Below are 113,721 nucleotides of genomic sequence, written 5' to 3'. Positions count from 1 at the left end.
GCAGACATGTGGCAGGCCAGCACAGGTGATGACGTGACGACCCTGATCAACGCACAGGCAGCGCCCGGCCTGCCTGCATTGCATGGCCTGTTGTCCGCCCTTTTGCTGACCCGCGCCGAGGCACCCGCCGGGGCGGAATTGCCCGTTTTGGTCGCGCGGATCGACAAATTGCTGGACCTGGCGCTGTTGCCACAGGCGCAGGCACTGATCGACACCTTGGACGCGACCCGTGATCCGGCCCTGTTCCGGCGTTGGTTCGACGTCGCACTGCTGACCGGATCCGAGGATGACGCCTGCCGCGCCATGCAGGCCAGCCCATCGCTTGCCCCCACGGTATCGGCGAGGGTCTTTTGTCTGGCGCGCGCGGGCGATTGGTCGGCCGCGGCCCTGACCGTCAACACCAACGCAGCCCTCGGCGATCTGGATGCAGATGAAGAATTGCTGTTGTCACGCTTTCTGGACCCGGAATTGTTCGAAGGCAAAGGACCGATGGCGGCCCCGGACCGTATCAGCCCGCTTGTGTTCCGCCTGCGCGGTGCCATCGGAGAGGGTCTTTCGACCGCACGCCTGCCGCTGGCCTTTGCCTATGCGGATCTGGGCGACACGGTCGGGCTCAAGACACGACTGGACGCAGCCGAACGGCTGGCCATGCACAACGCCCTTCCCGCCGCCAGCCTGTCGAACCTGTATCTGGCGCGCACGCCGTCAGCGTCCGGCGGGGTCTGGGACCGGGTCGACGCCTTTCAGGAATTTCATGCCGCAACCCGCATTGCGGATAGATCGGCCATGGTTGCCACCCTGCCCGCTGCCTGGGACGCCATGCAGGCCATCCGCGCAGAGACCCTCTTTGCCACGCTCTACGCCGACGATCTGGATGGTCTCGATGACCCAAAGGTGTCCGACATCGTGCGCACGGTCCGGCATCTGGGCGGTCAATCGGCCCCTGGCGGCAGCGCGTTGATCCAGGCCTTGCTGTCGGGCGATCCGGCGGATGTGCCGACACGTACCACGGTCGAGGCCGCGATCAGTGCAGGCTTTGACGGTGCGCCACCGTCCGCGCAGCTGGATGCCCTGCTCCAGAATGGCCGCACGGGAGAGGCATTGTTGCGTGCCATCGCGATCTTTGACGCAGGTGCGGCAGGTGATGGTCCTGCGATCACCGATGCGCTGCGTGTGCTGCGCGCCGCGGGACAGGACAAGGTGGCACGCCAGGCCGCGATCGAGTTGCTGCTGCTGGACCGCCGCACATGACGGCGCAGCCGATGACGCGCTGGGTACAGACCTTTGTCGCGGCACAGGCTGCAGAACTGGACGCAGCACAGAACACACAACTGGCCTATGCCCGCGATCTGGCCGATTTCGCGGATTGGCTGGCCGACAAGGGACTGCATTTCGACACCGCGACGCAGGACCATGTCGAAAGCTATCTGATCGATTGCGACGCGCAGGGCCTTGCCCGCGCGACCCGCGCCCGCAGGCTGTCGGCGATCCGGCAGCTTTACCGTTTTGCATTCGAAGAAGGCTGGCGCGCCGATAACCCGGCGATCCGGATCAAGGGGCCGGGCAAATCCAGATCCCTGCCCAAGACGCTGACCGTCCAAGAGGTCGGCAGGCTGTTGCAGGCGGCCCGTGACACAGGCCCCGACGCGACACGCAATACCTGCCTGATGGAATTGCTGTATGCCACGGGGATGCGTGTGACGGAACTGGTCAGCCTGCCCGTCAGCGCCGCACGCGGTGACCCCCGCATGCTGCTGGTGCTGGGCAAGGGTGGCAAGGAACGTCTGGTCCCGTTGTCGCCCCCTGCACGCATGGCTGTGCGCGACTGGTTGCAGGTCTGGGACGCCGAACAGGACGCACGCCGCGCACAGGGCAAGCCTGTGTCGAAATTCCTCTTTCCCGCCCGCGGCAAGGCGGGGCACATGACCCGCCAGCGGTTTTTCACATTGATCAAGGAACTGGCCGCGACCGCTGGTCTGGCCCATACCGATGTGACACCGCACACCATGCGTCACGCCTTTGCCACCCATCTGCTAGCGGGCGGTGCCGATCTGCGCGCGATCCAGATCATGCTGGGTCACGCCGACGTCGCCACGACCGAAATCTATACCCATGTCCTGGACGAAGCGCTGTCTGAACTGGTGCTCAATCACCACCCGTTGGCACAAGCGGGCAAAACCACTTGAAGCGACTGTGCCAGACCCCATATCCTCGCCTTGATCAATAAATGGAACTGACCTGATGGACCCCCTTTCGAGCGCGCCCGCGCTCTTTGACGCCGCTTTCTGGATTACTGCCGGGGGCATCCTTCTGCTGTTGTTCATGTCAGGGTTCTTTTCGGGGTCCGAAACCGCCTTGACCGCTGCCTCGCGCGGGAAACTGCGCGCCGCCGCCGACCGCGGCAACAAGGGTGCATCGCGTGCGCTGGACCTGACCGAGGATAACGAACGCCTGATCGGGTCGGTCCTGCTGGGCAACAACGTAGTCAACATCCTGGCGACGTCGCTTGCAACGGCGCTGTTGACCCGGCTCTTTGGCCCCAACGGCGTGGCGCTGGCCACCCTTGTCATGACCACGCTGGTCCTGATTTTTGCAGAGGTTTTGCCGAAAACCTACGCCATCACCAACCCCGAAACAACAGCCAGCATCGTGTCGCGCCCGATCAAGGTGGTCGTGATCCTGTTTTCGCCCATCGTCGGGGCCGTCCGGTTTTTCGTGCGCGGTGTGCTGCGCGTCTTTGGCGTGCAGACCGATCCCGACAGCAACATCCTCGCCGTACGCGAGGAAATTGCCGGTGCGCTGCAACTGGGCCATTCCGAAGGCGTCGTGCAGAAAGAGGACCGCGACCGCATCCTAGGCGCGCTGGATCTGGCGGAACGCACCGTCGAAGAGGTGATGTTGCACCGGTCCGGCATCGAAATGGTCGACGCCGACCAGCCCGCAGCCGATATCCTGCGCCAGTGTCTGGAAAGCACGCACACCCGCCTGCCGCTGTTCCGTGACGACCCCGAAAACATTGTCGGCGTCATCCACGCCAAGGACCTGTTGCGCGCCATGCATGACGTGCAGGACGACGGCACGAAACTGTCCGACGGTGTCACCCGCGTCGACATCATGGACGTGGCCATGCCGCCCTATTTCGTGCCGGAAACCACGACGCTGAACGACCAGATGCGCCAGTTCCTGAAACGCAAATCGCATTTCGCGCTGGTGGTCGATGAATACGGTGCATTGCAGGGTTTGCTGACACTCGAGGATATCCTCGAGGAAATCGTGGGCGAAATCGCTGACGAACACGACGACGAAGAAGACTATGTGTTCGAAACGACCCCAGACGGCGGCTATCTGGTGGATGGGTCCATGACGATCCGCGACGTGAACCGTGCGCATGACTGGAACCTGCCAGACGAGACCGCGAATACCGTCGCCGGCCTGGTGATCCACGAGGCGCAGATCATCCCGCTGGTCGGTCAGGTCTTCAGCTTTCACGGATTCCGGTTCGAGGTGATGGAAAAGGACGAGAACCGGATTTCCGTCCTCAGTATCCGTCCGCTCTGACCGTCCGGCCCAGGCAGATGGTCCGACCTTTGGGTCAATCAGTCAGATGCGGCGCGCAACGATATGGTGGTGCGGTGGGCGCGTAGGCTGAACATCTGCGGCGACGATATCAAATCCAGCAGCCCTGACCCTGTTTTCCAGACGCTCCGCAGTGAAAAAATGGACATTGGACGGTGCCTTGCCCAGTCGCCTCATCGGCCACATGATCAACTTGAGTGCTGACCATATCCCGCCAAGACATGGCGTTTTCGAAATGAACAGGCTACCCGCTGGCAATATTTGATGTATCTGACGCAGGCCAGCGTCCAGATCGGGCAGCAAATGCAGCAGACTGAAACACAAAACCACGTCGGCGTTTTCGTGCGAAAGCCCCGCGAGGTCGGCCACGCGGTAATCGATGTTTTCGGGGCCGTTTTCAGTGTCCTGAAGTTTGCGCGCATGCGCGATCATTGCGCTGGACAGATCGGTCGCCGTCAGATGACCGACATGCGGGGCCAGCCTGCGGGCGGTCATGCCGGACCCGCACCCAATCTCTATCGCGCGCATGTCCTTTGACAGATGGGGGATCGTGCGGCGCAACCCTTCTTCGTAGGCATCCATATCAGCGATCGGATCGCTGATATATTTGTCCGCCGCGCGATCCCAGAATGTTTTGTCATCGACCATCAGCGACCCTTGAACAATCCGCCCAGAATGCCGCGCACGATACGACGACCGGTGGTGCCCTTCAGTTCCTTGACCACGACCGATGCGATGGCCCCTCCAAAACCGCCGTCATCCTTGGCCCGGCGCGAGGTTGACCGCCCGGTCTGCTTGCCTTCGTAGCGACGCGCCATCTTGAATTCGCGCTCTTGCGCTTCGGCCTTTTCCTCGGCGGCTTCGGCTTCTGCGGCGGCTTTGGCCGCGTCGTCGGCGCGCTTGCTCAGCATCTCGAACGCGCTGTCGCGGTCCACTGCGGTGCTGTATTTTGCGTGCATCGGGTTCTGGCCCATCATCACGGCGCGCGTGCTGGGATCAATGGGCCCCAGTTGCGACGACGGCGGGCGGATCAGCGTGCGTTCGACAATCATCGGGGCGCCTTTGGGGTCCAGCATCGACGTCACGGCCTCGCCGGTGCCGACCTGCTGGATCGCCTCTGCCGTGTCGAATGCGGGGTTTTGACGATAAGTTTCGGCGGCCTTTTGCAAGGCCTTGCGGTCGCGTTCGGTAAATGACCGCAAGGCGTGCTGCACGCGGTTTCCCAACTGACCCAGCACATCGTCCGGCACATCGTCGGGGTTCTGCGTGATGAAATAGACGCCAACCCCCTTGGACCGGATCAGGCGTGCGACCTGTTCGACCTTGTCCACCAGCGCCTTGGGTGCGTCGTCGAACAGCAGGTGCGCCTCGTCAAAGAAAAACACCAGTTTGGGTTTGTCCGGGTTGCCGACCTCTGGCAGTTCCTCGAACAGTTCCGACAACAGCCACAACAGGAACGTGGCATAAAGCGCGGGTGACGCCATCAGCCGGTCAGCCGCCAGAATGTTGATCATGCCGCGCCCGTCATCGGCACAGCGGATAATGTCCGACAATTCCAGCGCGGGTTCACCGAACAACTGGTTGCCGCCCTGATTTTCCAGCACCAGCAACTGCCGCTGGATCGCGCCCACCGAGGACGCCGCGACATTGCCATAGCGCAGCGACAGATCCTTGGCATTCTGTCCAACCCAGACCAGCAGCGCCTGCAGGTCCTTGAGGTCCAGCAGCGGCAGCCCCTCTTCGTCGGCCACGCGGAATGCGACGTTCATCACGCCTTCCTGCACGTCGGTCAGACCCAGCAGACGGCTTAGCAGCAGCGGACCCATTTCCGCGACGGTCGCCCGGATCGGGTGGCCCTGTTCCCCCAGCAGGTCCCAGAACGTGACCGGAAAGGCGCTGTATTGCAGGTCCAGACCGATGGTTTCGGACCGCTTCATAAAGGGTTCGTGCAGCTTGAAATCGGCTGATCCGCTGACCGCAAGGCCCGACAGATCGCCCTTGACGTCGGACAGGAACACCGGGACGCCAGCGGCGGAAAATCCTTCGGCCAAAATTTGCAGCGTGACAGTCTTGCCGGTCCCGGTGGCGCCCGCGATCAGGCCATGGCGATTGGCCTTGTCCAGCAACAACTCCTGCGGTACGGCATAGTTTTCACCACCACCCCCGATGAAAATACGATCCGTCATATCAACCCCCAAAGCGTTCTTTTGCAGCGAAACTCTATGCGCCCGGTGCGCCTGATAAAAGCCTCAAACCGGGGTTGGTTCGATTTGCCGACATGGCAACGGGACCCAATGCCGCGCCCCACCATTTTCGCGTTGACGCAACAGAAAGCTTGCCATAGCGTTCGGTCAATTCGTCGGCAACGTCCGGCAGGGAGAACGGAAAAGGGTCCTTTGCGGGGCCCTTTTTTGTTGTCGGCGGCGCTGCGCATGGTCTTAAATTTGTCACTGACAGTCCTGCGGTTGCATGCTACGTCAGGGCCAAATTCTATACCAAGAGGTATCCGATGTTCGAAACGACCAAGACAACGCTGCTGGCACTGCTGGTTGCCGCCGCGCCGCTGGCTGCCGCCGCACAGACCACAGAAGAAACCCCCGCGACGGACACCCCAGCCGAGGCGCCCGCAGCCGAGACGCCCGCAGCCGAAGCACCAGCCGCCGAGGCACCCGCAGCAGAAGAGCTGCGCATCGGACAACCCTACATCCGCGAAGAGTTCAACGATTGGTCGCTGCGCTGTCTCAAGGCCGAAGAAGGCACCGATCCCTGCCAGCTGTATCAACTATTGATGGACGACGACGGCAATGCCGTGGCCGAGGTCAGCACCTTTCCCTTGCCCGCCGGTGGAGAGGCTGCGGCTGGCGCGACTTTCGTCGTGCCGCTTGAAACGCTTTTGACCCAGAACCTGCGCGTCACGATCGACAGCAACGAACCCAAGGTCTATCCGTTCACGTTCTGCAACCAGTCCGGATGCGTGGCACGTGTCGGGTTCACCGCACAAGAGGTCAACCAGCTCAAGCGTGGCAGCAATGCCGTCGTGCGCATGGTGCCTGCCGCTGCACCTGACCAAGAGGTTGTTCTGGACATGTCGCTGTCGGGTTTCACAGCCGGTTTTGACAGCGTCGATCAGCAGTAATCACCGACGCACATCTGCGACCGGGCCGCCCGCCACCGTGCAGGGCGGCCTTTTTCATGCCTCAGGCGCGCGTCAGGGCCACCACCGCATTCAATCCGCCGAATGCAAAGGCATTGGACAGCACCGCCGACACATCGGCCCTACGTGCCGTATTGGCGACGATATCCAGATCGCAGTCGGGATCAGCTGCACGGTGGTTGACCGTGGGGGCGATCACCCCTTCGGTCAGGGCCATCAGGCAGGCCAGCAATTCGACGGCACCTGCGGCACCGATCAAATGGCCATGCATGGATTTGGTCGACGACATCAGCAGGTCACGGGCGTGGTCGCCGAACACCTCTTGGACCGCGGCACATTCGGTCCGGTCATTCGCCGCCGTCCCCGTGCCGTGTGCATTGATATAGCCCACCTGCACAGGGGTCAGCCCGGCATCGGCCATGGCACCGCGCATCGCGCGTGCGGCACCGTCCTGGCTGGGGCTCACGATATCACCCGCATCAGAGGTGGCGGCAAATCCCGCAACCTCGGCCATGATCGTCGCACCGCGTGCCAGCGCGTGATCCCGGTCCTCGAACACGAAAACTGCGGCCCCTTCGCCCTGCACCATCCCGGTCCGGTCCGCTGAAAACGGGCGGCAGGTGTCGCGCGCCATGACGCGCAGTCCTTCCCAGGCCTTGATCCCGCCAAAACACAGCATGGCCTCGGCCCCGCCGGTCAGCATGACGTCGGCCTGCCCTGCGCGGATCGTGGCCAATGCCTGCCCCATCGCATGATTGGAGGACGCGCAGGCCGTCGACACGGTCGTTGCTGGTCCGCGCAGGCCGTGCGTCATCGACAGATGGCTGGCGGCGGCATTGGCCATCAGGCGCGGCACGATGAATGGGTGCACACGGTCGCGGCCCGCCTCATAGACAGCGCGGTAGTTGTCATCGAGCGTGTTCAGACCGCCCCCCGACGTGCCCAGCACCACACCGGCCCGATCAGGATCAAAATCGACCAGCCTTGCTTGTGTAACGGCCTGCGCGCCCGCGATCAGCGCAAACTGGGTGAATCTGTCGTACAGCGCCAACTGCTGCTTGGTGAAATGATCGGCTTCGTCGTAGTCGCGCACCTGCGCACCGATCCTGACCTGCAGGCGGTCCACATCGCGAATATCCAATGGCCCGATGGCGCAGATTCCTGCCCGCATCGCATTCTGTGTTGCGGCGACCGATGCGCCCAGCGGGTTGATCGTGCCCGCACCGGTGATGACGACCCGCCGCATACCCGTCAGCCCTGCCGCTGGATCAGATCCTCGACCGCCGCCACGATGGACCGCACCGAGGACACGTCAAACCCGCTGTCCTGCGGCGCGTTTGCATTGAACGGCACGGCAATGTCGAATGCTTCTTCGATGGCGAAAATCGTCTCGACCACACCCATGCTGTCCAGACCGAGACTGTCCAACGTGTCGTCCATGCTCACATCGGCCCTGTCCAACAAGGCCTGATCGGCGAGGATCTGGATAATCCGGTCTGCAACAGTCTGATCGTATTGCATCTGCCGCTCTGACATGGCTCAGCCTGCCTCGCCCGGATTGGTCAGGCGGGCACGCAGGTCCGCCACAATTTTTTGCAGTTGCGGCAGACCGCGCAGCGCCTTTTGCTGTGCGCGATGGTCCGGCATGTCCAGCGCCGGACTGCCCATGACAAAGGCACCGTCGGGGAAATCGGAATACACGTTTGCCCCGCCCCCCATCACCACATCATTTCCAAGGGTCACATGGTCCTTGGTCCCGACCTTGCCGGCAAAGACGCAACGGTCGCCAAAGGTGCCGGACCCCGCAAGACCCACGTGACCGCAGACGATACAATCCTCGCCCACGACGCAATTGTGACCGATGTGCACCTGGTTATCGATCTTGGTCCCACGACCGATCCGGGTGGGCCTGATGGTGCCTGCGTCAATCGTCGAATTCGAACCGACCTCGACATCGTCCCCCAGCACGACCCCGCCCAGCGAATGAATCCGGTGGCGCGTGCCGTCCTGCGGCGGGGTCAGCTGCGTCCGCCCCATCGTCTTGATCGCACGTTCCTCGTTGGCGAGGTCGGTGGTCACATAGGAAAACCCGTCGGACCCGATCACCGCATTGGGCTGGGTGATGACACGCGCACCCAGATGGCAGTCGCGGCCGATGCGCGTGCCCGCCCCCAGCCAGCACCCGGCCCCGAGGGTGGCGCGGTCACCGATACTGACATGGCTGTCGATGCGGCACCCGTCGCCCAGTGCGACACCCGGCCCGATCACCACGAATGGTCCGATATGCACATCCGCGCCGATCTGCGCCGCAGGATCAATGACGGCCGTAGGATGTATGCCCGTCCCCGTGGGACGCGGATCAAAGGCCTGCGTCAACTGCGCCATGGCAAGGCGTGCCCGTGGCACGGTAATCGCCGCCGCGAGGCCAAGATCGTCCAGATCCGCCCCGTCCCAGACAATCGCCGCGCGCGCCTGACTGGCGCGCAGCGCATCAGCATAGGCCTTGGACATGGCAAGTGCGAGGTCATCAGGACCAGCGCTGCCCGGCTCGGCGGGGCGTCGCACCACCAGTGCCGTGTTGCCATGCGCCGTGGTCCCGAGGGCCTGCGCGATTTCGGCGATCGTCAGGGGCATGTCATCCTCCGCAGCGGGTGTCTGACGTTGATTTAGCCCTGCACCGCCCGGATCGCTACCCCCTCGCGGGCCAAAGCGTCCCAGATCTTGGCGTCCCGCCCGTAAATATCGTTCCGGAACTGCAACTTGCCCGTCACATGGGTAAATGCGGTGCGATAGACGATGTGCACCGGCACGGGTTCGTTCAGGTTCACCCGGCTCTCTGCACCTGTCGCAAGCCGCGCCTGAAAGAACCCTTCGGGATCGCTCTCTTGTTTGGCAAGCAATGCATAGGCGAAATCGAACGGATCGTTCAGGCGGATGCAGCCGTGGCTAAAGGCACGCACGGACCGGCTGAACAGGTTCTTGGCCGGGGTGTCGTGCAGATAGATGTTGTACTGGTTGGGAAACATGAACTTGACCAGTCCAAGTGCGTTGCGGGGGCTGGGCCCCTGACGCATCGAATAGGGAAAGCTGCGTTCAGTATAGGCACTGGCATTGACCGCACCGCGCGGCACCACGCGCCCGCTGCGGTCGGTGACGTCCAGATGGCTGACGGCATTGGCGTTGCGCTGCAGCTGCGGCAGATATTCCCCCACCACGATGGAACGCGGCACGTACCAGCTGGGATTGATCACCATGAATTCCATCACATCGGAAAATTCAGGTGTGCGGCGATCCATGTCCTGCGCTCCGATGACCGACCGCGTCGAGAACGTGGTCCGGTCATTGTCGATGATGGCAGCGGTAAAATCGGTCAGGTTGACCCAGATGTGACGCGCACCACGCGGCCGGTTGATCCAGCGTTCACGTTCCATGGCAACGATCACGGACTGCATCCGCCGTTCCATGGAAACATTGATCTGGGACATGGTGCCTTCACCCGTCACACCGTCAACCGCAAGGCCCATCGCCTGCTGGAAACGCTGCACGCCAGCCTGAATGCTGCTGTCATAGGTCTGGGTCGCCGTGCGTTCGAGGTGCCCCATGGCAATCAGACGATCCCGCAGCGCCACGACCGCAGCACCCGAGGCACCGGGTGCCAGGCTGCCGGCGGGAACACTTGGGCCATAGCCACCCTGCGCCAGCTGGCGTTCCATGCGCAGCTTTTCGGTCATCAAACGTGCGTATTCCGGGCTGCTGGGCGGCAACGACCGCAGAAACGCCGCCGGGTTCGACCGGACAAAGGCGTCAATCGTTCCCGCACGCGACCGCAGCGGAACCTCGCGTTTGATCAGTGGCACAACATTTGCCGGCGTCAGGATACCGGTCTGCACATCGCGGGCATACTTCAAAAAGATCTGGCTCAGCCGAACTTCCATCTGGCCTTGCTGTGCGGGCTCCTGTGCGGCGCGCAGCTCTGCCATCAGCTGGTCGGCGTCATAGGTCGACGCCGGCAACCCATGCGCGGGCGCATTCGCCAGCGCTGCCAGCAATGCGTTGCGGCGCTGTTTCGCGGCGTTGTCCGACCCGGTCCAGATCCCCTGAAAATCGCGCGCACGGTAAAACGCGGCAAGGTCCGCATCCCGGGCTGCGGATTCAGCAACAGCTTGGCGGAATGCCGTCACCTGTGCCTGCGCCAGTGTCGGCAGACTGAACAGCAACACGACAAGGACACCCGCGACAGCGGCGGCGCGCGAAACGAGAGGCATGAACCCCACGGGCAGTGCGTTTGACAAGAATTTTCCCCGGACTTGGCGTGACGCCCCGGCAGCAGGGCTTTGTCCGACTTGTCCGGTCTCGGGGTCACCCTGTCCACTGATATTGGCGACAATACGCCGCCTTTCGCATCCCTGTTGCATCTGGGCCGCGACACGCAAACCATGGAATCACGGGTTCGTGCGCGAAAATTTGCCGAGATGTGGCAAAATTATGGAACAATTTCAGAGGGGGCTTGGTCCGTTCAGACAACTGTGCAACACAGTCCGGGTATCTGATGATCGTTAGCGTGGATCAACCGCGCATCGGCAGACTGGGACAGGTGATTATGGGAACGAACAGCTCTTCGGGCATGACCCGGCGTGGACTACTCGGTGCGTTTGCAGCAACAGCGCTGACAGCGGCACCGACATATTCCAACGCAGCAGGATTTCTGCGCGGTGGCGGCGACATCCGCAGGATCAAGATGTATTCTGGGCGCACGGGCGAACGTCTGGACACCATCTATTGGATCGAAGGCCAGTACATCGGCGAGGCCATCAACGAGATCAACGTCTTCATGCGTGACTGGCGCAACGGCAAGACGATCAACATCGACACCCGCACGGTCGACATCATGGCGGCCGCCCATCGTCTGCTGGATGCGAACGAACCCTACATGCTGCTGTCGGGCTACCGGTCACCGGAAACCAACACGATGTTGCGCAGCAAATCGTCAGGCGTTGCCCGCAATTCCCTCCATCTCAAGGGTCAGGCCGCGGATCTGCGCCTGTCCAGCCGGTCCGTGCGACAGATCGCACAGGCAGCGGCGTCCTGCCGCGCAGGCGGTGTCGGTCGTTATTCCGGTTCGGATTTCGTTCATATGGATTGCGGCGACGTGCGCACCTGGGGCAGCTGATCCAGCTCTCTCCCCCCTGAAACAAAGCGCCTTCGGGCGCTTTTTTCATGCCCACTTGCAGCAGCACCGGACCGCGTGTAAGCACTGATTTGCGCGGGTATGGTGAAAAGGTATCACGAAAGCTTCCCAAGCTTCAGTTACGGGTTCGATTCCCGTTACCCGCTCCACCCTCCATCGCGCAGGAGCATCCCCGATGACCATCACCCGTATTCAATCCGGCCCACGGATGTCGCAAGCCGTTGTTCACAACGGTATCGTATATCTGGCCGGTCAAGTCGGTGCGCCCGGTCAGGACGCCACGGCACAGACACAGGCCGTGCTGGACAGCATCGACGCCCTGCTGGCCGAGGCTGGCACTGACAAGACCAAGATCCTGACGGCACAGGTCTGGGTTGCCGACATGGCCGATTTTGCGGCGATGAATGCTGTCTGGGACGCCTGGGTCGCCCCCGGCCACGCCCCTGCCCGCTGGACCGGCGAGGCAAAGCTGGCCACGCCTGATTACAAGGTCGAAATCATCGTGACCGCGGTGCAATGACGGATCTGCCGTTTCTGACACCGCTGAACGCCGATCAGCTGCGCGCCGCAGGTATTCCCGAACCCTGGCGGTTCGGGATGGCCGATCAGGTCCGGTTTGGGGAAATTGATGCGTTGCAGCACGTCAACAACGCTGTCTACCTCAAGTGGTTCGAAAACCTGCGCATTTTGTATTTCCAGCAGTTCAGCCTGTGGCATCAGCGCGAAAACCGCCCGAAATTCGTGCTGCGCGCGGTTGATCTGGACTACCGGTCCGAGGTCAAACTGACGGATCGCTACATCTTGACCGGTCGCACCATGAAAATGGGCACATCCAGTTTCACGATGGAATACGGTGTCTGGGTCGGTGACAGGCTGACCACGACCAGCCACGCCGTGCTGGTCATGCTGAACCCGGACAACACCAAGGCGGCCCTGCCCGAAAGCCTGCGCACAGAGCTGCGCGAGATCGACGGTGTGCCGGGCTAAAGCCCCTGCGCCTGCAATGCGGCGACGAGGGCTGCGGTTGATCCGTCCTTGTCGTCGGCTGACGCCTGCCCCTCGACCACGGGTTGCAGCGATGTCGCCAGTTCCTTGCCCAGTTCCACGCCCCACTGATCGTAGGAATTGATCCCCAGAACGACACCTTCGACAAAGACACGGTGTTCGTACAGGGCAACGATCTGGCCCAGCACCGCGGGGGTAAGTTTGGGATAGATCAGTGTCGTTGACGGGCGGTTGCCCGGAAACACCCGGTGACGGGCCTGACGATCCAATTCGGCACCGTCGAATTTGTCGGCGACCTTGCCACGTGCCGTGTCCAGATCACGCCCCATCATCAGCGCCTCGGACTGGGCCAGGCAGTTGGCGACCAACAGACGATGCTGATGGTGTAGCCCGTCGTCGTGACCGCGGGCCGCAACCATGAATTCGCACGGGATCACCCGCGTGCCCTGATGAATCAGCTGATAAAACGCGTGCTGGCCGTTGGTGCCCGGCTCACCCCAGACGACAGGGCCGGAATGATAGGGCAGATCGGCACCGTCCATGCTGACGCCCTTGCCGTTGCTCTCCATTTCCAGCTGTTGCAGGTAGGCCGGCAACCGCGCGAGGTTGTTGTCATAGGGCAGCACGGCACGCGTAGCATAGCCGCAGATCTGGTTGTGCCAGATACCGGTCAGCGCCAGCAAGGCAGGCAGGTTCTGGTCCCAGGGTGCCGTGCGGAAATGATCGTCCATCGCCTGACCGCCGCGCAGAAAGGCGCGGAAATTGTCAGGACCTATAGCGATCATCAGCGACAGGCCAATCGGCCCCCACATCGAATAACGGCCACCGACCCAATCCGCGAAGCCGAACACCCGTTCCGGTGCGATGCCGAAATCCGCCGTCTTGTCAGCGGCCGTCGACAGGGCTGCAAATTGTGCACCCGTATCGCTGACCGATGCCGACATCCAGTCGCGCGCCGTCTGCGCGTTGGTCATCGTCTCGATCGTGGTGAACGTCTTGGACGCCACAATCACCAGCGTGGTCGCCGGATCGCAAACCGCCAGTGTCTGCGCGATATCGGCAGGATCCACATTGGACACGAAATGGCAGCGCGGCCCGTCATGATAGGGCTGCAGCGCGCGGGCGGCCATCGCAGGGCCAAGGTCAGACCCACCGATCCCGATGTTGATCACATCGGTGATCGCCCCGCCCTGCCCGGTATAGCTGCCGTCGCGGACCCGGCTGGCGAAATCGGCCATCCGGTCGAGCGTGGCCAACACATCCGGCATCACGTCCTGTCCGTCCACCATGACAGGCGCACCACCGAGGTTACGCAATGCGGTATGCAGGACAGCGCGGCCTTCGGTTTCGTTGATGGCCTGACCGCCGAACATCGCGTCGCGGCGGTCAGCGACACCGCGTGCGTCCAGCAGGTCGATCAGCAGCGCGCGGCCGTCGGCGTCGATGTTGGTCTTGCTGTAGTCGAACCGCATGTCGCCAAGCGTCGCACTGAAATCGGCAGCACGTGCCGCGTCCAGCATGTCGGCAAACCGGCGGTCCGCGATTGTGGCGTGGTGGGACTTGAGCGCATCAAACATGGGGATCAGCCTTTTGCCCAGTGCACGGTCGATCCATCCAGGATCGCGGCGACCGGGGCCTCTTGGGGTGTCAGGGTGCGGGCACGCTCAAGTGCGTCACGCTTTTCATCGCCGATGATGACAATGTGGCGGTGCATCGCGGCGCGCAGCACCTTGGCCGACAGTGTGATCCGCGGTTCCGGTGCGCCGGGCGCACGCATGGCGACCAGCGTATCATCACCTGTCAATGCGCGGTCCAACTGGTCCGCCCCCGGAAAGATCGACGCGGTATGCATGTCCGCCCCCATGCCCAGCAGGCAGACGGACAAAGGCAGTGTGGTCGCAAGGTTCGCCTGAAGATCATCCAGCTTGTGCTCGGGTGCGGGCGCATCGGCATAGAGTGGAACATAGGTCGCGGCTGCCGCGCGGCCCGTCAGCAAACGACGGCGCAGCAGTGCCGTATTGGACCTGTCGCTGTCCTCTGGCACCCAGCGTTCATCGGTCAGCATTACGTTGATCCGCGTCCAGTCCAGATTGGCATCGCACAGGTTGTCAAAGATCGGCCCCGGCGTTGTCCCGCCCGGCACGGCCAGCGTCGCGGAATCATTGGTCAACAGATGTTCGCGCAGCTGCGACGACAATTTGCCCGCCAGCTGCATCATTAGGGCCTCGGTGTCGGGATAGGTGACGATTTCCATTTTCTTACCCCTTGATATCGCGCCAGCGGCGCCCGTCGCGATGCATCAGCATCATGGCATCATCCGGCCCTGCGGACCCCGCATCATACAGTTTCGGCACGTCGTTGCGCGCCTCCCATCCTTCGATGATGGGATCGGTCCAAGCCCAGGCGGCCTCGACCTCGTCGCCGCGCATGAACAGCGTCTGGTTGCCCCGGATCACGTCCATGATCAGGCGCTCGTAGGCGTCTGTCGCATCCTCTGCGTCATCCCCCAGCGCATCGGCAAAGGTCATGTCCAGCGGCACGTCGATCAAACGCATGCCCCCCGGACCCGGTTCCTTGATCGTCACCTGCAAATCCATGCCTTCGTTCGGTTGCAGACGGATCGCCAAGATGTTGCGGTGCCGGGCGGAATCGCCCTCGAACATCTTGTGACCCAGATCCTTGAACACCACGGCGATTTCAGAGGTGCGCGCCTTCATCTTCTTGCCGGTGCGCAGATAGAACGGCGTATCGGACCACCGCCAGTTCGACACATGGCATTTCATCGCGACGAAGCTTTCGGTAAAGCTGCGCGGATTTTCCACATCGGCCCGGTAGCTGGCCGCGTCATCGCTGGCGTCATACTGACCACGTACGATATGGTGCGCCTCGACCGGTTGCAGCGCGCGGATGACCTTGAGTTTCTCGTCACGCACCTCGTTTGCACCAAAGACCGAAGGCGGTTCCATCGCGATCAGACAGAGCAGCTGCATCAGGTGGTTCTGGACCATATCCCGCATCGCACCGGATTTGTCATAATAGCCGCCGCGCCCGCCGACACCGACCGTTTCGGCCACGGTGATCTGGATGTGGTCGACGTAATGGCTGTTCCACAGCGGTTCGAACAGGACATTGCCGAACCGCACGGCCATCAGGTTCTGGACCGTTTCCTTGCCCAGATAATGGTCGATCCGGTAGATCTGCCGTTCGTCGAAATGTTCGGCCAGCGTCGCATTCAGCGCCTGCGCCGATGCCAGATCCCGGCCAAACGGTTTTTCGACGACGATACGGCTGTCTGTATCCGCAATCTCATGGGCGTGCAGACGTTCCGCCAGATCACCGAACAGCGACGGTGCCACGGAAAAATAGAACGCCTTGATGACCTTGTCGCGGATCAACGATTTCAGTTCGGACCAACCGCCTTCACCCTTGGCGTCGATTGCCACGTAGTCCAGCGCGTTCAGAAACTGGTCCAGCGTGTCGGTATCCGATTTCTCGTCCCCGCCGAATTCCACGATCGCCTCGCGGATCATCGCACGGTAGCCGGATGTATCCAGCTCGGACCGCGCGGCACCGATGATACGGCTGTCTGCCGGCATCTGGCCACTGCGGAACCGCCGAAACAGGCCGGGCAGGATCTTACGGCGGGCCAGATCGCCCGTACCGCCAAAAATCACGAGGTCGAAATCATCGACCGGAATAACGCGAGATACCATAGCGGCTCCAATTCCTCGACTGACGCGTTAGCGCTAACGAGTGCGTGTTACCCAGCCGGTTTCCAAAAGTCTAGCACGGGTGCCGCAATCAGGCGTCCAATTCGGCATCCCAATACAGAAAATCCATCCAGCTATGATGCAGGTGGTTGGGTGGGAATTTGCGCCCGACGTTCTGCAACTCTGCCGGTTGCGGTTGATGTGGTTTGCGCCGCAAGGACAGGCCCGAATGTTTCAGCAGCTGCGACCCCTTGCGCAGGTTGCACGGGCTACAGGCCGCCACGACATTGGTCCAGCTGGTCACGCCGCCCCGCGCCCGTGGCAACACGTGATCAAACGTCAGATCACCACGCGCACCGCAGTACTGGCAGCTGAATTCGTCCCTCAGAAATAAATTAAAGCGCGTGAAGGCCACGCGCTTTTGGGGTCGAACATAATCCTTGAGGACGACAACAGAGGGTATCCGGATCGTGGTGGACGGGCTGTGCACAACCTCGTCGTATTCACTCACGATCTGGACCCTGTCCAGCCAGGCCGCCTTGACCGCGTCCTGCCACGGCCAAAGACTGAGCGGATAGTAACTGAGTGGTCTGTAATCTGCGTTCAGCACAAGCGCGGGAAAATGTTTCAGCCCCGCCGGGTCACGCACAAATTCCGTTCTGAAATCACCGTCCATGTCGTCCACGTCCCTGTCCGTCGGGGGTGGCGCTGTGCCTGGTTCATGTGGCGCGCCACCTGTTGATTTCGACTATATCTAGTGGCTGACAGAATCCAAATGAAATTTGGATGACAGTTTGCCGCGTCAATCCATCCCCAGCCTGTCAGCCATGAATGCCAGTGCGACCTGCAACCCGTCGGGCGCTATCCCGTGGGCCGTGCCTTTCATCACATGGGCATAGACCTCTTTCCAGCCAGCGTTCTGCAAGGCCTCTGCCGCCAGCGGCAGCGACTGTGGCGGCACGACATCATCCTGATCGCCATGCACCAGCAGCACCGGCGGGCGGCTGACGACCTCGTCTGCCAGCAGTTCCGGCTGCAACAGACGGCCGGAAAACGCGACCAGGCCCGCCACCGGGTCCTCGCGCCGGGGCAGCACGTGCAGCGCCATCATCGTCCCCTGACTGAACCCCAGCACCATGACCTGTTCGGGCAGCAGGTCCTCGTCGATCATCACACCATCGATGAAGGCGTTCAGATCATCGGCAGCGCGGCGCAGGCCTGCCTCCTGCTCTTCTTCGCTGGACCCGTCGATCCAGGGAATGGGGAACCACTGGTAACCCATGGGCGAACCTGCACAATCCTCGGGTGCATCGGGCGCCAGAAACAGCGTGTCGGGCATGTGATCCTCCAGCGGATCAGCAAGCCCCAGCAGGTCAGCCCCATTGGCTCCGTATCCGTGCAGGAAAATCACGGCGGCGCGGATATCGCCCGATTTCGGTTCCTTGCGGCCAGCGTTCAGTGCACGTGTCATCGGATTCCCTCGCGTTTTTTCTGATCAGCGTAGTAGGCCCACAGGATGCGCGCCGCAACCGACCGCCATGGCGACCAGCGCTGTGCGAAGTCCCGCAGTGCGCGTTCCGTGGGTCGAGCGGGCAGATCATAAAGCATCCGCGCGCCCTCTTGCAGGGCCAGATCACCGGGGGCAAAGACATCGGCCCGCCCCAGGCTGAACATGGCATAGATTTCAGCAGTCCAGATCCCGATACCGGGCACCTGCACCAGTCTGGCCGTCACATCGTCGGTCGTCATGCCGCGCAACGCGTCAAAGTCGATTCCCGCTTGCGCCAGGGCAATGGCATATCGCGCCTTGGGCCTGCTCAGCCCCAGGCTGCGCAACGTTTCCACATCACTGGCGGCAACCTCGGCCGGTGCGGTCATACCCGCCGCCTCCAGCCTCGTATAGATCGCGTTGGCAGAGGCCACGCTGACCTGCTGGCCGCAGATCGCAGACAGCAAGGCCGGAAATCCGTCGTGCTTCAGCCGCAGCGGCAGGGGGCCAACCTGGCGCAGCGCGGTGGCCATCCGGGTGTCCCGCGCCGCCAGCCATGCGGCCCCCTCGACCACGCAGGCGTCGCCTTGGATGATCCGGCCAACGCTCATTGACGCTTGGCCCAATCCAGCGCCTCGGCCAGATCATCGCAGATCGGCGCATCGGGCGGCGGCGGGCGGCGGATCATCAGCACCGGCAATCCCAGATCAGCGGCCGCCGTCAGCTTGGTCCGGCTGGCGCTGCCGCCTGCGTTCTTCACCACCAGCACGTCGATCCCCAGTTCCGTGAACAGATCGCGTTCATGCGGCACCGAAAACGGCGGCCGCCCGATCAGGAACTCTCCGCCTTCGAACGGAAACGGCGAGGTCGGCGGATCAATCTGGCGACAGATCACACGGCGACCCTCTAGGTTGCTGAACCGGTCCAGCGTCTGACGACCAGTGCCCAGGAACACCGTCTGGTCAGGCCCGATATGTTGCGCCGCATCTTCTTCGCGGTCGATCATGGTCCAGCGGTCCTCTGGCCCCGGTGACCAGGGCGGCCGCAGATGATAAAGATAGGCCAAGCCCACGTCCCGGCAGACCGCCGCCGTGCGCAGGGTGATCCGGCTCGCAAAGGGATGGGTGGCGTCCAGCACGGCTGTGATCCCCTGCGTGGACAAGAAATCACGAAACTCCGCCTCGCCGCCAAAGCCGCCGATGCGCGTCGGCAATGGCAATGCGTTGGCCTGCCGGGTGGCCCCGGACAGGGACGCAATCGCGGGCACGTCGCTGTCGGCCAATCCCTGCGCCAACCGCCGCGCATCGCCGGTTCCCGCCAGCAACAACAGCGTCATGCGCCAGCACGGGCGATGATCTGCCCGTCCCTGTCGATGATCACGATGTCAAACCGCATGTCAGAGCCCCCGAAGCCGTCTGTAACGGCGGCCAACGCGCCTTGCGCGACGGCCTCTGCCATGGATGTGCCGACCATCTGATAGGCCTGCAAGGCCGTATTGGCTCCGGCCACCTCTGCATGGCCGGTCAGCGCAGCAAGGGCCGCGAAGTCGACCTGTGACCGCGCGGAATGCAGATCACGTGCACCCTGCGCCAGCTTGGTCATCTTGCCGATGCCACCGCCGATGGTCACATGGGCGACAGGATGCGCCTTGAGGTATTTCAGCATACCGCCCGCGAAATCCCCCATGTCCAGCATCGCATGATCGGGCAACTGGTACAGGTCCTGCACCACCCGTTCGCTCGTGGCCCCGGTGCACCCAGCCACATGGGTCAGCCCTGCCGCGCGCGCCACATCCACGCCGCGATGAATCGACGCGATCCACGCCGCACAAGAGAACGGCCGCACCACGCCCGTCGTGCCGAGGATCGACAACCCGCCCGCGATGCCCAGACGCGGATTCCAGGTGTTCTGCGCGATCTCGACACCGCCCGGTATCGACACCGTGATGGTCACATCGGCCGGGCACCCGTGGTCGCGTGCCATCGCATCCACCACATCGGTCATCATCTGACGGGGCACCGGGTTGATCGCGGGCTCTCCCGGTGGGATCGGCAGGCCCGGCTTGGTCACCGTGCCGACCCCGGTGCCCGCCCGGAACCGAACACCACCGGCCGAGGCGGCAACCCGCACGATGATCAGTGCACCATGGGTCACATCAGGATCGTCGCCCGCATCCTTGGTGATGCCGACCTCGGCCCAGTCAGGACCCGCGTCCATATGCGCCAACGCAAAGACAGGGGTTTCGCCGCGCGGCAGCGTGATCGTGACCTCGGCAGGAAACGCGCCGCCCCACAACCGTGCAAGGGCCGCCTTTGTGGCGGCCGTGGCACAGGCACCCGTGGTCCAGCCACGGCGCAGGGGACCGTCGGGTTTACGCGTCATGACCGGACTATAGGCGCGCCGCCGCCTGTCGCCAAGGTGCTGCAGATCGCCGTTCTCGGCCCTTTTCAACGCATCGCGGCTGGGCCATAACGACCCCATGACACAGACGCCCGACCTTCCTGCATTCGACTGGCCCGTGATGGAACCGGGCTGGGTCTGGCTGTGTGGCGCAGGTCCCGGCGATCCGGGTCTTTTGACCCTGCATGCGCTGAACGCGCTGCGGCAGGCTGATGTCGTGATCTTTGACGCGCTGGTCCAGGAGGCGATCCTGGACTGGGCACCGCAGGCCGAACATATCTACGCAGGCAAACGTGGCGGCAAACCCTCGGCCAAGCAGCGCGACATCTCGCTGCGGCTGGTTGACCTCGCCCGCGCGGGCAAACGCGTGCTGCGTCTCAAGGGCGGCGATCCCTTTGTCTTCGGTCGCGGCGGAGAAGAGGCGCAAACCCTCGTGCAGCACAACGTGCCGGTGCGGATCATCCCCGGCATCAGCGCTGGCATCGGCGGGCTGGCTTATGCGGGCATCCCTGTCACGCACCGCGACGTGAACCAATCCGTGACCTTCGTCACCGGCCACGACCAAAGCGGTGCAGCGCCCTCATCACTCGATTGGGCAAGCATCTCAAAAGGATCGCAGGTCCTTGTGATCTACATGGGCATGAAACACGCAGCCCAGATCGCCGGTCACCTGATCGGCGCGGGGCGTCAGCCGTCCGAACCCGTGGCAGTCGTCACCTCGGCCACGACCTCCGACCAGCGCGTGCTGGAAACAACGCTCGGCACGATGGTCGACGATATTGCCGCCACCGGGATGGAACCGCCTGCCATTATCTGCGTCGGACGCTCGGTGCTGATGCGCCAGGTCCTCGACTGGCAGGGCATGATCGCAGGCGAGGCTCCGCGCGATCTTGACCCGCTGGGCCGTGGCCTGCCCGCCGAAATCGCCTGAGACCTTGCGTCGCCCTCGCATCATCTTGCCACAAATACTCCCGCCGGAGGCACCCGCCCGATGTCACCGCCGCGCGGCCTGATCATCGCTGCACCCGCGTCGGGCAGCGGCAAGACGACAGTGACGCTGGGGCTGCTGCGCGCCCTGTCGCGCGCTGGTATCGACGTGCGAGGGGCCAAATCCGGACCTGACTACATTGATCCTGCCTATCATGCGGCGGCTTGCGGTCGGCCCTGCCTGAACCTCGACGCCTGGGCCATGACCCCCGACCTTCTGTGCGCACGCGCATCGGGCGATGGTCTCTTGCTGATCGAAGGCGCGATGGGCCTGTTCGACGGCGCGCCACCAGATGGGCGTGGCGCAACTGCGGACCTGGCCCGCCTTCTGGGCTATCCTGTCGTGCTGGTGGTGGATGCGGCCCGTATGGCGCAATCCATAGCACCGTTGGTCGCCGGTTTTGCGGCCTGCGATCCGGACGTGCGCATCGCGGGCGTGATCCTGAACCGTGTTGGGTCCGACCGCCACGCGCGGATGTTGCGCCGGGCTCTGGCCCCCAGTGGCCTGCCGGTGCTGGGTTGCCTGCCCCGAACGGATGGCATCGCCCGCCCCTCACGCCACCTCGGTCTGGTCCAGGCCCAGGAGGATCCCGCGCTCGACGCGTTTCTCGACCGTGTCGCGGACACCGTGGCGACCTGCATCGACCTTGGGGCCCTGCGTGATCTGGCGACCTGCGGACCCGACGTCACACCTGCGCGCACCACCCCGCCCGCCCAGCGGATCGCCGTGGCGCAGGATGCGGCATTCAGTTTTTTCTATCCCCATCAACGTGCAGACTGGCAGGCCGCCGGTGCAGAGGTCATCGCCTTTTCGCCGCTTGCGGACGATCCCGTTCCACAAGCCGACCTGATCTATCTGCCCGGCGGCTACCCAGAGCTGTTTGCCGCTCAGCTCAGCAGCGCCAACCGCTTTCTGTCCAGCTTGAGGAACGCAGCACAAAACACTGATATTTATGGTGAATGTGGTGGATTCATGGCCTTGGGGCAGGCCGTCACGGACGCGGATGGGGTCATCCATCCCATGGCTGGCCTGCTTGACCTGCATACCTCCTTCGCTCAGCGCAAATTGCATCTGGGCTACCGACACCTGCATGCAGAGCACGGCCCGATGGCCGGGCGATGGGCCGGACATGAATTTCACTATGCGACGACGCTGCATGCACGCGGACAACCGCTGTTTGCGGCCCATGACGCCGAGGGTACCGCCCTGCCCGACATGGGGCTTGTCGCCGGGCGTGTTGCAGGGTCTTTTGCACATCTCATCGACAGGACCGACGCGCCATGACCGTTACAACCGCACATCCCCAGAACAGGACCGCCCTGCGCAATGTCGCGATCCTCGTGGCAGCCCAGGCGATCCTCGGTAGCCAGATCACCATGATCTTTGTCGTGGGTGGACTGGCAGGGCAACAACTCGCCCCCATCGCCTGTTTTGCAACCCTGCCGATTTCGATGATCGTCTTTGGGTCCATGACAACGGCACCCTGGCTGTCGCACATGATGCAGCGGTTCGGGCGCCGCGCGGGCTTCATGACAGGCGCGGCGGGCGGTCTGATCGGCGCGGGCCTGTCCGCCTATGCAATCACGATCGAGAATTTCGCACTATTCCTGCTGGGTAGCTACCTCACAGGCATCTACATGAGCGCGCAGGGCTTTTTCCGCTTCGCCGCGGCCGATACCGCTTCGGACGATTTCAGGCCCAAGGCGATTTCCTACGTGCTCGCCGGCGGGCTTGTCTCTGCCATCATCGGACCGCAACTGGTGTCATATCTGACATTCGACAACCCCGATGCCACGGTGGCCCGGTTCTTGCCCGTCTATTTCGGTGCCATGGCACTGAACCTTGTGGGCATCGTCCTCTTCCCTTTGCTGCGTATCCCTCGCCCGCCCAGGCCGGTCGCCGGTTCAGACCTCGGGCGCAGCACGGGCCAACTACTGCGCACCCCGCAGATCGCCGTGGCGATCATCTGTGCCATGGTCGCCTATGCACTGATGAACCTGGTGATGACCTCGACACCGCTGGCGGTGGTGGGCTGCGGGTATACGGTGTCCGACGCCTCCAACATCGTGACGGGCCATGTGCTGGCCATGTTCGCGCCCAGCTTCTTTACCGGACACCTTATCGCGCGGTTCGGCGCACCCAGGATCGTTGGCACGGGTCTGGTGCTGCTGGGCATCGCCGGGATCGTTGCGCTGTCCGGGATTGCCTTGGGGAATTTCTACGTGGCGCTGATCCTGCTCGGCCTTGGCTGGAACTTCGGCTTTATCGGGGCCACGACGATGCTGGCCGCCAGCCATTCACCGGCCGAACGCGGTCGCGTACAGGGTCTGAACGACATGATCGTCTTTGGCATGGTCACGCTCGCCTCGCTCGCCTCTGGCGGCTTGCTGAACTGCGCTGGCGGATCTGCCGCGCAGGGCTGGTCCTATGTCAATATCGCGATGGTGCCGTTTCTGCTGCTGGCGGGCGCGGCCCTGGTCTGGTTGTCGCGCGGACAGGCACGACAAACGGTCTAGACGCGGCCCGTCACCACGCTCCGTGTCAACCGCCAGCGGTCCGCCAGCGGCCCAAGCGTCAGCCCGCCAACTGCAACTCGACCCGGATCACGGACCGCCTGCACCAACAGCGGCCGCGCCTGCCATGCGGGCAGCACCGCCGCGCGTGCGAGGGCGGGCAAATCTCGCTGCGCCGCGCGCCCGCGGTCGAAACGTGACAGTGCCGCCCGCGCCAGCGCCGCAACACCATCACGCGTCCCATCCACAAGGGGTTTGCGTCCGGCCTGCTCCAACGCCGGAATAGCCTGAAAAAAGGCAGCGACACCTGCACCGAACGCCATATCGCACACTGGCACCGCATCCTGCGCCCCCAGCAGACGCGCGCCGGTCCACATCAGACTGCCAGCCGTCGCATCAATGTAATCCTCGAAATGGCCTGCATCCTCGAATGCGTCCGGATAGACATCCCAGCGCCGCGCGGCAATCAATCCATCCAGATCCTGCGCGCCTTGCACGTCCAGCACGGTGGCAAGGGCGTCCGTCACTTCATGCCGCCGCACGGGCCCGCCTGCGACCACCTCAGCCAGAACGTCGCGCCACCATTGCAGCCGCATTTCGGCGATCATCGGCTCTGAGGTGACCCAGGGGGCGCGTGCCACCTCCAGGTTGAAGGCATAAAGCGGAAACAAAACCCGGCGCGCGGCCAAGGGTGCCGCCATCGCGGCGCGAAACCGCAGCGGATCGCCCCGTTCAACCAGCGCCGCGCAAGCGTCAAAGCTCATAGCGTATCATCTTGCCAGAAATACTCAAAATCAGACCTCTGCCCCATCGCGCAAGAGTTTCCAGTTGATCGCATCCAGCAGCGCATCGAACGAGGCATCCACGATATTGGCAGAGACACCCACCGTCGACCATGTCCGGCCCGCTGCATCGGCACTGTCGATGATGACGCGGGTGACAGCCTCGGTTCCGCCATCGGTGATACGCACCTTGAAATCCACCAGCCGCATGTCGTCGATGATGTGCTGATAGGGTCCCAGGTCCTTGGCCAGGGCACGCGACAGGGCGTTGACCGGGCCACGATCGCGTCCGTCCTCGCCCTGGCTTTCAGACACGTTCAGCACCTTGCGACCGTCGATTTTGACCACGACCACGGCCTCGGACAGGGACACCATCCTGCCACGCTTGTTGCGGCGGCGTTCAACAGTGACGCGGTAGCGTTTCACCTCAAAGAAATCGGGCAAAAGCCCCAGCTCACGGCGGGCCAACAGCTCGAAACTGGCCTGTGCCGTGTCATAAGAATAGCCGCGGGCCTCCTGTTCCTTGATCCTGTCGAGGATGCGGGCCAGCCGCGCGTCGCCCGGCGCCACCTCCAGCCCGGCCCGCAACAGGCGTTCACGCAGATTAGACTGTCCGGCCTGGTTCGACATCGGAATGATACGGCTGTTGCCAACCAACGCAGGATCGATGTGTTCATAGGTCGCAGGGTTCTTGGCGATGGCGCTCGCGTGCAGTCCCGCCTTGTGGGCAAAGGCGCTGGACCCGATATAGGCCGCCTGTTTCGCAGGCACCCGGTTCAGCACGTCATCCAGAACCCGGCTTGCCGCCTTCAGGCCCTTCAGCGCGTCCAGCGTCACGCCCGTTTCATAGGCGCTGGCATAAGGCTCCTTGAGCAGAAGCGTCGGGATGAGTGTGATCAGGTTGGCATTGCCGCAGCGTTCGCCCAGCCCGTTCAGCGTCCCCTGGATCTGACGCGCACCGGCACTGACGGCGGCCAGCGAATTGGCGACCGCGTGTTCGGTATCGTTGTGCGTGTGGATACCCAGACGGTCACCGGGAATGCCGCTGGCAATCACGGCACGCGTGATATGGCCAACCTCTTCGGGCAGGCTGCCGCCATTGGTGTCACACAGCACGATCCAGCGCGCCCCTGCTGCATGGGCCGCATGGACGGCCTCCAGCGCGTAATCCGGGTCCGATTTGTAGCCGTCAAAGAAATGTTCCGCATCGAACAGCGCCTCGCGCCCCTGGTCCACGATATGTGCGATCGAGGCACGGATGTTTTCGGTATTTTCGTCGTTGCTGATCCCCAGCGCCGTGCTGACGTGGAACGCATGGGATTTTCCGACGATGCAGACCGCAGGCGTCCCTGCGTTCAGGACGGCGGCCAGAACATCGTCGTTTTCCGCCGAACGTCCCGCACGTTTGGTCATGCCAAAGGCCGCGAGGGTGGGTGCAATCTGGCCCACGGTTTCAAAATATTCGGAATCGGTGGGGTTCGCCCCTGGCCAGCCGCCTTCGATATAGTCCACGCCAAGGTCGGACAGGACCTGCGTGATCCGCAGTTTTTCGGTTGTCGAAAACTGCACGCCCTGAGTCTGTTGTCCGTCGCGCAGGGTCGTGTCGTAGAGGTACAGGCGTTCCCTGGTCATGGCATCTCCCTCCGGGCCCCAAACTTTCGCGAAAGTTTGGCCACACCCGAATTTTCGCGAAAATTCGGCATCACAGGTCCTCCAGCTTGGCCGCATCGAATGCCGGTCCGGGTGTCCAGGTCGCCTGCCCACCCACATCCGTCACCAGCACGCCGGCCGCTGTCAGGATATCGCGAACCTGATCGGCCGCATCCCAATCCTTGTCCTGACGTGCCTGCGCGCGGCGGGCCAGCAGCGCATCGACCTTGGCCGCGGCATCGTCTGACACCCCCGCGCCACCCTCACCACCGTCCAGATGCGGCAGGTGTGCCCAGTCGGGCACCAGACCCAACATGTCCAGCCCATGGGCAAACCCCGCCAGCTGTGCGGGCGTCTTGCCCTTGGACAAGACATGCAACCGGGCAATGGCACCCGAGGTGTTCAGATCATTCGCCAGAACACCGATCAATTCGGCGTCCGGTTTCCACATACCATCGGCCTTCAGCGCCGCGATCAGGGCCGGATTGAACCCATGCCCCGCCAGAATACCGTACCAGCGCCGCAGCGTGGCATCAGCATTGTCACGCCGCTTTTCGGTCCAGTCCATGGGCTTGCCATAGTGGGTTCCCAGCATGACAAGGCGGATCACTTCGCCGCTGATGCCCTGATCCAGCAGGTCGCGCACGGTGAAAAAATTGCCCAGGCTCTTGGACATCTTCTTGCCCTCGACCTGCAACATCTCGTTGTGCAGCCAGACCTGCGCGAAATCACACTCCGGATTGGCGCAGCAGCTTTGGGCGACTTCATTTTCGTGGTGGGGGAACATCAGATCGTTGCCGCCGCCGTGGATATCGAATGTATCCCCCAGCAGCGCCTTTGACATCGCAGAGCATTCGATATGCCACCCGGGGCGACCGTAACCCCAGGGGCTGGTCCAGCCGGGCTGACCGTCGCCCGACGGTTTCCACAGCACGAAATCCATCGGGTTGCGCTTGTAGGGTGCGACCTCGACCCGCGCACCCGCGATCATGTCGTCCAACGACCTGCCCGACAATTGCCCATAGTCGGCAAAGCTTTCGACCGCGAACAGCACGTGGCCTTCGGCAGCATAGGCGTGACCCCGATCAATCAGGGTTTCGATCATCGTGATCATCTCGGGGATGAAATCGGTGGCACGCGGTTCGTGCGTCGGCCGCAATGCGCCCAGCGCATCCATATCATCGTGATACCAGCGGATCGTTTCCGCCGTGATATCCCCGATGGCGCGGCCCGTTTCGGCCGCGCGTGCGTTGATCTTGTCATCGACGTCCGTGAAGTTGCGCACATAGGTCACGTGCTCCGACCCGTAGACCTGCCGCAGCAGACGGAACAGCACGTCAAACACCAGGACCGGCCGCGCGTTGCCCAGATGCGCCCGGTCATAGACCGTCGGCCCGCACAGATAGAGGCCCACACGCGACGCATCGCGGGGAATGAATTCCTCTTTTCGGCGGGTTTTCGTGTTGTGCAATCGAATTGTCGTCATGGGGCCCTCGCGGCAGCAATACGCGGCGGCAGACCTAGCGAGTTCAGTTCAGGGATGAAACGTGAAAAAGCGGCCTGCCGAGCGGATCAGCAGGAAATAATGCAGCAAATGTGAATGCAACGCTTGTTCATGAGAACTGCGTAGCAGCCTGTTGCTCACTTGCCAAGCTCTAAGACCTGTCGCAATCTGGCATCATGAGCCGTGAGACCGTGAATGCGCTTTGCGCCACCTTTGCCGGTGCGACCTGCGACGATGCGTTGGGGCCGGGTCATGACAGCTGGAAAATTGGTGGCAAGCTATTCGCAAGCCTCGGCCCAGATACAAGGACCGTGTCGGTCAAGACCGATAGTATCGAGACGGCGCAGATGCTGATTGATGCCGGTCTTGCCGGTCGCGCGCGATATTTTCACAAATCCTGGGTTGCGGTCCCGCTGGATGCCGATCCGGCAGAACTGGCACACAGGATCGGTGTGTCCTACGACATCATTCGTGCAAGTCTGACCCGCGCTGTCCGCGACAGCCTGTCGGGATAGGTCAAAATGCAAAACGGGCACCCGAAGGTGCCCGTTCCGTGATCCAGACTGTGCAGGATCAGAAGTTGAACGAGACGCGTGCCGACAGCGTGTCCGCATCCGTATCGCCCAACACTTCGAAATCATCGAACTCGTGCTGGAGGTACTCGACCGACAGATCAATGCGGTCGCTGGCGGCATATGTCGCACCAACACCGTAAAATCCACCGTTGCCGCTCAGGTCACCAGCAGCGCCTGCGTCAACTTCCAGACGCGCAATACCGGCGGTCACATAGGGCATGAAACGGCCAGCATCGTAACCGGCAACGGCCTTCAGGCGGGCGACGGTCGCTTCGTCGGGCAGCGTGTCGACGTCCAGACGATCGACGTCGATCTCAGCACCCAGCACATAGCTGCCGAGGTCATAGCGGTAACCAGCGTGCAGACCAAAACCATCGGCGTCCAGTTCTGCGGCACCCGGTTCCACATCACCCATGGTCAGCTGACCACCGGCGTAGAAACCGGTCCAGTCATTGAGGGGCTGAACGGGGGCAACGACGACGGGGGTCGGTGCGGGCTCCATTGCGGGCTCTGCCATTCCGCCTGCATAAGCAGCGCCTGACAGACCCATCATGATCGCGGCGGTGGAGACTACGTATTTCATTTTGTGAAGTCCTTAGTTTTTATTTGCTTCAATGCCCAAACGCACAGGGGCGCAAGCAGGTCCAGCAAAATGAAAAATCCGCATACACGATTTCGTTAGAACGTTGGCGCAGCCGTGATCCGGTCTCAGGCAGTGGTGCCTGATCCCAGGTCGGGCACTGACAGGGTTCCGCCCGATACGGCAGCGCGCACGCCCGTGGTGCCGGGGCAGGACGTGGGCATCCCCCGTGCAACACGCACGGCCAGATAGGCGAATGCCTGCGCCTCCAGCATGTCACCGTCCAGACCTGCATCCTCGACCGGGCGCACGCGGGCCCCTGTGGCTGCGTCAATCATCTGCATCATCGTCGGATTGTGACGCCCCCCGCCGCAGACCCAGATCATCTCGGGTGGTGCGGGGCAATGACGCAAACCTTCGGCAACACTCAGCGCGGTGGCCGCCGTCAAGGTCGCCGCCGCATCCGCGTCCGACAGCACCGACACCGCCTGCGCCAAGTGTTGGAACGTGTCGCGGTCCAGTGACTTGGGCGGGATCTTGTAAAAATAGGCGTGCTGCAAGAAGTCAGCGACGATGGCGTCGTCAATTTCGCCCTGTGCTGCCAATCGACCGCCCTCGTCCCGGGGGAAACCGGTGCGGGTCAGCATGACGTCATCCAGCAGCGCATTCGCAGGTCCGGTATCAAACGCCAGCAGCGCGCCGTCTTCCTCGGGCTTTTGATACGCGGGATCGATCCATGTCAGGTTCCCGACACCGCCCAGGTTCAGAAACGCCAGCGGGCGGTCCGCCTTCATCCATTTTGCCAGGGCAAAGTGATAGAACGGGGCCAGTGGCGCACCCTGCCCGCCCAGCCGCACATCCGCACTGCGAAAATCCCAGACCACAGGCACGCCCAGCGCCTGTGCCAATGCAGCACCGTCGCCCAGCTGGTGCGTCCCCCGACCAGCGGGATCATGGGCCAGTGTCTGACCGTGAAACCCGATCAGGTCCACGTCTGCAAACCCCGACAACAGCACGTCATGCCCCTTGGCCACGACTCGTGCGGCCGCGGCCACGTCGTCGTCCGGCCACAGCCCCAAGGCGGCCCGCAAGGTGGCGCGTTCGCGATCCGAATATTCGCGGTAGTCGCTGTCGCCAAAGCTGCTGATCGTTTCGCCGTCGGTCACGAGCACGGCTGCATCGATCCCGTCCAGCGACGTGCCCGACATGGCCCCCAGTGCACGCACCGGCCCTTTGATCTTCATGGTCTTTCCCTCGGACAAGCTCGCGGCTATTGATGCCAATTCAACGCCAAGGGAACAAGCCATGACCTATCACCCCAAATCGGATTTCATCGCCACGATGATGGAGCGCGGCTTTCTTGCCGATTGCACCGATTATCAGGGCCTTGATGACGCGCTCAGCAAGGGGGTTGTGCCCGCCTACATCGGCTATGATGCCACGGCGGCATCGCTGCATGTGGGTCACCTGATGAACATCATGGTCCTGCGCTGGCTGCAAAAAACCGGGCACAAGCCGATCACCCTGATGGGCGGCGGCACGACCAAGGTGGGTGACCCGTCATTCCGCAGCGATGAACGCCCCCTGCTGGGCCCGGACCAGATCCAGTCCAACATTGACGGCATGGGTCAGGTCTTTGCCAAATACCTCTCCTATGGTGACGGGCCGACCGACGCGATCATGCTCAACAACGCGGAATGGCTGGACCAGCTGAACTACCTCGATTTTTTGCGCGACATCGGACGGCATTTCAGCGTGAACCGGATGCTGGCGTTCGAGAGCGTGAAATCACGGCTGGACCGCGAACAATCGCTGTCATTCCTCGAATTCAACTACATGATCCTTCAGGCCTATGATTTTCTGGAACTGAACCGGCGCTATGGCTGTCTGTTGCAGATGGGCGGATCGGACCAGTGGGGCAACATCGTCAACGGAATCGACCTGACCCGCCGGGTGGCCGATACGGAAATCTACGGTCTGACCACGCCGCTGCTGACCACCAGCGACGGACGCAAGATGGGCAAATCCCAAGGCGGTGCGATCTGGCTGAACGGCGACATGCTGGCCCCCTACGGATTCTGGCAGTTCTGGCGCAACACGACGGATGCGGACACGGCCAAGTTCCTGAAAATCTTTACCGAACTGCCTGTCGATGAATGCGACCGACTGGGTGCCTTGCAGGGGTCCGAAATCAACGCGGCCAAGATCATCCTCGCCAACGAGGTCACGGCATTGCTGCACGGACGCGCCGCTGCCGAAGCGGCCGAGGCCACCGCGCGCGAGGTATTCGAACAGGGCGGTGTGGGTGATGATCTGCCCACGCTTGATCTGCCCGCAGCGGATCTGGGCGATGGCATGTCCATCGTGCAGTTGATCGTGCGCAGCGGTCTGGCCGGGTCCGGCAAGGAGGCCAAGCGCCTGATCGCTGAAAACGGCGCACGCCTGAACGATGAACCGCTTTCGGACGCGAGCCTGATGGTCACGGCCGACATGCTGGCCACCCCGATGAAACTGAGCGCGGGCAAGAAACGCCACGCACTGGTGCGCCTGACCTAGGCCAGCGCCCAGAACACCAGCAAAGGCAGGCAGGCCATTGTCGCGACAATGGCCGCCGCCAGCGCCGTGGGGCGCGGTGCCTCGGCCCTGATGCCCAGAACGGTTTGCGATTTTGCCAAGGTTCCACCTTTCTGTCTTGGTGCGATTAAGCAGCCCTTAGCTTTCGATAGCGTTAATCGGGCCATGAAAATGGCTGTCCATCTTGCGCTGATGCAATCCCCCGACATGGGCCGTGCGCTGACATCGCTGGGCCGCAGCGCGGACCTCGTGACCACGGATACAGGTCATGCGCTGGTGATCCGCCGCAGGTTCGGACTCTTGGGTGAAATCCGTTTTTCCTCGCAGGGGCCGGTGTTTGCGGATCAATACACGCTGGCGGACCGGGTGGCGCTGCTGCGCGCTGCACGGCTGCATCTGCTGAACGCTACAAAGGGGACGCAGGCCGTCTGCCGCGCTGCAGGCTTTGCCCAGGTGATGACCCCTGCGACGACCGCGATCCTACCGGTGGCCCCCGATCGTGACGCGCAAATGCGCATGGCACATGGCAAATGGCGCAATGCGGCCCGCGCGGCGGCCCGCGCCGGGCTGACGCTGACGCGATCCCCGCTGGACGGCGAACATGCATGGCTGTTCGCGCGAGAGGCTGCGCAACAAAATTCGCGCGGCTATCGCGCCCTGCCCCCCGCACTGACACGGGCCTATGCACAGGCAAATCCCGGTCAGGCACAGGTTTTTACCGCGCATCAAAACGGCGCACCCATCGCCGCCATGCTTGTTCTGACCCATGGCGCGTCCGCGACCTATCAGATCGGCTGGTCCGGCGACGCGGGTCGGCGCGCGCGGGCGCATCACGCGATCCTGATGGCCGTCACGGATTGGCTGCGTGACACGGGGGTCGCCACGCTGGATCTGGGCAGTCTGGACACGCGCCATGCACCCGGTCTGGCACGGTTCAAACTGGGATCAGGTGCTGCCCCGCTCACCTTGGGCGGCACATGGGTCAGATGGCCCCGACCATCCGACGCGTTTCGGCGGTGGCAGCGTCCCCGCCAATCATTGTAGGCTGTTCCCGACACAAGAATGGAGCAGGCCGATGACCCGATATGTCGTCTATGACGTGTTTACGGACACCCCCTTTGGCGGCAACCAATTGGCCGTGTTCCCTGACGGCGAAGGTGTCAGGGACAGCGATCTGCAAAAGGTCGCGGCGGAATTCAATTTCTCCGAGGTTGTGTTCGTATATCCGCCGGGTGACCTGCGGCACACGGCGCGGCTGCGGATCTTTACGCCGACGATGGAAATCCCCTTTGCCGGTCATCCGTTGATCGGAACTGCGGTGGCCCTGTCAAAACTGGGATTCCCGTCGGACATGACCCTCGAGACCGGCGCAGGACCCATCATCTGCGATGTGACGGGTGACCGCGCGGCCTTTGTCACGACGAATCCACTGAACCGCGCGGATGAACCGGCGGTCGATCTGGTCGCACGCGTGCTGGGGCTTGCCGCCTCCGAGATCGACACGCAGACGCATCGCCCGGTGCAGGCAGGTGTCGGCCTGACGTTCACGCTCGTGCAACTGACGGACAGGGCCACCCTGTCGCGCTGCGCCCCCGACACGGCAGCAATGAAACAGGCAAGAGACCTGCACCCCGCCAGTCTGGATTTTGCCACCCTTGCCTACGTCAAGGACGGCGATGAAATCCACGCGCGGATGTTCGCGCCGCTCGACAACATCCCCGAAGACCCCGCCACCGGCAGCGCTGCGGCTGCCTTGGCCGCGCTCTTGCGTGATGTGACCGGAACCGATCAGACGCTGACAATCCACCAGGGCTACGACATGGGGCGTCCATCGGTCATTCATGCGCAGGCCGATGCCGGCGCTGTGCGGATCACCGGTTCTGCCTGCCAGACAATGGAGGGTCGTCTTGTCATCTGAACCACCCAGCCTGCTGCCACTGTGCGCCTATGACATCTGGTCGGATGGCACGGCGCAACCCTGCGACAGCTTTGGCATTACACCGTCCGCGGGTGCGACCTATCGCTGGCTGCACCTTGATCTGTCGGATGCGGCATTGCGCGGCTGGTCGGCTGAAAACCTGCCGCCGCTGGCCAGGCGCACCCTGCTGGCCGACAAGACGCGGCCGCGCACGGATCACGGTGACGGCGGCCTGACCGTCACCCTGCGCGGGATCAATCTGAACGAAAACGAAGAAGATGCCGACATGGTATCCCTGCGCATCTGGCTGACAGGCACCCTGATCGTCACCGTGCGGCGCCAGCGCGTATATGCCGTCGAGGAATTGCGCGACCGGATCGCTCGCAACGACGCACCGCACAGCACCGATCACATGCTGGCCCGCCTGACAGAGGCACTTGTCGCGCGGGTCGAACAGATCGCATTCGACCGCGAGGATCTGGCCGACGACATGGAAGATTCGGTCTACGAGGAAAACCGCCAGCCGCTCACCGACCTTGCCCCCTTGCGCCGCGAGATCATCAAGCTGCGCCGCCATGTGTCACCCTTGGCAGATACGCTGCAACAGCTGGCACAACTGGACACAGACCTAATCGCGGACGATCTGCGCGCGCGGATGCGCGATACCGCCAGCCGGTGCCGTTGGTCATTGGAAGAATTGTCAGAGGTGCATGACCGGCTTGAGGCAATGGCCGATCATCTGGACGCCGTCGCTGCGGCCCGTCTGGAACGCAACGGGTATCGGTTGTCGATCGTGGCCGCGATTTTCCTGCCACTGGGGTTTCTGACGGGTCTGTTCGGGGTCAATGTCGCGGGCATGCCTGGCGTGACCTACGACCATGCCTTTGCGATCCTGTGCATCGGCATGGTCGTGATCGGCGTCCTGTCAGCTGCCGTGATGCGCTGGCTGCGCTGGTTTTAGCCGAACAGCACTGGCGCGCCGGTCTGGCGATGGATGTCGTTCACCGTTTCGGTTTCCAGCTGCAACTGGTCTGCGAAATCGCGCAGGAACTCGGCCTCCTTGATGTGATCGAGGTCGATGGCGGCCAGCGCCATTGCATAGACCTGTGCCTCTGCCCCGACCGGGACCATTTCGGCCAGCTGCGCGACACTGATGTCGGCGGCCATAGCCTGTTCGACAAAGGCGCGTTCCTCGGCCGTGGCGTCATCCAGATGTTCCATGATGCGGTGGCGTTCGGTTTCGTCCATCTGTCCGTCGGCCTTGGCCGCCTGCACCATCGCAACCAGCATCACCGCGGCCAGACCCTCTTGTTCTGCGGTCGGCTCGATCGGGTCCTCGGGCGTTTGCTGGAATTGCGAATTCAGCGTGCGGCCGAAGCCGCCACCGCCATTGCTGCTGGCCCCGGCCAGACCGCCCAACAGGCCGCCCAGACCGCCGGCGCCGGCCAGACCACCCAGGGCACCGCCACCCGATCCGCCGCCGGTCAGACCGCCCAGCATACCGGCCAGACCGCCGCTGGACCCGGCACTCCGTGTGCCTGTCTTGGCCCCTTGCAAGCTTTCAAGCAGGCCGCCCAGACCGCCTGATCCGGTTTTGCCCCCTGCCGACCGGCTGCCGCCGCCCAGCATGTCGTCCAGCATGGTCCCGGATTTCCCTTGTTTCGCGCTACGTGTCAGCGAGGCTGCACCCTTGGCAACGGCAACCCCGACAGCCACGCGGGCCAGTGTTTTCATCAGACTCATGTCAAATATCCCCAAAGTCGAACCAGTTCAGGCAAAAGCTGGCACATCTTGTGGCAACTTGCCATGCAAATGGGCGGACGTGGTAGCCCACCGGCGAAAATCTGGCTAAAGGTAGCCGCACAACCGGCGGAGAAGCCATGACCCAATCAATCCAGTCCCGCGCCGCGACCGCCGGTTTGCGGATGACCGGCCAGCGCCGCACCATCGCAAAGGTGTTGGACGGTGCCACCGACCACCCGGATGTCGAAGAACTGCACCGCCGCGCCATAACACTGGATGCGCGCATTTCGCTGGCGACCGTTTACCGCACGGTGAAACTGTTCGAAGAAGAAGGCATTCTGGAAAAACACGATTTTGGTGATGGGCGCGCCCGGTACGAACACGCCGATGGGCCGCATCACGACCATCTGATCGACATGACCACCGGACAGGTGATCGAATTCGTAGATCCCGAGATCGAGGCGCTACAAGAACGGATTGCCCGCAGATTGGGCTATCGCTTGCAGGGACACCGTCTCGAACTTTACGGTGAACCCATTTCCCCCGAAGAGAACGCCGAGTGATCGGCGGGGCTGGTCCCCACCCCTGCGTCAGCATAGTCATGCGCGCAGATCAACGGAGCATGCCATGAACAATCTACGCGGCGGCGGGCTGATGGTGCTGGCGATGCTGGGCTTTGCCATCGAGGACATGTTCATCAAACTGCTGGCCGACACGATGTCGGTCGGTGCGATCCTGATGTATCTGGGGCTGGGTGGTGCGCTGGTGTTCGGCGCGCTGAGCCTCAAACGCGGCGATCCTCTGCTGTCGCGCGACCTGCTGCATCCGATGGTGCTGCTGCGCAACGGATGCGAGGTGCTGGGCACGGTCGGTTTCGTCACGGCCGTCGCCCTGACGCCGATTTCGTCGGCCAGCGCCATCATTCAGGCGATCCCGCTGTTCGTGACTGCGGGCGCGGCCCTGTTTCTGGGCGAAAACGTCGGCTGGCGGCGCTGGGTTGCCATTGCCATCGGATTTTGCGGTGTCATGCTGATTATCCGGCCTGGTCTGGACGCATTCCAGCCCGCGTCGCTGTTCGCACTGCAAGGTGCTGTATTTCTGGCGGGCCGTGACCTTGCCACGCGCGGCGTGCCGCGCAGCGTCAGCAGCATGCAACTGTCGACCTACGCCTTTGCGGTGATCGTGCCCACCGGACTGGCCGTCGTGCTGGCAACCGACCAGACACTCTCTGCCCCGCATGGCGGTGCCATAGCGCTTGTCGGCTTGACCGTCGTCGTCGGTGTGCTGGCATATTATGCCATCGTCGCCGCAACCCGCATTGGTGACGTGTCTTTCGTGGCCCCATTCCGCTATTCCCGGCTGGTCTTCGCCTTGATCGTCGGCACCTTGGTCTTTGGCGAACGACCCGATGCCTGGGTCCTGACCGGATCGCTGATCGTGGTCGGCTCCGGGCTTTATACTCTCTTGCGCGAGGCGCGGCGCGGCCGCGCTTCCCTTCGACAACCACCATTGGTATGACCCCGATAACGCTAACATCACCGAAAGGCCCACCCATGAGCAGCATCATCGACATTCACGCCCGCGAAATCCTTGACAGTCGTGGCAACCCCACGGTCGAGGTTGATGTCACCCTCGAGGACGGCACGATGGGCCGTGCTGCCGTGCCGTCAGGTGCCTCGACCGGCGTGCACGAAGCACACGAGCGCCGCGATGGCGACAAGAACCGCTACATGGGCAAGGGCGTAACCGAAGCGGTTGCCGCCGTGAACGGCGAGATCGCCGACGGACTGCTGGATTTCGACGCCACCGATCAGGTCGGCATCGACCTGACGATGATCGAACTGGACGGCACCGACAACAAGAGCCGTCTGGGTGCCAACGCGATCCTCGGCGTGTCGATGGCCGTGGCCAAGGCAGCCGCCGACTACACCACGCAGCCGCTGTTCCGCTATATCGGCGGCACATCCGCGCGCACCTTGCCCGTCCCGATGATGAACATCATCAACGGCGGTGAACATGCCGACAACCCGATCGACATTCAGGAATTCATGATCATGCCGGTCGCCGCGGACAACATCCGCGAGGCCGTCCGCATGGGCGCAGAAGTATTCCACACCCTGAAAAAGGAACTGTCCGCCGCAGGCCACAATACAGGCATCGGTGACGAGGGCGGCTTTGCCCCCGGCCTCAGCTCCACCCGCGAGGCGCTTGATTTCATTTTGAAATCCATCGAAAAGGCCGGGTTCAAGCCGGGCGAGGACATGTACCTCGCACTCGATTGCGCCTCGACCGAATACTACCGCGATGGCAAGTATGAGATGAAGGGCGAGGGCAAATCCCTGACCTCTGCCGAAAATGTCGATTACCTCGCGCAGTTGGTGTCGGACTATCCGATCATCAGCATCGAGGACGGCATGGCCGAAGACGACTGGGACGGCTGGAAGGCCCTGACCGACCGTCTGGGCGACCGCATTCAGCTGGTCGGCGACGATCTGTTCGTCACCAACCCCAAGCGTCTGGCCGAAGGTATCGCCAAGGGCAGCGCCAACTCCATGCTGGTCAAGGTCAACCAGATCGGCACGCTGACCGAGACGCTTCAGGCGGTCGACATGGCGCATCGTGCACGGTTCACCAACGTCATGTCCCACCGTTCGGGCGAGACCGAGGACGCGACGATTGCCGATCTGGCCGTTGCCACAAACTGCGGCCAGATCAAGACCGGTTCGTTGTCGCGTTCCGACCGTCTGGCAAAATACAATCAGCTGATCCGCATCGAGGAAATGCTGGGCGACACGGCCATCTACGCCGGTCGGTCCATCCTGCGGTCTTGATCGCAACTGCGGTGCCTGCCCTCCCTCGTGGCGGGCACCGCGACATCCCATCCGGCACGCCTGACGTAAAGTCATGTCATCACCAAGCTTTACGTAGGGTTATGCGGGCGGCTACAGATGCATCCGCAGGGAGAGCACCGTCACACGTGAAGATATTTGAGGGAGAAGACCGCGAAATGGAGGGATCACCGGATCGGCTGATGCACATGAGCACGGCGCAATTGATCAGCTATCTTGATCTTGCTCCGCATCCCGAAGGCGGTTGGTTTCGCGAAACATGGTCCCACGGGGATGGCCCAAGGGCGAACATCACTGCAATTTATTTTCTGCTGGCCAGGGGCGAATCCAGCCATTGGCACCGCGTCGACACGCCAGAAATCTGGCTGTTTCACGCAGGCGCGCCGCTGGTCCTGTCGCGTGCCGCGACCGAGGCCGGTCCGGCAGAGGACGTCATCATGGGGCCTGACCTGGCGTCTGGCCATATTCCACAGGTCGCCCTGCCGCCCATGGAATGGCAAGCGGCCCGCACCACGGGGAACTGGACCTTGTGCACTTGCATCTGCGCGCCGGGGTTCGAATACGCGGGCTTTGAATTAGCCGAACCCGGTTTCGACATTCCGCGCTACTGACAGGTCTCGACGCCACCTCCTGCGGTCGGCCATAAGCATGCCATGAATGACATCACCCAAGGATTGGCAGAGGCAGCACGACTGGTCGTGACGCGTGACCCCGATCTCGTCAACATCAGCCTGCTGTCACTGCGTGTCACGTTGACCGCACTCGTCATCGCCAGTGCGATTGCCATTCCGCTGGGCACAATGCTCGCTATTCAGCGTTTCCGGTTCAGACGAACGGTGATCGCGGTTCTGAACGCGCTGATGGGTTTGCCACCCGTTGTCGTGGGATTGGTCGTCTACGTCATGCTGTCGCGGGCCGGGCCACTGGGCGTCTTGGGTTTGTTGTTCACGCCCTCGGCCATGATCATCGCACAGGTCATCATCATCACACCTCTGATCGCATCGGTCACACATCAGGCCATGCGTGACCTCTGGGCGGAATATCACGACCTGCTGATCTCGATGAACACCACAAAGGCACAGCGCATCGCAACCCTGATGTGGGACGGTCGCCGCACGCTGCTGACGGCAACACTGGCAGGTTTCGGACGCGCGATCGGCGAAGTCGGTGCAATCATGATCGTGGGCGGCAACATCGACAACGCGACCCGTGTGCTGACCACCGCAATCGCACTGGAAACCGGCAAGGGAAATTTTGCGCTGGCCCTTGGTCTTGGCTTCGTCCTGATCGGGCTGGCAATCGTGGTCAACCTTGCGATTCATGCCCTCAGCCGGACCGAACGCGAGGGCCGCTGGTGACCCGCCTCCTGCCCCTCCACCTGTCCGGTGCCACGGTCCGCCGCCGCGGAAAACGCCTGCTGGGTCCCGTTGACCTGACACTCGACGCAGGCCGGTTGACCGTCCTGCTTGGACCGAACGGATCGGGCAAGACGACGCTACTGCGTGTCATGCACGGCGTGGAACGCCTGAGCGAGGGCCGGATCACCTGGTCCGGCCCCGATGACATCGTGGAACGCGATCAGGCCTTTGTCTTTCAGACCCCGATCATGTTGCGGCGGTCGGTGTTGGCCAATCTGGCCTATCCGCTCAAACTGGCGGGCGTTGGCAGGGCCACTCGCAATGCATTGGCAAGGGACTGGGCCCAGCGGATCGGCCTCGGCGATGCTCTCGATACGCCCGCCCCGCGCCTGTCCGGCGGCGAACGGCAGAAGCTCGCCCTTGCGCGCGCTTTGATCCGCAAGCCGCAGGTTCTGTTTCTCGATGAACCCTGCGCCAGCCTCGACGGTGCGGCCATACGCGACATCGAGGATCTGTTGCGGCAGGCCCGCAGCGATGGAATCACGATTCTCATGGCAACACATGACATGGGTCAGGCCCGACGCCTTGCGGATGACGTCATCTTCATGGTCAGTGGTGCTGTACATGAACGGGGCAATGCCCAGACGACGCTCGCATCCCCTGAAACCAAGGCCCTACGCGCTTTCTTGAACGGAGACATTTTACCATGACACGGCACATACCACTGCTGGCCCTCGCAACACTGATCGCTACCCCGGCAATGGCAGAGGACCTGCGCCTGGCCGTCACGACCTCATTCGAAAATTCTGGCCTTGCCGATGTGCTGCTGCCCGCCATCGCAGAGGATACGGGCATTAACGTGCAACTGCTCGTCGTGGGCACCGGACAGGCGATCCGACTCGGAGAGGCCGGCGATGTCGATGCAATTCTGGTGCATGCCCGTGCCGCAGAAGAGGCCTTCGTCGCCGATGGCTATGGCACCGCACGCCAGCAGATCATGTACAACGATTTCGTGCTGATCGGTCCCGCAGCAGACCCCGCGTCCATTTCCAGCGCCGACACTGCGGCCGCTGCCCTGACCGAGATCAGCACTGCGCAGGCACCCTTTGTCAGTCGCGGTGATGACAGCGGCACGCACAAGGCGGAACTGGCCCTCTGGGCTGCCGCCGGAACCGATCCGGCCACCTTTGGAGACTGGTACAACGCCGTCGGTGCCGGCATGGGGGCCGCGCTCAATACGGCGTCCGGCCTTAACGCCTATATCCTTGCCGATCGCGCGAGCTGGCTGAATTTCGGGAACAAGGGTGATCTGGCGCTGCTCTTTGCGGGTGATCCCGCGCTGTTCAATCAATACACCTTCATCCCTGTGAACCCGGACGCACAGCCAGACACCAACATCGATGGCGCAACGCGCCTTCAGGACTGGCTGATCTCGGACCGCGCACGCGACCTGATCAACAGCTACACCATCGCGGGTGAGCCACTCTTCGTCTTCAATGCCAACGCTGCCCCCTAGAGGTCGGCAGGCGTATCATCTTGCCGAAAATACTCGCGCCGCAGGCATCGGGTTTGCACTGCAAACCCGACAGCCCGCTCAGTCCTCGGTCACATGGATCGCGAATTGCTCCAGTCCTGCGTCCTGCGGCGCAATCGCGCGATAGCCTTCGCGCACACCGCCATCGGTCAGTTCGCGGCTGACGGTCAGTAGCGTGTTGGGGTCATGTTCGTCGCACAGATCCATCATCTGGGCGATTTCCTCGGCCGCGACAGGGCGCGCTGCATCGAGGTCCGGGGCACCGTAGACACTGACGAAATGTGCCGCCAGCGCGTCCGTCAGGGCCGTCACCTCGGCCTGTTCAACCGTCGTCACGGCAACGAAACTGCTGCGACCCGCCGTCTCCAGACCGAACCACCCGTTTGCAAAGGCCTGCCGGGCCTTGCCGACCAGATCGCCCTCGGTCCAGTTTGAAAACTCGAATCCGCCGGAAATGCACCATTCCCCGGTGCGTGCAGGATTGTGGAAAACGCGTGTGTCGCTTTCGTCAAAATGAATGGCGCGGGCCAGTTTCATGCGGTTTCCTTTATCAGGGTGGTCAGGGGGACAAGCGTGGTATCATCACCGGACCGGAGCAAGGCGCCAAAGCTTTCGTCCAATCCCAGCAAATGTGCCGACCGGCCCGCCAGCGTCACGTCCTCGCCCATGCAATGTACCAGCCCGACATAATCGCGGTGCAGCGGGGCCGGTCCGTCATGGGTCCATGTGTCCAGCCATGACAGGCTATGGCGCACCCATGCCGACAAAAGGTCCGGGGCCGCCACCTCGGCGCAGCCTTCGGCATAAAGGGCTGTCTGGTCCGGTGAAGCGCCACCTTCGGTGTCGCGCGGCCACAGATCCAGCGTCAGACCGATCACCAGCCAGTCGGGCGTGGCGTCACCCGCGCAGTCAGGCGCGTGCAGCGTCAGTTCCCCGCAGCGCCCGCCGTTGACATAGATGTTGCCGTCCCAGCCAAGGTGGATCGCCACGACCGGCGGTGCCAGCGTGCCCAATGCGTTCTGGAACCCCACCGCACACAGCGGCAGCATGACCGCCGCCTGTGCCAGCGGCACCTCTGGAGCGAACAAGATCGCCGCCCGCAGCCGGTCGCCGGCTAGATCATAACAGACCAGACCGGGGTCAGCGCCGGCCTGCCCCGCCGCAATCGCGGCGGTGACAGGACAGGTTCCCGCACAATCCAAACCTCGGAACAGCGGCGGGAAATCAGGCATCAGGCGCGGCCGTCGGCAATCAGCGCACGGGCGACATCACGGAATGCGGTCGCTTGGGCGCTGTCGGGGTCAGACACGACGATTGGCGCGCCGCTATCCGCGGCCTTGCGGATCGACAGGTGCAGCGGCACCTCGGCCAGCAGTGGCACACCCAGCTTCGCGGCCTCTGCCGCGACACCGCCGTGCCCAAAGACATGTTCCTCGTGACCGCAGTTGGTGCAGATATGCGTCGACATGTTTTCGATCATGCCCAGGATCGGCACATGCAGCTGGTTGAACATGTCGATCCCCTTGCGGGCGTCCAGCAGCGCGATGTCCTGCGGCGTACTGACGATGATCGCACCATCGACCTGCGCCTTTTGCGCAAGCGTCATCTGCACGTCCCCCGTTCCCGGTGGCAGATCCACCAGTAGCACGTCAAGCGCGCCCCACTGTACCTGCGTCATCATCTGCTGAAGCGCACCCATCAACATCGGGCCACGCCAGACGACGGCCTGATCCTCGTTGGTCATCAGGCCGATGGACATCATGGTCACGCCGTAATTGCGCAGCGGCAGGATCGTCTTGCCGTCGGGGCTAGCCGGACGACCGGACACACCCAGCATCCGGGGCTGGCTGGGGCCGTAAACATCGGCATCCAGCAGACCCACCCGCCGCCCCTCGGCGGCCAGTGCACAGGCAAGGTTCGCCGTGACCGTCGATTTGCCCACGCCACCCTTGCCAGAGGCGATGGCGATGATCCGGTCCACACCCGGAATTTTCTGCGGCCCCTGCGGCTGGGACGCGCGCTGTGGTTTCAGGTCCGGCGGGGCGGCGGGCGTCGCATGGGCCGTCAGCACGACACTGACGGTCTCTATTCCATCCAGCGCCCTGATCCCGGCTTCGGCCTCGGTCTTGACGGCCTCGTAGTCGGCAGCCCGGCTGGGCGGAATTTCCAGCACGAAACGCACGGTGCTGCCATCCACGTTCAGCGCCTTGACCGCACCTGATGCATTCAGCGGCCCGCCCGAGACGGGATCGGTGATGCCGGCCAAAACTTTTTGGACGTCGTCGCGGGTTGCGGTCATTGCGGGCCTTCGATCTTGCCGGTGACGACGTGTTCGAAATCCAGACCGTCGATGGTCAGCACGACCTTGGCATCGAACGTCTTGCCAGTCGTCTCCGCGTTGCGCATCGCTTCCTCGATCGCCTGCTGGCTGGTCACACCGACCTGCTTGAGAAACTTGCGCATCGACATGTTGAAATTCTCGTCGCTCATCGGATTCTCCTAGTGATCTTTACGTTTGGAAAAATAGTCTTCGCTGCTGCGGGGCTTGGGCCGTTCACCACCGCCCAGCGGGTTGTTCTGGCTATGATACTGCGCATTCACGCGGCAGTTGTCGCACATCTGGATCATCCGCAAGGCGTCGGGGTTCGGGAACATGGAATGCCCCGCAAGCTTGGCCGTCACGGCCTCGATCGTGGATTTGACACCGAACAGGCTGCCGCAGGAAATGCAGGCAAAGGGTTCTTCTTCGTGCACGACCGTCTGGGTCAGCGCCGCATCGGTCAGGTTCAGCCGCGGTTGCAGCGTGATCGCCTGCTCTGGGCAGATGTTGGCGCACAACCCGCATTGCAGGCAGGCGTCCTCTTGGAATCGTAGCTGCGGATGGTCGGGATTGTCCCCCAGCGCACCGGACGGGCACAGAGAGACACACGACAGACACAGCGTGCAGGCGTCGGTATCGACCAGCACAGCACCATAGGGCGCACCGGCGGGCAGATCGATGACCGTGGCCTCCGGGTTCAGCGTCTTGGCCGCCAGACGCGCGACCTGACGCCGCCGTCCCATCTGCAAGGCAGGTGTTTCAACCACAGGCCCCGCATCCGCATCAAAGAGCACATCAGACAGTGCATCGGGATCATTCAGGTCCAGCAAGGTGACAGCCGCGCGCCCGGCAATGGCATTCGCCAGCGCGGTCTGCGCCACGGGTGCCTCGCGTTCGGTCTTGGGCGACAGCAGGATCGCCACGTCGGCAAATCCCGCCCCCAGTGCCGCCAATGCCTCGGCATGGCCAAAGCCCGCGAGGGCTGCGACCTGAAGCGGGATCACATCAGCGGGCAGACCCCGACCGAACCGCGCCGCGAGGCCGATCATCTGCGCGCCGTGATCCGCATCATGCACCAGCAGACGGGGGGCTTGGCCCCCGGCCTTGCGATAGGCGCTGGCAAGGGTGTTCAGATGCCGGAACGTATCGTCGGTGCTGGGGGCGTCGAAACTGATCGCACCGGATGGACAAACAGCACTACAGGCCCCGCAGCCCGCACAGATCGCGGGATCGACGGTCACATGGTCGCCATCAGGCGTGATCGCCCCCGTCGGACATAGATCCAAGCAGTTCGTGCAGGCGGTCTGTTCCGCCCGGCTGTGTGCGCACAGCGATTCCTCCATGCGGACATAGAGGGGTTTTTCGAATGTGCCGATCAGCTGCGACGCGGCCAGCACGACGTCGGCCACAGCCGTCTGGCTACCGGGGTCGGCCCGCAGGTAACCGTCACGCTTGGCGTCGGCGGCAAACAGCGCCCCTGCCCCGCGCAGGTCCAGGATGATGTCGCAGCCCGACCGCGCACCATTCTGCGGCGGGGTCAGGGCGACAGGACCACGACCGCCGGGGATCGTCTGGCGCAGCCGGTCGAATTTCGTCTCGAACTGGCCCAGCGACCCGGTGGCCTGCGACAATTCGCCCGTCACCGTATCGTAGCCGCTGTGCAGATCGACCTCCCAACCATCAGGCATCAGCAGGGTAACACCCAGGATCGGGGCCAATTGTTCCGCCGCGCGGACGGCCACATCCGAAACCCCGAGGATGAGGCATGTGCCGTCACTGACCACATCCATCGACCGCACTTCGCCGCGGGGCAGAACACCCTCTGCCAGCAGGGCGGCCTGTTTCGCCGTGGCTGTCTCGTCGGCCGTCCAGCCGGCCCGGTCGCGCAGGTCCACAAAGGTCGGCACCGTGGCCCCGATATCGTCGGCAAGTTCAGTAAATCTTGGCGCTTCTTGCTGGCAAGCTATCACCACATCGCCCTGCCGCATGGCGGTCTCGGCAAGGTCGATCTGGGCATCGCACAGGCTGGTATGACAAGCCGAACAGGACAGCCCAGTCGCAGCCGTCAATCCGGTCCCGTCGACGCGCTGACTGCCCAGGCAATCGCAGATCAAAACTGTCTTGGTCATGGCTCTCTCCCCGGCGCAGGGCACCTGATACCAGCGAAAGCAAGAGATCGTAAACACCCATACTTTCAGCAATTTTTTGCACCGCCATTGCTGCACCGCAGCATGGGCCACAGGCATCTTGCATGCCGTTGAATACCATTTTTTGCTTGCAGAGCCAGGCGACCTCCTGCGACACTGCACATAGCCAAGACTGCCGGAGGTTTCTCCGGACCCAGCCAAAGAGACCGGGACCACAATGACCGTTCGTCGCAAATTGCGTCTGACAACGCCTCATCAAGAGTCGATGCCAATTGGCGTCGTCGTGCGTCGTGCGCCGGGCGTGACCCGCTGGGCAAAGTGGTCGTGGAAGGCAACCGACGTCCTGCCGGGTGCCGGGCCAGCAGACTGGACCACGTTACGCACCGTGGATGGTGTGACCTATTTTCATGTGGCGACGCTGGACGTCGATCTGCATGCCTCTGACACCGAGGCCTATGTGCACGAATTGCAGACGCGCTGCCCTTCGCTTTACATCATCATGCGGGCGGACACGGCGCGCAGCGATGCCCCGTTGCGGTTGGTGTCGGTCACGGCCTCTCCCTACGAGGCGCAGGATTATGCCGACAATGGCGAGGACATCGTCGAAAAGGTCGCGATGCCGGCCGCAGTGCGAAACTGGGTCGAGGCCTATGTCGCGCGGCATCACGTAGAGGTGCCATTCGTGAAACGCCGGCGGGATCGCCAGCGCGTTGACGCAACCCAGGACGGGATTGGCGATCACCGGATCAACCAGACGACAGATGTTTACCGCGCACCCACGACGCACGAGACCCAGTCGTGACTGCGGTCGCATCCTTTTTCGCTCGCAGGCGTGCGGGCCTGCGCGCCGAGGCAGAAGCCGAATCAACACGCGCCGCCGGTGTCGAAACCTGTGAAGCGCATCAGGTCGACCTTGACGCACTGCCCGAAGAGGACGTTCTGCGTCTGCTGGACCTGCCCGATCCCGATACGCTGAAGGCAGGGGACGATTTTACCGCCTTCATGGCGAAAACCGTGCCCGCCTATCTGCGCAAACGTGCGCTACGCAGGCTGTGGCGGTCGAACCCGGTGCTGGCCTGTGTCGACGGTTTGAATGACTACGACGACGACTACCTCGCCATGGCGCGGGATCAGGGGCCTTTTCAGACCAGCTATCAGGTCGGCAAGGGCCTGCTGAAGCATATCGAACGGATCGCCGCACAAAGCGCCCCGACCGAAGAGGTGGCCGATGCTGTCGCACCAGCGGCCGAGCCGGTCGAGGACGAAGTACAAACGCCAGACCTGCCCCAGCCTGTTGCCTATGCCGAGGCAGAAACTGAGGCTGACGCGCAGTCCGACGACATACCACCCGCACCGCGTCGGATGCGGTTTGCGTTCGATGAGGGGGCGGCATGACCGATCTGTCAGCAGAGGACCGGCTGCGCGCCGACCTGTACAATTTCCTCGGGCTGATCCTTTCGGGACCGCCCGACCAGTTGTTGCTGGACCAGACCGCACAATTATCCGGTGACGAAACGGCGCTGGGATCGGCGATCAACGGGTTGGCCGCAGCGGCACGCAAGGCCAAGCCCAAGGACGTGTCGCGTGAATACAACGCACTGTTCATCGGTTTGGGCCGTGGTGAACTGCTGCCCTACGCGAGCTATTACCTGACCGGATTTCTGAACGAAAAACCGCTGGCGCGCCTGCGGCGCGACATGATGGACCTGCGGATCGTGCGTGCTTCAAACGTCTTTGAACCAGAGGACAATGCGGCATCGCTGATGGAAATGATGGGCGGCATGATCGTGGGGCGCTTTGGTGCCCCCGTAACCCTGGCCGCGCAAAAGGATTTCTACGCCAAGCATGTCGGCCCTTGGGCCGGACATTTCTATGATGACCTGCGCAAGGCGAAATCGGCAGAACTATATACCCATGTCGGTGCCGTCGGCACCGCATTCATGACAATCGAAAAAGAGGCGTTCCGGCTTGCTGCCTGAACGTAATGACCCTGCGGGGACGCCCGCACACAAACTGGGAGGACGACCAATGACGGAAGACACCAAAGGCACCAACCGCCGCGGATTTCTGAAACTTGCCGGGACTGCCGCGCCCGCCGCCATTGCGGCGGTGGCAATCGCAAAGCCCGATGCGGCCCAGGCAAAGCCGGTCGACCTGTCCTCGACCACCATTCAGGACACCGAGCATACGCGCACCTACCTGGCCAGCGCCCGCTTCTGATTTCAACGCCGACCGCCCATCGGCGGATCGCAGGAGGATACCATGCTTCGCAAAAAGACAGATAACAGTCGCCGTGCCCGCCCCGGCATTTCCAGCGACAAGGCCCGTGGCACGATCGACCGGCGCGGATTCCTGCGCGGGTCCGGTCTGGCCATCGGTGGATTGTCGGCCATTGCCGCAACCGGCGGTGCCGTGACGCCGGCCAGCGCACAGCAGGTCAGCAACGCCAACGTCCAGACGATCAAATCGGTCTGCACCCATTGCTCGGTCGGTTGCACCGTTCTGGCAGAGGTCGATAACGGCGTCTGGATCGGTCAGGAACCCGGCTTTGACAGCCCGTTCAACCTCGGTGCCCATTGCGCCAAGGGTGCATCCGTGCGCGAACACGCCCACGGTGAACGCCGCCTGAAATACCCAATGAAAAAGGTCGCGGGTGAATGGATCCGCATGTCGTGGGAAGACGCGATCAACGAAATCGGCGACGGCATGATGAAGATCCGCGAAGAAAGCGGCCCGGATTCGGTCTATTGGCTGGGTTCTGCCAAGCATAACAACGAACAGGCCTACCTGTTCCGCAAGTTCGCGGCCTACTGGGGCACCAACAACGTCGACCATCAGGCACGGATCTGCCATTCGACCACGGTGGCCGGTGTGGCGAACACATGGGGCTACGGCGCCATGACGAACAGCTACAACGACATCCACAATTCCAAGGCGATCTTTATCATCGGCGGCAACCCGGCCGAGGCGCACCCGGTGTCATTGCTGCACGTACTCAAGGCCAAGGAAGAAAACAACGCGCCGCTGATCGTCTGCGACCCGCGCTTTACCCGCACGGCGGCACATGCAGACGAGTTCGTGCGTTTCCGTCCCGGCTCCGACGTGGCGCTGGTCTGGGGCATCCTGTGGCATATCTTTGAAAATGGCTGGGAAGATCAGGAATTTATCCGCACCCGCGTCTGGGGCATGGACGAAATCCGCACCGAAGTCGCAAAGTGGACCCCCGAAGAAGTCGAGCGCGTCACCGGTGCCCCCGGTGAGCAGTTGGAACGCGTCGCCCGCACGCTGGTCAATAACCGCCCCGGCACCGTCATCTGGTGCATGGGTGGCACACAGCACACCAACGGCAACAACAACACCCGCGCCTACTGCATCCTGCAGTTGGCACTGGGCAACATGGGCACCGCCGGTGGCGGCACCAACATCTTCCGCGGCCACGACAACGTGCAGGGTGCCACCGATCTGGGCGTTCTGGCCGATACGCTGCCCGGCTACTATGGCCTGACCGAGGGTGCCTGGGCCCACTGGGCCCGCGTCTGGGACGAAGACCTTGAGTGGCTCCGGGGGCGTTTCAGCCCGGCGATGGTCGGTGAGACCGCGATGATGAACCTGACGGGTATTCCCGTCAGCCGCTGGATCGACGGCGTGCTGGAGGACGCAGCCAACCTCGACCAGCCCGACAACACCCGCGCGATGGTGCTGTGGGGTCACGCACCCAACAGCCAGACCCGCCAGAAGGAAATGGTCACGGCCATGGAAAATCTGGACATGCTGGTGATCATCGACCCCTTCCCCACCGTGTCAGCTGTCATGCAGAACCGTCAGGATGGTGTGTGGCTGCTGCCGGCCACGACGCAGTTCGAAACGCGCGGCTCTGTCACCGCGTCCAACCGGTCGTTGCAGTGGCGCGATCAGGTCGTCGATCCCCTGTTCGAGAGCAAGCCCGATCACACGATCATCAAGCTGTTCGCGGACAAGTTCGGTTTCTCGGATCGTCTGTTCCGCAACATCGCTGTCGAAGGCGACGAACCGAACATCGAGGACCTCACCCGCGAATTCAACCGCGGCATGTGGACCATTGGCTACACGGCCCAAAGCCCGGAACGCCTGAAGATGCACATGGCAAACCAGCACACCTTTGACCGCACGACACTGCGCGCCAACGGTGGTCCTGCTGACGGCGATTTCTACGGCATGCCCTGGCCTGCATGGGGTACGCCGGAAATGAACCACCCCGGTTCGGCCAACCTCTATGACATGTCGCTGCCGGTGGCAGAGGGCGGTCTGCCGTTCCGCGCCCGTTTCGGCGTGGAACGCGATGGCGACAACCTGCTGGCCGAAGGCGTCAGCAACCCAGGGTCGGAAATCGAGGACGGTTATCCCGAATTCACCATGGCGATGCTGATCGAACTGGGCTGGGACAGCGACCTGACCCCCTTTGAGCGTCGCATGATCGAATGGGTCAGCGGGTTCAGCGATACCCGTCCCGGCACCGAAGAGGTCGGCGAGACCAGCCAGACGGGCGAACTGCCGTCCGACTATCTGGACAAGGTTGGCGGCGTGAACTGGAAAACCGACCTGTCGGGCGGCATCCAGCGGGTCGCGATCCTGCATGGCTGCGCGCCCTACGGCAACGCAAAGGCCCGGGCCGTGGTCTGGACATTCCCTGACCCGGTGCCGATCCACCGCGAACCGCTGTACACGAACCGGCGCGATCTGGTCGCGGAATTCCCGACCTATGACGACAAGAAGTTCTGGCGCGTGCCGACGATGTATTCGTCCATTCAGGAAAACGACTTTTCGCAGGATTATCCGATTATCCTGACGTCCGGTCGCCTGGTTGAATACGAAGGCGGCGGCGACGAAACCCGGTCCAACCCCTGGTTGGCCGAGCTTCAGCAGGAAATGTTCGTCGAGATCAACCCGCGCGACGCCAACAACCTGGGTGTGCGTGACGGTGCGCAGGTCTGGGTCGAAGGCCCGGAAAAGGGCCGCGTCAAGGTGGCCGCCATGGTCACCGAACGCGTGGGACCGGGTGTCGCATTCATGCCGTTCCACTTTGGTGGCGTCATGGAAGGCGAGGACCTGCGGTCGCGTTATCCCGAAGGGGCAGACCCGATCGTGCTGGGTGAGTCGACCAACACCGCACAGACATATGGTTACGACAGCGTCACCCAGATGCAGGAAACCAAGGCCACCCTCTGCAAAATCAGCGCAGCGTAAGGAGAAATATTATGGGACGCGCAAAATTCCTCTGCGACGCCGAACGCTGCATCGAATGCAACGCCTGCGTTACAGCCTGTAAAAACGAACACGAGGTGCCTTGGGGCATCAACCGCCGCAAGGTGGTGACCATTCAGGACGGCAAACCGGGTGAACGGTCCATTTCGGTGGCCTGCATGCATTGTTCCGATGCGCCCTGCATGGCCGTATGTCCGGTGGATTGTTTCTACCAGACGGCTGACGGTGTGGTGCTTCACTCCAAGGACCTGTGCATCGGGTGTGGTTACTGTTTCTACGCCTGCCCCTTTGGCGCGCCGCAGTACCCGCAGGCCGGCAACTTTGGCAGCCGTGGCAAGATGGACAAATGCACCTTCTGCGCCGGCGGCCCCGAGGAAAACCACAGCCAGGCCGAATTCCAGAAGTATGGCCGCAACCGCATCGCAGAAGGCAAACTGCCGATCTGTGCGGAAATGTGTTCGACCAAGGCGCTTTTGGCCGGTGACGGCGACGATGTGTCGGAAATCTACCGCGAGCGTACCGTCGCACGCGGGTTCGGTTCCGGCGCATGGGGCTGGGGCACAGCCTACGGCGAAAAGCAGGGCTGACCCCTGCTGCGGGGCGCGCGCCAGCGCGCCCCGATCACCACAATTTCTGACCGGGAGCGATCCATGTTGAAGGCCCTAGCCGCCCTATTCCTGACCCTTGGCCTGACCGGTCCGGCGTTTGCACAATACGTCGATCCGGCCGTCACTGGTGCTGCGCTCGCCGATGAGACGCCGGTTGACGCGGAAACCAACATTGGCGACCGCGCGGCCACGGGCGGTGCGCCCACGCTGGAGGACATCCTGCGTCGCCAGCAAGGGTTGTCCGTTGACGACAGCGACAGGCGCGCAAACACTGGTTTCGACAGCGATGTGCCCGCATCGGGTGTTCTGGGGCCTTCGGGCACCGCTTCCGACAGCGATCAGTGGCGCGCGCTGCGCTTTGACACCGCCGATGTCACCACAGTCAACAACGGCCCGGCCGCAAAGACCCTTATTCAGGATGGCGGCATGGTCTGGCTCGAGGCCCGCGATGGACCACTACCGTTCTGGGGTGCCGTGATCCTGTTGGGTTCGCTGGCCCTGCTGGTCATTTTCTACGTCCTGCGCGGTAAAATGCGCATGGATCACCCCCCGACCGGGCGTCGTGTCGAACGGTTCAAGGCAATCGAACGGTTTGGTCACTGGCTTTTGGCGACCAGCTTTGTCGTGTTGGGCGTGACGGGTCTGTTGTCCCTGTTCGGGCGCAAGGTGTTCATCCCGATCTTTGGCCACGACTCCTTTGCTGCTGTGGCTGCGGCCAGCAAGTGGGTGCATGACAACATCAGCTGGGCCTTCATGCTGGCGCTGGTGATGATCTTCTTCATGTGGGTGCTCAACAACATCCCGGACAAGACCGATCTGAAATGGCTGGCACGCGGGGGCGGCATGTTCGGCGGCGGTCATCCGCCCGCCAAGAAATTCAACGCAGGTCAAAAGCTCATCTTTTGGGCGGTGATCGTGTTCGGTGGCACCATTTCGTTGTCGGGTTTGTCGCTGCTGTTCCCGTTCGAGCTGAACCTCTTCGCCAAGACCTTTGGTTTCATCAACGACACGGGCGTCTTGGGCTGGGTCGGTCTGCCTGCCTTGCCTGCTGACCTCGCCCCTCAAGAGGAAATGGCACTGGCGCAGATCTGGCACGCTGCGATGGCGCTGATCCTGACCGCGATCATCTTTTTCCACATCTACCTTGGCACCGTCGGCATGGAAGGTGCGTTCGATGCCATGGGCAAAGGCGACGTGGACGAGGAGTGGGCCCGCGAGCACCACAACCTGTGGCTGGAAAAGGTTCGTCAGGAAACCCCTGAAAAGATCACGGAGGGACGCGCATGAAATCGTTTCTGGCCGCATTGGTCTGTGCTGGTATCATCACCGTCGCGGCCAACGTCATCCTGACCGAAACAACCCCGCTGTCATCACAAGAGGCCTATACCAGCGGGACCTTTGTGCGGGTCGGCGGCGAATAGGTTATTTCGGTATACGTTCGTATACGATCTTTCGGGTGGATTTCATTTGCGCTATGCAATGTGAAACCCACCCAAACGCGCCGGAGTGACCATGTCCAAAATCAAGGTAGCCAATCCGATCGTCGAACTCGACGGTGACGAGATGACCCGGATCATCTGGGATTTCATCAAGAAGAAATTGATCCTGCCCTATCTGGATGTGGACCTGCTGTATTACGACCTCAGCATCCAGTCGCGTGACGCGACCGACGACCAGATCACGATCGACGCCGCCCACAAGATCAAGGAGATCGGCGTCGGCGTGAAATGTGCCACGATCACCCCCGACGAAGGCCGCGTCGAAGAATTCGGCCTGAAAAAGATGTGGCGCAGCCCCAACGGCACGATTCGCAACATCCTTGGCGGTGTCGTGTTCCGTGAACCGATCATCTGTAAAAACGTCCCGCGTCTGGTCCCCGGCTGGACCCAGCCTATCGTCATCGGGCGACACGCCTATGGCGACCAGTATCGCGCCACCGACATGAAATTCCCCGGCCCCGGCACCCTGTCGATGAAATGGGTCGGTGACGACGGCAACGTCATGGAAGAAGAGGTGTTCAAGGCGCCCTCGTCCGGTGTCTACATGGGCATGTACAACCTCGACGACAGCATCGCGGATTTCGCGCGTGCCTCGTTCAACTATGGCCTGAAACGCGGCTATCCTGTCTATCTGTCGACCAAGAACACGATCCTGAAACAATACGACGGTCAGTTCATGATGTTCTTTCAGCACATCTATGACACCGAATTCCGGGACAAGTTCGAAGCCGCCTGCCTGTGGTATGAACACCGCCTGATCGACGACATGGTCGCCTCCGCGATGAAATGGTCGGGCGGCTATGTCTGGGCCTGCAAGAACTATGACGGCGACGTCCAGTCCGACACCGTCGCCCAAGGCTTTGGCTCTCTGGGCCTGATGACCTCCGCGCTCATGACCCCAGACGGCAAGATCGTCGAGGCAGAAGCGGCGCACGGCACCGTCACCCGCCACTATCGCAATCATCAGGCCGGCAAGGCCACGTCGACCAATTCCATCGCGTCGATCTTTGCCTGGACCGGCGGGCTGAAACACCGTGCGAAACTGGACGACAATGCCCAGCTTCAGGCCTTTGCCGAAAAACTGGAAAAAGTCGTCGTCGATACCGTAGAATCAGGCCAGATGACCAAGGATCTGGCCCTGCTCGTCGGCCCGGACCAATCGTGGCTGACGACCGAAGGTTTCCTCGAAGCGATTGATAAAAACCTGCAAGCGGTCATGTAGGCGCAAATTTCATGCATCTTGGGGCCGTCCCGACCGCGGGGCGGCCTTTTGCATGGACAGGTCAGTCATGTTGCCCTATTTGCCCTGCATGACACCATTAGACAAACATTCGCTGGCAGAAGACGTCCAAGGCATGACGCTGGGGGTGTTCCTCTGCGCGCTTGGACTGACATTTCTGACCCATCTGGGGCTGATTACCGGACAGACGGCAGGCGTGGCCGTGATCATCGCCTATCTCAGCGGCTGGTCGTTCGGACCGGTGTTCTTTGTGATCAACCTGCCGTTTTACATGCTGGCCTGGCGGCGGCTGGGACCCGCATTCACGATCAAATCCCTGATCTCGGTAACAGCCCTGTCGGTGCTGACCGAAATCATTCCGCAGAATCTGGTGTTTGCAACCCTGTCTCCGGCTCTGGGGGCCATTGCATTCGGATCGCTGACCGGTCTGGGACTGCTGGCCCTGTTCCGGCACAATGGCAGCCTTGGCGGTCTGGGTGTCGTGGCGCTGCTGGTGCAGGACACCACCCGGTTCAAGGCCGGCTACGTCCAGCTTGCCGTGGACGCCGTGATCTTTGCCCTCGCCCTGCTGCTGTTCCCGGCGACAGTCGTCATGTGGTCGCTGCTTGGCGCGGTCGTCCTGAACCTGATCATCACCTTCAATCACCGTCGTGACCGCTACATCGCGACGTGACACGCAGCACCTGTCGGGTTAGGTCAGCGCCATGCATTATCTCTGGCTCATCATCGCAATCGCACTCGAAACCATAGGCACCATGTCGTTGCAGGCCAGCCAGCAGTTCACACGGCTGTGGCCATCGGCACTGTGTCTGACCACATACGGCGCATCGTTCTATTTCATGGCGCTCGCACTCAAGGTCATGCCGGTCGGCATCGTCTATGCCATCTGGTCCGGCCTCGGGATCGTGCTCATCGCAGGCTTCAGTTATCTGATCTTTCACCAACGGCTGGATGGAGCAGCCGTTGCGGGAATAGCGCTGATCATGTGCGGTATCATCGTCATTCAGGTGTTCTCGGACACCACGGTGCACTAGGGCTGGCCTTTGGACGCTTGGCGCTGTATGGCGCGCGCAACTCCGTACAAAGGCAGACCACATGGACATTCGCAACATCGCGATCATCGCACACGTTGACCACGGCAAAACCACGCTGGTGGACGAGCTACTCAAGCAATCCGGCATCTACCGCGAAAACGAGGCGACGACCGAACGCGCGATGGACAGCAACGACATCGAACGCGAGCGGGGAATCACCATCCTTGCCAAATGCACGAGCGTCGAGTGGAAAGGCACACGGATCAACATCGTCGATACCCCCGGCCACGCCGATTTCGGTGGCGAGGTAGAACGCATCCTGTCCATGGTCGACGGTGTGGTCCTGCTGGTGGACGCCGCCGAAGGCCCGATGCCGCAGACGAAATTCGTGACCTCTAAGGCGCTGGCCCTCGGCCTGCGTCCCATCGTGGTCGTCAACAAGGTCGACAAGGCCGACGGCGAACCTGATCAGGCCGTCGACAACGTGTTCGACCTGTTTGCCGCACTTGAAGCGACCGACGAACAGCTGGACTTCCCTGTCATGTATGCCTCTGGCCGTGCTGGCTGGTGCGATCAGGAACTGGACGGCCCGCGCGAAAACCTCGACGCATTGTTCGACCAGATCCTCGCCCATGTTCCCATGCCCAAGCAGATTGAGCGCCGCGACGAGCCATTCCAAATGCTGGCAACCACCCTGTCTGCCGACCCGTTCATCGGCCGCATCCTGACTGGACGCGTCGAGGCAGGCACGCTGCGCGCAGGCGAAACCGTCAAGGCCTTGTCGCGCAAGGGCGACAAGATCGAACAGTTCCGCGTGTCCAAGATCCTCGCGTTCCGTGGCTTGGGTCAGCAGCCCATCGACGTGGCCGAGGCCGGCGATATCGTCACCCTGGCCGGTATGACCAAGGCCACCGTGGCCGACACGATCTGCGACCTGTCCATCGAGACCGCCCTGCCCGCACAGCCCATCGACCCGCCCACCATCACCGTGACCTTCGGTATCAACGACAGCCCGCTGGCTGGCAAGGACGGCAAAAAGGTGCAGTCCCGCGTTATCCGTGACCGCCTGATGAAAGAAGCCGAAGTCAACGTCGCGATCAAGATCGCCGACACGCCCATGGGCGACGCCTTCGAGGTCTCTGGTCGCGGCGAATTGCAGATGGGCGTGCTGATCGAAAACATGCGCCGCGAGGGATTCGAGCTGTCGATCTCGCGCCCGCAGGTGATCTATCGCGACATCGACGGTGTGCGTCACGAACCGATCGAAGAAGCCACGATCGACGTGGATGACGAATACACCGGCGCCGTGGTCGAAAAACTCACCGGTCCGCGCAAGGGCGAGCTGGTCGAGATGAAGCCCGCAGGTGCAGGCAAAACCCGCATCATTGCACATGTCCCGTCGCGCGGCCTGATCGGCTATCACGGTGAATTCCTGACCGACACCCGCGGTTCGGGTATCCTCAACCGCCTGTTCCACGGCTGGGCCCCTTACAAGGGCAAGATCCAGGGCCGTCGTCAGGGCGTTCTGATTTCCATGGAAAACGGCACATCGGTCGCCTTTGCCCTTTGGAAACTCGAAGACCGCGGCAAATTCTTCATCGGTGCCCAAGAGGCGGTCTATCAGGGCATGATCATCGGCGAACACAGCCGTGAAAACGACCTCGAGGTGAACCCGCTCAAGGGCAAGCAGCTGACCAACGTCCGTGCCTCCGGCACCGACGAAGCCGTGCGCCTGACGACACCGGTCACCATGTCGCTGGAACAGGCCATCGCCTATATCGACGACGATGAACTGGTCGAGGTCACGCCGAATGCGATCCGGCTGCGCAAACGCTACCTCGACCCGCACGAGCGCAAACGCCAGTCGCGCGCCGGCTAAACGACCAAAGGCCTGCCCCACCGGGCGGGCCTTTTTTTCACATTCTTCTGGTTTCAAATATCCCGGGGGTGAATGGCCCCGCAGGGGGCAGAGGGGGCAGCGCCCCCTTACCCGGCCACCACCGCATCGCCGACAGCTATCGCCCCGGGCGTCACGACAGAGGCATACCAACCTCCGTGTCCGCGCACAGCGTTATAGCCTCCGTGACCCAGATATTCCTCCATCCGGGAACAGGGCGGACAGGGACCCTCGATCATCAGGATGACGTCACCGATGCGCAGCTGCCCATTGCGCAGGGCGGCCAGATTTATCCCCGACACCACCAGATTGCGCCGCAGTGTTTCGGGCGCAATCACCGGATGCCCGGACAGCGCGGCAATGACAGGCAGATGTTCCGCCTGAACAAGTGTCACTGCCCGCTTGCCCGGGCGCGCGTGGTCATCATTCAAACCGTCCGGCGCTATCGTCGCCCGCGCGACGGACAGAACCTCCGCACGCCGCTCAGGCCGCAACCCGATCCAGTCCAGCCGCCCGATCTGCGCATGTCGCGCCATCATGCTGGCAAGACTGGTTGGGCTCACAGCTCTTCGACGATGCTCAGCTCGCGCACGGATGCGCCTTTGGCATGGCTCAACGCCTCTTGGTAAGCGTCCGAATAGTAGCAATCATGCGCCGCCTGTTTCGACGGAAACCGTGCCACGACATTGCGGGACCGATCCGGCCCTTCCAGCGTCTCGTAATCACCCCCACGGGCAAGGAAGACCCCACCGTGATCCGCAATCGCCCCGGTCGCGAGGGCTGCGTATCTGGCATAAGATTCCTCGTCCGTTACCGTGACGTGTGCAATCCAGAGTGCGGTTTTCATACTTTTCCCTCCAGGATGGACCGCGCGGCGGCCAGCGCCGCCGCGGCGTTGTCAATGCTGGCACCGCCGCCCTGTGCCATGTCGGGGCGGCCACCGCCACCCTTGCCACCCAACTCGGCCACAGCCGCGCGCAGCACGTCCACGGCAGACACACGGTCCGTCAGGTCGGACGTGACGCCGGCAGCGACTGCTGCCTTGCCGCCTGCATCCGCGATCAGCAGAACAACGCCTGACCCGGCGCGGTCCTTGAACTGGTCGATCAGCGCGGGCAGATCCTTGCCCGACACGCCGGCCATGACCTGCCCGATGAACGGAATGCCGTTCACGACCTCGCTTTCGGACTCAGCGGAACTGCCGCCGCCCATCGCCAGATCGCGGCGCAACTGCGCGACTTCGTTTGCCAGCGCCTTGCGTTCGTCCATCAGTGCCTTGACCCGTGATGCAACATCTGCTGCCGGCACCTTGAGCACGGCCGCTGCCTGCGCCAGTGCCGCGTCCTGACCGCGCAGGTGATCCAGTGCGGCCTGCCCGGTCAATGCTTCGATCCGACGCACGCCAGCACTGGATGCACTGTCGCCCAACAGCACAAAGGCACCGATCTGACCCAGACGGTTCACATGGGTGCCACCGCATAATTCAAGCGAATAGGTCTGACCATCGACGCCCTTGCCGGACCCCGGTTTGCGCCCCATCGATACAACACGCACCTCGTCCCCGTATTTTTCGCCAAACAGTGCCTGCGCACCCAGCGCGCGGGCATCGTCCGGGGTCATGATGCGGGTTTCCACGGTCGTGTTCTGTCGGATCATCGCGTTGACCGCACGTTCGACCGCCGCAAGTTCATACGCCTCGACCGCCTTTTGATGGCTGAAATCGAACCGCAGACGGTCCGGCGCATTCAGGGACCCGCGCTGTGCGATATGGTCGCCCAGCGTGTCTCGCAACGCCTCGTTCAGCAGGTGGGTTGCGGAATGGTTGGCCTGAATGTCGGCCCGCCGGTCGGCATCGACCACCAGAACAGCGGCCTGACCGCGCCGGATCTCGCCCGTGGTGACGTCACCGATGTGAATGAAAACACCTGCGACCTTTTTCGTGTCGGTGATCCGCACGGTCCCGGTTTCGGTTTTCAGCGTGCCTGCATCGCCGACCTGACCGCCGCTTTCGGCATAGAACGGCGTCTGGTTCAGAACGATCTGCACTGCACCGGTCCCGGTGTCCGCAGGTGCACCATCGACAATCACCGCCGCGATCTGACCTTCGGCATTCAGCGTCTCGTAGCCCAGAAAATCGGTGGTGCCGGACTTGTCTGCGATGTCGAACCAGACGCTTGCGTCAGCCTGTTCGCCGCTGCCCGACCAGGCCGCACGGGCCTTGGCCTTTTGCGCGGCCATGGCACTGTCGAACCCGTCGGTGTTCACCACACGGCCCTTTTCGCGCAGCGCATCCTGCGTCAAATCAAGCGGAAAACCATAGGTATCATAGAGTTTGAACGCCGTTTCCCCGGGCAGGTCCGCATCATCCGGCAATTGCGCCAGTTCATCGTCCAGCAATTTCAATCCACGGTCGAGGGTCTGGCGGAAACGCACTTCTTCGTTCTTCAGCGTTTCCTCGATCAGCGCCTTGCCCTGCCCCAACTCGGGGTAGGCCGCACCCATTTCCTGCACCAATGCAGGCACCAAACGGTGCATCAGCGGATCAGCAGCGCCCAGTTGATGCGCATGACGCATCGCACGGCGCATGATCCGACGCAGCACGTAGCCACGTCCTTCGTTGCTGGGCAGCACGCCTTCGGCGATCAGGAATGACGTGGCCCGCAGATGGTCTGCGATAACACGGTGGTGCACCTTGCCCGGACCATCGGGATCGCTGCTGGTCGCATGGGCCGACGCCTCGATCAGGGCGCGCATCAGGTCCGTGTCGTAGTTGTCATGTTTGCCCTGCAACAGCGCGCCGATGCGCTCAAGTCCCATGCCCGTGTCGATCGACTGCATGTCCAGCGGCCGCATCGTGCCGTCCTCGAACTGTTCGTTCTGCATGAACACCAGATTCCAGATTTCGATGAAACGATCACCGTCCTCTTCTGCACTGCCCGGAGGGCCACCCCAGATGTGGTCGCCGTGGTCGTAGAAAATTTCGGTGCAGGGGCCGCAGGGACCGGTCGGGCCCATGCGCCAAAAGTTGTCGTCCGTCGGGATGCGAATGATGCGGTCATCGCCGAAACCACCGACTTTTTTCCAGATCTCGGCGGCCTCGTCATCAGTGTGATAGACCGTGACCAGCAACTTGTCCTTGTTCAGGCCGAAATCGCGGGTCAGCAATTCCCAGGCGAATGCGATGGCGTCGTCCTTGAAATAATCGCCAAAGCTGAAATTTCCGAGCATCTCGAAAAACGTATGATGCCGCGCCGTGTAGCCGACGTTGTCCAGATCATTGTGCTTGCCGCCTGCGCGCACACATTTCTGAGCAGAGGTCGCGCGCTGGTAATCGCGATTTTCCAGACCGGTGAACAGGTTCTTGAACTGCACCATGCCCGAGTTGGTGAACATCAACGTCGGATCGTTGCGCGGCACCAGCGGGCTCGAGGCCACGACTTCGTGGTCCTGGCGGCCGTAGTAATTCAGGAAGGTAGAGCGGATATCGGCAAGAGAGGTCATATCTGGCGCTTTCGGATCAACAGGTTGCGCCTGAAATAGCCCCCCATAGCCCAAGGGTCCAGCAATAACCCCAAAGACAAAACAGGGCGCGCACCGCAGTGCACGCCCTGTTCGCCGTCCTGTCCGTGTTCATCATCCACACGTCCAGTCATGCCGTCGAAAGCAATCCTACATTTCGACCAGATCGTCGTCGTCAGACCCGCCCGAGGCACCAAAATCGAGCCCGTGCGACGCACGGATCTTGTCCTCGATTTCCATCGCGATTGCCGGGTTTTCCTTGAGGAAGGTCTTGGAGTTTTCACGCCCCTGCCCAATGCGTTCATCGCCATAGCTGAACCAGGCACCCGACTTCTCGACGATCCCGGCCTTCACGCCCAGATCAAGAAGCTCGCCCATCTTGGAAATGCCCTCACCATACATGATGTCGAATTCGACCTGTTTGAACGGTGGTGCAACCTTGTTTTTGACGACCTTGACGCGGGTGGCGTTGCCCACGACCTCATCGCGATCCTTGAGCGCGCCGATCCGGCGGATATCCAGCCGCACCGATGCGTAGAATTTCAGAGCGTTACCACCGGTCGTCGTTTCGGGCGATCCAAACATGACACCGATTTTCATGCGGATCTGGTTGATAAAGATCACCATGCAACCAGACCGGTTGATCGATCCCGTCAGCTTGCGCATGGCCTGGCTCATCAGACGGGCGTGTACGCCCACGCTGCTGTCGCCCATGTCACCTTCGAGTTCGGATTTCGGTGTCAACGCCGCAACCGAGTCGACAACCACAAGGCTGACCGCACCCGACCGCACCAACGTATCCACGATCTCCAGCGCCTGTTCACCCGTGTCGGGCTGCGAAATCAGCAGCTCGTCCAGATTGACGCCCAGCTTTTTCGCATATTGCGGGTCCAGCGCATGTTCGGCGTCGACAAATGCGCAGACACCGCCCTTTTTCTGCTCTTCAGCAAGAGTGTGCAGTGTCAGCGTCGTCTTGCCCGACGATTCCGGCCCGTAGATTTCGATGATCCGCCCCTTGGGCAGACCGCCGATCCCAAGGGCGATGTCCAGACCAAGCGATCCGGTGCTGGTCGCCTCGATATCGGGCATCTGATTCTTGCCGCCCAGGGTCATGATGGACCCCTTGCCGAACTGGCGTTCGATCTGTGCCAGCGCGCTATCGAGTGCCTTTTGCTTGTCGGCGGTTTTCTTGTCAGCCATTTTGAGGAGTTCTGCCGTTGCCATGAGTTTCGTCCTTATGTCACGTACCTGAAACAGCGGCAATCACCGCTCTTTGTTCTTATTGTGTTCTCATTAACCTATATGAGACCGAAACAAGAACATTGCAATCTCTTTCTTAACAGCTTCAGATTGTGTGGATGGTGGTTAATACTTCGTGCATGGCGTAGGATTATTTTTGATCTGATCAGCGGAGGGCAGCCATGCTCGTGTTTTGGAAGCAGAATCTGGTGTTCCTCGCGGTGCCGAAAACCGGCACGACCGCCATCGAGGGCGCACTGGCCCCCAAGGCCGCGATGGTGATGCGCGACCCGCCCCAGATCAAACACGCGCCCGTCTATCGTTACCGCCGGTTTTTCAAGCCACTGTTCGTGCAGGCCGGTGGCAAGGAACCCGAGATCATGGCCGTGGTCCGCGATCCTGTTGACTGGCTGGGCAGCTGGTATCGCTACAGGTCGCGCGATGATCTGATCGGCCACCCCAACAGCACCCGCGACATCAGTTTCGACGATTTTGTGCTGGAATACTGCAAGGGCAAGCCCGCCGATTTCGCGAATGTCGGGTCGCAGGCCAAATTCGTGCTGGACGGTGACGGTAACATGGGCATCGACCACCTGTTCCGCTACGAGGATCAGAGCCTGCTGATCGCCTTTCTCGAGGCACGGCTTGATGTCACGCTCGACCTCAAGCGGCTGAACGTCTCGCCCAGCAAACCCACCCCCCTCAGCCCCGCGGTCGCGGCCAGGCTGCGTGAAAAGCGCAGCATCGAATTCGAGGTGTGGGACATGGCCGGGCGTCAGTCGCTGATCTGACCCTTGAACCCGGTGGCCACGACGAATTTTTCCGAACTGTCGGACCGCGACGCAGGCGGTTTGACGTTGGCGACCTTTGTGAACCGCGATTTGAGCAGCTTTTGCAGGTTCCCTTCTGCGCCGCCGGCCAGCACCTTGGCCACAAACGTGCCGCCTTCTTCCAGCACGTCAAACGCGAAATAGGCCGCCGCTTCGCACAGCGAAATGATGCGCAGGTGGTCGGTCTGTTTGTGGCCCGATGCGCTTGCCGCCATGTCGGACATCACGACGTCTGCGGAACCGCCCAGCCATGCCTTGACCTGCGCATCCGCGCCCTCATCCAGAAAATCCAGCTGATAGATCGTGGCCCCTGCAACCGGTTCGACCTCTTGCAGATCAATTCCCAGTACGGTTCCCACGGATTTGGACGTGCGGTCGCCCAATGCATTGACCCGGCGGGCCGCGACCTGACACCAGCCGCCGGGGGCACAGCCCAGATCGACCACGCGCGCACCGGGCACGAGAAAACGGAACTTGTCGTCCAGCTCGAGGATCTTGTAGGCCGCGCGCCCGCGATACCCCTCGGCCTTGGCCTTCTTGACATAGGGATCGTTCAGCTGACGTTGCAGCCAGCGGGTCGACGACGTGGACCTGCCGCGTGCGGATTTGACCTTGACCGTCAGGTCCCGCTGACCCCGCCCGGATGAATTCTTTGTCGGTTTGTTCGCCATCGTCGCGTCCTACTCATTGCCGTGGGCCGGGGCCCCCGATTTTTCGCAGAAAAATCGGCCCCTTCAGTAGGGGGCGTCTTCCAGTACCCCATCTGCCGACATCTGCGCATAAAGCAACCCCTCGCGCAGTCCCCGATCCGCGACCGACAGCCGGTCCGTGGGCCACAACCGCATCAAGGCCTGCAAGATCGCGGCCCCCGACATGATCAGTGCCTGCCGGTCACGCCCGATGCGCGGATCATCACGCCGGCCATCGGGACCCAGCTTCAGATAGCCACGGATCACCGCGTCGATCTGGTCTGACGTCATGCGCAGGCCGTCCACCTTGGTCCGGTCATACCGTTTCAGCCCCAGATGCGAGGCAGCGACCGTCGTGACCGTGCCGCTGGTGCCGATGATCTGGAAACCGTCGCGGGCCTGTTCCGCAGCCGACGGCGCAAAATCCGACAGGTTTTCTTCAAAGAACCAGCTCATCAGGGCGAAACGTGCCGCGTCGTCATCCACATCGGCGAATTGATCGCGCAGCGTGGCCACGCCCAGTGGCACGGAAATCCAGTCCACCACCTTGGCCGCGGCAAACGGGCCGGGATCAGCGACAAACCCTGCGTGCAGCCGCATGATCGCCCGCGGGCGTTCGCGTGCGGGGACATGGCTGATGTCGATCCAGACCAGCTCGGTCGATCCCCCGCCAATATCGACGACCAACAGCTGTTCAGTTTTGGTACTGACCAGTGGAGCGCAGGATATCACGGCAAGCCGCGCTTCTTCCTCGGGCTTGATGATTTCCAGCTGCAAGCCCGTTTCGCGCCGGACCTGTGCGATGAAATTGGCCCCGTTGCGTGCACGGCGACAGGCCTCTGTTGCAACCAGACGCATTCGTTTGACGCCGTGGCGTTCCAGTTTCTGGCGACAGATCCGCATGGCCTGAATCGTGCGGTTCATCGACGCACGCGACAGTTTCCCACTGCTTTCGAGGCCCTGTCCCAGCTGGACGGACTTGGAAAAGCTGTCGATCACGTGGAACTGGCTGCCCTTGGGTTGGGCAATCAGCATCCGACAGGAATTTGTTCCCAAATCCAGCGCCGCATAGAGCTGCGCAGGGTCCGGGGCATTTGGCGCGGGGGTTACGACCGCTTTGGGGAACGCGCCCGCACCATGGGGACGCATGGGCGCCATCGTCACGCCCTCCGATTTCGAGTTGCAACCAAGGTAGGCCCTGACGCCGCCCCACGCAAGCGACATGAGGTCCCTTCACCATAATCATGTGGGTTTCTGGCGTCCGCCGGTCTGGTGCGTGGTGTCGACAGTTGCGATACCCGTCGCGACAGGATGCGGTTGTGTCGAAAACAGGCCGCGGCACGACGTGCGGAATGTTAGAACGCGAATTGCGAACAGAGGATCAGGATCATGCCGGACGTCACGATTATCTATTGGCGCGATATGCCAGCACAGGTCATGGTCGGCCGTGGTCGCAAGGCCCAAAAGGTGCAATTGCCCGAACGGTTTGAACAGGCAATCGACCGGGCCGCCATGAAGTCGGGCGCTGCAGGCACCGACGACTACCTTGCCGGTATGCGCCGCGGCGACCCCTACAGCGTATCAGGTGATGATGCCGCCGTGGCACAGGCCGAGGCCGCGCGCCTCGACGCCGAATATACCGCCGACCGCCTGCGCGCATTGATCGCAACCGACGGCTGGGCATGACGTCGCCCCGCCCCCTGTCACTCCGACTAAAGGAAACCGCCGTGTCCCTCCTTCCCTTTCTCAAGCGCAAGCCTGAACCAGACCTGACGACTCCGATCCCGGCGGTGGCGGCATTGCTTGCCGACTACTCGATCGAGGTTATGCCACGCACGGCGGAAAAGATCCCCGATTTCACGCAGCTTCTGCCCGCTGGCACCCGCGTCTATATCGCCCATATCGACGGCACGCCGATCGAAGACATGGTTGCGACGGCAAAACGTCTGAATGGCGAAGGCTACGCCGTGATGCCGCATTTTCCCGCCCGCATCATCAAGGACCGGGCCACGCTGGCGGACTGGATCGCTCGCTATCAGGGCGAGGCGAACGTGCGTCAGGCGCTGCTGCTGGCTGGTGGTGTTACGACCCCGCACGGCGATTTCAGCGATTCCATGCAGTTGATGGAAACGGGCCTGTTTGATCAGGCCGGTTTCACCCGCCTGCATGTTGCAGGCCACCCGGAGGGAAACCGCGATATCGACACCGATGGCACCCAGACCCAGGTGGATGCGGCACTGCGCTGGAAAAACGATTTCCAATCCCGCACGGATGCGCAGATGGCGATTGCAACGCAGTTCTGTTTTGACGCGCAGCCCATCATCGCCTGGGCTGACAGCCTCAAACAGGCCGGTATCACGCTGCCGATCCACATCGGCATCGCTGGACCCGCCAAACTGCAAACCATGATCAAATTCGCCATCGCCTGCGGTGTCGGCCCGTCGCTCAAGGTGCTGCAAAAGCGTGCCGCTGACGTGACCAAGCTGCTGTTGCCCTATGAACCGAACGACGTGGTTTCCGCGCTTGCCGCACACAAGGCCGCGCACCCCGACTTCAACATTACCAACGTCCACTTCTTCCCGCTTGGCGGGATCAAGACCAATGCTACATGGGCCATGACCCATGGCGGCGCCTCTGCCGTGCCAGCCAACCCACAGGAAGACATCGCATGACCCGCACCGTTATCGAATCGAAAACGAAAACCGCCATCATCGGATTTGACCAGCCGTTCTGCGTCATTGGCGAACGGATCAATCCCACCGGGCGCAAGATTCTCGCCGAAGAACTGGAACGCGACGATTTCAGCCGGGTCGAGGCGGATGCCATCGCGCAGGCCCTGGCCGGGGCCAACGTGCTGGACGTCAATTCGGGGGCCGTCTTTTCCAACAAGATGGCCGAGGATGCCCGCTACGCCGACAACAACTTTGTCGAGCCGATGCTGATGAAACAGCTGATCGCCTGCGTGCAGCGCGTCACCGATCTTCCGCTATGCATCGACAGCTCTGTCCCCGGTGCGCTGGAAAACGGTCTGGCCGAGGCCGAGGGCCGCCCGCTGCTGAACTCCGTCACCGGCGAGGAAGAACGGCTGGAACTGGTGCTGCCGCTGGTCAAGAAATACAATGTGCCCGTGGTGGCGATCTCGAACGACGACACAGGAATCTCCGAGGATCCAGAGGTCCGTTTTGCCGTTGCGAAAAAGATCGTGGAGCGCGCGGCCGATTTCGGCATTCCCGCCCATGACATCGTGGTCGACCCGCTGGTCATGCCGATTGGTGCAATGTCGACAGCCGGTTTGCAGGTCTTTACGCTGGTGCGCCGCCTGCGCGAGGAACTGGGCGTCAACACGACCTGTGGCGCGTCCAACATCAGCTTTGGCTTGCCAAACCGTCACGGCATCAACAACGCATTCCTGCCCATGGCAATCGCATCGGGCATGACCAGCGCGATCATGAACCCGGTCGCCCTGCCCGTCGGACCCAAGAAATTGCAGGAAAAACTGGACGCGCTCGCCGCAGCAGGCATCATCGTGCCCGCCGATATCGACCCTGAACTGCTGGCCAACCTGACCGGCCTTGGGTCCACGAAACCGCGCGCCGGATCGGAAATGGAGGCGATCCGCGCGGCCAATTTTCTGACCGACAACGACCCTTCGGGCGGTGAATGGATCCGGTTTAACCGTGCCCCCGTCAAAGAGGGCGAGGGGCGCGCACGCACCGGACGTCGTCGCCGCAATTAACGCGGACTTTACCGCTTGGGTTGCAGGATGCGGGTCATGACAGAAATGACCCGCATCACCGCACCCGACGCCTGGATTGATCAGGTTTTTGCCGCAAAATCAGTGCGGACCGGCGGCGTGATCCGTCGTCGCATCGACTGGGTCGACCGGGAAATCGGCCGCGCCCGTTTCGAAGAAGAGGTCCGCAAACGCGGGTTTCACCTGATCGAAACCGGGTGGCATCTGGTCATAATATGCCACCCGGGCGCTGTCCGTCTGTTGTTCTGACGCCCCAAATCTTCGCGAAAATTTGGAACGTCCCGATTTTTCGCGAAAAATCGGCGGGCCCTAGCGGCCCGACTTGTCCAGTGCCATGCAGACTTGCCATGGTCCGAGGTGCAATTTGCCGTCATCGGACACATTGGCGCTTCCCAGTTCCGATCCGATGGTGCGCCAGTCGCCCTTTGGCATGTCAAACACGCTTTGCTGATCGGAAATGTTGAATACGCAGAAAATCGTCTGATCGCCGTCGGTCCGCGTGAAATAGACCACGTTGCCTGACGATTTCAGCCCGTCATGCGTCCCGACCCGCAGCGCGCGGTTGTGATGCCGGAACGAAATGGCACGTCGATAATGGTGCAAGATCGCCCCGGGATCGCGTTCCTGCCCGGCCACGGCCAGATTGCGGTGCTCGGACGCCACCGGCAACCATGTCACCGGCTTGGACGAAAAACCTGCATTATGTTCGGCGTCATCCCAGACCATCGGGGTGCGGCATCCGTCGCGACCCTTGAACTCCGGCCAGAATTCGATGCCGTAGGGGTCCTGCAACTCTTCGTACGCGACGTCGGCCTCGGGCAGGCCCAGCTCTTCGCCCTGGTAGATGCAGACCGATCCACGCAGACACATGATCATGGTCACGAACATACGCTGGGCGGCAGGCGACAGGTTCCATCGTGTAGCGTGGCGCACGACGTCATGGTTGGAAAACGCCCAGCAGGCCCAACCGTCGGATGCGACCTTGTCGACCTGCTTCATTACCTCGACCACACGCTGCGCCGTCGGCTGATCGGCCGCCAGAAATTCGAACGCATAGCACATCTGCATCAGATCGTCGCCGCGGGTGTATTCCCCCATGATTTCCAGACCGCGCTGCGCATCGCCCACCTCGCCCACGGCGGCAGCGCCAAAGGGCTGCATGACCGCGCGCAACTTGCGCAAGAAGTCGAGGTTTTCGGGCCGGTTCTTGTCGTAGAGGTGTTCCTGATGGTTGTAGGGGTTCACCGCCGGCGCGATCGTGGCGTTGCGCTTTTCCTTGGGCAGGGGCGGATTGTCACGCAGTTCGGCATCATGGGTGTAAAAGTTGATCGTATCCAGTCGGAAACCATCGACCCCGCGGTGCAGCCAGAATTGCGCCACATCCAGCAGGGCAGTCTGCACATCTGGATTGTGAAAGTTCAGGTCAGGCTGACTGGTCAGGAAATTGTGCAGGTAATACTGTTCGCGCCGCGACGACCACTGCCACGCGCTGCCGCCAAAGATCGACAGCCAATTGTTCGGTGCTGTGCCGTCGGGCTTGGGGTCCGACCAGACATACCAGTCGGATTTCTCGTTGCTGCGGTCGGATGCGCTTTGCTTGAACCAGGGGTGCTGGTCGGACGTATGGCTGAGCACCAGGTCGATCATGACGCGAATGCCGAACCGGTGCGCCGTTTCGACCACCGCATCGAAATCGGCGATGCTGCCGAACATCGGGTCCACGTCGCAATAATCGCTGACGTCGTAGCCGAAATCCTTCATCGGTGAGGTAAAGAAAGGCGAAATCCAGATCGCATCGACACCCAGTGACGCGATGTAGGGGATCCGGTTCACGATCCCCAGCAGATCACCGATACCGTCGCCGTTGCTGTCCTGAAAACTGCGCGGGTAAATCTGGTAGATGACCGCACCGCGCCACCAATCGGGGTTTGCTGCGTTGTCCATACGTGGTGCATTGTCGGCGGTCATGTCTGACGGTCCCCCGGTTTCTGGTAGCGATAACGTTGCACACCGACTAGCGTCGGACTGTGCAATTGGCAACGCCCCGCAGGTCTTGTGGCTTGCCATCGGCTGTGTGATGCCGCTTGATCTGAACAACCCAATGACCGGAGGCCCCGATGAAACTGACCCGCCAGGATTTCCCGCAAGATTTCGTATTCGGGGCTGCAACCGCCGCCTATCAGATCGAGGGCCACAGCTTTGGCGGGGCGGGATCCACGCACTGGGACACTTTTTCGGCCACTCCAGGGAATGTCGTGGGCTGCGAAAACGGTGCCATCGCTTGCGACCATTATCACCGGATGGATGCTGACCTGGACCTGCTGCGCAATGCCGGCATGGACGCCTATCGATTCTCGACCAGCTGGGCGCGGGTCCTGCCCGAGGGACGCGGCACGCCCAATCAGGAGGGGCTGGATTTCTACGACCGCCTGGTCGACGGCTGCCTGGCGCGCGGGCTCAAGCCATTTCAGACCCTCTATCATTGGGAAATGCCGTCCGCGCTGGCCGATCTGGGCGGCTGGACCAACCCGGATGTGGCCGACTGGATGGCCGATTACGCCGAAGTCATCACGCGCCGGATCGGTGATCGCGTCCATTCCATCGCCACCCTGAACGAACCCTGGTGTGTCAGCTATCTGTCGCATTTTCTGGGTCACCACGCGCCGGGTCAGCGCGATATTCGCGCAACCGCCCGCGCCATGCATCACGTAAACCTCGCCCACGGACGCACCATGACCCGGCTGCGCGATCTGGGACAGGACAACTGCGGCATCGTCCTGAACTTTGAGGCAACCGAACCCGCAAGCGACAGCGCAGCTGATCGCGCCGCTGCCGCAACGCAGGATGCAACACATAATCGTTGGTTCATCGAGGCGGTCACGCGCGGCAACTATCCCCAAGAGGCGCTCGCAGGACTTGAGCCGCACATGCCACAGGGTTGGCAGGACCACATGCGCGAAATCAGCCAGCCAATCGATTTTCTGGGCGTCAATTACTATACGCGCGGATTGATCGGCGCGGCAGAGGATGGCGCGCCCTGGCCCGGCACCCGCCAGATCGCCGGACCGCTGCCAAAGACGCAGATGGATTGGGAAATCTATCCCGAGGGGCTGCACCGCACCTTGACCCGCATGACGCGTGATTACGTGGGTAATCTGCCGATTTTCGTCACCGAAAACGGCATGGCCTGGCCCGAGGAGCCAGACCATGCGGATGACGCGCGGACCGATTTCATCGATCGGCACCTGCAGGCCATGCACGGGGCGGTGAATGACGGGGTGAATCTTCAGGGTTTCTTTTACTGGTCGTTGCTGGACAACTACGAATGGGCCTTTGGCTACGAAAAACGGTTCGGGTTGGTCCATGTCGATTTCGATACGCTGGACCGCACGCCGAAATCATCCTACCACGCGCTGAAATCCGCGATCGCACGGCAGGACCACTCATGAGCAAACGACAGGCCAACAGTTACAACCTTGTCGCCGATATCGGCGGGACCAACACGCGCATTGCGCTTGCCCAAGGAGCGGATGTGCTGCCCGCGACCGTTCGGCGCTATCGCAATGTCGACTTTACCGGCCTTGAAAGCGTGATCCGCCGCTACTGCGAGGACGAGGGCGACGTGGATGCCTATGCCGCCTGCGTCGCTGTCGCGGGGCCCGTGCGTGACGGACGTGCGGCCATGACCAATCTGGACTGGACAATCGACACCGAAACGCTGGCCCGCGCCAGCCGGTCGGAAAAGGTCGCCATCCTGAACGATCTGCAGGCACAGGGTCATGCGCTTGGGCATATCGCCGACGAAAATCTGCGTCAGGTCCTGACCGGTGCCGAGACAGGTGCCAAGGCGACCAAACTGGTGATCGGCGTCGGAACAGGTTTCAACGCAGCCCCGGTCTTCGAAACGGACCAGGGCCGCATCGTCACAGCATCCGAAAGCGGCCACGCCAACCTGCCGATCCGCACCGAACAAGAGCTGCGCCTGTGTCAGTTCGTGTCCAACGCACATGGCTTTCCCGCGGTCGAAGACGTTTTGTCGGGCCGTGGGCTGGAACGGGTCTATGCCTTTCTCGGACAAGAAGCGGATGATCGCAAAGAGATCCTCGCCCAAGAAATCATGACGGCCTTGGCCGATGGCAGTGATCCACGGGCCGAAGCCGCCGCCAGGATTTTCGTGCGCATCTTGGGAACCGTTGCCGGGAACCTGTCACTGATCCAGCTTCCGTTCGGCGGGGTCTACCTCGCAGGGGGCGTTGCGCGGGCCTTTGGACCCTATCTGGCACAATACGGATTCGGAGATGCGTTCCGCGACAAGGGACGATTTGCAGGTTTCATGTCGAATTTCTCGGTCACGATCATCGAAGACGATTATGCCGCGCTGACCGGTTGCGCCTGCCAACTTATGACGCTCGAACGTCAAGGCTAGGGTACAGGGCTGCATCAATGCAGCAACTGGGCCTGTACGGTTTCGGTCAGCGCGTTCAACGAAAACGGTTTCGGCAGGAAAACCGCGTTTGCGATCCGGTCGTTGTCGGCGTTGAACGCATCCTCGGCGTAGCCTGACACAAAAATAACCTTGGTATCAGGCCGCGCGACACGCGCCTGTTTGACCCAGGTAGGACCGTCCAATCCGGGCATGATGACATCTGACAGGAACAGATCCACCTTGAGGTCCGGATCGGACAACAGGTCCAGTGCAGCCTCTGCACAATCGGCCTCAATCACCGTATAGCCGCGAAGCCGCAAGGCCCGCGAGGCAAATGCCCTGACCGGTGCCTCGTCCTCGACCAACAGGACCACGCCGCTGCCTTGGGTGATGATCTGGTCGCCCCCCTTGCTGGGCGGGCGGCGCGTGTCGGCCACGGGACGGGTCTGGCTGGGGAACAGCATTTCAACTTCGGTGCCGCTGCCAACCTCACTATGGGCGAATATGAAACCGCCGGTCTGTTTCACGATGCCGTAGGCCGTCGACAACCCAAGCCCTGTTCCCTCGCCCGTGCGTTTGGTCGTATAAAATGGCTCGAACACCTTGGGCAGGCGTTCGGGCACGATGCCACAGCCTTCGTCGATGACGCGGACCACCACATAAGCCCCCGGCGGGACGGAAACGTTGCCCCGCACCAATGGAACATCCAGCTGTCTGTTTTCCGTGACGATGCGGATTTCCCCGCCCTGCGGCATCGCATCGCGCGCGTTGACCACAAGGTTCATCATGACCTGTTCAAGCTGCCGCTTGTCCGCCTTGATCGCTGCCAGATCAGGATCGTGTTCCAGAATGAGGCTTACCCTTTCGCCGACCAGACGGTTCAGCAAATGGGTCAAGTCAGACAGGGTATCACGCAGGTCGATCCGTTCAGGCTGAAGGTTCTGTTTACGGGAAAACGCCAAAAGCTGGCCAACAAGGCTGGCTGCACGATTCGCGTTCTGATGGATTTGAATGAGATCGCCGTAATCATGGTCACCCGCATCATGGCGCAACAGCAAGAGGTCGCAATGTCCCGATATGGCCGTCAGCAAGTTGTTGAAATCATGCGCAACGCCACCGGCTAGCTGACCAATCGCCTGCATTTTCTGACTTTGCACGAATTGCGCTTCGAGGGTTTTCAGTTCGGTCACATCATTGAGCACGGCAATCAGATGCCGACCTTCGGGACCGTCGGCGATATTGAGGGTCACCTGCACAAAGGTTTCCTGATTTTCACCGCGCCCTCGCAGGAATTGTGACACGTGCCCGCCCTGCCCGGCGATCGCCTCCTTGATCCAGTCCGAAATCGGCCGACCCAGCCCGTCCAGCACATCCTGTACCCGGCGTTCGTCGTTGTTTTCGAACCCCAAGAGCACGCGGGCCTGACGGTTGGACGCCGTGATCACGCCGTCGCGGCAAATCTTGAGGAGTGGCACCGGCAAGTCTTCGATTTCGTCCCATCCGGCAGACAGACCCACCGTGCCGGTCAGGCCCGTCGCGTCGCGCGCCGTCGGCAAGAGATAGATTTCGCGGCGTTGCGCGGTCCTGTCAACAACACCCGCGATAAATGTCTGCGGACCGGAGGTGGTTCTGACCTCGCAGGTGCGACCGCTGACAGGCGGCGTCGCACCAAAGATTTCCGACAGCGATTTTGGCCTGTTTCCCAAAAGTTTGCGGAACACTTCATTCATATACAGAACCGCATCCGACGGGCCCGCTGTCAGCATCGGCAATGTCAGCATATCGGCCGCGCGGCCCAGGGATTGACTGTTGCGCCCCTGATCGTTCAACCGCCACATCCCCAGATCAGGTTCGATCATCATGTGCGTCAGCCGGTATTGACCGGTCCGCGTCGCGACGTCCTGGGTGGCGGCACCGTATGCCGTCGCCTGTTCACGCATTTGCGCCAGTAGCAGATCAGGTGTCGCAACAATCTGCCCGATCGCAGAGCCCAGATGGCCGTCCGAAATATCCCCGAACCGCGTGATGGCGGCGGGATTGCGATACAGGATGTCCCCGTTCGCGCTGGTCAAAAAGGCGATATCACCATCATAGAGCAACATGGTCTGTATCACGCGGCGCAACGGGCTGATTTCCGCGATATCGTCCCGAACAATGCGTGACCCACGCCGATATGTCAGAAACGCCATGAACATCAATACGATGCCGGCGAAAACCGCCGTCAAACGAAAGACGTGATCCCCGGCGAACAGGCCAAACATGCCGCATGCCGCTGCAAGCGCAGATAGCAACCATATCGCCCGCGACTGCCGCGTTTGCGGGGCTGGGAAACTAAAGATGGTTCGACGCAAATTCCCTCCCGTACGCGCTTTGACTTCAACGACGACCCTAGGGAGGAAACGGTAAACAGGGCGTTAAAATCGATCAATTCATCTCAGGGTTGAATTTTGAGGAGTGTGGTCAGAAAGAAACCGTCATGTTCTGCGCGCGGCACCAACTTCAGCGTCTCTTGCCGTTGGAAATCGCCGTGTTTCGCGAGGAATGCATCGACGACCGCGTCGTTTTCCGAATTCAGCACCGAACAGGTCGCGTAGGCCAACGTGCCGCCCTGTGCGACAAGTGGTTTCGCGTTTTCCAAAACCTCGGCCTGCATGACGCTGAACCGGTCCAGATCATGCGGTGTCAGCCGCCATTTCGCATCCGGCGTCCGCCGCCAGGTGCCGCTGCCCGAACAAGGCGCATCACAAAGCACCAGATCATAGGGCGCATGGCGCATCAGGTCCGACGGTCCAAGCGTCGTGATCTGCACCCCCGCCCGCTGCGCACGCGGGCCAATATCCGCCATCCGTGCCTGATCGATGTCATGCGCATAGACGGTCGCATCGGTTTGATCTGCCAGCGCGAGAGCCTTGCCGCCGCCGCCTGCGCAATAGTCCAGCACCCGGCGACCTGCCACGGACCGCAGCTGCGCCATCGCGATCTGGGATGCGGTATCCTGCACCTCAACAAGGCCCGAGGCATAGGCAGATGAACCCGCAACCTTGCGTTCGTTTTCAATGACTTCGATCGCGGTATTCACCTGATCTACAGGTTTGGACACAATACCGTCGCGCGCCAACGCGGCGACCGCCTCATCCCGCGTGCCGCGTGACAGATTAACCCGCAAATAGACCGATGCACGATGGCGCATCAGCTGTGCTGTGGCCATCGCCGCCTGACCCAGAGACTCTTGCCACAGCGGCCAAAGCCAATCAGGCAGATCCGCCGATACGGCATCCGAGTGTGGCAGGGTCGCCGAACCGACCTCGTCCAGAGAGAGTGCCGCAGGACCGTAGCCGCCTGCCCCGAACACGGTGTCCACGGGGATGCCGTCGCGGCGCAACAGCCCCAGGATTGCCGCGCGGGCGGTGGTATCGCCACCGGCCGCGCAGAGAGACCGCCTGGCCCGCAGCACATCGTAGACGTGGTTACGAATGGCGGCCCGGTCCTTGGACCCTGCAAAGCGGTTCTTGCGCGCCCACGTGGTCAAGGTCCGCTCTGCGGGTGCCCCCGCGAAAACGTCGTCCAGAACCTCTATCGCGGCGGCAAATCGGGCGGCAGGTGTCACGGCCCCCTCAGGACCCGATGCGGTAGTTGGGTGATTCCCGCGTAATCTGCACGTCATGGACGTGGCTTTCACGCAGGCCGGCACCCGTAATCTTGACGAATTGCGCGTTCTTGCGCATTTCGGCGACGGTCGCGTTGCCGGTATAGCCCATCGCGGCCCGCAGACCACCGACAAGCTGATGGACCACCGCGCTGGCGGACCCCTTGTAGGGCACCTGACCTTCGATGCCTTCGGGGACCAGCTTGTCGCTCGCCGCGTCCTTTTGGAAATAGCGATCGGCAGACCCGCGCGCCATCGCGCCAAGCGATCCCATGCCGCGGTAGGATTTGAACGACCGCCCCTGATACAGGATGACCTCGCCGGGGGATTCGTCGGTGCCTGCGATCATTGACCCGACCATCGCGCAGGACGCCCCTGCGGCAATCGCCTTGGCAAAGTCGCCAGAAAATTTGATCCCGCCGTCGGCGATGACGGGCACGTCGCCCGCCGCCCCAGCGCAATCCATGACGGCCGTCAATTGCGGCACGCCGACACCCGCGACCATGCGCGTGGTGCAGATCGAACCCGGACCGATGCCCACCTTGACCGCATCGGCACCGGCACCGATCAGCGCGCGGGTCGCCTCGGCGGTGGCGACATTTCCAGCCACAACCTGCACCTGGTTTGACAGCGCCTTGATCCGCTCGACCGCCTTGGACACACCTTCGGAATGGCCGTGTGCCGTATCCACAACGATCAGGTCGACGCCCGCATCGATCAACGCCGCAGACCGTTCAAAACCAGAATCCCCGACCCCCGTCGCAGCACCCACACGCAAACGTCCCAGATCATCCTTGCAGGCCGAGGGGTTCAGCACCGCCTGTTCGCTGTCCTTTAGGGTCAACAGGCCCGTCAGCTTCCCCTTTGCGTCCGTGATCAGCAGTTTTTCGATGCGGCGGGCCTGCATCAGCGACCGTGCCTCATCCAGATCGGCGGGCTCTTGCAGCATGGCCAGATCATCAGAGGTCATCATCACGCTCACCGGCGTGCTGTCATCGCTCGCAAATCGCATGTCGCGGTTTGTGACGATCCCGACGACCAATCCGTTTTCGTTGACTACCGGAAATCCCGTGACCCGGTAGCGTTCCATCAGCGCCTTGGCGTCGGCCAGCGTCTGGTCGGGGCGCAATGTGACCGGGTTGTAGACCGTCCCCGATACGAACCGCTTGACCTGTCGGATTTCGCGGGCCTGCGCCTCGATATCCAGGTTCTTGTGTACGATCCCCATGCCGCCCGCTTGGGCCATCGCGATCGCCATGCGGCCTTCTGTCACGGTGTCCATTGCGGACGACAAAAGCGGGATGTTCAGGCTGATCGACTGGGTGACGTAGGTGCGGGTGTCTGCTGTCGAAGGCAGTACGGATGATGCTGCCGGAACCAGCAGAACATCATCAAAAGTCAGTGCCTCGCGAATCTCCATCACGGTCTCTCCTGATAGGGTCGTTTGGCGGTGCCGTATTGCACGAAACCCACCGGGGCAAAAGGTCAAAAGAATGACGCTTGCGACGCTGTGCCGTCGCGCCGCACCCTTTTCCCTCGGCGCAAAATGGCTAGTGTGCGCGCAACACAGCAAAGGCATCCGGACATGACCACCGATCCACTTGTTATTTTCACACCATCGGGCAAGCGCGGACGGTTTCCCGTGGGGACCCCCGTTCTGACCGCGGCCCGACAGTTGGGTGTCGATCTTGACAGCGTCTGCGGCGGACGCGGCATCTGTTCTAAATGTCAGGTCGCACCATCTTACGGCGAATTTTCCAAACATGGTGTCACCGCACGCGAGGGCGCGCTGTCGGACTGGAACAGCGTGGAACAGCGTTACGACGACATCCGCGGCCTAAAGGACGGTCGCCGTCTGGGCTGTCAGGCCACTGTCCAAGGCGACATCGTGATCGACGTTCCACCAGAGAGTCAGGTTCACCGCCAGGTCGTCCGCAAGGCCGCCGCCGTGCGCGACATCGTCATGGACCCCGCAACGAAGCTCTTGTTCGTCAAGGTGCAGGAACCGGACATGCACGAACCCTCCGGCGATCTCGAAAGGCTGGCAGCGGCCCTGCGCGATGAATGGGGGATTACGGATGTACATGCCCCCCTGCCCGTACTGACCAAGCTGCAAAAGGTCCTGCGCAAGGGCAACTGGGAAGTCACGGTCGCCCTGCATCGCGGATCGCTGGACGGTCGTCATCAGGTCATCGACGTCTATCCCGGTTTCCACGAAGGTCGGATCTATGGTCTTGCCATCGATCTTGGGTCCACCACCATCGCGGCCCACCTGTGCGACCTGCGCAACGGTCAGGTCGCCGCCAGTGCGGGCGTGATGAACCCGCAGATCCGCTTTGGCGAGGATCTCATGAGCCGCGTGAGCTATGCGATGATGAATCCGGGCGGAGAGGTCGAAATGACGGCCGCCGTGCGCGCCGCCATCAATGACCTGACCGTGGATATCGCGGCAGAGGCCGGCATTACCCCCGACCAGATCATGGAGGCCGTGTTCGTCTGTAACCCGGTGATGCACCACCTGCTGATCGGGGTGGACCCCGTGGAATTGGGCCAGGCCCCGTTTGCACTGGCCACATCGGATGCAATGGGTCTGCCCGCCCGCGAATTGGATCTGAACCGGATGAACGATGCAGCACAGGTGTTCATCCTGCCATGTATCGCCGGTCACGTCGGTGCAGATGCGGCCGCCGTCGCGCTGTCAGAGGAACCAGGCAAATCCGACGACCTCGTGCTGATCGTCGACGTGGGCACCAACGCGGAAATCCTGCTGGGCGACAAAAGCCGCGTTCTGGCCTGTTCGTCCCCCACCGGCCCCGCATTTGAGGGCGCACAGATCAGTTCCGGTCAGCGTGCCGCCCCCGGTGCCATCGAGCGCGTCGAAATCGACCCTGCGACCAAGGAACCCCGGTTCAAGATCATCGGCAGCGACAGCTGGTCCGATGACCCCGATTTCGGCACGCCGCAGATCACCGGCATCTGCGGGTCCGGCATCATCGAGGCCGTCGCCGAAATGCGCATGGCCGGCCTGCTGGACGACAAGGGTCTGATCGGCTCGCCCGACCAGACCGGCACGTCACGCTGTATCGTCGCCGGGCGCACGCATTCCTACGTCCTGCACGACAGCACCGCCGACGGTGGACCGCTGATTGCCGTGACACAGGGCGATATCCGCGCGATCCAACTGGCAAAATCGGCGCTTTATGCCGGGGCGCGGCTGCTTATGGATGAAATGGGCGTCGATCATGTCGACCGCATCACGCTGGCGGGCGCCTTTGGTGCGCATATCAGCCCGAAACACGCGATGGTGCTGGGGATGATCCCTGATGCGCCGCTGGCGAATGTGCGCAGTGCGGGCAACGCTGCGGGCACAGGCGCACGCATTGCATTGTGCTCGGTGACCGCACGCCGCGATATTGCGACAATCGTACGTCAGATCACAAAGGTCGAAACCGCCATTGCGCCGAAATTCCAGGAACATTTCGTCAACGCAAACGCCATTCCCCACGCCACCGATCCTTTCCCGCACCTGGCCAGCGTGACCACGCTACCATCCGTCAGTTTCAACCTCGGGGGTGGCGGAAGTGTCGATGATCAAGGCCGCAGACGCAGACGGGCCCGCAAATAGCTGGATATTGACCCGCGCCAGACGCTTGTCTGGCCGGGTTCAGCTGCCCTTGCCCGTAAACACGGTGACGATAGTGCGCCATGTGATCCACAGGTCCAGTGCGATCGACCGGTCCCGGATATAGGCTAGGTCAGCAGCAACCTTGCGATCCAAGCCTTCGCGCCCGTCGACATAGCCGACTTCGGTCTGGGCAAGGCCGGTGATGCCAGGTTTGACAGAATGGCGTGCACGGTATCCCGGCACGGTGTCGACATAGATGCAGGCATGGTCGATAAAATCGGGGCGCGGGCCAATCAGACTCATGTTGCCGATCAGCACGTTCCAGACCTGCGGCAACTCGTCCACACGACATTTGCGCAACAAGCGACCCAATGGCGTGATCCGCGACACCTCAAGATCGTCAAACGCGCCGCGCCGGATATTTTCGGCACAAAGCATGGACCGGAATTTGTAGGCGCGAAAAGGGACACACCCCTGCCCCATGCGGTCCTGCACGTAAAACAGGGGGCCCGGATTATAGAAACGGTTGATGATCAACAGCGCTACGGCTGCCAAAACCAAGGGCACCAAAAGGACGGATGATATGACAATATCAAAGCACCGCTTGAAGATGACAAATCCGAGCTTGGGGGACACAGGTTTCGTCTCTGAAGCGGCATCTTGTTCATACCGCAAAGACGTAAATTGTCTGATCTGAACCAAAACTGCCCCCGAAACTTCGACTAGCCATGCCAGCACCATCGGCACGAGACACGTATTGTGACGGCCGTGAAATCACCGCCCTAGAACTCAAGCAAAACCATTACGCAAACAGGACTTAATAAGCGCCGGATAACAGGCGTGTGACATGCTGGTTCCGCGCGTAATGCCGGATCGGGCAGCGTGAACCGGAACCAGCGTGATATTAGTTGGTGGTGGTGTCCGACGTTGCGCCGTCGTTGTCGCCATCATTGGTTGCGCCGATGATGAAAACAGCGCCCATCAGCGTCAGAAAAGGCACAACATTCGGGATTTCTGTCGACAGGCCAGGAACGGCAATGCTGTCCTGAGCGGATGCTGCCATCGGCAATGTCGCAGCGACGGTCAGTGCAAGAATGATTTTTTTCATGTTTTAATTCCCCATGTGTGCGCAAAGCGTGCGTTCAAGTCCAAACGACGTAGCGTCAACGGTTTCAATCAACAATCGGTTACCGCTTCCACGCCTTGTTTACAAGACTAATCTCGGGTAGTGCCGACACCGCTATCAAAAGACTGCGATCTGGCCAAGAGTCCCGAACTGCCATAAATTAAGGCACAAAGGCTGGGGAAACTGCCAGATGCAAGGCAGCCTGCGTATCAAAAACAGCCTCTCAATTGGTATCGGGCGTCGCGGCACCCTCATCGTCGTCCGATGAAAGAAGCGCAAAAAAGCCCACCATGCCAGCACCGATTCCCAGTATCGCACCGGTTGAAAGCCCCTGCCCCGTCGTCAGCGCCGGGGTGGTCGGATCGATCACCTGTGCGGGCGGTGCTGCGGGTTCGGTCACGATCAGCCCCTGAGACTGTGCCAGGGTCGGGAGCAAGAGCGCCGCTGTCGCGGCCAAGGTCGTCATTTTCATTACGGCAAATCCCTGTGCAATCATGTATTCACGTTCACCATAGAGGCCCGCCCGGATCGCGCAAGCGTGATACGCACCCCGGATATGAGGCCGTGCGCAGTTCAGGACTGGACGTCCGGCGACCAGAGCGTTCTGCGCGTCATGATGTGGGCAAAATCTTGCGACTCTGTAAATCTGTCCAGCCACCCACGCAGATCGGGCCAATCCTGATCGTCGAACCAGGCCCGATCAATCTGTGCGAACTGACGCACGAACGGCAGGATCGCCATATCGGCCAATGTCACCCGGCCAAACAGCCAACCAGCCTGCAACCGTGCATTCAGGTCACGCAGGACTGCTGCCGCAATTTCGCGTTGCTGATCCGGGTCACTGTCTGGGTAGCGGTCCGCGTATTTCGTGCGGTCAAGAGCCTGTTTGAACGGTCCGTCATTTCGCGCAATCAGGTCATGGCCCTCTGCCGGCATATCCAGCCATCGCTGAGGATCGTGCTGCTGCAAGGCCCAGACCATGATGTCGAGGCTTTCGTCGATCACACGCTCGGGCAAGACAAGGCACGGCACCGTGGCCGTAGGTGACACCGCAAGAAAGGCGTCGGGTTTGTCGCGCAGCAATATCTCGCGCGTTTCAACGACCTGTCCAGAGGCTGCGATCGCCAGACGCGCACGCATGGCATAGGGGCAACGACGAAACGACCACAGGACAGGTTTCACGGCGCGCGCATGCCGGCCAGCAGATTGTCAGACGCACGGGCCAGCAGCGTGGCGTCAATGCCGCAAGCGACAAAGGTAAACCCGTCAGCCAAGAGTGACCGGGCAAAGGTGACATCTTGCACCAATGTTCCCACGGGCACACCGGCAGCCATCAGCGCAGCTGCAGCCGGTCTGATCCCGTCCCAAACGGCAGGGGCCATCGGCTGGCCCGGCAGACCCAGATCCGCCGCAATATCCGCCGGCCCGAAAAACACGCCGTCGACACCTTCGACCGTGCCGATTGCCACAGCGTCCGCCAATGCCTGACGCGATTCCACCTGCAGGATGATCGCCGTCTCTGCCTCGACCCGGTCGAGGTAGTCGCTGATCCGACCATAGCCGTTCGCACGCGTGCCCCCTGCAAAGCCCCTGATCCCGTTCGGCGGATAGCGGCAAGCGGCGACGGCCGCGCGCGCCTCTTGTTCCGATTGGACCATCGGGAACAACAACGCAGGCGCGCCCAGATCCAGCAACCGCTTGACCTTGACCGGGTCATTCCAGTCCGGGCGCACCATCGGTGTCGTGGCGTACCCAGCAAACACCTGCAGCTGATGCATCACATCGCCCAGCGACGTGGGCGCGTGTTCCATGTCCAGAACGGCCCAGTCAAACCCTGCACCGGCGATCACCTCGGCGGCCCCGGCGTGGCAAAGGGAAACCCAGATACCGATTTGCGGCTTGCCCGACCGGATCGCCGCCAGAAATGCGTTTGGTTTCAGGTTCATGAATTTGCTCCTTCACCGCCCAGCGCAGTGGCTGCCAGGACGGCCTGCACGTCATGATCGGACAGGCCGTAGTCGCGCCGAGCCATCTCTGGCGTGATGTAACCCAGCGCAAGATCGCGGCGCACTGCATCCACATCGCGCGCACCGACATCACCATAGCCACCCCCTCCGGGGAAACCCATCACTGCGCGGGTACCTTCCGGAATATGCTGTCGTCCCTTTCCCCGCAGTGGCGTGCCATCACTCAGTGCGACAGTCGTGGCCCCACCCGCCGCACCACCGCGTCGCCCGCGTGCCGGATGTTCGACCCGGTCGAACATGGCAGACAGATGCATGTCATAGCCCGCGCGCGGCCCGACCTCCATCACCTGCCCCAACCCGCCGCGATATTGCCCTGCCCCACCGGAATCGGGACGCAGTTCCTTGCGCCAGATGATCACCGGGCCGACCTGTTCGGTCGCCTCCACCGGCATGGTCATGACGCCAGACGGGAACGCCGTGGCCGACAGCCCGTCCAGTGACGGACGCGCACCCGCGCCGCCGGAATTGAACACCAACACCTCGGCATCGCCAGCGCCCCCGGTTCCCGTGCGCGGGCGCAGCGACATCTGGAAATTACACAGACAGCCCGCGCCTTCGGCTGGAACGACGCCCGGCATCAACTGATCGAGCGCGCCAAAGATCGTATCCGGCAGCAGGTGGCCGATCACATGCCGCAGGGCCACCGGCGCAGGATGCAGTGCGTTTACGATCGTGCCCGGCGGTGCGGTCACCTCGAACGGCGCAAGGCTGGCCGCATTGTTGGGAATATCCGGTGCGATGGCGCATTTCAGCGCAAAGCAGGCATAGGCCTTGGTATAAACCATCGGCACATTGATCCCCTTGGGATCGGGGCCGCTGGTGCCGGTCCAGTCGCACAGCACCCGGTCGCCGGCAAAGGTCACGCTGACATGCAGGTCGACGGGCCGCGTATATCCATCGATCCGCATATGCGCGGCGGCCTGACCCTGCGGTAACGCCGCGATCCGGTCCAATGTCGCCCGGCGCGAGTGATCGAGGATAAAATCGCTGATGCCGTCCAGATCATCCAGCCCGTATTCGTCCAGCATCTCGGTCAGGCGCCCCCTGCCAATATCGTTACAGGTCGCCAGCGCGTAGAGATCACCGACCAGCTGATCGGGCGCGCGCACGTTTGCGCGGATGATCTGGATGAGGGTCGGATCAACTGTTCCGGCGGATGCAAACCGCATGATCGGTAGATGCAGCCCTTCTTCATAGACCGCATCCGCATCGGCCCCGAACCCGCGACCACCAATATCCGTGACATGGGCCGTACAGGCGAAAAAGCCGATCAGACGATCCTTGTGAAACGCGGGCGTGCAGACCGTGATATCGTGCAGATGACCGGTGCCTTTCCACGGATCATTCGTCAGATAGACATCGCCTGGGCGCATGGTGTCCAACCCGATATCGCGGATGAAATGCGGCACCGCGTCGGCCATCGCGTTGACGTGCCCGGGGGTGCCGGTGACGGCCTGCGCCAGCATCTGTCCTGCGGCATCATAGACCCCGGCGGACAGATCGCCCGCCTCGCGCACGGATGTGCTGAAGGCTGTCCGCACCAAGGCCTGCGCCTGTTCCTCGACAATGGAAATCAGGCGGTTCCACATGATCTGATAGGCGACCTGACCGGGCATGATCACTCCTTGCGTTGCAATGCGATACAGCCGTCGGACAGCACCACGGCGTCGCGACTGGCTGGCACGATGATCGAGGTTTCATCCTCGGTGATGACGGCGGGACCGATGACGGTGGCACCCGATGCGAGGTCTGCACGCGCATGCACCCCGGCAATCTGGCTGATGCCCTGCGCTGCGTCGAACAGGTCGCGTTGGTTGCGCGCTGCGACAGGCGGTGAAACCGTCACGGGCGTTGCGGGATCGACGGCAGCCTTGGGCGTGGTGGCATTGACGGCCCAGACCGTGATCTCGACCTCCATCCCGGCGACCGTACGACTGAACAGGGCCGCATAGGCCGCCTCGAACAGCGCAAGGAAACGGTCGGGATCGGGGTGTTCGGCATCCTGCGCGGGCAGCGTCACGGGGATTTCCCAGCCCTGCCCGCTGTAGCGCATGTAGACCTTGTAATCGGCGGTGATCGGCGCGTCTGCATCGCAAGACCTGACAAAGGTCGTCGCCTGCTCCGTCAGATCGGCAAAGATCCCGGCCACCGCATCCGCATCAAACGCAGACAGGCGCATGAACACTGACCGGGTCGCCTCGAAACTGAAGGGTGCGCGCAAAAACCCGATGGCGGAACCGACACCCGCACCACTGGGGACCAGACAGCGGTCAATGCCCAGTTTTTCGCACAATCGCGCGGCATGCAGTGGTGCTGCACCACCAAAGGCGATCATGGTAAAGCCTGCCAGATCCTCGCCGTTTTCGACGGCATGGACACGCGCGGCATTGGCCATGTTCTCATCCACGACTTCGGCCAGCCCATGCGCCGCGTCCTGAACGGACATGTCCAGTGGCGCACCCAATGCATTGCTCAGCGCCTGTGCTGATTGCGCGGGATCCAGCGGGATGCGACCACCCGCAAACCCCGCAGGGTCAAGTTTACCCAAGATCAGGTCGGCGTCCGTGACGGCAGGTCGCTGCCCGCCGCGACCGTAGCAGGCAGGCCCCGGTTCGGACCCCGCACTTTCGGGACCGACGCGGATCTGGCGCAGCGCATCGACATGGGCAAGCGATCCGCCGCCCGCACCGATTTCGACCATGTCGATTACGGGGATCGAAATCGGCATGCCCGACCCCTTCTTGAACCGGTAGGTCCGCGCGACCTCGAACACACGGGCCGTTTTGGGGATCTGGTCGCGGATCAGGCAAATCTTGGCCGTGGTGCCGCCCATGTCGAATGACAGGACCCGGTCCAGCCCATGCCGCGCCGCGATATCGGCGGCAAAGACCGCGCCGCCCGCAGGCCCGGATTCCACCAGCCTGACCGGGAATTCGGCCGCGGTGGCCAGATCGATGATCCCGCCACCCGAATGCATCAGGAACACCGGGCAATCCGCACCGGCGACGCGCAGACTGTCCGCGAGGCGACCAAGGTAGGATTTGATCAGCGGCTTGATATAGGCGTTGGCGACGGTGGTGTTGAACCGTTCGTATTCCCGCATCTGGGGGCTGACCTCTGACGACAGCGACACCATTGCCGCAGGCATGCGTTCGGCCAGCACGTCGCGGATCATCCTTTCGTGCGTGTCGTTCACATAGGAATGCAGCAAACCAACGGCGACACTGTCATAGCCCGCATCGCGCAATTCATCCGCAAGGGCCGCGACCGCCTCGCCGTCCAGCGGCACTAGCACACCACCATCCGCGTCGATACGTTCACGCACCACATAGCGACGATTGCGCGGCAGCAGCGGCGCGGGCAGCGTCAGGTTCAGGTCATATTGTTCGAACCGCGATTCGCTGCGCATCTCGATCACGTCGCGGAACCCTTCGGTTGTGATCAGCGCCGTTTTCGCGCCGCGCCGTTCGATCAGCGCATTGGTCGCCAGCGTGGTGCCGTGGATGATCTGGCTGATCTGCGCGGGCGAGATACCCGCATCCGCGCAGACCCGATGCATCCCCTCGACGATCGCATGCTCTGGTGCCGCATAGGTGGTCAGCACCTTGGTCGAAAACCGGTCGGCACCGGTTTCCAGAACCACATCGGTAAAGGTGCCGCCGATATCGACACCCAGTCGCGCCTGACCGCCTTGCATGTTTCGCTCCCTCTTCGTCCGGTGCCATGCAGCGCCGGAACGCGGGGAATGTCAAACCGGTGGGATCAATCCTTTTGGTGAAAATCCGCGACGATCTCGCGGCGGGCCAGCATCATCGCATCAGCCACATGCTGAAGGGGCTCTACATCGACATCGGACTGACCGGTTTCGATCAGTTCGGCAAAGCGGTGATAGACACCTTCGTATTCACCGTGTTCAGCCACGTCATGCGGTTGGCCGTTGACCAGCATCGTGGTTGCGGCATCCAGCAGTTTCAGCGTGCCCTCGGTCGTGTCGACCTCGATATCCCATGTGGGCGGGTCCTCGTGGCGCCAGTCGAACTGGGCCTGCACCTGCATGCCGCCCGCCCCTACAAAGGTCAGATCGGCCGCAATGGGCATGTCGCGGTTGCCGGGATATTTCAGAACGGATTCGCGCAGATGCACGGGGTTCGGCAGGATTTCCGTCATCAGTGACAGCGCGTTGATACCCGTATCGAACACGCCCTGCCCGCCGGGTTCCCAGATCCAGTCCTGACCGGGGTGCCAATTGTGCACATCCTCGCGCCAGTTGATCCGCATCCCCTTGACCGTGCGGTCGCGCAGCCAGGCGCGGGCAGCAGCCACACCCGGCGCATGACGCAGGTGCCAAGAGGCGTAGAGTGTCACACCCTTTGCGCGCGCCAGCTTTTCCAGCTTCTGCACCTCGGTGACAGTGGCGCCGGGGGGTTTTTCCAGCATGGTATGTTTGCCCGCCATCAGCGATTTCACCGCGATGTCAAAGCGCGGCATCGCGGGCATGGTCAGGCTATAGATGTCGATATCGGGCCTTGCGTCGATCAGGTCCGCGATGTCGCTGTGATTTTCGACGTCATCCACTCCGCCCGAACGGCTGACCGTTGCGGCGAGGTCAAAGGCAGTGCTGCCCGAAATGGCTGGCATGTGCTGATCGCGGGCGATCTTGCCGATACCCAAAAGGGCGATTTTCGCGTCGGTCAACTGCCGGCCGGAGGAACTGGTCGCTGTCATGGTCTGCCTCAAGTTTTGGTCTGGCGTCAGACATAGGGCGTTTTGCCCTCAGGACATGCCCAGCGCGGCCATGTACATTTCCAGCACGGCCTCTTCTTCGGCCAGATCGTCCTTGTCGCGCTTGCGCATGGCCACGATCTTGCGCAGCACCTTGACGTCGTAGCCACGCCCTTTGGCTTCGGCCATTATTTCCTTCTGGCCGTCGGCGATGTCTTTTTTCTCGGCTTCCAGACGCTCGTAGCGTTCGATGAACTGGCGCAACTCCTCGCCGGCTACGTTTTCGGTCGGGTTGGTGGCGTTGTCGGACATCGGAACACTCCTGCGGCTGGGTCAGGGGCACGTCCTAGCGAGCCTGCCAAACCCTTGCAAGGTGCGCCGTGTCAGGTTAGCGGATCGGGGCGCAATCATGGGGTATGTCATGCAAACATTGATTTGGATCGGGGCAGTCGTATCGGTGCTGGGCCTGTGTGGCGTGGTCTATTCCATCATCATGGTGGCGCGGGCGAAACGTGCCGATCTGACTGACGCGGAACTGCGCGCCCGCATCGGTGCCATGATGCCGGTCAACCTCGGCGCGTTCTTTTCCGCGATGCTGGGACTGATGATGGTCGTGGTCGGCATCCTGCTAGGCTAAAGCGACAGCGCATCCAGCACGCGATGGATCCGATCGTCGGCGATGGAATAGAAAATGATGCGTGCGTCATCCGGACTGCGGTCCGACCGCACTAGACCTGCCGCGCGCAGACGGCGCAGATGATTTGACACCAGCGCTTGCGGCACATCGACAGCCCCCTGCAACTGGCTGACCGTCCGGGGCCCGCCACGCAGTGCACACAGCACCGACAGGCGCACGGTGCCCCCCATTTCGTGCAAAACGGTCGCTGCCGCCGCAAGTGCGTTTTCGTCCATGATCATGCCCGCGACGCTAAACCTGCATGCCGCCCTGCGCCAGACCTGTTGCCACTGGACCGCGCCGCAGGCCGCGCGTAGTCTGAGCCGCATGCAAATCAATCAGATCACACCCGCCTATTCCGCCGCCCCCCAGATCGAGCCCGCCGATGCGGCCACGCTCGCAGAACAGGGTTTCACGACGGTCATCTGTAACCGCCCCGATGCCGAGGTGCCGCCGCCCTTGCAGGCCGAGGCCATGCGGATCGCGGTCGAAGCCGCTGGCATGACCTTTGTCGTCAACCCGGTGACGCACCAGGGGCTCAACATGGAGATGGTGCATGCCCAGTCCGACGCCGCCGCCACCGGCAAGACGCTGGCCTATTGTGCATCCGGCACCCGGTCGACCATCGTCTGGGCCCTGGGACAAGCAGGCAAGATGCCGGTCGATGACATCATCGCAGCCGCAGCGCAGGCGGGATATGATCTGAACGGCATGCGGAGCCAGCTCGAAACGCTGTCCTGACGGTCAGGCAAGCAGGGTCGCATCACTGATTGCCACGTCCCGCCCGGGTTGGACCAGCGCACCGTGCGGTAGGTCCACAAGGTGCGGCGGTGCTTCGCCAGCAATCCTGACGGCGATACGGCCGCTGACATGACCCAGGCGCCCCGTGGCGATCAGCTGGCCGCCCGGCGCCTCGACCCGGACAGACCCGACCGCAAATCCGGTCAACGGCAGGCAATCGCCCACGGCGAGAGAAGTCAGTCGGCGCAGTGGTACGGGCATGCGGTGCACCACCACATCCAGTCGCGCAGGTGCGCCCAGTACCGCCGCGCGCAGCCGGTCGGCCCAGTCTGCCGCGACCTGCGATTGCGGCACACGGTCAGGCACCGGGCCGACGGTGTCCGGCAAAGCAATCGTCACGCAGGGCACACGGTCCGTTTTCTGATCCGAAACCGTGATGACGATCACCCGGTAGGATTGTTCGCGCAGCGCGAAACACGCCGCACGCGCATCGGGAAAACGCACCGATAGCCGGCAACCCACGGCCCATCCATCCAGAACTGTCCCCTGTGTGGTGGCGGCCAGATCATCCAGCAGCGCCTGTAACAAAGGGCGAACCAGATCAGCATCCGTTTCGGTGATGGCACGCAAGGGCGCGGGCTGTGCTGACACCCCCCCGGTCGTGATCGTCTCGAGCGTGGCTGCGATCAGGCTGGCATCACAAATCATCATGCCGACGCAGGTGCCATCGCGTTCCACGCCCAGCATCAGCACATCCGGGGAAAGATCGGTCGTGACACTGTCCAGATCACAGGTTCGATCCGCCACCCCGGTGACATCGACGACCAGGCCCACACTGGACTGCGCTGCCCGCGTGACCGACAGTTTGACCGCGCGTGACGCCGTCAGCGGCACATCAGGCGCATCCGCCTGTTGTCGCCTGACCATCCTGTGCAACACGCCCGTCATACTGGCTACCCCGCGTTTCATTGCGCACAGCTAACGTCGAAGAAGTAAACATTCCCTCAACATCAGTGCACCTATTGGGCGGCGATGGCGACCTGCGCCGGCAGCGACACGCGGAATGCCGCCCCGCCCTGCCCGGGCAGATACATGATTTCGCCACCCAGACGCGTCATGATCTCGCGGCAGATCGCAAGGCCGAGGCCTGCACCGCCTGCACGCGCCGCATCCGTCAACCGCGAGAATTTTTCAAAGATCACCTGCGCATCGGCGGGTGCAATGCCGCTGCCGTTGTCGATGAAATCCAGAATTGTACCATGCTGCGACTGCCATACCTTGATGGTCAGACGCGGCTGCGCCGCATCACAGTATTTGCGCGCATTCGCGATCAGATTGATGAACACCTGGCCCAACCGGTCAAGGTCGGTGGTCAGTACGATCTGCTCTGCCTTGCGGTCGCGCCTGATGATCAGATCATCCCCGGCGCCCCCTGCGGATGCAACGGCCTGATCCAACAGGTCGCTTAACACGCCCGTGTCGGTCTTGAGGTTGACCTGTCCGTGTTCCAGCACCGCCAGATCCAGCAAATCGTCCAGCAGACGTGTCAGGCGCTGCGATTCGGTACTGATGATGCGCGCCATGCGCTGGCTGTCCTCGTCGCTCAGGTCCGGTTGCATCAGAATATCGGAAAACGACCGGATCGAGGTCATCGGCGTCCGCAACTCGTGACTGATCTGGGACAGAAACGCATCCTTTTGCACCGACAGCGCCATCAGTTTGGCGTTTGCATCGCGCAGGGCGCGCGCCGTTTCCTCTTGCTGGCGGCTCTTGGCCTCCAGCTGGCCGGAATATTCGAGGATCTGCGCGGTCTCATCCGCCAGCGCGAACAGATCGTCGACGGTCACGCTGACACCTTCGGTCAACTGTCCGATCATCGCGTGGGCCGTGGCGGCCCCCACCGACCCCGACAGTTCGCGTTCCAGGGCCACGAGGAATGCAGGCGACACGTCCGGCAAGAAGCCGGTTTTCTGCTGGGCCGCCGCCTCGGCCTGAAAAATCGCCTGCGCTTCTCGCGGGCCAAGGATGCGTTGCGACATGATCAACAGGTCCTCGGCGGTGGCCGCGGACCGCGTCCATGTCCGTTCGCCACCCGGCCCCTCGAAAATATTGACGAATTGCGCACCCTGAAGCCGTTCCAGCGGTGCCGGAAAGCTGAGAACGGACCCCAGAAAAAACAGACTGGTATTCACCAGCAAGGACCACAGCAGACCGTGCAGAACAGGATCGATCCCGCCGATGCCGAACAACGCCTCGGGGCGCAGCCAGCCGATCCCGTAAGGGCCATCGGTCAGAACCTGCGCTGACAGGACGGCATCGGGACCAAAGCTGGGCAGAAACAACGTCCACAGCCACAGCACCGACCCCGACACTAGCCCCAGAATGGCCCCGGTGCGCGTCGCCCCGCGCCAGAAAATGCCGCCCAACAGCGCCGGAAGAACCTGCACGACCCCCGAAAAAGAGATCAGCCCGATCGCGGCAAGCGCTGCCCCGCCACCCGACAGGTGATAGTAGAGAAAACCAAGGGCGAGGATGCCGGCGATCGACAGGCGGCGGGTGATCTTGACCACGGAACGCACATCCCCGGAAATGACCGCCCGCCCTTGGGTCTGGCTGCGCATCCAGACGGGCAGAACAACGTGGTTCGACACCATCGTGGACAAGGCAATGGTGCTGACGATCACCATCGAGGTCGCGGATGAAAATCCCCCAAGAAACGACAGGATCGCCAGACCGGTCTGCCCTTCGGCCAATGGTACTGTCAGCACGAACAGGTCGGGGTTGGACCCCGGCGGCATGACCTGCAAACCGGTCACGGCGATCGGCACCACGAACAGGCTCATCAACACCAGGTAGAACGGGAAGGCCCATGAGGCCGTCTTGAGATGCCGCTCGTCCGCGTTTTCGACCACCAGCACCTGAAACATGCGCGGCAGGCACAGAAAGGACGCAGCCGACAGAAATATCAGCGCCGCCCAGCGCGTGCCCGACTGTGTCCAGTCCGCAACCGGCGATGCCTCGATCGCGGCCAATGTGGCAGCCGGACCGTCCGACAGCCCCCAAACGACAAAAATGCCGACGGCCAGCAGCGCCACCAATTTCACCACGGCCTCGATGGCGATGGCAATCACGACGCCGTGCTGGCGTTCATTGGCATCGACGTGACGGGTGCCGAACAGAATCGTGAAAATCGCAAGGCCGGTGGACACCAGTATCGCGGCGCGGCCAAGCTCACCACTTCCCCAGTTCTGGCCGCCGGCCTGCGCAAAGACCTGAAAGCTGAGGACAACGGACTGCAGTTGCAGTGCGATATAGGGGGTCGAGGCGATGATCGCCATGAACGTCACGATCATGCCCAAAGTTGTCGATTTGCCGAAACGCGATGAAATCAGGTCGGCAATCGACGTGATCCGTTGTGCCCGGCCAATTCGCACCAGCCGACGCAAGACCAGCCACCAGCCGATCATCACAAGCGAGGGGCCAAGGTAGATGGTCACGTATTCCAGACCGGACCGCGCGGCGTAACCGACCGCGCCATAGAACGTCCAGGCCGTGCAGTAGATCGACAGCGACAGCGTATAGACCAGCGGCATCCGAAGCCAATCGCCCTTGCCGCGGCGCGCCTGCCGTTCGGCCAGGGCTGCGACAATGAACAAGAAGGCGACATAGACGACAGCCGCCAACACCAGTCCGTTGAATGACATCAGTCGGACCCTTCCCGCGTGGGGGGCGGTTCGACATCATCGGTGGGATCGATCCGCCGCGCCACGACGAACGCCACCGTGATCAGCACCATCCAGACGACAAAGACATAGACGACCGTTCCTGCCAATCCGCCCGTGTCACCCTCGTCACGCACCCACAACATCGGCAGGAGCCACAGGATGAAACCGATGATCGGCAACATGCGTGCACCATCGCGCAAGCGTCTTTGCCGATAGCGTTCCCGCGCAAGGAACAATCCACGTTGCCCTTTGCTCCCGTCCCCCGTCATGCGCCGATCATGGCGCGGACCTGCGCGCAGACTTCGTCATTGGCAAAGGGCTTGGTCATGAACTGGTCTGCCCCCAGCGCCTCAGCCAGCGCCCGGTCCTTGGCCTGACCGCGCGCGGTCAGCATCATGACAGGCAGGTCGCTGGTGCCGGGGTCCGCCCGCAAGTCACGCAGAATGTCGAATCCGGACCGACCCGGCAACATCACGTCCAGCAGGATCATGTCGGGGCGCTGATTGCGGATCTTGTCCATGGCGGTCGTTCCGTCCTCGTGCGTATGGACCGTATAACCGGCACGACTGAGGATGAAACTGAGCGCCTCGATGATGTTCGGCTCGTCTTCGATCAACAAGACACGTTTTGCCAACGCCCCATCCCCCCTTTTGGTCGCTTGCCATGTGTGTGACCCACCCTCCCCGATGCGCCACGCGGCACACTATTGTCCGCGCCCCGTCACATGTCAAAGCCCTGCTGTCAGAGCTGGGTCGCCGGAACCGCAGGTTCACGGCGCGCCGCGCAATCGGCACGCGGGCACATCCGACAAGCCAATCCCACAGGCAAACACAGCGGGTCCGGCGGCTTTGGCAGTGCCCGCACCAGCATCGTTGCCGTCATGACCGGTGGCGCATGCGGACCCAACGGGCTTGGCGCGGCGACGGCCACAGCATGGCAAATCAGATGTCGGTCGTTCTGCCCGTGCACGGCGACACGCGCGGTCACACAGCGGCCCGGCTGTCCGAGGGCAGTATAGACAGGCCACAAGGCGCAGTCGCTGCCCCGTGTCATGTCGAAACCCGCAGCCTGTTTCAGCAGCAGGACCGCACCTGCCGCAGTGATCTGCATCAACCCATGATCCGGCAGGCCCGCCTTGGCAGGCAGACTTGCCAGACGTCGCAGCACCCTATCCAGCGTCTGACCCAGATGCGCCGCCAATCCGACAGGATCACAATCGAGGTCGCGGGCCGCCATGACAAAGGATTCGATCGGCAAGGCCTCTGCATCCGCCGCATAGACGGCGTCGTACCGGGCCAGCAAATCCGCGACCCCCGGTCGCGCGGGTGGCACCGGGGCCGGCAGGGCCGGATCTTCGAGATGTGGCCGGTGATAGCCCGTCGCATTCAATATCGTGTCGCGCTCCTCCAGCGGCGACAGGCGGGTGCGTTCCAGATCGTCAGGCGCATCCAGATAGGCCACGAGAGCACGGCTCGTGGCCGCCAGTTTGCCGGCGTCGTCACGAATGTTGGCGTGGAACCGCGCCTGCCAATCCGCATCGACCGGACCGTCGCCCGTCAGAATCGTCGCTGTCGCCTGAATGGCCGTCACTGCGGTGATGACGCCGTGCAACGCCTTTGCCAGATCGGGGTCGTAGGTCAGCCGGTCATTCAACATCTGAAGCCGGTCATCCAGCGACATGATTTCCTGCGCCTGCGCGGTAATCAGGCCGGTCCAGCCGGGGAACCGGGCGGCAAGGTCTTCGACCTGGGCTACTTCGGTCGGAACCTGCGGCAGCCGCGCCGAGGCCGCCAGCAACCGGTCGATCAAGGACGGATCAGCAGGCCGTTCCAACAAGGCCAGATCAATCCCAAGGGTCGCTGCGATCCGCCGCAACAACTGCCCGCCCACGGGGCGTTTCCCATGTTCGATCAGGTTCAGATAGCTGGCCGATATATCGACCGCAGCCGCCAGGTCGCGTTGTGCGACGCCTGCATCCATCCGACGTGCCCGGATTCTGTCACCCGTCCTGTCCATGCCATTTCATTCCTAATCTGCTGCTGGCAAATGCAATTTACACAACAACGCGCGACGTTGTTTAAAAATTTACAAATTCGTCCGGGCGACGCAAGGGAATGTTGTTTGGCGGGTTGGCCTTCTGCAAACTGACGGCAGCACGACCAAAGTGCAGTTGTCCAGACGGGAGGGTCCGGACAGCGTTCATAGGGAGGAATCTAATGACGAAAACGACGTATTCACGCCGTCGGGTCCTGAAAACCGGTGCCGTTGCGGGCACCGCAGGTCTGATGATGCCCACGTATCTGCGTGCGGCCGCCCATGAGGGCTTTACGAACGCGCCGACCGGCGACACAGTCACGCTGGGTTTCAACGTTCCGCAAACCGGTCCTTATGCCGAAGAGGGGCTGGACGAACTGCGCGCACAGGAACTGGCTGTCGAACACCTGAACGGCATGGGTGACGGCGGCATGATGAACACCTTCTCGTCCAAGGTTCTGGACGGCACGGGCATCATGGGCAAGAAAGTCGAATTCGTCACCGGCGACACCCAGACGAAATCGGACGTTGCCCGCGCATCCGCGCAGTCGATGATCCAGAAGGACGGCTGCATCATGATCACCGGCGGCTCGTCCTCCGGTGTGGCTGTTGCCGTGCAGGGCCTGTGCCAAGAGGCCGGCGTCATCTTCATGGCGGGTCTGACCCACTCCAACGACACGACCGGCAAGGACCGCAAGGCCAACGGTTTCCGTCACTTCTTCAACGGTTACATGTCCGGTGCCGCACTGGCCCCCGTGCTGGTCAATGCCTACGGCGCTGATCGTCGCGCCTATCACCTGACCGCCGACTACAACTGGGGTTGGACGCAGCAGGAATCCATGGCCGCCTCGACCGGTGCCTTGGGTTGGGAAACCGTCGAGAACGTGCTGACACCCGTCGGTGCCGGCGACTTCTCGTCCTATATCGCACCGATCCTGAACTCTGGTGCGGATACGCTGATCCTGAACCACTACGGCGGGGACATGGTCAACAGCCTGACACAGGCCGTTCAGTTCGGCCTGAAGGATCGTCAGGTCGACGGCAAGGACTTCAAGATCATCGTGCCGCTGTATTCGGAACTGATGGCCAAGGGTGCCGGATCGAACATCGAAGGCGTGTTCGGCTCCATGAACTGGAACTGGCAGCTTGAAGACGAAGGCACGAAGGCATTCGTACGGTCGTTCGGTGAAAAGTACGGCTTCCCGCCGTCGAACGCGGCGCATACCTGCTACACGCAGATCATGCTCTATGCGGATGCGGTCACCCGTGCGGGGTCGTTCAACCCCTGCGCCGTCGTCGAAGCCCTCGAAGATTACGAATTCGACGGCATGGGCAACGGTCCGGTGCTGTACCGCGGCGCGGATCACCAGTGCTTCAAGGACGTTCTGGTCATGGAAGGCGTCGCAAGCCCGTCGGGCAACGCCAATATGGTCGGCTACGACACCCTGCGCATCGTCGAGCAGACACCGCGCGCACAGGTCGAATACGCCCCCGATCACCCCATGTTCGCCGGCGGTTCGCTGGGTGAATGCAACCCGGGCGCATAAGCACACGATCAGGGGCGGCACATTGCGTGCCGCCCCACCCCCACGGGCAGGTCTGCGCTGCCCGGCCTTCTGAACATTCTGTCCTGACGCGGCGCTCTGGCCTGCTGTAACCATTGAGGAGTGGTGACTTGGATTCCTTTATCCTTCAAATCTTGAACGGGCTGGACAAGGGGTCTGCCTATGCGCTGATCGCGCTTGGTCTGACCCTCATTTTCGGCACCCTTGGCGTGGTCAATTTTGCGCATGGCGCATTGTTCATGATCGGCGCCTTTTGCGCTGTCACGATGCAGCGCATCCTCAGCCTGTCGCGCACCGTCGTGGATGAAACGCAGACCGATTTTCTGGGCAACCCCCTGCAAACGCAGGTGCCCTATTTGCAGGACTGGTTCGGTCCTGTCGCAGGTGCCGCGATTCAGGACTGGGCGGTTCCCCTAGCGATTTTTCTCACGATCCCCGTCATGCTGCTGGTCGGCTTTGGCATGGAACGCGGCCTGATCAAGCATTTCTACAAGCGTCCCCACGCTGACCAGATCCTGGTGACATTCGGTCTGGCCATTGTCATCGGCGAGATCATCAAGGCATTTTACGGTGCCAACCCGATCCAGACGCCGATGCCTTCCGCATTCGTCGGCACCGTCGATCTGGGTCGCTATCTCGGCCTTGGCGAAGGCGCTGTTGCTTATCCGACCTGGCGTCTGGTCTACTTCTTCTTTTCTGCTGCAATCATCGCCGCCGTCTTTGCATTCCTGCAATTCACGACCTTCGGCATGGTGGTCCGCGCCGGCATGGCTGACCGCGAAACGGTCGGCATGTTGGGCATCGATATCGACAAGCGGTTTACATTCATGTTCGGCCTCGCGGCATCGGTCGCGGGTCTGGCCGGCATGATGTATGCGCCGATCCTGTCCCCTCATTACAACATCGGCATGGATTTCCTCGTCCTCAGCTTTGTTGTCGTGGTCGTCGGCGGCATGGGATCGCTGCCTGGGGCCGTGCTGGCCGGTTTCCTGCTGGGCATCACGCAAAGCTTTTTCTCGAACCCGGCGTTCAAGGGTTATTTCGTCGAACTGCTGCGCCTCGAGGGCACATTCGCTGGCACCGTGATCACCGGTCTCGACCAGATCATCATCTACCTCGTTGCCATCATCATTCTACTTACGCGTCCGCGCGGCCTGCTGGGTCGCAAGGGCGTGATGGAGGACTAAGACATGCTCGGTCTGAATTCGCGCGATTTCAAACTGTTGATGATCGTCATTTTCATGACGCTCGCAGCGCCCATCCTGCTGAATCCCTTTCCCGTGGACAGCGCCTTGGGTGAAAGTTTCAACGCAGGCTATCCCGCCTTGATGCAGCGGTTCGTGATCTTCGGATTGCTGGCTGTCGGGTTCAACATCCTGTTCGGCCTCACAGGATACCTGTCATTCGGTCACGCGGCCTTTTTGGGGGTCGGTTCCTATGCCGCCGTCTGGATGTTCAAGCTGCTCAGCTACAACATCATCCCCGCCATGCTGGCCTCTGTGATCGTGGCGGCGCTGTTCGCGGTGGTCATCGGTTATGTCTGTCTGCGTCGGTCCGGCATCTATTTCTCGATCCTGACACTTGCGTTTGCGCAGATGTCCTACGCCCTCGCCTATTCGGTGCTGTCACCGATCACCAACGGTGAAACCGGGCTTCAGGTCTATGCCGACGACCCCCAGGTATTGATGAGTGCGGGTGATCCCGTCGTGCCACACCTGTTCGGCTGGGAAATGAACAGTTCCGTCACGTGGAACGTCGGCGGCTGGCAGTTCGTGTTCCAGAACGGCTACTACCTTGCGGCGATTTGCATGATCATCGGGTTTTACATCTCGATCCGCATCTTCCGGTCGCCCTTTGGCCTGATGCTGCGGGCGATCAAGTCTAACCAGACCCGCATGAGCTATACCGGCATGAACACCAAACCCTACATGCTCGCGGCCTTTGTGATCTCGGGAATGTATGCCGGCGTGGCCGGTGGCCTGATGTCCGCGATGGACCCGTTGACCGGTGCAGAACGGATGTTCTGGACGGCCAGCGGTGAAATCGTTGTCATGGCGATCCTCGGGGGCGTCGGCACGCTGATCGGTCCGGTCCTGGGTGCAGGCATCATCAAGTATCTGGAAAACATCATTTCCAAGATCAACAGCGACATCCTGCACAACTGGTTCGCCTTTATGCCCGATTGGATGGACAACCTGCTGGTCAACATCCTGTACCCGTTCGTGGGCAAGGGATGGCACCTGACACTGGGCGTTTTGTTCATGGTCGTCGTCATCTTCCTGCCTGGTGGTCTGGTGCAGGGCGGTCAGAAACTGGGCGCATTGTTCAGCCGCAAGTCCAAGTCATCCGACAGCGACGCGACGACGGCTGGCACAGCCAACACCAACACCCCGGCGGAGTAAGATCATGGGCATTCTTGAAGTCAAAGGCGTCAACAAGCGCTTTGGTGGTTTGCAGGCGCTGGGTGATGTGAACCTGAGCGTGGCCGAAAACACCGTTCACGCGATCATCGGCCCCAATGGTGCGGGTAAATCCACACTGCTGAACGTGTTGGTGGGCAAGCTGATCCCGGACTCCGGCTCTGTCATGTTCGACGGGCAAAGCGTTCTGGGCCGCAAACCACACGAAATCAACCAGATGGGCATCAGTCGTGTGTTCCAGACGCCAGAAATCTTTGCCGATCTGTCGGTGATGGAAAACGTGATGATCCCCTGTTTTGCCAGGCGTGACGGCGCGTTCCGCATGCATGCCATCGGCAGCGTCAGGAACGAGGGCGACATCATCGCACAGGCCGAAGCGATCCTTGCCGACGTGAACATGCTGGCGAAACGCGACATGCTGGCCTCTGCGCTGTCACGGGGGGACAAGCGGCGTCTGGAAATGGCGATGTGTCTGGTGCAGGAACCCAAGCTGCTGTTGCTGGACGAACCCACCGCCGGGATGGCGCGGGCCGACACCAACAACACGATCGATCTGCTCAAAGAGATCAAGGAAAAGCGCGATATCACCATGTGCATCATCGAACACGACATGCACGTCGTGTTCAGCCTGGCAGAACGGATCACCGTTCTGGCGCAAGGTACGCCACTGGTCGAGGAAACCCCGGAAAACATCAAGGGACACCCAAAGGTCCGCGAAGCCTATCTGGGCGAAGCACAGGTCTGACACCCCGATTTTTCGCGAAAAATCGGACCCGCCCGCATTTTCGCGAAAATGCGGCACCGCGAAGGAAACAGAGATGAACGCCCCATTCGACAAGAACCGCAACAACGCAGCGACCAGCCCGAAATTTCTCAGTGTCTGGGAAATCGAGGCCTACTACGGTGAAAGCTATATCGTCCAGAACGTCAGCTTTGACATCCACGAGGGCGAAATCCTCGCCTTGCTTGGCCGCAATGGCGCGGGCAAGACATCAACCCTGCGCGCCATCGCGCGGCTGGACAATCCCGAACTGAAGCACGGCGAAATCTGGCTGGACCACCAACCCCTGCACCAGATGAAAAGCCACCAGGCCGCCGCCGCCGGGATCGCGCTCGTGCCAGAGGACCGTCGGATCATCGCGGGCCTGACGGTCGAGGAAAACCTGCAGCTGGCGCAGATCGCCCCACCGATCGGTTGGTCGCTGGACCGCATCTATGACCTGTTCCCACGCCTGCGGGAACGCCGCAAGCAAGAGGGCGTCACCCTGTCAGGCGGCGAACAGCAGATGCTGGCCATCGCCCGCGCACTGGCGCGCGACATCAAGGTGTTGTTGCTGGATGAGCCTTACGAGGGTCTCGCTCCGGTCATCGTGCAGGAAATCGCCAAGACGCTGAACATCATCCGTGACCAGGGCATCACGACGGTCATCGTCGAACAAAACGCCGTGGCAGCCCTGAAACTGGCTGATCGCGCGGTGATCCTGGACACCGGAACCGTTGTTTTCGACGGATCGGCCCAACAAGTGCTGGATGACGAAAAACTGCGCGCGGAATACCTCGCGATCTGAACGGGGCCTGCGCTGAACCGCAGAGGCAAGCCCATGATTGCAGGATCATCAGCGCGGGCGCTTTCGTCGTCCTTCTCGCTCGCGCTGGTCACTGGATTTGCGGCCGCGACAGCGCGTCTTTGCGCCGATCGCCGTCTTTAATCCAACTTAACGGCAGACAGCGTTTCACTTGCGCTTTCCCCCTCGCGCGCCTTGCCCTATACGTCTTGCCAATGCAGTGACGGAACGTCACGCGATCAAGTAGAATTAGGCAAGGACAGTTTGGTCATGGGCAACAAGACTTCTCAGGATAGCGACGTCAGCTTTATCCAGGCCTTGGCAGAGCTTTTGCGTGCCAACGACCTGACAGAGCTTCAGGTCAAGCGGGATTACGCGGAAAACGACAGTCTGAACGTGCGCGTCAGCCGCATGACTGCACCGGTGGCCCCCGCAGCGGCCCCCGCCCCCGTGCAGGTCACGTCCGCCGCCAGCCCCGCTCCTGCCGCCGCACCTGTGGCCGCGGTGTCGGACCCCGCAGCACACCCCGGTGCCGTGACATCGCCGATGGTCGGCACGATCTACATGGCCGCAGAGCCAGGGGCCAAGCCGTTCGTGTCTGCCGGTCAGACCGTGGCCGAAGGTGACACCCTGCTGATCATCGAAGCCATGAAAACGATGAACCACATCCCGGCCCCGCGCGCAGGCACGGTCAAACGCATTCTGGTCGAAGACGGCGGTCCCGTCGAATTCGGCGCACCACTGATGATCATCGAATAAAGGCCAGTCCCATGTTCGATAAAATCCTGATTGCGAACCGTGGCGAAATCGCGCTGCGGGTTGTGCGCGCCTGCCGCGAGATGGGCATCAAGAGCGTTGCCGTCCATTCGACAGCCGATTCCGATGCCATGCATGTGCGCATGGCCGATGAGGCCGTCTGCATCGGCCCGCCGTCGTCGACCAATTCCTATCTGAATTTCCCGGCCATCATCTCGGCCTGTGAAATCACAGGGGCGCAGGCCATTCACCCTGGCTACGGGTTTCTGTCGGAAAACGCTGCATTCGTGCAGGTGGTCGAAGATCACGGCCTGACCTTTATCGGGCCAACCGCAGAACATATCCGCATGATGGGTGACAAGATCACGGCCAAGGACACGATGAAGGCATTGGGTGTGCCTTGCGTGCCGGGCTCTGACGGTGGTGTGCCCACGCTCAAGGATGCGCAGCGCATCGGCGCTAAAATCGGCTATCCTGTCATCATCAAGGCCACCGCCGGCGGTGGTGGTCGCGGCATGAAGGTCGCGCAGAATGCCGATGAGATGGAAAAGGCGTTTCTGTCCGCCCGCCAAGAGGGCAAGGCCGCGTTTGGCAACGACGAAGTCTATATCGAAAAATACCTGACCACGCCCCGCCACATCGAGATTCAGGTCTTTGGCGACGGCAAGGGCAATGCGGTCCATTTGGGCGAGCGCGACTGTTCGCTGCAGCGCCGTCACCAAAAGGTGCTGGAAGAGGCCCCCGGCCCCGCCATCACCCCCGAATTACGCGCGCGCATCGGCAAGGTCTGCGCCGATGCCGTGGCCAAGATCAACTATATCGGTGCCGGCACGATCGAATTCCTGTTCGAAAATGACGAGTTCTATTTCATCGAGATGAACACCCGACTTCAGGTCGAACACCCCGTCACCGAGGCGATTTTCAACGTCGATCTGGTGCGCGAACAGATCAATGTCGCGGCGGGTCAGCCCATGTCGTTCACGCAGGACGATCTGGTGATCGACGGCCACAGCATCGAGGTGCGGATCAACGCGGAAAAACTGCCCAATTTCCAGCCCAGTCCCGGCACGATTTCCCAGTATCACGCGCCGGGCGGACTGGGTGTGCGGATCGACAGCGCGCTTTATCAGGGCTACCGGATTCCACCCTATTACGACAGCCTGATCGGCAAACTGATCGTGCATGGCCGTGACCGGCCAGAGGCGCTGGCACGTCTGTCCCGCGCGTTGGGAGAGCTGATCATCGACGGTGTGGAAACGACGGTACCGCTGTTCGATGCCCTGCTGGCCGAGGATGATATCCAGACCGGCAACTACAATATTCACTGGCTCGAACACTGGTTGGAAACCAACCTGGGCTAGCTTGCGTGACGGAACAGCTGACACCGGACCTGTTGTTGCATGCCTACAGGGCCGGTGTTTTCCCCATGGCCGAGGACCGCGACGCGACTGACGTGTTCTGGGTGCAGCCCAGAAAACGGGGCGTGCTGCCGCTGGATGAATTCCACGCGTCACGTTCGCTGCGCAAAACCCTGCGACGGGGACAGTTTCAGGTCACTGCGGATGCGGCCTTTGTCGATGTGGTGCGTGGATGTGCTGATCGCGCGGAAACCTGGATTAATACCCCGATTTTCGAAGTCTACCGTCAACTTCACCTTCAGGGACATGCCCATTCCATCGAGGTCTGGCAGGATCGTGAGCTGGTGGGCGGCGTCTACGGCGTAACCATCGGTGGCGCGTTTTTCGGAGAAAGCATGTTTTCCACCCGGACGGATGCGTCAAAGGTCGCGTTGCTCTGCGCGGTCGACAGGCTGCGGTCCCGTGGGTTCATCCTGTTCGATACGCAATTCGTGACCGACCACCTCGCAACGCTTGGCGCCATCGAAATTCCGCGCCAGGCCTATGAGGAAAGACTGGCCGCCGCGTTGAAGATTGTCGCAGATTTCGGCGCGCCCGGACCGATCCCGCTGGATCAGGCGGCTGTGCAGCGGATGACCCAGACGTCATAGCGTGGATGGTCCATTGCATTCAGTGCAGGGGCTGACGCAACCATCCAGCCCGAAAACACAGGCGTGGCGTCATCGCCATAAGTGACCGACATTTCCGCAAATGCGTCGCCCGATGGATTGTCCGCAGGCACGCGGCAGTCGTTCAGCTGGATCATGACCAGCCCCGATACCGCAGCATCACCAACCTGCATCGCAACATCAGCGACCTGACCTGTCACCTTGTCCAGCACGCGCAGTTCAGCGCCGGGCTGCGACACGGCCTGCTGTGCGGTGGCCCCCATCGGAACCAGCGCCAAGACGAACGCCAGTGCGCGGATCATTCGGGCGTCCACGCCTCGTAATCGCTCTTGGGTTGGGGGTCTGCGCGGCGCAGCGATCCGGCAGGGGCATAGGCCTGCGGCGTGCCGGTCAGGTTCGGCAGATGCGGTTTTTCCCAGGGCTGTTTCAACAGCGGCACCTCGGTCGGGGGTTCGTCCCAGGTGCGGTGCAACCAGCCATGCCATTCCGGTGCGACCTTCGATGCTTCTGCCTCACCGTTGAAGATGACCCAGCGACGGCTGTCGTCCGCATTGCGGTAAAAGATATTGCCGCCGGCGTCCTCGCCCACGCGTTCACCCTTGCGCCATGTCCAGAACTGGGTGGCAAAGGTCTGCCCGTCCCACCAAGTGAAAATGCGTGCGATGTTGCGGGCGATACCCATGGTCGTCTCCGGTCTGTGGCTGATCCTGTCATGCCGCAATCGCATGAAAAGGTCCAGCAGGTTCAGCGCGGCAGGCGGGCCGTCGCCTCGATCTCGATCTTCATCTCGGGGTTTTGCAGCCCTGCAATGAACATCGTTGCAGCGGGCCGCGCGTTACGAAACGCCTCGGCAAGCACTGGCCAGCAGCTTTCCCATTCCGCGCGATCAGGCAGAATATATGTGACGCGCACCACGTCATCCAGACTGCTGCCCGCCTCGACCAGCGCGCGCCCGATGGTGGCCAGCGCATTGCGGCACTGATCCACGATATCGTCGGGCATTTTCATCGTTGCGTAATCATAGCCAGTGGTCCCTGCGACATGGACCCAGCCATCGGCCACGACTGCACGCGAATAGCCGATCTGCGCCTCGAACGGGCTACCGGTGGTGATATGTTTGACTGTCATGTGACCCCCATGAAAAAAGGCCGCTGCATCCGCAGCGGCCCTGTTCTGATCCCGAGAACCAACCATCCCTCAGGCGCTGGCGGTCTCTTTCTCTTTTTTCTTGCCGTCGTCGTGGATCATCAGCGGGCTGGCGTCTGGGCCAACTGCTTCTTCGTTCACGACAACCTCTGTCACCGTATCCATGCCGGGCAGCTCGAACATCGTATCCAGCAGGATGTCCTCCATGATGGACCGCAGGCCACGGGCACCGGTCTTGCGTTCGATGGCGCGCTTGGCGATGGCCGTCAGCGCATCATCGGTGAACGTCAGTTTGGTGTCCTCCAGCTCGAACAGGCGCTGGTACTGTTTGACCAAAGCGTTCTTCGGCTGTGTCAGGATGATCATCAACGCCTCTTCGTCCAGGTCCGTCAGCGTCGCAATGACGGGCAGACGGCCCACGAATTCCGGGATCAGACCGTATTTCAGCAGATCCTCGGGTTCGAGATCCATGAACGTTTCACCGACACCGCGGTCTTCCGTATCCTTGACGTCAGCACCAAAGCCCATGGCGGACCCTTTGCCGCGCTGCGCGATGATCTTGTCCAGACCGGCGAATGCCCCACCGCAGATGAACAGGATGTTCGTGGTGTCCACTTGCAGGAATTCCTGCTGCGGATGCTTGCGACCGCCCTGCGGCGGCACAGATGCAACCGTGCCTTCCATGATCTTGAGCAAGGCCTGCTGCACGCCCTCGCCCGACACGTCGCGGGTGATGGACGGGTTGTCGGACTTGCGCGTGATCTTGTCGACCTCGTCGATGTAGACGATGCCGCGCTGCGCGCGTTCCACATTGTATTCAGAAGCCTGCAAAAGTTTCAGGATGATGTTTTCCACATCCTCGCCGACATAACCGGCCTCGGTCAGGGTCGTGGCATCGGCCATCGTGAACGGCACATCCAGGATACGTGCCAGCGTCTGGGCCAGCAGCGTCTTGCCGCAGCCGGTCGGCCCGATCAGCATGATGTTGGATTTCGCCAGCTCGATGTCGGATTTGTCGGAATTGTTCAGACGTTTGTAATGGTTGTGCACGGCCACCGACAGAACCCGCTTGGCGTGCATCTGACCGATGACGTAATCATCGAGGACCTGGCAGATTTCGCGCGGGGTCGGCACGCCGTCACCCGATTTCAGCGATGCGCTCTTGGTTTCTTCACGGATGATATCCATGCACAGTTCGACGCATTCATCACAGATGAAAACGGTCGGGCCCGCAATCAGCTTGCGCACCTCGTGCTGACTCTTGCCGCAAAAGCTGCAGTAGAGGGTGTTCTTGCTGTCGCTACCGGTGGTGGTTGCCATGTCGTATCCTTTGGCGCCGGGGCCAGTTTGGTGTCGCGCTGTCCTTGGTTTGTCAGAGTAGGACAGCGCGTTCCGGGTCACAACGCCAAAAAGACGCAATCGGTGACCCTGTTCAGGTCTGTGTGATCATGGCACCCGAGATGCGTGATCAATCTTCGGCTTTATCGCGATTTGTCACGATTTCGTCGATGTGGCCCCATTCCAGGGCTTCTTCGGGGGACATCCACTTGTCACGGTCCAGCGCCTTCTGGACTTCCTTGTAGGATTGGCCCGTGTGCTTTTGATAAAGCTTGTACATGCGTTCGCGCGTGTTTTCGATGCTTTTGGCCGAAATCAGGATGTCAGCCGCCGTGCCGCGCGCGCCGCCAGACGGTTGGTGCACCAGAAATTCGGCGTTCGGCAGCGCATAGCGCATACCCTTTTCACCACCGATGGCGATGACCGACCCCATGGATGCCGCAAGGCCGCAGACCAGCGTCGACACCTTTGGGCGGATATACTGCATCGTGTCATAGATGCTCATGCCCGCGACGACGCTGCCGCCGGGGGAATTGATATACATCGAAATCTCTTTTTTCGGGTTCTCTGCCTCGAGGTGCAGCAGCTGCGCGACGATCAGTTGGCTCATGCCGTCGTGCACGGGACCGTTGACGAAAATGATCCGCTCTTTCAGCAGGCGGCTGAAGATATCGTAGGCGCGTTCACCGCGTGCGGTCTGTTCGACCACCATCGGGACGAGGTTCATGTGGGTTTCGATCGGATCTTGCATGGGAAGGCCTTATCTGGGGGACACCAGCGGGTGGTGTCTTTCAAAGTCCCCCAGACACTATGCAGCCCGGCCAGCAGCTTCAAGAGCCGACGGCAGCGCGCGATCGACGCAGCCCCCGGTCCGTCAGGCGGCACGGCCCTGCCCCTGCCCGCCATTCCAGACCACGCAACCCGTTCTGTCCGTTGCTGACAAAGACGATCGTGGCGCATGACTGTTTCCTGATCGCCGGCGTTGGCACAGCGTGGGGGATCCTGTTTTCCTGAACGGTGGCAATTCTGTGGTGATCACCGGGAAATATGACCGGATCGCCGTATTTGCTGCATGCTGCCGCAAAATGACCATCAAGACCTTGGTTCTGCCAACCTTCAGTCTCAGATCGGCCACCACAGGAAAATACCGAAACCTTAGACGAGTATCAGCTGCGTTTCTGGCTGAACAATTGAGGTGCGGCATGCCGAACGGCTATCAGATCAATCTTGGCAACAATGTCCTGAACGGCGGCGACGCCGGTAACACAGGCATCACGACGTTCACGACGGACCGAATCATCGGCACCGGTAGTGTGACCGTGAACTACACTGCCAACATTTTCGATTTCGGTGGAACGAACGTCACACGGACTGGCACCTACTATCTGGGTACGAACGGGATCGTCTATTTCGTGCCGGACACGGCATTCCCGAACAACGTCAACAGCGTTACCGTGCAGTCGGCACCGAATTTCTCGCTCTATACAGGGACGGCGAACAACGACACAGCGCTGAATGGCAGCAATGGATCCGACCTGATCTATGGCGGCACGAACACCAGCGGCACCGGTACGGGTAGCGACACGATCAGCGCAGGCCGTGGCAACGATGAGGTATATGCCGGTGACGGGGCCGATACGGTTTTTGGCGGATCGGGCAACGACCTGATCTACGGCGGAACCGGTGACGATCGGCTGAACGGTAACGGCGGCAACGACGTCCTCTATGGCGGTGACGGAAACGATTCCCTGCTCGGCGGCATGGGCACCGACAGCCTGTTTGGCGGTCAGGGCAATGACCGCATCGATGCTGGCGCGGGCAACGATTACATTGACGCGGGCGAAGGCAACAATTCCGTCATGGGCGGCACCGGGGCCGATACGATTTTCGCGGGCAGCGGCGCAGACACCCTGTCAGGCAACGCGGGTCGCGATACGATCAACGCAGGCGGTGGCAGCGACACCGTCTATGGTGGCGATAGCAACGACAGCATCAATGCCGGAACAGGCAACGACACTGTCTATGGCGAGGCTGGCAACGATTCCATCCTGGGCGGTGACGGTAACGATACGCTTTATGGCGACGATCCGGCATCAGCCACGGTCGCGACCGAAACGCTACGCTGGACCACACAGGCTGCGTCCGGAACCAACGTGCGCAACGGATTCACTCAGGACACCGGGTCGGTCAACGTCTCTGTCAGCTTTCGCGATGACGGCAGCCTTGTCGAAACGACGACTTCGAACGTGCCGATCTTCACCGGCACGACGGGTATCTCTACAACCTCTTCGGTCTTTTTGCGCGGCGAAGCAGGCAACACCGGCACAACAACCATTGATTTCGCGGCCGACCCCAACAGCGGGGTCACGGATGCGGTCAGCAATGTCGGCTTCTGGATCACCGACATCGACGGTGTTTCCGACGGCACCAACAATTTCTATGACCAGATTGTCGTCACGGCCTACAATAGCGACGGCGTTCAAGTGCCTGTCACGATCACGTTGCCCACAGGCGGCAACGATATTGTAAGCGGGCAGACCGTCACCGCATCGCTGGACAACGATGAACCCATCCAAGCTGACGGTGCCGCATATTTTCAGGTTGCGGGACCAGTCAGCTCGATCGTGATCAATTTCAACAACGCGAACGGCGGCACGACAAATCACGCGGTTTACCTGTCCGACGTGACCTTCACGACCATCGCACCGACACCCGGCGACGACACGATCGACGGTGGCACGGGCGATGATGTCATCTATGGCGGCGGCGGCGCGGACTACCTGATCGGTCGTGAAGGAAGCGACACAATCTACGGCGGCGACGGCGATGATTTCATTGACGATGTCCCAGGCGCTGAAGACGGTGTCAGCGCCGATACGTTTTTCGGCGGGGCCGGCAATGACACCTTTTGGTCCGGCGGCGGCGCAGATGAGGTTTATGGCGGAACCGGCAATGATTTCATCTTTGGACAGGAAGGCGACGACACGCTGTTTGGCGACGCCGGCACAGATACGATTGACGGTGGCCTGGGCAACGACAGCCTGTACGGCGGAATCGGCGCGGACAGTCTGATCGGCGGCGATGGAAACGATGTTTTCGACGGTGGCCAAGACAATGACCGGCTAAGCGGCGGCAGCGGCGACGATCTCATGGCCGGTGGCACAGGTGATGACACGATCAGCGGCGACGCAGGCGCGGATTTCATTCTGGGCGAAGCAGGAAACGATGTCGTCTTTGGCGGTGATGGCAACGACATTATCGGCGATATCGAACTCGAAGTGGGCGATGACGTTCTGTACGGCGACGCCGGCGATGATGGTTTGGCCGGTGGTACCGGCAACGACACCCTCTTTGGCGGCACCGGCAACGATGTGTTGTTGGGCGGTAGTGGAAATGACTCGCTTTATGGCGATGCCGGAAACGATCTTTTTTCGGTCGGCGACCAAGACGATTCCAATGTGGTTCAAGGTGGCGAAGATGTCGGCGACACCGATGTCGATACACTCAACCTGTACAACACGTCCTCCACCGACGGTGTGACCGTTGTCTACAGCAGCGCAGAGGCAGGCCGTGTTGATTTCAACGCCACCACAGCTAGCGTCGATTTCACACAAATTGAGCGGCTGGAAACAACGTCCTTCGACGACACGGTCGATGCCTCGGCGGCGGCCAGCGGCATCAGCATTGGAACCGGAACCGGTGACGACAGCGTCATCGGCAGCAGCGGCAACGACACGATCGATGCAGGCATCGGCGCCGACAGCGTTCAAGGCGGCGCGGGCAACGACCTGATCGATCTGGGTGTTGCCGACCTGATGGACGACACCGTGGTTCTGACCAACGGTAGCGGCGACGACACAATTCTCGGTTTCGAGGCGCCGCTCGACAATGGCGACGGCACATTCTCTGGGCGCGATCAGCTGAATGTGGCGGGGCTGCTGGATGCCGGTGGTGATCCGGTCAACCATCACGACGTCGTGGTGACCGACGACGGCGGCAGTGCGCGCCTGACATTTCCGAACGGAGAGACCGTGCTCTTGGCCGGTGTGTCCCCCACGGATGCGCAAAATCCGTTCTTTCTGGCAGCGATGGGTATTCCGCTGTCCGATGGCACGGTCAGCGGCACCGCAGGGGCCGACACGATCGGCCCTGGCTATGTCGACGCCGACGGTGACACGGTTGACGATAACGACGCGATCCTCGCTGGCGATACCGGCAACGACGACCTGATCGAGGCCGGTGGCGGCGACGATTCCGTGTTTGCCGGTCTCGGCAATGACGCGGTCTTCGGCGGCTCCGGCAATGACACACTGGACGGCGGTGCGGGCGACGATACGCTGTCGGGTGACGCGGGTGACGATACCTTTGTCGTGACCGCAGGTGGCGGCAACGACACGATTGTCGGCGGCGAACTGGATGAAACCGCTGGTGACACGCTGGATGCCACCGCCCTGACCGATGACGCCACCCTTGTTCTGGGCGGAAACGAGGACGGCGACCTGTCCTACGCGGGCGAAGTCACCACGTTTTCCGAAATCGAGAACATCTTGCTGGGATCCGGCGACGACGTGGTTTTCGTCGGGGCTGGCGACGAAACCGTCGATACCGGCGAAGGTGACGACACGATCCAGCTCTCTGACAATTTCGGGGATGCGACCATTGCCGGTGGCGACAATACGCTGCCAGTGGGCGATCTGCTGTCGGCGCAATCGGTCACGCAGGATCTGACCGTGACCCTTGGTCCCGATGGCAGTGGTACGCTGTCGGACGCCGACAACACGCTCACGTTCAGCCAGATTGAACGGATCGTGACCGGCACCGGTGACGACAGCGTCATCGGCAGCGCCGGTGATGACAACGTCAGCTTGGGTGCTGGCGATGACAGTATGGCCGGTGGCGCCGGCAACGATCAGATCGCGGGCGAAGCTGGGGCCGATACCATCGACGGTGGCGCAGGCAACGACCAGATCGACCTGGGCCTGAACGATGCTGCCAATGACACGGTCGTTTTGCAGGACGGGTCCGGTGATGATGTCATCACCGCCTTCGAAGGTCCGATCGACAACGGCAACGGCACCTTTACCGGGCGCGACCTGCTGGATGTCTCGGACCTGCAGGGGCCCGATGGTCTGCCGGTCAATACCAACGATGTGACCGTCTCTGATCAGGCTGGCAGCGCGCTGCTGACCTTTGCCAATGGCGAAACGGTTCTGCTGGACGGCGTCACCGCGGCAGAGTTGAATTCGCCATTCGCGCTGGCGGCCATCGGTATCCCCCTGCCCGACGGCACCGTGAGCGGCACCGCCGGTGACGACATCATTGATGCGGCCTATACCGGAGATCCCGACGGCGACCGCGTCGATGCCGACGATGCGATCCTTGCGGGCGACACGCAGAACGACGACCTGATCGAGGCCGGTGACGGCAACGACAGCATTGATGCGGGCGATGGCAACGATCACGTCCTGGCCGGAACCGGAAACGACACGATCCGCGGCGGCACGGGCGACGACAGTCTCTTTGGTCAGGCTGGCAGCGACGAAATCTTTGGCGGTGACGGCAATGACATCGTCGACGGCGGCGATGGCGGGACTGACGCAGACACCCTGTTCGGCGGCGCAGGCAACGACGAGCTGATCGGCGACGACGGCAACGATACGCTTGTCGGCGGCAGCGGTGACGACCAGCAGTTCGGCAACGGCGGCGACGACACCTTTGTTGTGGACAATGATTTCGGCAACGACCTGATAATCGGTGGCGAAACGCAAGAGGTAACAGGCGATGTTCTGGATGCCGCTGCCACGACTCAGAACCTGACGCTGGACCTGACGCAGAACGGTTCTGCCGACGGCGAAAGCGGGACGCTGTCGAACGGTGCCCAGACACTGACATTCGCCGAAATCGAGGCCGTCCGTCTGGGATCCGGCAACGATACCGTGCTTGGATCCAGTGATGACGACAGCGTCGCATCCGGGGCTGGCAACGATACGCTGACGGGCGGTGCTGGCAACGACAGCCTGTCCGGCGAAGCTGGCGACGACACCTTTGTCTTTGATGACGGTTTCGGTCAGGACAATATTGATGGCGGCACACAGACGACAGCCGACCGTCTGGATGCCACTGCTGTGGATGCTGACACGACCCTGTCGCTGACCGGCACCGGAACCGGCATCCTGACGCAGGCCGCGAACAACGTCAGCTTTACCGAGATCGAGGAATTTTTCCTCGGGTCCGGCAACGATACCGTCTTTGGTGGCGAAGGTGACGACGTCGTCGAGCTCGGCGCGGGCGACGACGTGTTTGCGCTGTTCAACGGCTTTGGCAATGATGACATCACCGGTGGCGAGGCCGGTGAAACGACAGGCGACGTGCTGGACGGCAGCGCCCTGACCGAAGATGTCGACGTGACGCTGACCACCCCCGAAAGCGGCAGCATCACAAACGGTACCGACACGACGTCCTTTGCCCAAATGGAACTGGTCCGCACCGGCGCTGGCAATGATACGGTCAGCGGCAGCGCTGGCGACGACAGCGTCGCAACAGGTGCGGGCGACGACACGATCATCGCAGGTGCCGGCAACGACAGCATCGATGCAGGCACCGGGGCTGATACTGTTGCAGGTGGCGCAGGCAACGACACCATCCGCCTTGGGGCCGCCGACGGGGCCGAAGACACCATCGTCCTCGAGGACAATGGCGGGGACGATACCGTTTTCGATTTCGAAGGCCCTATCGACAACGGCGACGGCACCTTTACCGGGCGCGATCTGCTGGATGTGACTGGCCTGACCGGACCGGACGGCCTGCCCGTCAATACCAATGACGTGACAGTCAGCGATCAGGGCGGCAACGCCCTGCTGACGTTCTCCAACGGTGAAACGGTTCTTCTGTCAGGTGTTGATCCGGTAACACTGCAATCGCCTTTTGCCCTGGCCGCCATCGGCATTCGCCTGCCGGACGGCACCGTCAGCGGCACAGCGGGCGATGATACGATCGACGCGGCCTATACCGGCGACCCCGATGGCGACCGCGTGGACGCAGGCGACGCAATCATTCCGGGCGATACAGGCGACGACGACCTGATCGAAGCCGGGGCCGGAAACGACACCGTGTTCGCAGGGCTGGGCGACGACGAAATCTATGGCGAGGACGGCGCCGACGAAATCTATGGCGGCGCGGGCAACGACAGCATCTTTGGCGGCGACGGCGACGATGATCTGGTGTTGAACGACGGGTTCGGAAACGACACCCTCGTCGGCGGTGAGGCTGGCGAAACCCGCGGCGACGTCCTGGACGGCAGCGGCCTGACGCAGGATGTGACCGTTGCCTTTGACGGGGCGGAATCGGGCACGGTATCAAATGGCCCGGATCTGGCCACCTTTGCCGAAGTCGAGGCCGTCAGCACGGGCGCAGGCAACGACACCGTGTCGGGGGATGCTGGCAGCCAGACGGTCAGCACAGGTGCAGGCGACGATACCATCGACCTCGGTGCCGAAGGTGACAGCATCGACGCGGGTGCCGGCAACGACATCATCACCGTCGGCGAAGGCGATAACGTCAGCGGTGGCGACGGCGACGATACCTTTGTCATTACCGACCAGCCCGGCACCGAGACGATCAACATCTTTGGCGGCGGCGGTGACGAAACGACAGGCGACCGGCTTGTGCTGGGCCGCCTTGGCAACCTCAACCAGATCCTTGCCGATGCGACCATCGATGCGAATGGCAGCTATTCCGGCACCGCGACGCTGGATGACGGCACGACGCTGAATTTCAGCGATATCGAGGAAATCATCTGCTTTACCCCCGGTGCGATGATTGCCACGCCGCGCGGTGCGCGCGATGTGGCAACCCTGCGGGTCGGAGATATGGTCGTGACCCGGGATCACGGCCTGCAACCTATCCGCTGGATCCAGTCCCGCACCGTGCCCGCGCGCGGCCGTTTTGCGCCGATCCGCATTCGTCCCGGGGTGGTGACCGGCCAAGAGACTGATCTGCTCGTGTCGCCGCAGCATCGGATGCTGTTCCAGGGCTACCGTGCGGAACTGCTGTTCGGTGAGTCAGAGGTTCTGGTCCCCGCCAAGCATCTGTTGGACGGTCACGATGTCACGCAGGAAACAGGCGGCGACGTCACCTACATCCACATGATGTTCGACTGCCACGAGGTGATTTTCGCCAACGGCGCGGCCACCGAAAGTTTCCATCCCGGCGACGTCGGCATGAACGGGATCACGGACCGCGCGCGCGCGGAACTGTTTGACCTGTTCCCTGATCTGCGTGCTGATGTGCATCACTACGGCGATACGGCCCGGCGCTGCCTGCGACGCCACGAGGCACAACTGCTTTTGGCCGGCAACCTGCGATAAACGCAGATGAAAACGATTGACGGTCAGGCGATCTGCCTGACCGGACTGCGTTTGCCATTCGCCCAGTTTGTCGCAGCATCGCCAAAGGCCGCAAACAGCGGACGCGACACGGGGTCGATCCCGGCCTGATATTCCGGGTGCCACTGCACGCCCAGCGCAAAGCCGGGCGCGTCGGCGATATGAACCGCCTCTGGCGTCTGGTCCGGGGCCCAGCCTTCGATCACGACGCGGCTGCCAGGTGTCTTGATCCCCTGCCCGTGCAGCGAATTGGTGACGACCTGTTCCGTCCCCATCAGCCGGTGAAACACCCCCCCGGGGGTGAAACTGATGGTATGCCGCATGGCAAACTTTTCCGCGATGGTGCCGTCGGGCGGCATGCGGTGGTTGTCGCGCCCCGGCAGGTCACGAATTTCAGGATGCAGCGAGCCGCCGAATGCGACGTTCATTTCCTGAAAACCACGACAGATACCGAGGATCGGCAAACCTGCATCGACACAGGCTCGGATCAAAGGAAGCGCGAGCCTGTCGCGCGCACGGTCGAATTCGCCATGCGCCGGGGTGGGTTCTTCGCCGTATTCTTCGGGGTGCACGTTCGGACGCCCACCCGGAAAGATGAACCCGTCGAAACTGTTCATCAGGTCAGGCAAGGCGACGATGTCCGGCAGGGCCGGTACGATAATCGGC

At 62.0% G+C, this 113,721-nt stretch carries 110 protein-coding genes and 1 tRNA gene (2 of these 111 cut by a window edge); 54 read left to right on the top strand and 57 right to left on the bottom strand.

Annotated features, from left to right (window positions below):
- The 3 genes in view from LGQ03_RS00815 to LGQ03_RS00805 are tightly spaced (at most 55 nt apart) and all read left to right on the top strand, a layout consistent with a single transcriptional unit that may run on beyond the window.
- Window positions 1-1,251, top strand: the 3' portion of a protein-coding gene (locus LGQ03_RS00815; protein ID WP_226746870.1) for a hypothetical protein. Its footprint begins 261 nt before the window's first position; only the last 1,251 of its 1,512 coding nucleotides appear in the window; the start codon falls outside the window, past its left edge; it ends in the stop codon at window positions 1,249-1,251.
- Between the two features lie 11 nt (window positions 1,252-1,262).
- Window positions 1,263-2,186 (top strand): site-specific tyrosine recombinase XerD, encoded by a 924-nt coding sequence (locus LGQ03_RS00810; protein WP_226746869.1) that lies wholly within the window; start codon window positions 1,263-1,265, stop codon window positions 2,184-2,186.
- A 55-nt stretch (window positions 2,187-2,241) separates the two neighbouring features.
- Window positions 2,242-3,558 carry an HlyC/CorC family transporter gene (locus LGQ03_RS00805; protein ID WP_226746868.1) on the top strand — a complete coding sequence of 439 codons (1,317 nt, stop codon included), beginning with the start codon at window positions 2,242-2,244 and terminating at the stop codon, window positions 3,556-3,558.
- A gap of 42 nt (window positions 3,559-3,600) precedes the next feature.
- On the opposite strand, the gene LGQ03_RS00800 is transcribed toward LGQ03_RS00805, so the two are convergent.
- The gene (locus LGQ03_RS00800) at window positions 3,601-4,224 is read right to left on the bottom strand and encodes a class I SAM-dependent methyltransferase (RefSeq protein ID WP_226746867.1); all 624 of its coding nucleotides are present in this window, start codon (window positions 4,222-4,224) and stop codon (window positions 3,601-3,603) included.
- Window positions 4,224-5,762, bottom strand: coding sequence for a helicase HerA-like domain-containing protein (locus LGQ03_RS00795; RefSeq protein WP_090159248.1), 1,539 nt, complete (start codon window positions 5,760-5,762; stop codon window positions 4,224-4,226). The genes LGQ03_RS00800 and LGQ03_RS00795 overlap by 1 nt, the downstream gene beginning before the upstream one ends.
- Before the next feature lie 323 nt (window positions 5,763-6,085).
- Here LGQ03_RS00795 and LGQ03_RS00790 point away from each other — a divergent pair, with 323 nt between their 5' ends.
- Complete coding sequence (locus LGQ03_RS00790) at window positions 6,086-6,712, top strand: invasion associated locus B family protein (protein WP_226746866.1); 627 nt, start codon at window positions 6,086-6,088, stop codon at window positions 6,710-6,712.
- Between the two features lie 61 nt (window positions 6,713-6,773).
- Here LGQ03_RS00790 and LGQ03_RS00785 read toward each other — a convergent pair whose 3' ends face one another.
- Genes LGQ03_RS00785 through LGQ03_RS00770 form a run of 4 tightly spaced genes read right to left on the bottom strand, consistent with a single transcriptional unit; the run spans window position 6,774 to window position 10,995 of the window.
- On the bottom strand, window positions 6,774-7,976 hold the full coding sequence (locus LGQ03_RS00785) for a beta-ketoacyl-[acyl-carrier-protein] synthase family protein (RefSeq protein WP_226746865.1): 1,203 nt from the start codon (window positions 7,974-7,976) through the stop codon (window positions 6,774-6,776).
- A 5-nt stretch (window positions 7,977-7,981) separates the two neighbouring features.
- Complete coding sequence (locus LGQ03_RS00780; protein ID WP_226746864.1) at window positions 7,982-8,266, bottom strand: acyl carrier protein; 285 nt, start codon at window positions 8,264-8,266, stop codon at window positions 7,982-7,984.
- 3 nt (window positions 8,267-8,269) lie between these two features.
- Complete coding sequence (locus LGQ03_RS00775) at window positions 8,270-9,364, bottom strand: UDP-3-O-(3-hydroxymyristoyl)glucosamine N-acyltransferase (protein ID WP_226746863.1); 1,095 nt, start codon at window positions 9,362-9,364, stop codon at window positions 8,270-8,272.
- 32 nt (window positions 9,365-9,396) lie between these two features.
- The gene (locus LGQ03_RS00770) at window positions 9,397-10,995 is read right to left on the bottom strand and encodes a L,D-transpeptidase family protein (RefSeq protein ID WP_226747259.1); all 1,599 of its coding nucleotides are present in this window, start codon (window positions 10,993-10,995) and stop codon (window positions 9,397-9,399) included.
- A gap of 335 nt (window positions 10,996-11,330) precedes the next feature.
- On the opposite strand from LGQ03_RS00770, the gene LGQ03_RS00765 reads away from it, so the two are divergent.
- The 4 genes from LGQ03_RS00765 to LGQ03_RS00750 all read left to right on the top strand — a co-directional run bounded on the left by LGQ03_RS00765 (window position 11,331) and on the right by LGQ03_RS00750 (window position 12,905).
- The gene (locus tag LGQ03_RS00765; RefSeq protein WP_090159623.1) at window positions 11,331-11,900 is read left to right on the top strand and encodes a YcbK family protein; all 570 of its coding nucleotides are present in this window, start codon (window positions 11,331-11,333) and stop codon (window positions 11,898-11,900) included.
- A 93-nt stretch (window positions 11,901-11,993) separates the two neighbouring features.
- Window positions 11,994-12,067 (top strand) — tRNA-Gly (locus LGQ03_RS00760).
- Window positions 12,068-12,093: 26 nt separating this feature from the next.
- The gene (locus LGQ03_RS00755) at window positions 12,094-12,438 is read left to right on the top strand and encodes a RidA family protein (protein ID WP_056031419.1); all 345 of its coding nucleotides are present in this window, start codon (window positions 12,094-12,096) and stop codon (window positions 12,436-12,438) included.
- Window positions 12,435-12,905: an acyl-CoA thioesterase gene (locus LGQ03_RS00750; protein ID WP_226746862.1), complete on the top strand. Its 471-nt coding sequence runs from the start codon at window positions 12,435-12,437 to the stop codon at window positions 12,903-12,905. Before LGQ03_RS00755 ends, LGQ03_RS00750 begins: the two co-directional genes overlap by 4 nt.
- Here the strand turns inward: LGQ03_RS00750 and pgi are convergent.
- From pgi to LGQ03_RS00710, 8 genes are all read right to left on the bottom strand, one after another.
- Window positions 12,902-14,500: a glucose-6-phosphate isomerase gene (gene pgi, locus LGQ03_RS00745; RefSeq protein WP_226746861.1), complete on the bottom strand. Its 1,599-nt coding sequence runs from the start codon at window positions 14,498-14,500 to the stop codon at window positions 12,902-12,904. The genes LGQ03_RS00750 and pgi overlap by 4 nt on opposite strands.
- A gap of 5 nt (window positions 14,501-14,505) precedes the next feature.
- Complete coding sequence (gene pgl, locus LGQ03_RS00740) at window positions 14,506-15,177, bottom strand: 6-phosphogluconolactonase (RefSeq protein WP_226746860.1); 672 nt, start codon at window positions 15,175-15,177, stop codon at window positions 14,506-14,508.
- Between the two features lie 4 nt (window positions 15,178-15,181).
- Complete coding sequence (gene zwf / locus LGQ03_RS00735) at window positions 15,182-16,636, bottom strand: glucose-6-phosphate dehydrogenase (protein ID WP_226746859.1); 1,455 nt, start codon at window positions 16,634-16,636, stop codon at window positions 15,182-15,184.
- 88 nt (window positions 16,637-16,724) lie between these two features.
- Window positions 16,725-17,309, bottom strand: coding sequence for an HNH endonuclease (locus LGQ03_RS00730; protein WP_056031404.1), 585 nt, complete (start codon window positions 17,307-17,309; stop codon window positions 16,725-16,727).
- Window positions 17,310-17,435: 126 nt separating this feature from the next.
- Window positions 17,436-18,104 carry an alpha/beta hydrolase gene (locus tag LGQ03_RS00725; protein WP_226746858.1) on the bottom strand — a complete coding sequence of 223 codons (669 nt, stop codon included), beginning with the start codon at window positions 18,102-18,104 and terminating at the stop codon, window positions 17,436-17,438.
- Window positions 18,101-18,733, bottom strand: a complete 633-nt coding sequence (locus LGQ03_RS00720) for a DNA-3-methyladenine glycosylase family protein (RefSeq protein WP_226746857.1) — start codon at window positions 18,731-18,733, stop codon at window positions 18,101-18,103. The genes LGQ03_RS00725 and LGQ03_RS00720 overlap by 4 nt, the downstream gene beginning before the upstream one ends.
- Window positions 18,730-19,458: a cobalt-precorrin-6A reductase gene (locus LGQ03_RS00715; protein ID WP_226746856.1), complete on the bottom strand. Its 729-nt coding sequence runs from the start codon at window positions 19,456-19,458 to the stop codon at window positions 18,730-18,732. Before LGQ03_RS00715 ends, LGQ03_RS00720 begins: the two co-directional genes overlap by 4 nt.
- Window positions 19,455-20,504, bottom strand: a complete 1,050-nt coding sequence (locus LGQ03_RS00710; RefSeq protein WP_226746855.1) for a cobalt-precorrin-5B (C(1))-methyltransferase — start codon at window positions 20,502-20,504, stop codon at window positions 19,455-19,457. The genes LGQ03_RS00715 and LGQ03_RS00710 overlap by 4 nt, the downstream gene beginning before the upstream one ends.
- A 97-nt stretch (window positions 20,505-20,601) precedes the next feature.
- Here LGQ03_RS00710 and cobA point away from each other — a divergent pair, with 97 nt between their 5' ends.
- The 3 genes from cobA to LGQ03_RS00695 are packed head-to-tail and all read left to right on the top strand — an operon-like array spanning window position 20,602 to window position 24,026.
- A complete protein-coding gene (gene cobA / locus LGQ03_RS00705; RefSeq protein WP_226746854.1) occupies window positions 20,602-21,453 on the top strand; it encodes a uroporphyrinogen-III C-methyltransferase in 852 nt (283 codons plus the stop codon).
- Window positions 21,454-21,513: 60 nt separating this feature from the next.
- Complete coding sequence (locus LGQ03_RS00700) at window positions 21,514-22,794, top strand: cobyrinate a,c-diamide synthase (RefSeq protein WP_226746853.1); 1,281 nt, start codon at window positions 21,514-21,516, stop codon at window positions 22,792-22,794.
- Window positions 22,791-24,026: an MFS transporter gene (locus tag LGQ03_RS00695; protein WP_226746852.1), complete on the top strand. Its 1,236-nt coding sequence runs from the start codon at window positions 22,791-22,793 to the stop codon at window positions 24,024-24,026. Before LGQ03_RS00700 ends, LGQ03_RS00695 begins: the two co-directional genes overlap by 4 nt.
- On the opposite strand, the gene LGQ03_RS00690 is transcribed toward LGQ03_RS00695, so the two are convergent.
- From LGQ03_RS00690 to cysS, 3 genes are all read right to left on the bottom strand, one after another.
- Window positions 24,023-24,787, bottom strand: a complete 765-nt coding sequence (locus LGQ03_RS00690; RefSeq protein WP_226746851.1) for a squalene/phytoene synthase family protein — start codon at window positions 24,785-24,787, stop codon at window positions 24,023-24,025. The genes LGQ03_RS00695 and LGQ03_RS00690 overlap by 4 nt on opposite strands.
- A 30-nt stretch (window positions 24,788-24,817) precedes the next feature.
- Complete coding sequence (gene cimA, locus LGQ03_RS00685; RefSeq protein WP_226746850.1) at window positions 24,818-26,437, bottom strand: citramalate synthase; 1,620 nt, start codon at window positions 26,435-26,437, stop codon at window positions 24,818-24,820.
- A 70-nt stretch (window positions 26,438-26,507) separates the two neighbouring features.
- On the bottom strand, window positions 26,508-27,941 hold the full coding sequence (gene cysS, locus LGQ03_RS00680) for a cysteine--tRNA ligase (protein ID WP_226746849.1): 1,434 nt from the start codon (window positions 27,939-27,941) through the stop codon (window positions 26,508-26,510).
- A 194-nt stretch (window positions 27,942-28,135) separates the two neighbouring features.
- Between cysS and LGQ03_RS00675 the strand changes: the two genes are divergently transcribed.
- Entirely contained in the window at window positions 28,136-28,474 is a 339-nt protein-coding gene (locus LGQ03_RS00675) for an MmcQ/YjbR family DNA-binding protein (RefSeq protein ID WP_226746848.1), read from the top strand.
- Window positions 28,475-28,532: 58 nt separating this feature from the next.
- On the opposite strand, the gene LGQ03_RS00670 is transcribed toward LGQ03_RS00675, so the two are convergent.
- Window positions 28,533-29,117 carry an outer membrane protein gene (locus LGQ03_RS00670; RefSeq protein ID WP_226746847.1) on the bottom strand — a complete coding sequence of 195 codons (585 nt, stop codon included), beginning with the start codon at window positions 29,115-29,117 and terminating at the stop codon, window positions 28,533-28,535.
- A 125-nt stretch (window positions 29,118-29,242) separates the two neighbouring features.
- Window positions 29,243-30,358 carry an anhydro-N-acetylmuramic acid kinase gene (locus tag LGQ03_RS00665; protein WP_226746846.1) on the bottom strand — a complete coding sequence of 372 codons (1,116 nt, stop codon included), beginning with the start codon at window positions 30,356-30,358 and terminating at the stop codon, window positions 29,243-29,245.
- Between the two features lie 61 nt (window positions 30,359-30,419).
- Here LGQ03_RS00665 and tyrS point away from each other — a divergent pair, with 61 nt between their 5' ends.
- The gene (tyrS, locus tag LGQ03_RS00660) at window positions 30,420-31,670 is read left to right on the top strand and encodes a tyrosine--tRNA ligase (protein ID WP_226746845.1); all 1,251 of its coding nucleotides are present in this window, start codon (window positions 30,420-30,422) and stop codon (window positions 31,668-31,670) included.
- Here tyrS and LGQ03_RS16610 read toward each other — a convergent pair.
- Window positions 31,667-31,789, bottom strand: a complete 123-nt coding sequence (locus LGQ03_RS16610) for a hypothetical protein (protein ID WP_256212400.1) — start codon at window positions 31,787-31,789, stop codon at window positions 31,667-31,669. The two genes, tyrS and LGQ03_RS16610, sit on opposite strands and share 4 nt — an antisense overlap.
- A 70-nt stretch (window positions 31,790-31,859) precedes the next feature.
- Here LGQ03_RS16610 and LGQ03_RS00655 point away from each other — a divergent pair, with 70 nt between their 5' ends.
- From LGQ03_RS00655 to LGQ03_RS00645, 3 genes are read left to right on the top strand one after another with little or no spacing between them, the layout of a single operon-like run.
- Entirely contained in the window at window positions 31,860-32,732 is an 873-nt protein-coding gene (locus LGQ03_RS00655; protein ID WP_226746844.1) for a GNAT family N-acetyltransferase, read from the top strand.
- Window positions 32,733-32,763: 31 nt separating this feature from the next.
- Window positions 32,764-33,606 (top strand): PhzF family phenazine biosynthesis protein, encoded by an 843-nt coding sequence (locus tag LGQ03_RS00650; protein ID WP_226746843.1) that lies wholly within the window; start codon window positions 32,764-32,766, stop codon window positions 33,604-33,606.
- The gene (locus LGQ03_RS00645) at window positions 33,596-34,567 is read left to right on the top strand and encodes a CorA family divalent cation transporter (RefSeq protein ID WP_226746842.1); all 972 of its coding nucleotides are present in this window, start codon (window positions 33,596-33,598) and stop codon (window positions 34,565-34,567) included. The genes LGQ03_RS00650 and LGQ03_RS00645 overlap by 11 nt, the downstream gene beginning before the upstream one ends.
- Here the strand turns inward: LGQ03_RS00645 and LGQ03_RS00640 are convergent.
- Window positions 34,564-35,349 carry a DUF533 domain-containing protein gene (locus LGQ03_RS00640; protein ID WP_226746841.1) on the bottom strand — a complete coding sequence of 262 codons (786 nt, stop codon included), beginning with the start codon at window positions 35,347-35,349 and terminating at the stop codon, window positions 34,564-34,566. The two genes, LGQ03_RS00645 and LGQ03_RS00640, sit on opposite strands and share 4 nt — an antisense overlap.
- 137 nt (window positions 35,350-35,486) lie before the next feature.
- On the opposite strand from LGQ03_RS00640, the gene LGQ03_RS00635 reads away from it, so the two are divergent.
- The 7 genes from LGQ03_RS00635 to LGQ03_RS00605 all read left to right on the top strand — a co-directional run bounded on the left by LGQ03_RS00635 (window position 35,487) and on the right by LGQ03_RS00605 (window position 41,072).
- Entirely contained in the window at window positions 35,487-35,912 is a 426-nt protein-coding gene (locus LGQ03_RS00635; protein WP_226746840.1) for a Fur family transcriptional regulator, read from the top strand.
- A gap of 64 nt (window positions 35,913-35,976) precedes the next feature.
- Window positions 35,977-36,867, top strand: a complete 891-nt coding sequence (locus tag LGQ03_RS00630) for a DMT family transporter (RefSeq protein ID WP_090158779.1) — start codon at window positions 35,977-35,979, stop codon at window positions 36,865-36,867.
- Between the two features lie 35 nt (window positions 36,868-36,902).
- On the top strand, window positions 36,903-38,180 hold the full coding sequence (gene eno / locus LGQ03_RS00625; protein WP_226746839.1) for a phosphopyruvate hydratase: 1,278 nt from the start codon (window positions 36,903-36,905) through the stop codon (window positions 38,178-38,180).
- A 176-nt stretch (window positions 38,181-38,356) separates the two neighbouring features.
- Window positions 38,357-38,809: a cupin domain-containing protein gene (locus tag LGQ03_RS00620; RefSeq protein WP_226746838.1), complete on the top strand. Its 453-nt coding sequence runs from the start codon at window positions 38,357-38,359 to the stop codon at window positions 38,807-38,809.
- 42 nt (window positions 38,810-38,851) lie between these two features.
- Window positions 38,852-39,556, top strand: coding sequence for an ABC transporter permease (locus LGQ03_RS00615; RefSeq protein ID WP_226746837.1), 705 nt, complete (start codon window positions 38,852-38,854; stop codon window positions 39,554-39,556).
- Window positions 39,550-40,266 carry an ATP-binding cassette domain-containing protein gene (locus tag LGQ03_RS00610; protein WP_226747258.1) on the top strand — a complete coding sequence of 239 codons (717 nt, stop codon included), beginning with the start codon at window positions 39,550-39,552 and terminating at the stop codon, window positions 40,264-40,266. Before LGQ03_RS00615 ends, LGQ03_RS00610 begins: the two co-directional genes overlap by 7 nt.
- A complete protein-coding gene (locus LGQ03_RS00605; protein WP_226746836.1) occupies window positions 40,263-41,072 on the top strand; it encodes a substrate-binding domain-containing protein in 810 nt (269 codons plus the stop codon). The genes LGQ03_RS00610 and LGQ03_RS00605 overlap by 4 nt, the downstream gene beginning before the upstream one ends.
- Before the next feature lie 78 nt (window positions 41,073-41,150).
- On the opposite strand, the gene LGQ03_RS00600 is transcribed toward LGQ03_RS00605, so the two are convergent.
- Genes LGQ03_RS00600 through LGQ03_RS00580 form a run of 5 tightly spaced genes read right to left on the bottom strand, consistent with a single transcriptional unit; the run spans window position 41,151 to window position 45,539 of the window.
- A complete protein-coding gene (locus LGQ03_RS00600; RefSeq protein WP_090158783.1) occupies window positions 41,151-41,627 on the bottom strand; it encodes a DUF6505 family protein in 477 nt (158 codons plus the stop codon).
- A complete protein-coding gene (locus LGQ03_RS00595; protein ID WP_226746835.1) occupies window positions 41,624-42,322 on the bottom strand; it encodes a biotin/lipoate--protein ligase family protein in 699 nt (232 codons plus the stop codon). Before LGQ03_RS00595 ends, LGQ03_RS00600 begins: the two co-directional genes overlap by 4 nt.
- Window positions 42,322-43,389, bottom strand: a complete 1,068-nt coding sequence (gene apbC / locus LGQ03_RS00590) for an iron-sulfur cluster carrier protein ApbC (RefSeq protein ID WP_226746834.1) — start codon at window positions 43,387-43,389, stop codon at window positions 42,322-42,324. The genes LGQ03_RS00595 and apbC overlap by 1 nt, the downstream gene beginning before the upstream one ends.
- Window positions 43,386-43,580: a DUF6494 family protein gene (locus LGQ03_RS00585; protein ID WP_226746833.1), complete on the bottom strand. Its 195-nt coding sequence runs from the start codon at window positions 43,578-43,580 to the stop codon at window positions 43,386-43,388. The genes apbC and LGQ03_RS00585 overlap by 4 nt, the downstream gene beginning before the upstream one ends.
- Window positions 43,581-43,589: 9 nt before the next feature.
- Window positions 43,590-45,539: a 4Fe-4S binding protein gene (locus LGQ03_RS00580; RefSeq protein WP_226746832.1), complete on the bottom strand. Its 1,950-nt coding sequence runs from the start codon at window positions 45,537-45,539 to the stop codon at window positions 43,590-43,592.
- 283 nt (window positions 45,540-45,822) lie between these two features.
- On the opposite strand from LGQ03_RS00580, the gene LGQ03_RS00575 reads away from it, so the two are divergent.
- The 12 genes from LGQ03_RS00575 (at window position 45,823) to typA (ending at window position 57,058) form a co-directional block, all read left to right on the top strand.
- A complete protein-coding gene (locus LGQ03_RS00575; RefSeq protein ID WP_226746831.1) occupies window positions 45,823-46,359 on the top strand; it encodes a DUF3305 domain-containing protein in 537 nt (178 codons plus the stop codon).
- Window positions 46,356-46,952: a DUF3306 domain-containing protein gene (locus LGQ03_RS00570; RefSeq protein ID WP_226746830.1), complete on the top strand. Its 597-nt coding sequence runs from the start codon at window positions 46,356-46,358 to the stop codon at window positions 46,950-46,952. Before LGQ03_RS00575 ends, LGQ03_RS00570 begins: the two co-directional genes overlap by 4 nt.
- A complete protein-coding gene (locus LGQ03_RS00565) occupies window positions 46,949-47,536 on the top strand; it encodes a TorD/DmsD family molecular chaperone (RefSeq protein ID WP_226746829.1) in 588 nt (195 codons plus the stop codon). Before LGQ03_RS00570 ends, LGQ03_RS00565 begins: the two co-directional genes overlap by 4 nt.
- 49 nt (window positions 47,537-47,585) lie before the next feature.
- Entirely contained in the window at window positions 47,586-47,777 is a 192-nt protein-coding gene (locus LGQ03_RS00560; protein WP_090158790.1) for a twin-arginine translocation signal domain-containing protein, read from the top strand.
- A 42-nt stretch (window positions 47,778-47,819) separates the two neighbouring features.
- Window positions 47,820-50,780, top strand: coding sequence for a formate dehydrogenase subunit alpha (locus tag LGQ03_RS00555; RefSeq protein ID WP_226746828.1), 2,961 nt, complete (start codon window positions 47,820-47,822; stop codon window positions 50,778-50,780).
- An 11-nt stretch (window positions 50,781-50,791) separates the two neighbouring features.
- On the top strand, window positions 50,792-51,385 hold the full coding sequence (gene fdh3B / locus LGQ03_RS00550) for a formate dehydrogenase FDH3 subunit beta (RefSeq protein WP_056031309.1): 594 nt from the start codon (window positions 50,792-50,794) through the stop codon (window positions 51,383-51,385).
- Window positions 51,386-51,448: 63 nt separating this feature from the next.
- Window positions 51,449-52,693 carry a formate dehydrogenase subunit gamma gene (locus tag LGQ03_RS00545; protein WP_226746827.1) on the top strand — a complete coding sequence of 415 codons (1,245 nt, stop codon included), beginning with the start codon at window positions 51,449-51,451 and terminating at the stop codon, window positions 52,691-52,693.
- Complete coding sequence (locus tag LGQ03_RS00540; protein WP_226746826.1) at window positions 52,690-52,827, top strand: hypothetical protein; 138 nt, start codon at window positions 52,690-52,692, stop codon at window positions 52,825-52,827. Before LGQ03_RS00545 ends, LGQ03_RS00540 begins: the two co-directional genes overlap by 4 nt.
- 91 nt (window positions 52,828-52,918) lie before the next feature.
- On the top strand, window positions 52,919-54,127 hold the full coding sequence (locus tag LGQ03_RS00535) for an NADP-dependent isocitrate dehydrogenase (RefSeq protein WP_226746825.1): 1,209 nt from the start codon (window positions 52,919-52,921) through the stop codon (window positions 54,125-54,127).
- An 88-nt stretch (window positions 54,128-54,215) separates the two neighbouring features.
- Window positions 54,216-54,818 carry a YitT family protein gene (locus LGQ03_RS00530; RefSeq protein WP_226746824.1) on the top strand — a complete coding sequence of 201 codons (603 nt, stop codon included), beginning with the start codon at window positions 54,216-54,218 and terminating at the stop codon, window positions 54,816-54,818.
- 31 nt (window positions 54,819-54,849) lie between these two features.
- Window positions 54,850-55,179, top strand: a complete 330-nt coding sequence (locus LGQ03_RS00525; RefSeq protein WP_090158794.1) for a DMT family transporter — start codon at window positions 54,850-54,852, stop codon at window positions 55,177-55,179.
- A gap of 61 nt (window positions 55,180-55,240) precedes the next feature.
- Window positions 55,241-57,058 carry a translational GTPase TypA gene (gene typA, locus LGQ03_RS00520; protein WP_090158795.1) on the top strand — a complete coding sequence of 606 codons (1,818 nt, stop codon included), beginning with the start codon at window positions 55,241-55,243 and terminating at the stop codon, window positions 57,056-57,058.
- A gap of 107 nt (window positions 57,059-57,165) precedes the next feature.
- On the opposite strand, the gene LGQ03_RS00515 is transcribed toward typA, so the two are convergent.
- The 4 genes from LGQ03_RS00515 to recA form a co-directional block, all read right to left on the bottom strand.
- Entirely contained in the window at window positions 57,166-57,615 is a 450-nt protein-coding gene (locus LGQ03_RS00515) for an MOSC domain-containing protein (protein ID WP_226746823.1), read from the bottom strand.
- 20 nt (window positions 57,616-57,635) lie between these two features.
- Window positions 57,636-57,923: a DUF1330 domain-containing protein gene (locus LGQ03_RS00510; RefSeq protein ID WP_211644707.1), complete on the bottom strand. Its 288-nt coding sequence runs from the start codon at window positions 57,921-57,923 to the stop codon at window positions 57,636-57,638.
- The gene (alaS, locus tag LGQ03_RS00505; protein ID WP_226746822.1) at window positions 57,920-60,577 is read right to left on the bottom strand and encodes an alanine--tRNA ligase; all 2,658 of its coding nucleotides are present in this window, start codon (window positions 60,575-60,577) and stop codon (window positions 57,920-57,922) included. The genes LGQ03_RS00510 and alaS overlap by 4 nt, the downstream gene beginning before the upstream one ends.
- A 168-nt stretch (window positions 60,578-60,745) precedes the next feature.
- On the bottom strand, window positions 60,746-61,819 hold the full coding sequence (gene recA / locus LGQ03_RS00500; protein WP_056031281.1) for a recombinase RecA: 1,074 nt from the start codon (window positions 61,817-61,819) through the stop codon (window positions 60,746-60,748).
- Window positions 61,820-62,016: 197 nt separating this feature from the next.
- Between recA and LGQ03_RS00495 the strand changes: the two genes are divergently transcribed.
- A complete protein-coding gene (locus tag LGQ03_RS00495) occupies window positions 62,017-62,625 on the top strand; it encodes a sulfotransferase family protein (RefSeq protein ID WP_226746821.1) in 609 nt (202 codons plus the stop codon).
- Here LGQ03_RS00495 and LGQ03_RS00490 read toward each other — a convergent pair.
- Both LGQ03_RS00490 and LGQ03_RS00485 read right to left on the bottom strand, forming a co-directional pair.
- Window positions 62,610-63,335: an RlmE family RNA methyltransferase gene (locus LGQ03_RS00490; RefSeq protein WP_056031276.1), complete on the bottom strand. Its 726-nt coding sequence runs from the start codon at window positions 63,333-63,335 to the stop codon at window positions 62,610-62,612. The two genes, LGQ03_RS00495 and LGQ03_RS00490, sit on opposite strands and share 16 nt — an antisense overlap.
- Before the next feature lie 63 nt (window positions 63,336-63,398).
- Window positions 63,399-64,511 carry a Ppx/GppA phosphatase family protein gene (locus tag LGQ03_RS00485; protein WP_056032114.1) on the bottom strand — a complete coding sequence of 371 codons (1,113 nt, stop codon included), beginning with the start codon at window positions 64,509-64,511 and terminating at the stop codon, window positions 63,399-63,401.
- 231 nt (window positions 64,512-64,742) lie between these two features.
- On the opposite strand from LGQ03_RS00485, the gene LGQ03_RS00480 reads away from it, so the two are divergent.
- From LGQ03_RS00480 to LGQ03_RS00465, 4 genes are read left to right on the top strand one after another with little or no spacing between them, the layout of a single operon-like run.
- A complete protein-coding gene (locus tag LGQ03_RS00480) occupies window positions 64,743-65,039 on the top strand; it encodes a virulence factor (RefSeq protein ID WP_090158800.1) in 297 nt (98 codons plus the stop codon).
- On the top strand, window positions 65,036-66,025 hold the full coding sequence (locus tag LGQ03_RS00475) for a methylenetetrahydrofolate reductase (RefSeq protein WP_226746820.1): 990 nt from the start codon (window positions 65,036-65,038) through the stop codon (window positions 66,023-66,025). Before LGQ03_RS00480 ends, LGQ03_RS00475 begins: the two co-directional genes overlap by 4 nt.
- Window positions 66,022-67,089 carry a methyltetrahydrofolate cobalamin methyltransferase gene (locus tag LGQ03_RS00470; protein ID WP_226746819.1) on the top strand — a complete coding sequence of 356 codons (1,068 nt, stop codon included), beginning with the start codon at window positions 66,022-66,024 and terminating at the stop codon, window positions 67,087-67,089. Before LGQ03_RS00475 ends, LGQ03_RS00470 begins: the two co-directional genes overlap by 4 nt.
- Before the next feature lie 36 nt (window positions 67,090-67,125).
- Window positions 67,126-67,356 carry an N-(5'-phosphoribosyl)anthranilate isomerase gene (locus LGQ03_RS00465; protein ID WP_090159189.1) on the top strand — a complete coding sequence of 77 codons (231 nt, stop codon included), beginning with the start codon at window positions 67,126-67,128 and terminating at the stop codon, window positions 67,354-67,356.
- Between the two features lie 60 nt (window positions 67,357-67,416).
- Here LGQ03_RS00465 and LGQ03_RS00460 read toward each other — a convergent pair whose 3' ends face one another.
- Window positions 67,417-69,075, bottom strand: a complete 1,659-nt coding sequence (locus LGQ03_RS00460; protein WP_177172653.1) for an alpha-glucosidase — start codon at window positions 69,073-69,075, stop codon at window positions 67,417-67,419.
- 149 nt (window positions 69,076-69,224) lie between these two features.
- On the opposite strand from LGQ03_RS00460, the gene LGQ03_RS00455 reads away from it, so the two are divergent.
- Window positions 69,225-70,556, top strand: a complete 1,332-nt coding sequence (locus LGQ03_RS00455) for a GH1 family beta-glucosidase (protein WP_226746818.1) — start codon at window positions 69,225-69,227, stop codon at window positions 70,554-70,556.
- Complete coding sequence (locus LGQ03_RS00450) at window positions 70,553-71,533, top strand: glucokinase (RefSeq protein ID WP_226746817.1); 981 nt, start codon at window positions 70,553-70,555, stop codon at window positions 71,531-71,533. The genes LGQ03_RS00455 and LGQ03_RS00450 overlap by 4 nt, the downstream gene beginning before the upstream one ends.
- A gap of 14 nt (window positions 71,534-71,547) precedes the next feature.
- Here the strand turns inward: LGQ03_RS00450 and LGQ03_RS00445 are convergent, their stop codons facing one another.
- The 3 genes from LGQ03_RS00445 to guaB form a co-directional block, all read right to left on the bottom strand.
- Window positions 71,548-73,794: an ATP-binding protein gene (locus LGQ03_RS00445; protein WP_226746816.1), complete on the bottom strand. Its 2,247-nt coding sequence runs from the start codon at window positions 73,792-73,794 to the stop codon at window positions 71,548-71,550.
- A 173-nt stretch (window positions 73,795-73,967) separates the two neighbouring features.
- Entirely contained in the window at window positions 73,968-75,140 is a 1,173-nt protein-coding gene (locus LGQ03_RS00440) for an RsmB/NOP family class I SAM-dependent RNA methyltransferase (RefSeq protein WP_226746815.1), read from the bottom strand.
- Between the two features lie 7 nt (window positions 75,141-75,147).
- Window positions 75,148-76,599: an IMP dehydrogenase gene (gene guaB, locus LGQ03_RS00435; RefSeq protein WP_226747257.1), complete on the bottom strand. Its 1,452-nt coding sequence runs from the start codon at window positions 76,597-76,599 to the stop codon at window positions 75,148-75,150.
- Window positions 76,600-76,764: 165 nt separating this feature from the next.
- Between guaB and LGQ03_RS00430 the strand changes: the two genes are divergently transcribed.
- Window positions 76,765-78,804, top strand: coding sequence for an ASKHA domain-containing protein (locus LGQ03_RS00430; protein ID WP_226746814.1), 2,040 nt, complete (start codon window positions 76,765-76,767; stop codon window positions 78,802-78,804).
- Window positions 78,805-78,843: 39 nt separating this feature from the next.
- On the opposite strand, the gene LGQ03_RS00425 is transcribed toward LGQ03_RS00430, so the two are convergent.
- From LGQ03_RS00425 to LGQ03_RS00385, 9 genes are all read right to left on the bottom strand, one after another.
- A complete protein-coding gene (locus tag LGQ03_RS00425; protein WP_226747256.1) occupies window positions 78,844-79,545 on the bottom strand; it encodes a sugar transferase in 702 nt (233 codons plus the stop codon).
- 163 nt (window positions 79,546-79,708) lie between these two features.
- Complete coding sequence (locus LGQ03_RS00420) at window positions 79,709-79,912, bottom strand: hypothetical protein (protein ID WP_226746813.1); 204 nt, start codon at window positions 79,910-79,912, stop codon at window positions 79,709-79,711.
- Between the two features lie 241 nt (window positions 79,913-80,153).
- Window positions 80,154-80,402, bottom strand: a complete 249-nt coding sequence (locus LGQ03_RS00415; protein ID WP_226746812.1) for a hypothetical protein — start codon at window positions 80,400-80,402, stop codon at window positions 80,154-80,156.
- 101 nt (window positions 80,403-80,503) lie between these two features.
- Entirely contained in the window at window positions 80,504-81,112 is a 609-nt protein-coding gene (locus tag LGQ03_RS00410; protein WP_226746811.1) for a glutathione S-transferase, read from the bottom strand.
- On the bottom strand, window positions 81,109-81,876 hold the full coding sequence (locus tag LGQ03_RS00405) for an HpcH/HpaI aldolase family protein (RefSeq protein ID WP_226746810.1): 768 nt from the start codon (window positions 81,874-81,876) through the stop codon (window positions 81,109-81,111). Before LGQ03_RS00405 ends, LGQ03_RS00410 begins: the two co-directional genes overlap by 4 nt.
- A complete protein-coding gene (locus tag LGQ03_RS00400; protein ID WP_226746809.1) occupies window positions 81,873-83,573 on the bottom strand; it encodes a hydantoinase B/oxoprolinase family protein in 1,701 nt (566 codons plus the stop codon). Before LGQ03_RS00400 ends, LGQ03_RS00405 begins: the two co-directional genes overlap by 4 nt.
- A 2-nt stretch (window positions 83,574-83,575) precedes the next feature.
- Entirely contained in the window at window positions 83,576-85,654 is a 2,079-nt protein-coding gene (locus tag LGQ03_RS00395; RefSeq protein WP_226746808.1) for a hydantoinase/oxoprolinase family protein, read from the bottom strand.
- 65 nt (window positions 85,655-85,719) lie between these two features.
- Window positions 85,720-86,682, bottom strand: a complete 963-nt coding sequence (locus tag LGQ03_RS00390; RefSeq protein ID WP_226746807.1) for a Gfo/Idh/MocA family protein — start codon at window positions 86,680-86,682, stop codon at window positions 85,720-85,722.
- A 48-nt stretch (window positions 86,683-86,730) separates the two neighbouring features.
- A complete protein-coding gene (locus tag LGQ03_RS00385; RefSeq protein ID WP_056031219.1) occupies window positions 86,731-86,991 on the bottom strand; it encodes a DUF2312 domain-containing protein in 261 nt (86 codons plus the stop codon).
- 109 nt (window positions 86,992-87,100) lie between these two features.
- On the opposite strand from LGQ03_RS00385, the gene LGQ03_RS00380 reads away from it, so the two are divergent.
- Window positions 87,101-87,316: a hypothetical protein gene (locus tag LGQ03_RS00380; RefSeq protein ID WP_226746806.1), complete on the top strand. Its 216-nt coding sequence runs from the start codon at window positions 87,101-87,103 to the stop codon at window positions 87,314-87,316.
- Here LGQ03_RS00380 and LGQ03_RS00375 read toward each other — a convergent pair.
- Window positions 87,313-87,591, bottom strand: a complete 279-nt coding sequence (locus LGQ03_RS00375) for an ArsR/SmtB family transcription factor (protein ID WP_056031213.1) — start codon at window positions 87,589-87,591, stop codon at window positions 87,313-87,315. The genes LGQ03_RS00380 and LGQ03_RS00375 overlap by 4 nt on opposite strands.
- On the opposite strand from LGQ03_RS00375, the gene LGQ03_RS00370 reads away from it, so the two are divergent.
- On the top strand, window positions 87,590-88,096 hold the full coding sequence (locus LGQ03_RS00370; RefSeq protein WP_319004426.1) for a TIGR01244 family sulfur transferase: 507 nt from the start codon (window positions 87,590-87,592) through the stop codon (window positions 88,094-88,096). The two genes, LGQ03_RS00375 and LGQ03_RS00370, sit on opposite strands and share 2 nt — an antisense overlap.
- A gap of 3 nt (window positions 88,097-88,099) precedes the next feature.
- Here LGQ03_RS00370 and LGQ03_RS00365 read toward each other — a convergent pair whose 3' ends face one another.
- From LGQ03_RS00365 to LGQ03_RS00345, 5 genes are all read right to left on the bottom strand, one after another.
- Window positions 88,100-89,044, bottom strand: coding sequence for a FliM/FliN family flagellar motor switch protein (locus tag LGQ03_RS00365; protein ID WP_226746805.1), 945 nt, complete (start codon window positions 89,042-89,044; stop codon window positions 88,100-88,102).
- 71 nt (window positions 89,045-89,115) lie between these two features.
- Window positions 89,116-91,803 carry an ATP-binding protein gene (locus LGQ03_RS00360; RefSeq protein WP_226747254.1) on the bottom strand — a complete coding sequence of 896 codons (2,688 nt, stop codon included), beginning with the start codon at window positions 91,801-91,803 and terminating at the stop codon, window positions 89,116-89,118.
- Window positions 91,800-92,003, bottom strand: a complete 204-nt coding sequence (locus tag LGQ03_RS00355; RefSeq protein ID WP_226746804.1) for a hypothetical protein — start codon at window positions 92,001-92,003, stop codon at window positions 91,800-91,802. The genes LGQ03_RS00360 and LGQ03_RS00355 overlap by 4 nt, the downstream gene beginning before the upstream one ends.
- Before the next feature lie 83 nt (window positions 92,004-92,086).
- Window positions 92,087-92,455: a response regulator transcription factor gene (locus LGQ03_RS00350; protein ID WP_090159191.1), complete on the bottom strand. Its 369-nt coding sequence runs from the start codon at window positions 92,453-92,455 to the stop codon at window positions 92,087-92,089.
- A gap of 107 nt (window positions 92,456-92,562) precedes the next feature.
- A complete protein-coding gene (locus LGQ03_RS00345; RefSeq protein ID WP_226746803.1) occupies window positions 92,563-93,837 on the bottom strand; it encodes a helix-turn-helix transcriptional regulator in 1,275 nt (424 codons plus the stop codon).
- Between the two features lie 200 nt (window positions 93,838-94,037).
- Between LGQ03_RS00345 and LGQ03_RS00340 the strand changes: the two genes are divergently transcribed.
- The 8 genes from LGQ03_RS00340 (at window position 94,038) to aat (ending at window position 102,169) form a co-directional block, all read left to right on the top strand.
- Complete coding sequence (locus LGQ03_RS00340) at window positions 94,038-95,402, top strand: substrate-binding protein (RefSeq protein WP_226746802.1); 1,365 nt, start codon at window positions 94,038-94,040, stop codon at window positions 95,400-95,402.
- Window positions 95,403-95,530: 128 nt separating this feature from the next.
- Window positions 95,531-96,607 carry a branched-chain amino acid ABC transporter permease gene (locus LGQ03_RS00335; RefSeq protein WP_226746801.1) on the top strand — a complete coding sequence of 359 codons (1,077 nt, stop codon included), beginning with the start codon at window positions 95,531-95,533 and terminating at the stop codon, window positions 96,605-96,607.
- Window positions 96,608-96,610: 3 nt separating this feature from the next.
- Window positions 96,611-97,822, top strand: coding sequence for a branched-chain amino acid ABC transporter permease (locus tag LGQ03_RS00330; RefSeq protein WP_090158826.1), 1,212 nt, complete (start codon window positions 96,611-96,613; stop codon window positions 97,820-97,822).
- Window positions 97,823-97,826: 4 nt separating this feature from the next.
- Window positions 97,827-98,585 (top strand): ABC transporter ATP-binding protein, encoded by a 759-nt coding sequence (locus LGQ03_RS00325; RefSeq protein WP_090158827.1) that lies wholly within the window; start codon window positions 97,827-97,829, stop codon window positions 98,583-98,585.
- A 73-nt stretch (window positions 98,586-98,658) separates the two neighbouring features.
- Window positions 98,659-99,408, top strand: a complete 750-nt coding sequence (locus LGQ03_RS00320) for an ABC transporter ATP-binding protein (protein WP_090158828.1) — start codon at window positions 98,659-98,661, stop codon at window positions 99,406-99,408.
- 267 nt (window positions 99,409-99,675) lie between these two features.
- Window positions 99,676-100,164: an acetyl-CoA carboxylase biotin carboxyl carrier protein gene (gene accB / locus LGQ03_RS00315; protein ID WP_226746800.1), complete on the top strand. Its 489-nt coding sequence runs from the start codon at window positions 99,676-99,678 to the stop codon at window positions 100,162-100,164.
- 11 nt (window positions 100,165-100,175) lie between these two features.
- A complete protein-coding gene (gene accC, locus LGQ03_RS00310; RefSeq protein ID WP_226746799.1) occupies window positions 100,176-101,522 on the top strand; it encodes an acetyl-CoA carboxylase biotin carboxylase subunit in 1,347 nt (448 codons plus the stop codon).
- A gap of 5 nt (window positions 101,523-101,527) precedes the next feature.
- Window positions 101,528-102,169: a leucyl/phenylalanyl-tRNA--protein transferase gene (gene aat, locus LGQ03_RS00305; RefSeq protein ID WP_226746798.1), complete on the top strand. Its 642-nt coding sequence runs from the start codon at window positions 101,528-101,530 to the stop codon at window positions 102,167-102,169.
- On the opposite strand, the gene LGQ03_RS00300 is transcribed toward aat, so the two are convergent.
- The 5 genes from LGQ03_RS00300 to LGQ03_RS00280 form a co-directional block, all read right to left on the bottom strand.
- Window positions 102,133-102,489 (bottom strand): DUF2155 domain-containing protein, encoded by a 357-nt coding sequence (locus LGQ03_RS00300; protein WP_090158830.1) that lies wholly within the window; start codon window positions 102,487-102,489, stop codon window positions 102,133-102,135. The two genes, aat and LGQ03_RS00300, sit on opposite strands and share 37 nt — an antisense overlap.
- Window positions 102,486-102,869, bottom strand: coding sequence for an NADH:ubiquinone oxidoreductase subunit NDUFA12 (locus LGQ03_RS00295; RefSeq protein ID WP_226746797.1), 384 nt, complete (start codon window positions 102,867-102,869; stop codon window positions 102,486-102,488). Before LGQ03_RS00295 ends, LGQ03_RS00300 begins: the two co-directional genes overlap by 4 nt.
- A gap of 62 nt (window positions 102,870-102,931) precedes the next feature.
- A complete protein-coding gene (locus tag LGQ03_RS00290) occupies window positions 102,932-103,315 on the bottom strand; it encodes a RidA family protein (RefSeq protein ID WP_226746796.1) in 384 nt (127 codons plus the stop codon).
- Window positions 103,316-103,384: 69 nt separating this feature from the next.
- Window positions 103,385-104,653, bottom strand: coding sequence for an ATP-dependent Clp protease ATP-binding subunit ClpX (gene clpX, locus LGQ03_RS00285; RefSeq protein ID WP_090158832.1), 1,269 nt, complete (start codon window positions 104,651-104,653; stop codon window positions 103,385-103,387).
- 148 nt (window positions 104,654-104,801) lie between these two features.
- Entirely contained in the window at window positions 104,802-105,422 is a 621-nt protein-coding gene (locus LGQ03_RS00280) for an ATP-dependent Clp protease proteolytic subunit (RefSeq protein WP_090158833.1), read from the bottom strand.
- Between the two features lie 451 nt (window positions 105,423-105,873).
- Here LGQ03_RS00280 and LGQ03_RS00275 point away from each other — a divergent pair, with 451 nt between their 5' ends.
- Window positions 105,874-113,037 carry a Hint domain-containing protein gene (locus tag LGQ03_RS00275; RefSeq protein ID WP_226746795.1) on the top strand — a complete coding sequence of 2,388 codons (7,164 nt, stop codon included), beginning with the start codon at window positions 105,874-105,876 and terminating at the stop codon, window positions 113,035-113,037.
- Window positions 113,038-113,060: 23 nt separating this feature from the next.
- Here the strand turns inward: LGQ03_RS00275 and LGQ03_RS00270 are convergent, their stop codons facing one another.
- A protein-coding gene (locus LGQ03_RS00270) for a gamma-glutamyl-gamma-aminobutyrate hydrolase family protein (protein WP_226746794.1) crosses the window boundary here: on the bottom strand, window positions 113,061-113,721 show its 3' portion. It continues 116 nt past the right edge of the window; the window shows 661 of its 777 coding nt (coding positions 117-777); its start codon lies beyond the right edge, outside the window; its stop codon occupies window positions 113,061-113,063.

The sequence above is a fragment of the Loktanella gaetbuli genome (assembly GCF_020531945.1).
Classification (GTDB): Bacteria; Pseudomonadota; Alphaproteobacteria; order Rhodobacterales; family Rhodobacteraceae; genus Loktanella; species Loktanella gaetbuli.
This window is presented reverse-complemented; position numbering and strand designations above follow the sequence as displayed.

Excerpts from the sequence above, each read along its gene's own strand:
- LGQ03_RS00780 (WP_226746864.1), bottom strand. The coding sequence starts at position 8,266 with ATGTCAGAGCGGCAGATGCAATACGATCAGACTGTTGCAGACCGGATT.
- LGQ03_RS00765 (WP_090159623.1), top strand. The coding sequence starts at position 11,331 with ATGGGAACGAACAGCTCTTCGGGCATGACCCGGCGTGGACTACTCGGT.
- LGQ03_RS00530 (WP_226746824.1), top strand. The coding sequence starts at position 54,216 with ATGACACCATTAGACAAACATTCGCTGGCAGAAGACGTCCAAGGCATG.
- guaB (WP_226747257.1), bottom strand. The coding sequence starts at position 76,599 with ATGGAGATTCGCGAGGCACTGACTTTTGATGATGTTCTGCTGGTTCCG.
- LGQ03_RS00795 (WP_090159248.1), bottom strand. The coding sequence starts at position 5,762 with ATGACGGATCGTATTTTCATCGGGGGTGGTGGTGAAAACTATGCCGTA.
- apbC (WP_226746834.1), bottom strand. The coding sequence starts at position 43,389 with ATGACCGCAACCCGCGACGACGTCCAAAAAGTTTTGGCCGGCATCACC.
- LGQ03_RS00675 (WP_226746848.1), top strand. The coding sequence starts at position 28,136 with ATGAGCCGTGAGACCGTGAATGCGCTTTGCGCCACCTTTGCCGGTGCG.
- LGQ03_RS00670 (WP_226746847.1), bottom strand. The coding sequence starts at position 29,117 with ATGAAATACGTAGTCTCCACCGCCGCGATCATGATGGGTCTGTCAGGC.
- LGQ03_RS00480 (WP_090158800.1), top strand. The coding sequence starts at position 64,743 with ATGCCGGACGTCACGATTATCTATTGGCGCGATATGCCAGCACAGGTC.
- LGQ03_RS00655 (WP_226746844.1), top strand. The coding sequence starts at position 31,860 with ATGGCTGTCCATCTTGCGCTGATGCAATCCCCCGACATGGGCCGTGCG.
- accB (WP_226746800.1), top strand. The coding sequence starts at position 99,676 with ATGGGCAACAAGACTTCTCAGGATAGCGACGTCAGCTTTATCCAGGCC.
- LGQ03_RS00395 (WP_226746808.1), bottom strand. The coding sequence starts at position 85,654 with ATGCAAGGCGGTCAGGCGCGACTGGGTGTCGATATCGGCGGCACCTTT.
- LGQ03_RS00370 (WP_319004426.1), top strand. The coding sequence starts at position 87,590 with ATGATCATGCCCGCGACGCTAAACCTGCATGCCGCCCTGCGCCAGACC.
- LGQ03_RS00575 (WP_226746831.1), top strand. The coding sequence starts at position 45,823 with ATGCCAATTGGCGTCGTCGTGCGTCGTGCGCCGGGCGTGACCCGCTGG.
- LGQ03_RS00365 (WP_226746805.1), bottom strand. The coding sequence starts at position 89,044 with ATGACGGGCGTGTTGCACAGGATGGTCAGGCGACAACAGGCGGATGCG.
- LGQ03_RS00810 (WP_226746869.1), top strand. The coding sequence starts at position 1,263 with ATGACGCGCTGGGTACAGACCTTTGTCGCGGCACAGGCTGCAGAACTG.
- LGQ03_RS00380 (WP_226746806.1), top strand. The coding sequence starts at position 87,101 with ATGCAAACATTGATTTGGATCGGGGCAGTCGTATCGGTGCTGGGCCTG.
- alaS (WP_226746822.1), bottom strand. The coding sequence starts at position 60,577 with ATGACCTCTCTTGCCGATATCCGCTCTACCTTCCTGAATTACTACGGC.
- LGQ03_RS00455 (WP_226746818.1), top strand. The coding sequence starts at position 69,225 with ATGAAACTGACCCGCCAGGATTTCCCGCAAGATTTCGTATTCGGGGCT.
- pgl (WP_226746860.1), bottom strand. The coding sequence starts at position 15,177 with ATGGAAATCGTCACCTATCCCGACACCGAGGCCCTAATGATGCAGCTG.
- LGQ03_RS00725 (WP_226746858.1), bottom strand. The coding sequence starts at position 18,104 with ATGACACGTGCACTGAACGCTGGCCGCAAGGAACCGAAATCGGGCGAT.
- cobA (WP_226746854.1), top strand. The coding sequence starts at position 20,602 with ATGACACAGACGCCCGACCTTCCTGCATTCGACTGGCCCGTGATGGAA.
- LGQ03_RS00770 (WP_226747259.1), bottom strand. The coding sequence starts at position 10,995 with ATGCCTCTCGTTTCGCGCGCCGCCGCTGTCGCGGGTGTCCTTGTCGTG.
- LGQ03_RS00325 (WP_090158827.1), top strand. The coding sequence starts at position 97,827 with ATGGGCATTCTTGAAGTCAAAGGCGTCAACAAGCGCTTTGGTGGTTTG.
- cimA (WP_226746850.1), bottom strand. The coding sequence starts at position 26,437 with ATGACCAGGGAACGCCTGTACCTCTACGACACGACCCTGCGCGACGGA.
- LGQ03_RS00485 (WP_056032114.1), bottom strand. The coding sequence starts at position 64,511 with ATGGCGCCCATGCGTCCCCATGGTGCGGGCGCGTTCCCCAAAGCGGTC.
- LGQ03_RS00595 (WP_226746835.1), bottom strand. The coding sequence starts at position 42,322 with ATGCCTGATTTCCCGCCGCTGTTCCGAGGTTTGGATTGTGCGGGAACC.
- LGQ03_RS00695 (WP_226746852.1), top strand. The coding sequence starts at position 22,791 with ATGACCGTTACAACCGCACATCCCCAGAACAGGACCGCCCTGCGCAAT.
- LGQ03_RS00290 (WP_226746796.1), bottom strand. The coding sequence starts at position 103,315 with ATGACAGTCAAACATATCACCACCGGTAGCCCGTTCGAGGCGCAGATC.
- LGQ03_RS00465 (WP_090159189.1), top strand. The coding sequence starts at position 67,126 with ATGACAGAAATGACCCGCATCACCGCACCCGACGCCTGGATTGATCAG.
- pgi (WP_226746861.1), bottom strand. The coding sequence starts at position 14,500 with ATGTTTGATGCGCTCAAGTCCCACCACGCCACAATCGCGGACCGCCGG.
- LGQ03_RS00605 (WP_226746836.1), top strand. The coding sequence starts at position 40,263 with ATGACACGGCACATACCACTGCTGGCCCTCGCAACACTGATCGCTACC.
- LGQ03_RS00515 (WP_226746823.1), bottom strand. The coding sequence starts at position 57,615 with ATGATGGCGCGACATGCGCAGATCGGGCGGCTGGACTGGATCGGGTTG.
- LGQ03_RS00775 (WP_226746863.1), bottom strand. The coding sequence starts at position 9,364 with ATGCCCCTGACGATCGCCGAAATCGCGCAGGCCCTCGGGACCACGGCG.
- LGQ03_RS00730 (WP_056031404.1), bottom strand. The coding sequence starts at position 17,309 with ATGGACGGTGATTTCAGAACGGAATTTGTGCGTGACCCGGCGGGGCTG.
- LGQ03_RS00710 (WP_226746855.1), bottom strand. The coding sequence starts at position 20,504 with ATGACGCGTAAACCCGACGGTCCCCTGCGCCGTGGCTGGACCACGGGT.
- LGQ03_RS00340 (WP_226746802.1), top strand. The coding sequence starts at position 94,038 with ATGACGAAAACGACGTATTCACGCCGTCGGGTCCTGAAAACCGGTGCC.
- LGQ03_RS00800 (WP_226746867.1), bottom strand. The coding sequence starts at position 4,224 with ATGGTCGATGACAAAACATTCTGGGATCGCGCGGCGGACAAATATATC.
- LGQ03_RS00690 (WP_226746851.1), bottom strand. The coding sequence starts at position 24,787 with ATGAGCTTTGACGCTTGCGCGGCGCTGGTTGAACGGGGCGATCCGCTG.
- LGQ03_RS00405 (WP_226746810.1), bottom strand. The coding sequence starts at position 81,876 with ATGAACCTGAAACCAAACGCATTTCTGGCGGCGATCCGGTCGGGCAAG.
- LGQ03_RS00750 (WP_226746862.1), top strand. The coding sequence starts at position 12,435 with ATGACGGATCTGCCGTTTCTGACACCGCTGAACGCCGATCAGCTGCGC.
- LGQ03_RS00785 (WP_226746865.1), bottom strand. The coding sequence starts at position 7,976 with ATGCGGCGGGTCGTCATCACCGGTGCGGGCACGATCAACCCGCTGGGC.
- LGQ03_RS00355 (WP_226746804.1), bottom strand. The coding sequence starts at position 92,003 with ATGTTGCCGATCATCGGTTTCATCCTGTGGCTCCTGCCGATGTTGTGG.
- LGQ03_RS00540 (WP_226746826.1), top strand. The coding sequence starts at position 52,690 with ATGAAATCGTTTCTGGCCGCATTGGTCTGTGCTGGTATCATCACCGTC.
- LGQ03_RS00650 (WP_226746843.1), top strand. The coding sequence starts at position 32,764 with ATGACCCGATATGTCGTCTATGACGTGTTTACGGACACCCCCTTTGGC.
- LGQ03_RS00545 (WP_226746827.1), top strand. The coding sequence starts at position 51,449 with ATGTTGAAGGCCCTAGCCGCCCTATTCCTGACCCTTGGCCTGACCGGT.
- LGQ03_RS00470 (WP_226746819.1), top strand. The coding sequence starts at position 66,022 with ATGACCCGCACCGTTATCGAATCGAAAACGAAAACCGCCATCATCGGA.
- LGQ03_RS00495 (WP_226746821.1), top strand. The coding sequence starts at position 62,017 with ATGCTCGTGTTTTGGAAGCAGAATCTGGTGTTCCTCGCGGTGCCGAAA.
- LGQ03_RS00535 (WP_226746825.1), top strand. The coding sequence starts at position 52,919 with ATGTCCAAAATCAAGGTAGCCAATCCGATCGTCGAACTCGACGGTGAC.
- LGQ03_RS00425 (WP_226747256.1), bottom strand. The coding sequence starts at position 79,545 with ATGGTGCTGGCATGGCTAGTCGAAGTTTCGGGGGCAGTTTTGGTTCAG.
- LGQ03_RS00510 (WP_211644707.1), bottom strand. The coding sequence starts at position 57,923 with ATGAAAACCGCACTCTGGATTGCACACGTCACGGTAACGGACGAGGAA.
- LGQ03_RS00700 (WP_226746853.1), top strand. The coding sequence starts at position 21,514 with ATGTCACCGCCGCGCGGCCTGATCATCGCTGCACCCGCGTCGGGCAGC.
- LGQ03_RS00580 (WP_226746832.1), bottom strand. The coding sequence starts at position 45,539 with ATGACCAAGACAGTTTTGATCTGCGATTGCCTGGGCAGTCAGCGCGTC.
- LGQ03_RS00330 (WP_090158826.1), top strand. The coding sequence starts at position 96,611 with ATGCTCGGTCTGAATTCGCGCGATTTCAAACTGTTGATGATCGTCATT.
- LGQ03_RS00755 (WP_056031419.1), top strand. The coding sequence starts at position 12,094 with ATGACCATCACCCGTATTCAATCCGGCCCACGGATGTCGCAAGCCGTT.
- LGQ03_RS00375 (WP_056031213.1), bottom strand. The coding sequence starts at position 87,591 with ATGGACGAAAACGCACTTGCGGCGGCAGCGACCGTTTTGCACGAAATG.
- LGQ03_RS00620 (WP_226746838.1), top strand. The coding sequence starts at position 38,357 with ATGGAGGGATCACCGGATCGGCTGATGCACATGAGCACGGCGCAATTG.
- zwf (WP_226746859.1), bottom strand. The coding sequence starts at position 16,636 with ATGGTATCTCGCGTTATTCCGGTCGATGATTTCGACCTCGTGATTTTT.
- eno (WP_226746839.1), top strand. The coding sequence starts at position 36,903 with ATGAGCAGCATCATCGACATTCACGCCCGCGAAATCCTTGACAGTCGT.
- recA (WP_056031281.1), bottom strand. The coding sequence starts at position 61,819 with ATGGCAACGGCAGAACTCCTCAAAATGGCTGACAAGAAAACCGCCGAC.
- LGQ03_RS00790 (WP_226746866.1), top strand. The coding sequence starts at position 6,086 with ATGTTCGAAACGACCAAGACAACGCTGCTGGCACTGCTGGTTGCCGCC.
- LGQ03_RS00475 (WP_226746820.1), top strand. The coding sequence starts at position 65,036 with ATGACGTCGCCCCGCCCCCTGTCACTCCGACTAAAGGAAACCGCCGTG.
- LGQ03_RS00640 (WP_226746841.1), bottom strand. The coding sequence starts at position 35,349 with ATGAGTCTGATGAAAACACTGGCCCGCGTGGCTGTCGGGGTTGCCGTT.
- LGQ03_RS00720 (WP_226746857.1), bottom strand. The coding sequence starts at position 18,733 with ATGAGCGTTGGCCGGATCATCCAAGGCGACGCCTGCGTGGTCGAGGGG.
- LGQ03_RS00490 (WP_056031276.1), bottom strand. The coding sequence starts at position 63,335 with ATGGCGAACAAACCGACAAAGAATTCATCCGGGCGGGGTCAGCGGGAC.
- LGQ03_RS00400 (WP_226746809.1), bottom strand. The coding sequence starts at position 83,573 with ATGCCCGGTCAGGTCGCCTATCAGATCATGTGGAACCGCCTGATTTCC.
- accC (WP_226746799.1), top strand. The coding sequence starts at position 100,176 with ATGTTCGATAAAATCCTGATTGCGAACCGTGGCGAAATCGCGCTGCGG.
- LGQ03_RS00390 (WP_226746807.1), bottom strand. The coding sequence starts at position 86,682 with ATGACAGCGACCAGTTCCTCCGGCCGGCAGTTGACCGACGCGAAAATC.
- tyrS (WP_226746845.1), top strand. The coding sequence starts at position 30,420 with ATGACCTATCACCCCAAATCGGATTTCATCGCCACGATGATGGAGCGC.
- LGQ03_RS00560 (WP_090158790.1), top strand. The coding sequence starts at position 47,586 with ATGACGGAAGACACCAAAGGCACCAACCGCCGCGGATTTCTGAAACTT.
- LGQ03_RS00565 (WP_226746829.1), top strand. The coding sequence starts at position 46,949 with ATGACCGATCTGTCAGCAGAGGACCGGCTGCGCGCCGACCTGTACAAT.
- LGQ03_RS00445 (WP_226746816.1), bottom strand. The coding sequence starts at position 73,794 with ATGTTTGGCCTGTTCGCCGGGGATCACGTCTTTCGTTTGACGGCGGTT.
- LGQ03_RS00280 (WP_090158833.1), bottom strand. The coding sequence starts at position 105,422 with ATGCAAGATCCGATCGAAACCCACATGAACCTCGTCCCGATGGTGGTC.
- LGQ03_RS00275 (WP_226746795.1), top strand. The coding sequence starts at position 105,874 with ATGCCGAACGGCTATCAGATCAATCTTGGCAACAATGTCCTGAACGGC.
- LGQ03_RS00345 (WP_226746803.1), bottom strand. The coding sequence starts at position 93,837 with ATGGACAGGACGGGTGACAGAATCCGGGCACGTCGGATGGATGCAGGC.
- LGQ03_RS00635 (WP_226746840.1), top strand. The coding sequence starts at position 35,487 with ATGACCCAATCAATCCAGTCCCGCGCCGCGACCGCCGGTTTGCGGATG.
- LGQ03_RS00320 (WP_090158828.1), top strand. The coding sequence starts at position 98,659 with ATGAACGCCCCATTCGACAAGAACCGCAACAACGCAGCGACCAGCCCG.
- LGQ03_RS00615 (WP_226746837.1), top strand. The coding sequence starts at position 38,852 with ATGAATGACATCACCCAAGGATTGGCAGAGGCAGCACGACTGGTCGTG.
- LGQ03_RS00450 (WP_226746817.1), top strand. The coding sequence starts at position 70,553 with ATGAGCAAACGACAGGCCAACAGTTACAACCTTGTCGCCGATATCGGC.
- LGQ03_RS00415 (WP_226746812.1), bottom strand. The coding sequence starts at position 80,402 with ATGAAAATGACGACCTTGGCCGCGACAGCGGCGCTCTTGCTCCCGACC.
- LGQ03_RS00420 (WP_226746813.1), bottom strand. The coding sequence starts at position 79,912 with ATGAAAAAAATCATTCTTGCACTGACCGTCGCTGCGACATTGCCGATG.
- LGQ03_RS00295 (WP_226746797.1), bottom strand. The coding sequence starts at position 102,869 with ATGGGTATCGCCCGCAACATCGCACGCATTTTCACTTGGTGGGACGGG.
- cysS (WP_226746849.1), bottom strand. The coding sequence starts at position 27,941 with ATGACGACAATTCGATTGCACAACACGAAAACCCGCCGAAAAGAGGAA.
- LGQ03_RS00300 (WP_090158830.1), bottom strand. The coding sequence starts at position 102,489 with ATGATCCGCGCACTGGCGTTCGTCTTGGCGCTGGTTCCGATGGGGGCC.
- LGQ03_RS00630 (WP_090158779.1), top strand. The coding sequence starts at position 35,977 with ATGAACAATCTACGCGGCGGCGGGCTGATGGTGCTGGCGATGCTGGGC.
- fdh3B (WP_056031309.1), top strand. The coding sequence starts at position 50,792 with ATGGGACGCGCAAAATTCCTCTGCGACGCCGAACGCTGCATCGAATGC.
- LGQ03_RS00805 (WP_226746868.1), top strand. The coding sequence starts at position 2,242 with ATGGACCCCCTTTCGAGCGCGCCCGCGCTCTTTGACGCCGCTTTCTGG.
- LGQ03_RS00525 (WP_090158794.1), top strand. The coding sequence starts at position 54,850 with ATGCATTATCTCTGGCTCATCATCGCAATCGCACTCGAAACCATAGGC.
- LGQ03_RS00430 (WP_226746814.1), top strand. The coding sequence starts at position 76,765 with ATGACCACCGATCCACTTGTTATTTTCACACCATCGGGCAAGCGCGGA.
- LGQ03_RS00715 (WP_226746856.1), bottom strand. The coding sequence starts at position 19,458 with ATGACGCTGTTGTTGCTGGCGGGAACCGGCGATGCGCGGCGGTTGGCG.
- LGQ03_RS00585 (WP_226746833.1), bottom strand. The coding sequence starts at position 43,580 with ATGAGCGACGAGAATTTCAACATGTCGATGCGCAAGTTTCTCAAGCAG.
- LGQ03_RS00385 (WP_056031219.1), bottom strand. The coding sequence starts at position 86,991 with ATGTCCGACAACGCCACCAACCCGACCGAAAACGTAGCCGGCGAGGAG.
- LGQ03_RS00555 (WP_226746828.1), top strand. The coding sequence starts at position 47,820 with ATGCTTCGCAAAAAGACAGATAACAGTCGCCGTGCCCGCCCCGGCATT.
- LGQ03_RS00665 (WP_226746846.1), bottom strand. The coding sequence starts at position 30,358 with ATGAAGATCAAAGGGCCGGTGCGTGCACTGGGGGCCATGTCGGGCACG.
- clpX (WP_090158832.1), bottom strand. The coding sequence starts at position 104,653 with ATGGCAACCACCACCGGTAGCGACAGCAAGAACACCCTCTACTGCAGC.
- LGQ03_RS00600 (WP_090158783.1), bottom strand. The coding sequence starts at position 41,627 with ATGAAACTGGCCCGCGCCATTCATTTTGACGAAAGCGACACACGCGTT.
- LGQ03_RS00460 (WP_177172653.1), bottom strand. The coding sequence starts at position 69,075 with ATGACCGCCGACAATGCACCACGTATGGACAACGCAGCAAACCCCGAT.
- typA (WP_090158795.1), top strand. The coding sequence starts at position 55,241 with ATGGACATTCGCAACATCGCGATCATCGCACACGTTGACCACGGCAAA.